Source organism: Kribbella sp. NPDC050281, assembly GCF_040655855.1.
Classification (GTDB): domain Bacteria; phylum Actinomycetota; class Actinomycetes; order Propionibacteriales; family Kribbellaceae; genus Kribbella.
On the sequence record NZ_JBFAKS010000045.1, the window covers coordinates 1 to 86,303 of the forward strand.

Below are 86,303 nucleotides of genomic sequence, written 5' to 3' on the forward strand. Positions count from 1 at the left end.
GTCTTGGCAGGTCCGGGAAGTGACTTGTCCGAAGAGCCGGTACTGGGCTGTGAGCCGGTCGCGCTGGAGACAGAGTCGTCACCGGCAACGCCGAGCGAACGCAGTACGAGCTGGCAGAACTGGTGGGTCGTCGCGATGGTGGCGGCGTCGAAGTTGGCCAGCGCGTCCCGAAGCCGGCTGTGTCGTACGGCGACGTCGGCAGCGCTGCCGTCGACGAGGTGACCGAGCAGATCGGGGTCGTCGCGCCAGCGGTCCGGATCCGCAAGGGCACGTTCGGCTTCGAGCAACTGGGAGCGGACGCGTTCACGAAGCTCCTGGCTGGCGGCGCGGCCGAAGGTGATCAGCAGCATCTCGTCCAGACGGGCGGCGCCCGCTGCGACGTAGCGGGTGACCAGGCCGGCGAGGGCGTAGGTCTTGCCAGTGCCGGCGCTTGCCTCCAGCACAGTGGTGCCCGTCGGCAGTGGACCCAGGAGGTCGAAGGGTTCCATCACGGCGCCCCTTGCTCGAAGCGCAGCATCGGTTCCCAGACCCGTTTCGCATAGGCGCCGAGCCGGGTCGGCTCGCCCGGCCGTTCCTCACCGGGCCGAGCCGGCTCGAGAAGAACCTTGAGCTGTGTGTTGAGTCCCCAGACGCGGACGTGGGCGGGATCAGAGTTCTCGCCGTCGTAGTTCGCGGGGCGCCACCGACGCCCGGCAGCGACGATCGGGTCGTCGTCGGTTCGGCGCGCCTGGCACCACGCGAACGAGGTCTTGAGCGGTAGCGGCAACGGTTCGCGGCGACCGGCGTCGTAGACCGCGACCAGGTCGGCGAGCAGGTCGCGGCCGAGCGGCCCGACCGGCCCGAACAGTCGAGTCGCGGGGTTGCGACCGCTGCGCGGGCGGCCGATGGCCAGACCCGTCCAGTTGTGGTCTTCGTCATCGGCGGACAGCGCGAGCAGTTGAATCCAGGAGGTCAGCAGTTGCTTGGCGTAGAGCCGCGAGTAGCTGACCGAGACGAGCCGGTAGGCATACACGCCTGGAACCGTCCCGGTGAGGCGCCGGCCGCCGCCGAGGTCGACGTCTACATCGAACGCCTGTGGACTCGTCTGCCGATGCGGGTACGCACTGATCGCGAGACCTCGAGCGATGTCACGGATCTCGGTCGCGGTCCGCCAGCCCAGCCGACCCGGTGGGAGAACGCCCCGCCGCCACTCTGCTTGGAGGGCCGCGTCGGGGTGGATGCCTGCGAGCATGTCGCGGAGCATCCGGTCGCCGACCGACCACTTCTGCAGGTTGTCGATCTCCACCGGCATCACGTCGGAGACCCCGTCGACCTCCCACGGCAGGGTCAGGTCGAGTGCCCGGAAGTACCCCTTCACCGGATCGCGGAAGAACGCCAGGAGATCTGACAACGCGACGTCGTCATCCGCCGGCAGTGTCAACTGCCCTGTGATGAACTCCGGGCGTGGCGGCCGGGAACCCGCCGCGGCTCGCGCCGCGACCAGTGCAGTCGGGTCGAACGTGAAGGGCCCCGGCGTACCAAGACGACCAGCCTCCAGGTTCTTCCGATCGAAGGGCTGGAGCGGGTGCTTCACCACGACAGCTTGCCGAACCGCCGACTCGGTGGTGCGGTCGAGGACATCGAGCAGCTCACCCAGCGGCACGGCGGGCGGCCGTGGCTGACCGGAGTACTCATTGGCGCCGGTGTAGGTGATCACCAGCGACTCGGTGGCGGCGAGGATCGCGTCGAGCATCAGTTGGCGGTCTTCGCTGCGAACGTCGCGCTCCCCGGTGACCGGTGACCTGGCCAGTACGTCGTCTCCGTCAGCGAGGCCGAAGCGTGGAAACACACCGTCGTCGAGGCCCAGCAGGCAGACCACCCGGTGCGGCACCGAGCGCATCGGCACCATCGTGCAGACGGTCAGCGTGCCGGTCCGGAAGTTCGCGCGGGTCGGCCGCCCGGCCAGGTGGGTCGACAACAGGGCCCGGACGTCCGCCAACGTCAGCGAGGTCGCGGCCAGGGCACCGGCCTCGGCCGCGATCTCGGCGAACTCGCGTTGCACCTGGCCGACCTGCCAGCCGTCGTCGCGACCGACCCGGGTCAGCTGGTCGATCCCCTCGCGGAGCGCGTCCAGCCAGTCCCCGAGAGGCCGGGTGCCGCTGAGCCGATCAGTTGCCGTCAGCACCCGATCGACGTACTCGGCGAACCGGCCGGCCAGCTCGATGCGGGTGCTGCCCACGTCGTCGAGCGGCAATGTCGTGTCGATCCACGCGTGCGCGTCGGCCGACATCGTGACGCCCGCGAGTACCCGATCAAGGCCGAAGCGCCAGGTGTTCTGCGGGTAGCCGGCCAAGCCGAACGGGTCGCGGTGGTCCTGGTCGAACGCCCACCGCACGCCTGACTCGCGTACCCAGGCGGTGGCGATGTCGATGTCGTCGTCGGTGAACCGGAAGCGGCGGCGTACCGGCTCGGTCTCGGCGAGGTCGAGCACCTGGCTCGCCGTTGCTCTGCTGCCGGCGAGGTCGAGGAGTTGAGCGGCGACGCCGAGCAGGGGATTCGTCTGGGTCAGCGACCGGTCAGCCAGTTGGACTCGGAGCCGGTGCGCCGGGTGGCCGTCGTTGTCGACCTCTCCGAGGCCGAAGCGGGCGCTGATCAACGGCGCGTAGGTCTCGATGTCGGGGCACATGACGAGAATGTCGCGCGGCTCGAGCGTCGGGTCTGCCTGGAGCTTCCCGAGCAGCACCTCGCGCAGTACGTCGACCTGACGCGCGGTGCCGTGGCAGGCATGCACCTGCACGCTGCGATCGTCGGCGGCGAGGTGACGGCCCTCAGCGGCGACGGTGTTGCCGCGCAGGTCATGCTGCAGCCAGCCGAGAAGTGTGTGGGGCGTCGCTGGGGACACAAGGTGGCGGTCAACGGCCGGCGCTGCGGCGAGGCCCAATTGCAGCTCGCGGCTGTCCCGCCCCAGGGTGGCGAGCAGCGGGTTGTCGGCCTCTTGATGGCTTGTGTCGGCGGCTCGGTCGCCCGCGGTCGAACCCGCTGTCCTCAGCCGTTCCCAGAGCGCGCCGCTGGGGTGGGGGAGCCAGAGGTGTACGTCGCGGTGTTCGGCCAGGGCGGAGAGCAGCTCGATCTCCGTGAGCGGCAGTCGAGTGTGTCCGAACAGTGAGAGGCGTTCCGGTAGATCGAAGGACTCTGGCTGATCCCGGAGCCGGCCGAGCGTGTCGGCGTGGCGAGTGTTCGGTGGCTGTGCATCGATACGGCCGACCAGTCGCCGCCAGAGTTCGGGTTGCCAGTTCAGGTCATCGTCGATCGGCGCTCCGCGACCGTCGGTGTCGCGACCTTCGCTCCAGTCAGCGAGGAGAGCCGGCCGTTGGACGGCGTACGTCGCGAGGAGCCGGGCCAACCGCGCTGCGACGGCGTACCTGCGTCCCTGGCGCAACTCGGCTTCGGCTCCGGTGTCGAAATGGCCGAGGTGTCGCGCGACAGGCTCGCACCAGACCTCGTCGAGAGAATCGTCGAGCACCGCCAGCAGCGGCCAGGCCATCGCCTCCGCGGACCAGGGGTCGTCGTCTGCGAGGCCCAGCACCGCGGACACCAGCGAGCGCGGTGTCGCAAATCGGACCCCGGCGCACACTCCGTCGCCTCGCCCCGCGGCAGCGCCCAAACGGTGTGCGAGTCGCTGGGAGAGCCAGCGCTCAACACCCTTGGCGGGCACCACCACCAGCTCCTCGGCGAATGGATCGGCCAAGGGAGCGGCGAGCAAGTCTCCCAGCCCGTCGGCGAGCACGTCAGTGCGCTCGGCACGATGCAGATACAGGGCCACCGACGCAGCATGCCACGTGGCGCCTACGCCTCGTGGCACCACGGGTACTTTGCTCCCCGCCGCTGGTACGCGTCCACGGAACTACCACCAGCAGAACCTCGCTCGGTGCCCGGAGGCAGCGGCCTTTCGGCCCGCGCGGTGGTTCGGGCCGCCGCGCGGGCTTCGTGCTGTGCAGATGTCAGCCGGCGATCGAGCGGGCGTACTCACCGATCTGCAGGACACCGTCCGGGTCGTACTTCCGGCTCACCTCGGCGATGCGCCGAAGTGTCTCCTCGTCGTACGCGCGACGGGCCGTCCGGGCGTCGTGCGGGGGTCCGAAGTTCGGCCAGACACCGCCGGTGTCCCATTCGGACAACGCCGCGTAGAGGCGGTCCCAGTGCGGTAGGACGCGGGGGTCTTCCGCGATGCCGACGGCGAGCACGCTGAAGCCGGCGGCGCGATGCGAGAAGGCGTTCGGGTGCTCGGCTTCCCGGGCGTAGGCGCCACCCAGCTGGCGGACCTCGAGCATCAACTGCGGTGAGCCGGAGTCGTAGCCGGCCACATCGAGCAGGCGCTTCGCGGTCACGTCGGTGAACTCGGTGAGCAGCATGGCCGGGTCGACAACGGGCATCGGATCGACCGGGTCGGCGTGGACCGAGTCGACGGCCGTGTACGGCTTCAGGTCAGCATCGTCGAGGATCACCGGAGCGACAGCGCGGATCTGATCCAGCAGCTCGCGGCCCTCGTCCGAGGCACCAGTCCAGAGGAAGCGGACACCGAGGGTCATGCGGCCCGCCAGGGCCGGCGGGACGCCGGGCATGTCGGGCAGTTGGAAGAGCACGAACGACGTCGTCGCCTGCTCGGGAAGGTTCTCCGACCAGTCCCGCCACCGGTCGATGACACGCGCTGCGTCGGCACCGTCGAAGTACACCGCGCCGCCGTAGAACGTCGGCAGGTGCACGAGGTCGAACTCCACCGCCGTCACGATCGCGGTCGCACCCTTGCCGCCTCGCAGGGCGAAGAACAGGTCCGGGTGTTCGGTCGGGGTGACGCGGCGGAACTCGCCGTCTCCCGTGACGACCTCGAACGCGCGGACCTTGTCCGCGGCGAGACCGTAGGTGCGGGCCATCGGTCCGACGCCGCCACCGGTCGTGTATCCGACCACGCCGACGTCGCTGGTGGACCCATTGAGCGGGGCCAGCCCGTACGGCGCGGCCGCCTCGATCACCGGAAGCCACTTGACGCCGGCTCCGACGCGAGCCCAGCCCTCGGGGTGCACCGTGACCTCGTCCAGGCCCTTGGTCACCACGAGCAGGTGTCCGGCGTACGAGCTGTCGGCCCCGTGGCCGGTGGCTTGTACGCCGACGGTGAAGCCGTTCTGCCGAGCGAAGCGGACGGTGGCGAGCACGTCCTCGGCAGTGCGTACGGCGACAACCGCAGCCGGCTGCATAGGGACGGCGAGGAGCCACGGTGTGGACAGCGCGGCGTACTGCTCGTCGTCGGGTGTGTGGACCTCGCCGGTCAGGCGACTGCGAAGCTCCTGGAGGGAGTCGTGGTGCCGGATAGTGGCGCGGTCGAGAGCGATCGTCATCGAACTTCTCCTGTTCGGTCTGTCGTGGTGCTGATGACGGACCGACGGTGTCGCGAAGCACTTGACGGCGACTTGTGACCGGCTTGAGCCGCCGGCTCAAGTCTGATGCGGTGCCATGAAGAGGCCGCGCGGATCGACCGTGCGACGGATCGCGGTCAGCCGGGCGTGGACGTCCGGCGGGAAGGCTTTGCGCGTGTCGCTGCTGTCGTCGAGCATCGGAAGATAAGTGCTTCCGGTCGACCAGGGTGCGACCGCGGCCAGGAACCGCTCTGCGTCGGCGCGCTGCCGCGGCCAGTCGGCGGGTTCGAATCCCAGCCCGACACCCAGTGCCAGGAAGGACCCGTCGAGGGCCGACAGGATGCCGCCGTCCGGGTCGGGCCGGGACAGCGCGCCGCCGAGCTGGCGCAGCTCGGCCACCGTGAGGCTGCTGTCGGAACGCGGACCGGCATTCTCGATGACCGCGGCGATCGCCGCCTCGGGAAGCTCGGACACCAGCGTGCTGCTCGCGTACGCGGGGGTCGGCTCCTCAGGCTCGAGGTGCAGCCTGACCAGGTCGGCGGCCGGTACCCGGGCGACCGTGTCGAGTTCCGGAGCGAGTGCGCGCAATGGCGCCAGTACGTCGTTCGCGAACGCGTCGTCGCCCAGCACGGCACCGTCGATGATCGCCAACCGGCGGCCCCGGACCTCGGCCGGCACCGAGTCCCGGTCCGGTACGTCGACGAGGCGGAACGACGACGTCACCTGGTCGGGGGCGTCCGCGCACCATTCCACCCACCCGGGCAGCACCTGATCGGCAGCCGTCCCGTCCCACGCGAGGAACCCGGCGACGACGGTCCGGATCGGCTGGAGTTCGAACTCGAGCGAGCAGACGACGCCGAGCGGCGTACCGCCACCCCGGAGGGCCCAGAACAGATCAGCGTCGCTGTCGGCGGTCGCTCGTACGAAGGTGCCGTCAGCAAGGACGACCTCGACAGCCGTGACAGAGTTGCACTGCAGACCGAGTCGCCGGGCGTACCAACCGATCCCACCACCGAGTGAGTAGCCGACCACGCCGACGTCGGGAGACGACGGATGCAGCGTGGCCAGTCCGTGCCTCCCGGCGGCCGCCGCCACATCACCCCACAGCACGCCGGCGCCGACGCGGGCGATCCGGTTCTCGGCATCGATGCTCAGTTCGGTCATCGCGGAGGTGCGCAGCAGTACCGCGTCGGCCAGTCTGCCGCCCAGGGCCGGAGCGCCGTGGCCGGTGCCCTGCGGCGCGACCGACAGGCCGGCGGCCTGGGCGGCGCGGACGACCTCGGCGACCTCCTCGGGGAACGCGGGATAGGCGACGGCCGCGGGATGGTCGGAGACCACCAGGTTCCACGGTGCGCGCGCCATGTCGTACGCCGGGTCGCCGGGAAGCTGCACGGCGCCGCCGCAGAGCCCGCGAAGGCTCGCGGCCCGGAGACTCTGCTGCACCGTCACTGGAGGCTCCCGTTCTGGTCGTGCGTCATGGTCGCTCGTCCGACTTGAGAGATTCTTGAGCTGCCGAGCTCAGCTGTGACGCCGGACCCGTCCAGTACGTCCCGAACGGTCCCCGGTGTGACGAACAGCCGCTGCGCGACTTCGTGAACGTCCAGGCCGGCTGCGGTCAGGTCGAGGATCTGCCGGTCGGTCCGCGACAACCGAGGCACTTCGTCGGTGCCGGGCTCGATCCGGCGCCCGCGCCGCTGGAGCTCAGTCAGTGCCCGCTCGCGAACCTGGCGAGCGCCTCGCTGCTCCGCCGTCCGGCCCGCAGCTTCCAGCAGCGCTATCGCACCCTCGCCGCCCACGTCTGGGTGGCTGCCGAGCGCGCATTGTGCTCGGGCGAGGTCGACCGCGGCGGTCGTCGAGGACAGCAGATCCACCGCCTCCACGAGGTTGTCGAGGCCCGCGCGACCACGGAACTCGCCCAGCATGGACAGTGCCCGACCGAGGTAGCTCGGTGCGCCCCAGACCCGGAGCAGAGCCAGTTCCTCCTCGGCTGTCTCGATCGCTTCCGACGTACGTCCGAGCCCGGACAAGGCCGCGGCCTTGATGGACCGCCACGGGTTCCAGACCGGATTGACGATGGCGATCCCATCGATGGTCGAGTGAGGATTGCCGAGCACGAGAAGGGCTTTCTCGCAGCGGCCCTCGGCGACGAGCAGACGGGCCACGGCCTGCTGATAGACACGACCGCCCTCGCCGAACGCCGTACTGTCAGCGAAGGCGTCGGCCGCCCGGCCGGCGGCCTCGAGGTCGCCCCGATCGAGATGGCAGCCGATTTGGAAGGCGCGGGCGAAGGGCTCGCCCACCCGCGTACCTCCCCAGAGGCGATCCTGGTCGAGCGCGGCCCGCAGACACGCGAGGGCCTCATGGAGCTCGCCTCGCCGCCACTGCCAGAACCCCTCCCACAGACTGGTGGACAGCGCCGCGAACAACGACCCCCGCGCGTGGCTGGCCGCGCGCGCCCGGCTCCAGAAGTCGCCGATGTCGTCGTCGGACAGGATCCGGACCGCGGCGGCATTGACCCAGAACAGCCCGTCGTCGACGGCGATCAGCTGGTCGCCGTCGAGCGCGAATCGTGCCATCGCGATGGCGCGTTCCCGGTCTCTGCCGGCCAGAACCGCTTCCAGCGCGACCGTGGCGGCCAGCATCCGCGCACCCGGTCCTTGCCCTTCTGGCTCCTGAGCGGGTGTCCGCCAGCCGTCGCCGATGCCGTGCATGAATCCACTGATGCGCTGGATGGCGATGAGCGCCTGGCGCTGGTCAGCCAGTCCGTCAGGGAGCGCCGCAGCAGCCTCCCGGGCGAAGGCCGTCGCGACTCCGGGCGGACTCGCGAATACTTGGGTCGAGGCGGCCGCGATGGCGATCTCGCTGCGGACCCGCGGGTCGTCCTGCAGCCGGTACGCCTGCACCAGGTGCTCAACCGCTGCCGCCCCGTCCACGGGCGCTTCTCGCATCCCGAGTTCGAGCACTACATCGCCTCGACCCGAACCCATCGGCACCTCGGCGAGTGCCCGGCGCAGGTAGGTCACCGCGCTCTCGGACGCGCCCCGCTCGGCAGCCCCGCGCGCCGCCGTACGTAGCAGTGTCACGACGCTCTCGTCACCCCGGGGCGGCGCCAGCAGCAGGTGTGCCGCAACCAGTTCGTCACTCGTCCGCGCGTACCGCAGGACTGACGCGGCCCGCTCGTGGCAGAGCTCCCGCTCGGCCGCCGGCTGCGCCTGGTACACCGCGTCCCGCACGAGCGGGTGCGCGAATGCCACTGGTTGCTCGTCTCTGACGATCTCGGCACGCGCCAGTACGGCCAGCGCTTCCGCGGTACGGGCCTCCGTGACCCCGGCCAGTGCCGCGACCGCCGGCAGGGCGGCACCGTCTCCAAGGACGGAGGCCGCCCTCGCGACGACCACGACGTCTGGTGGCAGCCTGCGGAGCTGCAGCAGCACCCGGCTCGACACCGCCCGCGACCCGACCGCAACGGCCCGGTCGGCGTGGGAGGCATCCGGCCGGACTCCGTCAGCCGCAAGAGCCTGGAGGAGCTGACAGAGCAGGAACGGATTCCCCACGGTTGTCCGCTCGCAGGCGGTGACGAACAAAGGTGCGGGTCGTGCGCCGAGCCGTCGCTCCACCAGCTCCGCCGTAGCTTCAGTGGACAGCGGCGCCGGCCGAACGACGAGCGCGTCGGGTTCGAGGGCCAGCTCCGCGAGCAGGTCTTCGTGATCGTGTTGCTCGCCTGTGCGCAGGGTCGCGACTACCAGTACAGGTGCCGAGGCGAGCCGTCGCACCAGATAGGCCAGGAAGCGGAGCGAGGCGCCGTCACACCACTGCGCATCGTCGACAGCGAGCACCAGTGGTCCCTCCGTCGTGAGGTTGACCGCCAGCCAGTACAAGCCGTGCAGAACGGCGAAGCCTTCGGCCCGGCTGCTGTCGGCGATGTCGAACACGGCCCCGGCTCCTGCCGCCGCACCACGCATCAGCTCGTCGCGACGCGCCGGGTCGCCGAGTTCTGCCTCGAACAGCTGGCGCACGACCCCGAACGCGAACGCACTCTCCAGTGCGCTCCCGCGGGCCGACAGCACCCGCACCGACCGCTCGCCCGCGAGCCTGCGCGCCTCGGCCAGCATGCGCGTTTTTCCGATCCCGGCCGGGCCCTCGAACAAGAGCAGACCAGGCTGCCCGGCCGCGACACCGTCCAGCTTCGACCGGAGGGCGGCGAGCTCGCGGTCCCGATCGACGAGACCGTTGCCGTCCGTGGCCGTTGCCCGCACTGTCTCCTCCCGCGGTTGCTTGGCAGGTATCAGCCCGGGCGACTGCGCGAGTACCTGCGCCTCCAGCTCGCGGAGAACCGGACCGGGGTCGACGCCGAGTTCGTCAGCGAGGGTCTCGCGGGCGCGCCGCAGCGCAGCCAAGGCGTCGGCCTGGCGATGGGCGCGGTACAGCCCGAGCGCGAGCAGCCTCCACCGCTCCTCCCGCAGCGGCTCTTCGTCGACCATCCCCTCGAGCTCGCCAACGACGAGGGCCGCCTCCCCGAGATCGAGACGAGCGGCGAGCAGGCGTTCACGGCCGACGGCTCGCAGCTCGGTCAGGCGCGCGATCTCGGCGCCGGCCCACGGCTCGTCGGCGTACTCGACCAGCGCCGGACCGTGCCACAGCGCGAGCGCCTCCTGCAGATCGGCCGCCGCCTCCGCGGGCGAGTTCGCGGTCTTCTTCAGCAGGCTCTCGAACCGCCAGGCATCGACCGCTTCGGACGGGAGTCGTACGGCATACCCGGGACCCTCGCGGACGACTACCGCGGACCGGGCGCGAGCCGGTGACCCCGGCTGCAAGCTGCGGCGCAAGTGCGAGATATAGGACTGCAGGGCGCCTGCTGTGTTACCAGGCGAATGCTCGCCCCAGACCGCGTCCGCGAGCCGCTCGGCCGGGACGACCTCGCCGCGTGCGAGGACCAGCACGGCGAGTACGGCGCGCTGCCGCCGCCCGCCCAGATCCAGCGCGGCGCCGTCGTACGACGCCGTGAACTCGCCGAGCAGACTGATCCGCAACTGGTCCGCCCCCACGCCACCACCCCCACCGCCACGGTAAACGAAGAAGCCTCATTTCGGCATCGCCCTCAAACCCGGTGACCACGCCGCTACCGAACGCCCCGGACCTCGTTCACACTCGGCGCGAGTGCTCCCGTCGTAATCGGGGCGGTGCGGGTGAGGATGCGCCGGCGGAGTAGGGTTTCGCTCTGATGCCTCCAGCCCGCGCCCGCCGTCCTCGTCCGGCTGATATGCCAGTCCCGGTTGGCGCGCGCAGGGTGTTCACCGACGGTGCCTGCTCGGGCAACCCTGGACCTGGAGGCTGGGCGTGGGCGCTGTCGACGACCGAGTATGCCGCTGGTCACGAGGCTGCCTCCACGAACCAGCGGATGGAGATCCGTGCCGCCCTCGAGGCCGTGCAGGCGAACGACGGTCCCCTGCTGGTCGTCTCGGATTCGACCTACGTCGTCAACTGCTTCCGCGACGGGTGGCACACAGGTTGGCTCGAGCGAGGCTGGCTGACCTCGGCAAAGAAGCCGGTCGCCAACAGGGATCTCTGGGAGCCTCTGGTGGCGTTGGTGATCAAGCGCGGGGATGTCGCGTTCCAGTGGGTCAAGGGACATTCCGGCCACGAGATGAACGACTTCGTAGATGGCTTAGCCGTCGCTGCCTGCTTCCCACAGCACTGACCTGGAAGAACGCGCGGCATCGGTGCCACTGCCGGCTCTAGTGTGACCACCGGGATGTTGCCCACCGCGGATGTCCCGCTGGGAGTGCCCATGTTCTAGTTCGGCTTGATGATGACCTTGAGGGCCTCGTTCGCGGCCGCGTTCTTGAACACGTCGTACGCCTCCGCGATCTCGTCGAACGTGAAGGTGTGGGTTCCCATCTTCTCCGATGGGATCCTGCCGCTGGCTACCATCTTCAGCAGGGTCGGGATGGATACGGTGTCCACCAGACCCATGGTCAGCGTGACGTTCTGGATCCACATGTCCTGCATGGGCAGTTCGACCGGCGTGCCGTGCACACCGATGTTGGCGATGTGGCCGCCAGGACGCACCAGCGATGCGGCGGTGAGCAGGGTCTCCGGGTAGCCCACTGCCTCGATGGACACGTCGACGCCGAGTCCGTCGGTGAGCGCGGCAACGTCGGCGACGGTGTTCGGACCGGCCTCAACCGCATCGGTAGCGCCGAATTCCAGCGCCTTGGTCAGCCGGAACTTGTTCGTGTCGACGGCGATGACCTTCGAAGCTCCCCAGAGCCCGGTCGTCAGGATCGCGGACAGACCGACCGCACCGGCGCCCACCACGGCCACCGTGTCACCCGGGCGGACGTTGCCGGCCAGCACCCCGACCTCGTACCCGGTGGGCAGGGAATCGGCCAGGAAGATCGCCTGCTGGTCGGTCACACCGTCGGGGACCGCGTACAGCGACGTATCGGCGTAGGGCACACGGACCAACTCGGCCTGGGTGCCGTCGATCAGGTGGCCGAAGATCCAGCCGATGCCACCGACGGTCTGGCAGTGCGACGGCATGTTGCGCTGGCAGTAGACGCAGCGGCCGCACTTCGTGATCGCCGGCACCAGCACGCTGTCACCGACGTGGAATCCCGTGACGGCGCTGCCGACCTCGGTGATCGTCCCGACCGCCTCGTGGCCGAGGATACGGCCGTCGGTCACCGCCGCCACGTCGCCCTGCAGGATGTGCAGGTCCGTGCCGCAGATCGTCGTTGTGTCCACCCGCACCACCACGTCGGTGGGTTCCTGGACGGCCGCATCGGGAACGTCTTCCCACGCCTTGTTCCCGGGGCCGTGATAGACAAGTGCCTTCATCTCCGGATCCTCCTTGATCGTCCACTGGCCTGGAGACAGGTCCGGTCGACCATCCACACGGCCCATCGCTCGACGCCAACGACAGTAGTGTTGATCCGCGCGCAGGACCGTCTCAAAATCAGACCATCCACCCCTGCCCGCGACGAGCGGCCACTCCATCTCCGTGATCGAGGGTCCACCCGGCACCGGCAAGACCGAGACGATCTTGAACCTCATCGCCAACGTCATCGCGGAAGGCTCGGCGACCATCGGCGTGGTCTCGTTCGGCAACTCGGCTGTCGACAATGTCCGGGAGAAGCTCGAGAACCTCGGATTCGGACACGTCGTTGGGCGGCAGGAGATCGACGCGCAGGTCTTGGAGCTTCAGCACTTCGAGAAGCATGTCAGCCCGGGTGAGCTGGCACAGCTCGACCGTCTGCCGTTGTTGCGGCGCTAGGTGGCGGCCGGCTAGGACCTGAGCACGGACGAGCAGGCTGTGATCGTCTGGCCAACGTTCGAGGCAGTCACCTGGGCGGGCGCGGAACTGGCCGGGCTCCCACCGATGTCGTCGTGATCTTCCCCGACCGCGGTATTCGTGGATGATGTGGCATTCAGTCGCTTGTAAGGTTGTTGCTGTAGGCAATGATCGTGATTGGCCACACTCGGTCGCGTTGGAGATCCGCGATGCCTTGACATCACCTATGACTCTCCGTAGCGTCGCTAGCAGGGGGTTTATCAGGCCAGTTCACCTCGTTGGGTGATCGACACTTCGCGCCTGAGGGGGGATGCATGTCTGACGCGGCGTCCTCCTTGCTCGCCCCGGCCGAGTCAGCCGACTGCGCCCCGAACTGGCGGCGCCCATTCCAGCGCCTGGACAGGCTACTGGCCGCGGCTGTGGCCGAGGCTCGAGTACGGTTCGGTGCCGAGGCGGGGCGCGACTCGTTCCGGGGGCTTTACATCACCGAGGAGCTCGCCGCCGCCGCTCTGAACGGTCCGCTGGGAGAACCGCTGCGCACGCGCAGAGAGAGTACGCTCGCGCCGGGCTGGGCCGAGCTGGCGTCGTCGGACGACGGGTGGGCCTGGCTGCGGCGCACCTACGCCCTGACCGACAACGAACTCGACGTGGTGCTGATCGCACTGGCACCAGAGGTAGACCTGCGTTACGAACGGCTGTACGGCTACCTCCAGGACGACGTCAACCGGTGCCGCGCGACGGTGAACCTGATCCTGGACCTGATCAGCACGTCACCCGACGAGAAGCTGGTACGGCGGACCCTGTTCGCCGCTGACGCCCCTCTGCTGCGAAACAACATCCTCCAACTTGTCAGCGAGGAGCGGGCGCATCCTCCACTACTGGCGCAGGCGGTCGTCCTCGACGAGCAGATCACGGACGTCCTGCTGGCCGTCGACGGCCTCGACTCACAGCTGGCCGGGTACTGCCAGCTCGCGTACCCGCCTCCGGCGCGTTGGGCAGAGACGGCGCTCTCGCCGGCTGCCCGGCGAACGGTTCTGGATGCGGCGCGGGCCGCGCAGGGCCGCTACCCGTTGCGAATCCACCTGCACGGGCCAGTCGGGTCCGACCGCGCGGCTGCGGCGGTGGCATTGGCGGGGGAGTTGCGCGCCCCCATCCTCACGCTCAGAGCGGCCGATCTGCCGACCGCAGACGAGAAGGCCGCGCTCGTCGTGGCCCGCTCGTTCCGCGAGGCACTGCTCAAAGGGGCAGTGCTGTTTGTCGACGGCGAGAGTCTCCTGCCAGTCGGCTCGCGCGCGCGGTCGGCCTTGGTCGACGGCCTGGCTGAGCACGGTGGCATCACGGTGTTGGCCGGCACGCAGCCCTGGACGGCGGAAGGTGGTCCGGCGCTCGGTGCTCTCAATATCGCCGTAGGGCGAGCGGATCTGGCCACCCGCCGCGCCGCGTGGGCGCGCGAGCTCGACGAGGCCGGGACGACAGCGTCGACCGACCTTGTGGATACGCTCGCCGGTCGGTTCTCCTTCGGACCGGCGCAGATTGCCGAGGCGGTCGCGAGCGCGGCCACCGCTGCCGGCGCGGACCGGGGACCGACCGCGAAAGAGGTGTTCGCGGGAGCCCGGCGGCAGACAAGTCAACGGTTGGCGGTCTTGGCGCGCCGGATCGAGCCGACCTGCACCTGGGCCGACATCGTGCTGCCTCCCGATACCACCGCGCAGCTGAAGGAGCTCTGCGCCCGGGTCGGCTTGCGCTCGACGGTTCTGACCGAGTGGGGCTTCGAGCAGAAGCTGGCGCGTGGCCGAGGAACCACCGCCCTGTTCACTGGACCGCCGGGGACCGGCAAGACGACGGCTGCGGAGGTCGTGGCCGGTGAGCTCGGCTTGGATCTGTTCGCGATCGACCTGTCCGCGGTGGTCAGCAAGTACATCGGCGAGACCGAGAAGAACCTGGAGACGATCTTTGCGGCGGCCGCCGACGCGGACGCCATCTTGTTGTTCGACGAGGCCGATGCGCTGTTCGGTAAGCGCTCCGAGGTGCACGACGCCCACGACCGGTACGCCAACATCGAGACGTCGTACCTGCTGCAGCGGATGGAGCAGTACGACGGCATCGCCGTCCTGGCCACCAACCTGCGGCAGAACCTGGACGAGGCGTTCACTCGTCGGCTGCAGTTCATCGTCGAGTTCCCCTTCCCCGACGACGAGCTGCGCGAAGGGATCTGGCGGATCGCCTTCCCGCCCGGCGCACCACTGGCGGAGACGCTGGACGTCGTTGGCCTGGCCCACGATTTCCGGCTCTCCGGTGCCAACATCAGGAATGCCGCGCTGCACGCGGCGTTCCTGGCTGCGGCGCGGAGCGAGTCGATCGGTACTGCGCACGTCCGGCAGGCGATCTGGCGTGAGTTCCAGAAGATGGGCCGGGTGCCACCCGGTGCCACCGCGGAGCAGGTGTGGTGAGCCGCCGTGTTCCAAGACCTCGACGAGACCCTGAAGGCGATCCTGGACGACGCCTCGGCGCCGGCCGATCTGCGGGCGGCCGACGTGAGCTTCGATACGCCGGACAAGAACTACAAACCGGCCGAGGCGACGGTGAACCTGTTCTTGCACGACGTCTCGGAGAACCGCAGCCTCCGTGACGAGGCGCGGGTCCTCACCAGGACGAACGACGGCTACACCTCTCGGCTGCCGCCATTGCGCGTCGACTGCAGCTACCTGGCCACCGCGTGGTCCGCTCAAGCAGGCGGGCTCAAGGCGGCGGAGGAACACAGGCTGCTGGGACTCACACTGCTGTGGCTCAGCCGCTTCCCGGTCGTCGACGAACGCTTCCTCAGAGGCACCCTGGCGACCCCACCGCAGCCCTATCCATTGCCGACCATGGTCGCGCAGGTGCAGGAGAACCGGTCGAGCGGTGAGTTCTGGACCGCGCTCGGGATCGCGCCGCGGCCGGCGTTCCCGATCACGGTGACGATCACGGTCGAGCCGTACGACGAGGTTGAGGAGTTCCCGCCGGTCCAGAAGATCGACGTGCGCAGCACTTCGGTCGAGCACCCGTTGTTCCGCGGCGTGGTGACCGACCAGTCGCTCGTGCCGGTCCCGGCCGCCACAGTCTCGGTCACCGAGACCGGCGCCCAGGCGACCTCCGGTCCGGACGGGAAGTTCGCCGTACCTGGGCTCGAGTTCGGGACGTACACGTTGAAGGTGCGGGCGGCCGGGCGGCCCGACGAACAAGTCGCCGTGACGTATGCGGCCGACCATCAGACGCAGACGGTGGTCCTCTCGGGGCCGTAGGCCCCGGACGACGCGACCCACCGGCGAGCAGAACGGGAAAGGCGGAAGAGCAGCGATGGTCGACTACGCGACAGCAGCTCCCGGGATCCACCTGGAGGAAATCACCCCCGCGGGGCCTATCGCCGGCGCGGGGACGAGCGTTGCGGCGCTGATCGGCGTCACGGCGACGCTCCCCACCGGCGACGACCTGGGGAAGCCGGTGCCGGTCTCCAGTTGGAACGCGTACAAGGACAAACTCGGTGAGTACAAGAGCGGGCTGAACCTCCCGTATGCGGTCCGCGGGTTCTTCGACAACGGCGGCACGTTCGCCTATGTGGTGCCGATCAAGAACATGGACGGTCTGGACGGCGCGCTGGCACAGCTCAGCCGGCTGCCCGATGTCGGTCTGGTGTGTGTGCCGGGTCTGGTGGACCCGGCGCTGCAGAAGGACAAGGTGATCGAGCACTGTGAGGCCCTGGGCGACCGGTTCGCGATCCTGGACGGCGTCCAAGACAAGGACCCGCTCAAACCCGGGAACCCGCTGCTCACCCAACGGGCCGGGTTGTTGTCGGTCAACGGGTTCGGCGCGCTCTACTGGCCGTGGATCGTGATCCGTGACCCGGGCAGCACGACCGGGCAAACGATCCCGGTGCCGCCGTCCGGGCACATCGCCGGCATCATGGCGCGCTGCGACAGCACGGTCGGCGTACACAAGGCTCCTGCGAACGAGCAGATCCGTGGCGCCGTCAGCCTAGACTTCACGCTGAACGACACCGAGCAAGGCCAGCTGAACAAGCAGAACATCAACGCGCTCCGCACCTTCCCGGGTGGGCCGCCGCTGGTGTGGGGCGCGCGCACGCTGTCCGCCGACGTACCGTGGCAGTTCGTCAATGTCCGGCGGCTGGTGTCGTACGTCGAGGACTCGCTCGTGACCGGGTTGCGCTGGGCGGTGTTCGAGCCGAACACCACGGCGCTCTGGAAAGGGCTGGAGCGCTCGATCACCGAGTTCCTCACCCGGGTGTGGGAGGCGGGCGGGCTGTTCGGCCGGACCGCCAAGGAAGCCTTCTACGTGACGATCGACGAGTCCCTGAACCCCGCGCCGGTGCGGGAGCGCGGCGAGGTCATCGTCGAGATCGGCCTGGCCGTGACGCGGCCGGCCGAGCACATCATCCTGCGCATCGGCCTGTGGGACGGCGGCGCCAAGGTCAGCGAGGGCTGATCCCACGACGGCACCGGGCCAACGGCCCGGTGGAGTGGCAACTCGGGGTTGGGAGGCAAGGGGATGCCCCAGACAGGACAACGCGTCGACCCGTACCGCAGCTTCAACTTCCTGGTGGAGCTGGACGGGATCGCGCAGGCCAGCTTCACGGAGTGCAGTGGGCTCGGCTCCACCACGGAGGTGATCGAGAACCGCGAAGGCGGCGACAACACGACCGTTCGCAAGTTGCCAGGCAAGACGACGTACACCGACATCACGCTGAAGTGGGGCGCGACCACGTCGATGGAGCTGTGGGAGTGGCGGCTGCAGATCGTGCAGGGCCTGGTCGTCCGCAAGAACGGCTCGATCGTCGTCTTCGACTTGGCCAACCGCACCGAGGTCGTGCGGTGGAACTTCGACCGCGCCTGGCCGACCAAGTGGGAGGGATCGGCGTTCAACGCGAAGGGCAGCGAGATTCTCGTCGAGACCTTGGTCCTCGCGCACGAGGGTCTGGCCCGGGTATGACCGGCCAACTGGTCACCGAGGTGTCCTTCGAGCTCCCGAAGGGGTACGTCGACGCCGAGGGGACGTTGCATCGGTCCGGGAGGATGCGGCTGGCGACGGCCGCGGACGAGATCTACCCGCTGCGTGATCCGCGCGTGCAGGGCTGGCCGGCGTACCTGATCGTGGTGCTGCTGGCCAGGGTGGTCACGAAGCTCGGCAGCCTGCCGGACGTGAACCCGGGTGTGGTCGAAGGCCTGTTCTCCGAGGACCTGGCGCATCTGCAGGACCTGTACAACCGGATCAACGGCCTGACGCCGCACGTGGTCGCTGTCGTCTGTCCGCACTGCGGTGGGGACCACGAGGTGGAGGTGCCACTGCTGGGGGGATAACGGGCTACCCCTTGGACCGGGTCCACCAGGAGGCAGCCTTTCTCGGTCGGCACACGCACTGGACCCTGACGGAGGTGTTGACCCTGGACCATGCCCAGCGCCGGCAGTGGGTCCGCGAGGTGTCCGCTCAACTCGAGCTGAGCTGAGCGACGGGTGTTAGGAGGGGGACGGATGACCGATCCGGCAGGGCGTCCGCAGACGCTCGGGGAACGGCTGGCGCTGCTCGCCGAGCAGTTGCGCGTTCGCCATGTCGCCACCTTCTCGTGGGAACCCGGGTTCGCTCAGGTGCTGCAGAGGCTGGATGCGCTCGAGCAGTCGTGGGCGCAGCGGTTCGAGCGATGGGACGGCGCGGGGGAGTGGACCGAGCCCGGCGGACGGTTCTCTCCCGAGCCGCCGACGGCACGGGAGGACGGCGAGAGGGCGACGGCCGGCGAAACCGCAACAGTCCCTGGAACCACAGCAGCTGCTCGAGCGGACGCGCTCGGTGCGGTCGTCGGCCCGCAGACGGCCGCATGGCCGGCCGACGTCGTTCCGGTGGACGTCCGCGCCCGGCTCCGCGAGATCGCTGGTGCCGGCGCGGACGGCATGCGGGTGCAGGTCGACGCCGAGGCGGACACCGCTGCCCGGTCGCACCGCGCGGACGCAATCACCTCGGGTACGACGGTCAAGATGAGGTCCGGGCGGTTCCGGCCGGACACTCCGGAGGGCCTCGGGTTGCTGGCGCACGAGGCGACTCACGTGACTGCCTTGCTCGCCCGTGGCGCGGCGGCGCCCCCGAACACTCCGGGCCGAGTGGCGGCGGAAGAGGCCGCTGCGGCGCGGGCCGAGCTTGTGGCCCGGCGGCTTCCCGAAGCCGCCGGTGTCGAGCTCCCACGCAGGCACAGCGACCCGCCTCCGTACAACGATCTACCGGCTGCTGGTTACTTCAACAGTGCGACAAGAGCCTCGACCACGCCGATGGCGGTGACGCCGATGCGGGCGGATGCCGACCGGCCGGAGGCGTCGCCGACGGCAGGGGGCTTCGACTCCGAGGGTCTGCGGCTGCGGATCATCGAGGACCTGATGCATCGGTTGCGGACCGACTCCGAGCGAGGAGGCTGATATGGCCGCACCAGTCCAAGGACCGATCGGCCCACCCTCCCGACCGCCGGCCCACGACCTCCTGCGGACTCCACTACGGCTGGCGCCGCTCCCGGCCAGCAACGAGCTGGCCAAGGCCGTGCTGATCGACACCACGACCAACACCGCACACGTGGTGATGTACAACCCCGAGGAGCTGAAGGTTGAGCAGGGCAACCAGTTCGCCGAGGTCGGTATCCCCGGGCTGAACGCCTCCCCGCTGCAGTACGTCCGGGGCAAGAACCGCGTCCTGACGATGGAGCTGTTCTTCGACACCTACGAGTCGAAGGAGGACGTGCGACTCCACACCGCGCCGATCGTCCGGCTGCTCGACAAGCAGCCGCAGACGCTCGCCCCGCCGGTCCTGCTGTTCTCGCTCGGCCGGGTGCAGTTCCGCTGCGTGCTCACCGATGCCGGCCAGCGCTTCACGATGTTCGCGCCCGACGGGACGCCGGTCCGCTCGACCATGTCGGTTCGCCTGCAGGAGTACGTCGACGTGTCGCTCGAGATCAGCCAGGGCCTGTTCATCGGATCGCCGACCGCATCCGCGCTGGTGAACGTCGCGCTGACCCCGATCGTCGAAGCCATCAGCCCGTCCGCGGCGTCGGCAATGCACACGGTGCTCGCCGGCGAGACGCTCAGCGGCATCGCCGGCGCGTACCTCGGCGACCCGGCGCGCTGGCGCGAGATCGCCCAGGCGAACGGGATCATCGACCCGCTCGCGGTCAAGCCCGGAGCCTCGCTGGTGATTCCGGACGGATCGGGGCGGACGCCGTGAGCGCCCCGCCGTACGCGCCTCGCTTCGACGTCCGGCTGTCGGGCGTGACGCTGGCGGCCGAGCTGGCCGACCAAGTGCTGAGCCTGACCGTCGAGACCGACCTGGACCTGGCCGGCTCGTTCAGTCTGACCTTGCGCAACCACGACAACCAGCTCCTCGACTCGGCGCTGCTCGATATCGGCAAGACGGTCGAGATCCACCTCGGGTACGCGCACGACCTGGTCCCGGCGTTCCTCGGCGAGGTCGCGGCGATCGAGCCCTCGTTCCCGGCCGACGGGCCGCCGACGATCACGGTGTCGGGGTACGACAAGTCGTACCGGCTGCGGCACACGCCGCCACCGCCGCGCGCCCGCACCGACGTCAACGACAGCCTGATCGCGGCCGAGATCGCCGCCGAGCACGGACTGGTCCCGATCGTCGACCCGGTGCCGTTCCACGCCGAGCGGGTCCAGGTCGAGACCGACATGGCGTTCCTGAAGGCGTGCGCGAACCAGTACTTCTTCGATGTGTACGTCGAGTGGGACCGGCTGCACTTCCACTTCCCCCGGCCGCAGTTGTCCGCGCACGTCCTGGAGTGGGGGAAGAACCTGAGCAGCTTCAGCCCACGGATCTCGGCGACCGGCCTGGCCGGGGTGCAGCAGGTCCGGGTCTACAACCAGGAGCTCGCGCAGGCGCTCACCGTGACGATGCTGGCCGCGGACCTCGACCCGGACAACCTGGTCGAACGTCTTGGTACCTCGGTTTCGCAGCTTCTGATGTCCCTGGTACGCAAGGGGATCCGCCGCGAGGGGATCAGCAACCCGATCCAGGCCGCCATGGTGGCCAAGGCTATCTTGTCGAACCTGCTGGAGGGCCTCTACGAGGGCAACGGGTCCTGCATCGGCATCCCGGACCTGTCGGCCGGGCGGTACGTGACGATCGCCGGAGTGGGGAAGCGGTTCAGCGGCACCTACCGGGTGCGCAAGGTGACGCACCGGATCGACGCCAACGGGTTCCGGACCGACTTCTCCATCACCCAGCGCGGGCACTCGAGCCTGCTCGGGCTGCTGCGCAAGAAGCTGATCGAGACTCCGTCGCCGAACCAGGGTGAGAAGTTCTTCGGCGTCGTCCTCGGCGTGGTCGAGGAGAACAACGAGGTGCTCTCCGGTCAGCCCATGCCGGCGATCGGGCGGGTCAAGGTGAGCTTCCCCGGGCTGGGCGACAACTTCAAGAGCGGTTGGGCGCCGTGCGTCCGGCCGATGGCGGGCAGTGGCACCGGGTTCTACGCCTTGCCCGACAAGAACGATCAGGTCCTGGTCGCCTTCGAGTACGGCGACCTGTCGAAGCCGTACGTGCTGGGCGCGCTCTGGAACGCGCAGCAGAAGCCACCGGCCGACAACGCCGACGACAAGAACGCCAAGAAGGTGCTCAAGTCCAAGGCCGGGCACACCATCACCTTCGACGACACCGCGGGGGCCGCGGCGCTCACGATCAGCGCGGCCGGCGATCTCGCGATCAAGGCCAGCGGTGAGATCAAGCTCGAGGCAGTGGGAGGCAAGACGGCGATCACGATGGTCTCGGACGGGGTGGACGTGAAATGAACGAGGAGGGGACGCGATGACCGATCCGTTCGTGCTCACCACGGCGAGCAGCATCCTGTGCTCGCACGGGTTCGGCATCTCGGCCGGCAACACCGGCAGACTCAAGGTCGGCGGCAAGGAAGTCCTGCTCGCCGGGCTCGCCGGCAAGACCTTCACCTGCTCGATCCCGGACAACCCGAACACCGGCATCAAGCACTGCACGAAGGTCAGCACGGTCTCGGCCGGCGAGAAGTCCAGACTCACGGTCGGGAAGGTCTCCGTGCTGCTGGACGTGCTGGCCGGGCTGACGGACGGTGCACCGCCACCCCCGAACCTGGTCGTGGTCCCCAAGCAGGCTCGGTTGCGTGCGGCGGTGAAGCCGTGAGCGACGAGGTACTGGGACGGGGACTGTCGTTCCCGTTGCAGATCAGCGGCATCGGGCTCGCGGAGTCGGCGGGTGTGGCCCGGGTCGAGCAGTCGATCCGGATCATCCTGGGCACGCAGTACGGCGAACGCGTGATGCGTCCCGGTTTCGGTGCCAACCTGAAGAGCCTGGTCTTCGCGCCCAACAACGCGACCACCGCCAGTCTGGCCGGGTATTACGTGACCGACGCGCTGGCGCGGTGGGAGCCGCGGATCGACGTCCTGGACGTCCAGGTGTCCAACGACGTCGACGGGGCGCAGCTCGTGATCGAGATCCGGTACCGGCTGCGCGCCACCGCCCAGGAGCACCTGCTCGTCCTTCCCTTCCTGCTGGAGCGTGGCTGATGTCTCCCGAATCGCGCGGCGGCCGGATCGTGCCGCCCAACCTGGACGACCGGACCTGGCAGGAGCTCGTCGACGAGATGCGCGCGCTGATCCCGAAGTACGCGCCGCAGTGGACCGACCAGAACCCGTCCGACCTCGGCGTCACGTTGATCGAGCTGTTCGCCTGGCTCGGCGAGAGCATCATCTACCGGCTGAACCAGACGCCGGAGAAGAACTATCTCGCGTTCCTCAACCTGCTGGGGATCACCCGTGACCCGCCGACTCCCGCGTGGACATACCTGGCGTACGGCTCGTCGGTCGAGACTCCCGTGACGGTGCCGATCGGGACGCAGGCGCAGACGTCCGACCCGGCGGGTGGTCGGCCGGTGGTGTTCGAGACGGATGAGGAGCTCGTCGTACTGCCGACCACGCTCAAGGCGGCGCTGCGGGTCGGGCCGTTGGCGGCGGGCGCGAACCGAGCGACGTATCACCAGGTCTCGGCCGACCTGATCGGCCCGCCCACCGCGAGCCACCTGGTCGAGGTCCCGGCCGGACAGACGGTCGCCTTCTACCTCGGGTTCGATCGGCCGGTGACGGCTGAGCTGGCACTCGGGCTGCGGCTGTACCAAGCGGCGCGAACCGCCGGGGCGGCGACATTGCGGTTCACCTACTCCAAGGGCGACGTCGAACCGTTGCTGTGGCCGCCGGTGACGGCGGCCGGCGACGGGACCGAGGGCCTCCAGCACGACGGCGCGGTGCGGCTCACGGTTCCGGCCGACTGGACGGCGCAGCGGGCCGCGGGCGATGATCCGGCCCGGCCATGGGAGACCGTGACGCCGGAAGCCGACGCAGACCAGGTCACCGATCCGTTGTTCTGGGTCGGCGTGCTGATCGACGCGCCGGCCGCTGCCCCGTCGGCTCTGGCGATCGGGATCGACCGGCTGCTGTTCAACGCCGTCCCGGCCCGGACCGCGCTCTCGGTCCGCGCGGCGGAGGACCTCGGGGAGAGCACCGGCCAGATGTTCCAGGTCGTTGCCTTGCACAACCGTCCGCTGTACCGCCGGCCGGGCCTGACCGCGCCGTACGCCGACCTCGTGGTCCAAGTCGCGTCGGCGGCCGACCCGGCGAACTGGAAGGACTGGAAGCTGGTCGACGAGTTCCCGACCGGGGCGGGCGAGGTCTACCGGATCGACCCGGTCGCCGGCGAGGTGCGGTTCGGCAACTTCGACGAGCGGTCCGGCAAGGGCAGTGGCTCGGTTCCACCTCGGGGCAGCAAGATCCAGGCCCTGCGCTACCGGTACGTCGCCTCCGGGGCCGGCGGGAACGTCGGACCGAGTCAGGTCACCGTCTTCGGTACCGCGCCCACTGGGGTCCCGGTGAGCGGCATCGGATCGGTCACCAACCTCGGTCCGGCCCGAGACGGGAGTGACGAGGAACCGATCGAGGAGACGATGCGGCGCGCGCCGGAGGAGCTGCGGATCCGGTACCGCGCCGTGACCGTCGACGACTACGAGTTCCTCGCGCGGGAGGCGAGCATCGACCTGCGGGTCAGTAAATGCTTGCCGCCGCGGATCCATACCGATGACGCGCCCGGACAGCCGCCGCCGTGGAATGCCGGCGACCCGTGGACGTTCGGTGGACTGGTCCGGGCGCCGGGCACGGTCAACCTGATCATCGCTCCCGACCGGGACGTCGACGTACCGCGGCCGGAGCCGACGCAGGACCAGATCCGGCTCGTCCAGGGGTACCTCGACGCTCGCCGGGACCTGACCGCACGGCTCGAGGTGGTGGCGCCACGGTACCTGCCGGTGATCGTGAACGTGGAGATCATGGTGTGGCAGGAGGCGCTGAACGCGGGCGCCGACCGGGCCACGATCGAGGCAGAGACCCGGGCCAAGATCCAGCGGTTCCTCCACCCCACCCGCGGTGGGCCGGACGGCAGGGGCTGGACCGTCGGAGGTCCTGTCTTCACGTCCGACGTCTTCCGCGCGCTGATGCCGACCGAGGACCTCGGGTACATCAGCGTGCTGCAGGTGAAACCCGACACGCCCGCCTACCACTTCCCGCCGCTCGGTCCGGGCGGGACCTACAAGGGTGACGTCGAGCGGCCGTTCGCGTTGTCGCCGTTCGGGGCGTCGGTACGGCTGGCGGACTACGAGCTGGTCTGTGCGGCCGCCGACTCTGCACAGCTGGTCAAGACCACTCCGGTTCAGGTCTGACATGTCCGAGTCGAGCTACCTTGCGTACCTCCCACCGGTGCTGTGGCGGGACGACCCGCTGGTCGACGAGTCGGAGCACGGCCTGCGCCTCGGAGCGGCCTTGCGGATCTTCGAGAAGATCGCGACCGGGATGTCTGACGACATCCTGCTCGAGCACGTAGATCCGGAGGACCCCTCGAAGACGCATGTCCATCCCGCGCTGAGCGACGAGATCGCCGACCTGCACCGGCTCTTCGACCCTTGGACGACGCCGCCGGAGTTCCTGCCCTGGTTGGCGTCTTGGGTGGCGCTGGAGTTCCCGACCCTGCAGGGTGTCCCGTTGTGGGAGGAGTACCAGCGCCGCAAGGTGACGGCGGAGATCGCGCAGATTTACCGGCTGCGCGGCCGCAAGACAGGGCTGAACCAGTACCTCGAGCTCTACGCGGTCGGACAGGCGCGACCTCGGGTGAGCGTCGATGACGGTGCGCGGCTGTTGAGCGTGGTACCGCGGACCGGTGCGTTGTCCACGGTCACCGCGCTAGTCTCCCAAGGGCCTGTGGTGATCGCGGGCGTCGTGCGTTCTGAGGGACTGACCAGGCCGTGGTGCGTCGCCGCCGGGACTGACGGGAGTCTCTTCGTCGGCGACATCGGCCTGCCTGATACGGCGCAGGTGCAGGTGAAGCTGCCGAGCCGGGTATGGCACCTGGACCCCGCCGGCCGCTACGAGCTGTCGGGTGTGCCGCCGCGGCCGGCGCCGCTCGCCCCGGATGCCCCCAACCTGAAGGACGTTGTCTCGGTCGCGCTGGCTCCGGCACGGGGCGCAGTACCCGAGACGCTTTATGTGTTGACCCGCAGCGGCCGGTTGTTCGGCATACCGGCGCCCTTCCGCGGGGTTGCCGCGACACAGGTGGCGAACTTGGCGGTGGCTGGCACGGCGATCTGGATGGTCGCGCTGGCTGTGGATCCGGGGACCGGCGACCTGCTCGCACTTGATCGGGGCGGACGGCCGCCACAAGCGCCCGGACCGATGGTGGTCACCGTGCGGCCGACCAACCCGCCGACAGTTACTCGCACCACGCTGACCAAGGCTGTCGAGCCGTTGTCGATGGTGATCGAGTCGGACGGAACGCTGTTGATCGGGGACGGCGGGGACCAGGACCCGACCGATGCGGCGGGAATGCCCGGAAATCTACTGCGGGTGGATCGAAGGAACACGCCGTGGCGGGAGGCGGTCCTGCTGCCGCCGGACAATCCGTTGGTCGCGCCAGCGGCACTGGCGCGCACCCGGGACGGGCGCCTGTACGTGCTGGACGTGGGGCTCAAACCCTTCGCGCCGTCGGCGACCGATCCGTTCATCTGCCCGGTTGCCGAGCACGCCGCGATCCTGACCGTGGACCTGACTGCGAAACCGGCGGCTTCCACTCGGATCACCGCACCGGGCGAGTTCGTGTACCCCACCGGGATGACCGCGGTCGGCGACCGACTGGTGGTCAGCGACCCCGGGCAGCCGGAAACCTCAGGGCTCGAACCGTTCTGGGGCCGGGTCCGTCCGTTCGAGTTCGACGTGTCGATCCACTTCACCACGTCCCGGCTGCCGGATGACCCGGCCGAGCGCAAACGAGTGCTCGACCAGGCGGTCGGCAACATCAGCTCGATCGTCGAGGAGCAGAAGCCCGCCCACACGCTCTGGACCCTGAACACCTCGATTCTCTGACCGCACGCATCGACTCAGGAGGCAGCAGATGGCAGCGACCGGCGAGGAGCGGTCCGGTGGTTGAGGGCCTGGTACGGCGGACGCAGTACTGGAACCTCCCGACGCACACGGTGCGGGCGGGGGCGACCGGACATGGCGAGAGCCTGATCGATCTCGAGGAGTACCTGCTGCCGATGACGGACGCACGTGCTTCCGCTTTGCACACGTGGGGCGTCGCGCAAGGGCTCGAGGTGTCCGCGGCGGTTGGTGCCGGCGAGGTAACGGTGTCCCCGGGTGTAGCGTTCGATGCGTCCGGCCGGACGATCGTGCTGTCCGCGGCGGGTGTCGCGGTGACAGACCCAGCGGTGGACCCGACGGCAGTCCTCGACATCGAGACAGTCGCCGTCGGCCCGGCCGGCGTGGTTCTTCCAACTGCTGGATCGGCTGGGTCCTGTGTGCTGACGCTGACGTGGCGCGAGGTGCAACGGGACAGCGGGAACTCGCCGACCCTGCTCCACGCCCCGTGGCTGCGTCTCCTGCCGGCGAACACATTCCCAGACAGCGGCGAGCAAATAGTCCTGGCCAGCCTGGAACTGAGCGCCGCCGGCCTGGTCACCAGCCTGGCCCCGGGCCTGCGACGACTCACGGCTTCCCCGACAGGACGCGTCGAGCTCCGAGCACCGCAGTCAACGGTCGGATCGGTCGGCCAAGCTCCGGTCGCGACACTCGGCGCAGAGCCGAACGGCGATGTCCTACTAGAGCTGCTAGCCGGTGCAATACCTGCGTTACGGGTGTCGGCCGACTCTGGCGACGCTCGGCTCTCCGGCGCTCTGACGGCCGCGTCGCTAACGGCCGACGGCGCTGCGACGGTCGGCAGCACCCTGTCGGTCGGAGCTGCTGTCTCGGTCGCGGGGGAGTTGCTGGTCGGGGGACCGGTTCGGACCGGCATGCTCGCCGTTGGGCTCGGCGACGCGGCATCGGCGCGGGACGTGCATATCGAGGGGACCGAAGTACACAGCGGTGGTCCCGGAGGCGGGTACTCGTTCTCCGACCGCGAGATGAGCTCGTTTGTCGAGACCCCCGAGAGCGGTCAGCGCTGGGTCTGGTACGCCAAGGCCGGCGAAGCCCGCCTGTGGTCGCACGAAGATGTGCTCAAGGTCCGGCCCGGGGCGGTCGCGGCAGCAAGCTCCGACGGCGTCGGCCTGGACGTGTTCCGCCGAATGCGGGTGCGGTCGAACGGGACCTTCTCCGCTGGGATCTGGTTCCACCAGGACGCCGACCGGGGCTTCGTGGGCATGCTCGACGACACGCACGTCGGCTTCTACGGTGCGAACGGCGCGGGCTGGGGCATCGTGATGGACACAGCCGGTGCCGGCGTGGGTATTGGCATCGGCGCCGCCGCAACGGCGGCCCGGCTGCACGTCGACGGGTTCACCGCGATTCGTGCCGCCGGCCGGATCAGCCGGCCGGGTGGGCCCTTCCCCACCCCGATCTTGTTCCGGGGTGTGGGTGTGGAGGCAAGCGGTGACATCGGCATCCGCTCGACCGGCCAGCTCTGGGCTGGGCAGTTCGAAGGCGATGTCAGGGTCAACGGCACGCTGTCGAAGTCCGGCGGCGGATTCACCATCGACCATCCGGTCGATCCGGCCGGAAAGTACCTGTCGCACTCTTTCGTCGAGTCGCCGGAGATGCTGAACATCTACGCCGGCAAGCTCGTCACCGACCTCGGCGGCTTCGGGTGGATCGAGCTGCCGCCGTACTTCGAGGCCCTGAACCGCGACGTCACGTGCACGCTGACCCCAGTGGGCAGGGAAAAGCCCCACGTCACGGTGGTCGGGGAGATCTCGGGCCACCGGTGGCAGGTCCGGTCGGATCCTGGCCGAGTCACGGTGCACTGGCTGGTCACCGGCGTACGACAGGACCCGTGGGCCAACGCCCACCGGATCGTCCCCGAGACGCCGAAACCGGGGACCCAGGACGCTCCCTTCCTGCACCCGGAGCTGTACGGCGCGGCGCTCGAGCAGGAGCTGTTTGGCCAGCCGGTTGCTGCCGGCAACGAGTCGACGGAGTGATGGCGATGAGTGATGAGCGGTTGCAGGCGCGGTTGGGGGAGCTGCGGCGGGAGTATGCGCTGGGTGAGGGGCAGTTGCGGGAGCTGCTTCAGCAGGAGTCGGCGTTGCGGGAGACCTTGCTGCGGATCAGCGGGGCGATCCAGGTGCTCCAGGAGCTGGCCGACGTACCGGAAGAGACCGAGCAGGACGAGCGGGTGCTGAGGGTTCGGTAGGCGCGAGAGGAGAGATCGATGGGTATCACCGGCCTGGTGCGGACGCAGTACTGGAACGTCAGTGGCCCGAATCCGACACCGCGGTCAGGGATGACGTCGCGCGCGGAGTCGCGGACCGATGTCGAGGGGTATCTGCTGGCCGCGGACGCGGCGCGGAACGCGGCCCTGTACGGGTACGGCGTGGCCGGCGGGCTGCAGGTGTCCGCGACCATGGGGTCGACCGGGATCACGCTGGCCCCCGGCGTCGCGGTCGATCTGGACGGGCACATCGTCGTACTGGCCGAGGGCGGCTTCGCGATCGTCGATCCGTTCGTGGGCCCGACCGGCGTACAGAACATCCCGACCGTGCAGGTGGCGTCGACCGGGGTCACCTTCGAGACCACCGATCTGGCCGGCGACCTGCTGTTCACGATCACCTGGCGGGAGGTCGAGGAGTCGACCACCGGACTCCTGGTGCTGCACCAGGCGCCGTGGTTGCGGCTCGTGGACCCGGCGACGTTCGTGGACGACGGTCTGCAACTCGTGCTTGCAGCGGTCAGTTTGGGCGCCGGGGGAGTCGTCGACGGTCTCCAGCCCGGGGCGCGTCGGTTCGTCTCAGCTCCCGCGAGTCGTGTCGAGCTCCGCATGCCCAGCCTCGAAGCGACGGGATCGGCAGTGACGCAGCTGCCTACTGCTGAGCTCGCCGCTCGCACCGATGGCGGGGCGGACCTCAACGTCATGGCGTCGACCGGACCCAGTCGGCGGGCTCTCTCGGTCCTGGGCACTGGCGAAGTCGATCTCGCGGCGGGCCTTCGCGTCAGTGGGTCGACGTCGCTCGCCGCGGGCCTGACGGTGGCCGCCGGGGTCCAGCTCGACAGCGACCTGTCCGTGGGAGCGAACCTGACTGCGGGCGGCGACCTTGCGGTGGCCGGAAGCTTGGCGCTGGACGGTCACCTCACTGCGGCTGGAGAGCTTCGGGGTCTGAGCGCGACGGTGACGGCGCTGACCGTCAACGGTGAGGCCGACGTGATCAGGCTCACCGCGAGTGGTGACGCCCAGCTGACGAAGCTCTCGGTGAGCGATGATGTCCAGCTCGGATCGGATCTCACGGTCTCTCACAACGTCTTCGTCCAGGGCCGGGTGGGCGTCAACAAACCCAATCCTCAGTTCGCGATCGATGCCGCCGGCACCATTTGCGCGACCGTGTTCTGCAACCCGTCCGATCTGCGGGTCAAGTCGGATGTCCGGGAGTACGTCGGCGTACTCGACCGGCTGGCCGACGTCCGGGCGGTGAACTTTGTCCGGGCCGGGACCGGCGACGGGACTCGGCACGCGGGGATCGTCGCACAGGACGTCGCCTCGTCGTTCCCGGAACTCGTCGTACCGATGGGACCGGACGGGCTGATGGCGGTGGACTACTCCGGGCTGGCCGGCGTACTCGTGGGTGCGGTCAACGAGCTGCGGGCCGCGACCGAGGCGCTGTCCGCGCGGGTGGCCGACCTGGAGGACGGGGCGGTGGAGGACGGCGACGATGACCGCGGGTGAGGAGCTTGCCGCCGAGTTCGACGAGTTCGATCTCGACCTGGCGTTCGGCGAGCTGGGCGGTCCGCAGGACATTGTTCTGTACCTGCCGACCGGCCGCGACATCCCCAACGAGACCTGCAACACCCAGAACGCGACGTGCCCGAACACGTGCCACGCAACCTGCCCGGCCACGTGTCCCAACACCTGTCACGCAACCTGCCCCAATACCTGTCGTGCGACGTGCCCCGACACGTGTCGTGCGACCTGCCCCGATACCTGTGGTGCCACCTGCCAGGAGACGTGTGGTGTCTGCCAGACCTTCGCGAACACGCACTGCTTCACGTGCCGATCGAATTGCCACGAGCCGTGATCGCGGCAGAGGTTGCCGAACACGTCGCCATCAGGGTCACTGACCCGGCGGTGCTGGCCGACGCGATCGAGGCGTCGGCGAGGCAGTCGCAGTACGCCGCCCTGCTGCCGTGGCGACCGGCGAGCCTGGCGCACGGGTCGGCCGGGACCGCGTTGCTCTGCGCAGAGTTCGACCGCCGGTTCCCTGACCAGGGCTGGGACCGGAGGGGACATCAGCACCTCGCGGCGGCTTCGGCGGCGGCCGAACCCTATGACCTGTCGCTGTTCTCGGGTCTGGCTGGAGTCGGGTTTGCGGCGGTCCAGCTCGCGGCGGGTCGACCGCGGTACGGGCGCTTGCTGAAGACGGTTGACGTCACGCTGTCGCCGTACGTCGAGGAAGCCACCGACCGGTTGGCCGGCGCGGACGGATGCGCAGCCGGCGAACACGATCTCGTCTCCGGGCTGACCGGGGTGGGCGTCTACCTACTTGCCCGGCACGCTCACGGCGGCGACGACGAGCCCCTGATCCAGGCACTCTCCGGCCTGGCTCGGCTGCTGGCAGATGACAGCCACCCTCGGCGCTGGCACACCCCCTTCGAGCTGACCGCCGGGACCCTGCGGACGACATACCTGAACGGCCACCACAACTGCGGCCTGGCCCACGGCGCTCCGGGTCCACTGGCGCTCCTCTCACTCGCACTCCTAGCCGGTGTCGAGGTCCCCCAAACCAACCAGGCGGTCGAACTGACCGCCGACTGGCTGGTCGCCCATCAAACCACGTCAGGCGGCACACCCGACTGGCCTGACGCCGTCGCCCTGGACCCCGCGGATCTTGAGGTGGGCGGCGAGGAGCCCGGTCGAGCGGCGTGGTGTTACGGGGCTGTTGGGGTGTCGCGGAGTCTTTGGTTGGCGGGGACTGCGCTGGGGCGGAGCGATTGGCGTGAGCTTGCGGCCGAGACGATCCGTGGGATTGCGCGGCGGCGTCCGGAGCAGTGGTGGTTGGAGACGCCAACGTTCTGCCACGGAAGCGCTGGACTGCTTCAGGTACTGCGTCGGTTCGCCGTCGATCTCTCCGACCCCGCGCTCGACGGCACCGCCGAGAAGTTGGCCGCCGACATCGCCGCGACCTACGACCCGGACTCGTTGCTCGGCGTGCGTGGGATCGAGCCCGGCGGCGTACTCGTGGATCATCCGGGACTGCTGGACGGCGCCCCCGGGATCGCGCTCGCGTTGCTCGACCTGCCGGGCGAGAACGCCTGGGACCGAATGTTCCTCCTGTCATGAGCAACTACCGGGTGCTCAGCGGCCTCGTCGTCCGTGCACCGCTGCTACCAGCCACGACCTTCGCCGACCTCGGCACCGACTTCGACGCCGAACGGTGGCTGGCCGACCCCGAGGTCGAGTTCGCCCTAGCAGTCGCCTCACCGGACCTGACCGCCGCGCTGGCCTCGGCCCCGTCGCCTGCCAAGGCCCCACCGACCGCCCTGGCCGCCCAGCAGCGTTACCTGATCCGGGCCGCTACCCGCCCCACCCCGTTCGGCGCCTTCGCCGCGCTGGGCCTGGCCAGCTGGGCTGAGCACACGGACCTTGAGGTCGGTCCGGTACGTCGGCCCACGCGGACTCGACCGGACATGCAGTGGTTGTCGGAAGCGATTGAGGAGTTGGGTCGAGCCCCGGGCCTGCGCGTCTACGCCAACACATGTGCGTTCGAGCACGCGGGCAGGATCTACTTGGCCGACCCAGGCACCGGCGGAGCCCGCTCCGGACCGGACGTGTCAGTGCGCGCGACCCCGGTGGTCCGCCGGGCACTAGCACTCGCTCGCGGCAAGGGGATGTCCACCGCTGAGCTACGCGGGCACCTCCTCGCCGAAAGCCCAGCTGCGACACCCGGGAAGGTAGACCGCCTCCTGAGTGGACTGTCCGAGCAGCAGTTCCTGCTCCCGGCGTTGCGCCCATCCCTGATCGGCGACCCGTTGGCGCGGGTAGTGAGCGAGCTCAACGTGACCCAGGCGGCTGAGGTGGAGCAGTTGATGGAGGTGGGCGCGGCCTGTCGCCGGGTTGACCTCGCCGACGCCACTACCGCCACGGCAGCACTCGGCGACGCCAGGGCGGTCCTGGCGGCGATTCAGGATCGTGGGGCTGACCTACAAGTGGATACGGGCCTACCGCTGTCCCGGACCGGGGTGGGCATGGCGGTCGCCGACGACGTCGGCCGCGCGGCCGACCTGCTGTTCCGCCTGCATCCGAACCCTGGGTGGACGCCGCTGGCCGGTTACCGGGCGGCGTTTCATCGGCGGTACGGGGCTGACGGCCGGGTGCCGCTGCTCGAGCTGCTTGATCCGCGGTTTGGGCTCGGGCTGCCGTCGGCTCACCGTGGGGATGGAGATTCCGGGGGATCGGCCGGACGAGTGGAGGTGCTGCGAGAGCTGGCCGCTGAGGCGATTCGTGATGGCAGCCGTGAGGTGGTGCTTGATGAGCAGCTGATCGAGCGGCTGTCGGGTGGGGTTGTGGACGCCGAACGCCTGCCGGTGTCGGTTGAGCTGAGTGTTTTTGTTGCCGCCAGCAACCGCGCGGCGATCGACCGGGGTGACTACCTGTTGGTGGTCGGTCCGAATCTTGGTGCGCAGGAGGCTGGGCGGGGGCTCGGGCGGTTCGCGGATCTGCTCGGAGCGGAGGCGCGCGAGTTGCTGGACGAGGTGGTTGCCCAGGAGGCCGCAGTACGCGGTGGCGACGAGGTGGTGGCTGAGCTGGTGTATCGGCCGTTGCGGGCTCGGACGGCGAACGTCGCCGTACGTCCGATGGTGAGGGAGTACGAGCTACCGGTCGGCGTCGCGCCGACGCTTCCGTCCGATCGGGTCGTGCAGGTGGACGAGCTGTCGGTGGGATTGGTGGACGGCCGGTTCCGGGTGTGGTGGGACGCGGTGGATCGACAGCTCGTCCTCACCGCGGGACACATGCTCAATCCAGCCGCAGCGCCGCCGGTCTGTCGGGCGTTGCTGGAGTTGACGACGGACGGTACGACGTACCTCTCGGATTTCGACTGGGGCGCGATGAGCGGGATGCCGTTCCTGCCGCGCGTCCGCCACGGCCGGGTGGTGCTGTCGCCGGCGCAGTGGCGGCTGAGCCCTCGTGATGCCGAGCGGTTCGAGGCCTGGCGGGCGGAGTGGCAGGTCCCGCGACTGGTCTATCTGGCCAGCGGCGACAACCGTCTGCTCCTGGACCTGGACGACTGCTCGCACCAGGCACAGCTGCGCGCGGCGATGGGTCCGCATTCGCTGACCGTTCAAGAGGCGCTGCCCGGACCCGACGATGGCTGGCTCCCCGGTCCGCGCGGCCTGCTGATGACGGAGTTCGTCGTACCCCTTGTGCGCTCGCGTCCTGTCCCACGGATGAAGGCTCGAACCGTGCCGAGACAGCAGGACTCGCACCGCCTGCGCCCGCCGGGGTCCGACTGGCTCTACCTCGCGCTCGACGGCCCCCAACGGACAGAGGACGAGCTCCTCATCGGTTCCCTCGGAGACCTGGCCGACGGGATGGTCCAGCGCGGCGACGCCGACGGCTGGTTCTTCGTCCGGTACTCCGACCCCGACCGCCAACTGCGCCTGCGTCTCCACGGCGACCCCGCCGTACTCGTCGAACGCGTCCTGCCCGAGGTGACCCGATGGGCGGCGTATGCCATCGGATCCGGAGCGCGGACCCGTCTCGAGCTCAGCACCTACGAACGCGAGATCGCACGCTACGGCGGCCCGGAGACAACCGCGGTATGCGAGGCGATCGCCTGTTGTGACAGCTCGGCCGTCCGCGACCTGCTGCGAGCGTCCAGACAGCTGAGTCGCGACGAGCTCGGGCTTGTCAGCATCGCCGACTTGCTGGCATCGCTGGCCGGCCAGGACGACGCCGAGCGAGCACGATGGGCCAGCGCACTTGCCGGTCGGGAGACCTCGGCCGGCCCAAGGTTCCGCGAACGCAAGGACCAGATGAGGGCTCTGCTACAAGGCGCCTGGGACAAGGCCGGCTGGGACAAGGCCGGCGACACCATCGAGGTGGTGCTGGCCCGTCGCCGGGCCGCGCTAGAACCCCTCGTCGAATCCCTGCGGTCCTACTGGACCGACGGCATCGGACTGCAGTCACCCGAGGACTTGGCTCCCAGCCTCGTCCACCTCCACGCCAACCGCCTCGGACTCGATCACGCCACCGAACAGCTGACCCTCGGCCTCCTCGTCCGTACCCTCCGCTCGCTGGCCGCCTACCGCCCTACTACTTGAGGTCGTCGATGTGCGACTTCGCCTTCAGCAGATCCCCGGTCGACGCCTTCCCCTCCTCGGCCTTCGCCATGATCGCGAGGATCGTGTCGAGCTTGCCCTGGATCAGCGCCTTCTCCAGCTGGGTCAGGACGATCGGGCCGTTCGCCTTCTCCCATTCGTCGGCCTCGTACAGCAACGTGTAGATCTCGATCGCGGCGTTCACGATCGAGGAGGCCTTCACGTCCTCGATGCTCGCGCCGTCGGCCAGCTGCTGGTAGACGGTGAGGGAGTGCCAGATGTCGATCTTGTTCATGTAGTGGAAGTTGGCGGGCTGCTGCTGCTTGGCGGTGATCCACCGGTCGAGCTGGTCGCGCCGGTACCGCAGCAGGGCCCCGACCCAGGCGCGGGACTCGCGGAACGAGGTGTTGAGGAACGGCTCAAGGTCGGATGCCTGCTTGAGTGCGCCGGCGCTGCCCTTGAGCAGCTCCGCACCGAGCATTCGGCCCTGGTTCTCGGCGATCATGTCGTTGATCGCGTCCTGCCCGAACACCTCGAAACCTTCGAGGTGCCACAGCTCGTAGGCCAGGAAGAGCTCACGCAGTCCGAGCTGGTTCTGAGCGGCGTACTTGACCCCGGTGGCCCAGTGCATGAGCTGAGAGATGTTCTTGCCGCCACCGAGGACGTCGGCGTCGAAGTCGGCGATCTCGGTGTTGGCGGCGCCGATCAGGAACGGTATGTCGAGGTAGCCGAGCTTGTCGGTGTTCTCCTTGCCGAGAATGTCGGTCGCGGCACCGAGCTTCGTCGGCAGGGCAAGGATGTTGGCGAACATCGGCAGCGCCTTGAGCCGGCCGAGCTGGGCCGGCAGTTGCTGTCCGTTCAGCCAGGTGATCGCCTTGATCTCCCATTCACTGGTGGGCAGACGCCACGCGCCGCCCTTGACCCGCACCACTAGCCTCTCGTGGCCGCCGACGACTGCGGTCGCTCCCTCGAGCGCGGCGCCGATCCGCTCCTCGGCGGCCTCCTTGCCGCGAGCCGTGGTGGGGGAGGCGAAGTAGTCCGCGAGGTACTTCGTCGACAGTCGCTGGTAGAACTTCGATGACGTGTCGATGCTGCCCGGGGTCTTGGCGCGGGCGGCGGCCTCGGCCTTGATGAACGCCAGCACGTCCCGGGCCTTGGCCTCGGCGCCCTTGTCGTTGCGCTCGATCGGTTGCTCCCCGAGCAACCAGAGGGCGTAGTCCTGTTCCGACCCGCTCATCTCCGAGCGAATCCGGTCCGCCAGTCCCTCGTTGTAGACCTTGGCGTACTGACGCTTGAGCTTGTTGAGCAGCTGGAGCTGGCGGCCGAACGGGAGGAGTACGGCGTACACGGCCTCCTCGTCGGTGCCGTCAGGTTCCACCGCTTTGCGGAGGCGTTGGGCGGCGCTGAGCAGCTCGGCATCGGTCGTCGGCGGCCCGGCCAGGATCGCCTGGTCGCTGGTGGGGTCGCCGAGGTTGATCAGCTGGAGCGCGTACTCGAGCTCGCTGCCGCTGAAGTCGTCGCGGATGTCGGCGACGAGCTCGGCCTTGTACCTCTGCCGGTACTTGTCCTGGAGGCGTTTGACCGCTTCCGGATCACGACCGACGCGTTGCAGGGCGCGGTAGACGCCTTCCTCGTCCGTGCCCCAGCCCTCGACGCCCTTCCGCACGTCTTTCGCGATGCGGTCGTAGTCGAGAGTGTCGGCGAAGGTCTGCACCGGTGCGCCCGCTGGTGTGACTTGTCGGCGGATGGGCGCGCCGGGCTGCCTTTGTTGCTGCGTCACGTGCACAAGCTCGTGCGCGAGCAGCCGCTGACCGGCGGCACCAGGCGCGTATTGCCCACGCCCGAAGACGATGTTGTTGCCGACGGTGTACGCGCGCGCACCGAGCCGTGCCGCCGACTCGGCGCTCCGCGGACCACTGTGGATGCGGACTTGCCCGAGCCCTGCGCCCAGCCTCGGCTCGAAGAACGCGCGTGTCGAGGCCGGTAGCGGCGCACCTGTCGCAGCGGTCGATCCACCAGGCGGCGCCGTGAGAGTTGCCGACTGATTGCCGTCGCCGAGCGGCTCGGTGCCGAGGATCTGCTCCGTCCGGCGATCCGCCTCCACTTCGCTCGGATCGTCCACGCGGCTCACCGCGAGACCGGACGTCCCGGGATCGCCGACGTCTGCTTGCAATAGGCGTCGGACGCTCTGATTGCCGATCTTGCGCTGCAAATGGAGGATCGAGCTTGCGGGGAGTTGCCGATGCTCTGCCGCTTCTTGTGCTGACTCCGGCATCGGTGAGCTCTGTTGGGATACCCGGGATTCCCGTGCGAAGGTCCGCATGGTCGGCCGCACCTGCTCTCGACTGTACTAGGCGACGATTTGATCGACGGAGTCCAACGGGACGAAGACTGGCTCCCCGGGATAGGCAGCCGTGAGCACGCCGGTCAGCTCGAGCCGCGACTTGGTGAACAGCTTTGCCCACTTCACTCCGCGCCGGAGCGCGCCACCCAGGTCGATCAGCCCCTCCTCGAGGCCGGCCATTCGCGCGTCGTCCAGGGCCAGCTCCTGGGCGGCCCGGCGGGCCAGTTCCGGGTTGCGTGCCTCCAGCTCTCGTAGCTCCGTGTCGACCTCGAGTTCGAGTTGCGCGAGCGGATCGACCATGGATGGCGCCGGCACGACACCTTCGAGGCGGTCGCCGAAGGTGCTCGTCCCCAGCAGCGCGTCGAGCCGAGCCTTCTCCTCGTCGTACCCGGGCGCACCTTTCTGGACGATCAGATCGAGCAGACCGGCGACAGCCGGACTCAACAGCGAGTCGTGCAGTGCCACATGTTGGACGAAGCCTCGCACCGGCAGATCGTCAGCGTTGAAATTGTGGCAGTGAATGTCGACGACAGGTCCGGTCATGGTCGGTCCCTCACCGCCCGCGAAGCGACTTGGCGATCAGATAGTCCAGAACCCTTTGAGTCTTGTTCAACGGGCTATTGTCCACGGGCAGCGCCAGGTCGGTCACGAATGCGGTCAGCGCTTCCTGTTCGGTGACCGCTTCCGCCGGTGGCGCAACGATCGACAGTTCGAGGAAGTCGATCTCGTCGTCGACCCGCCAGCGTTCGGCGCGCACCTCACTGCTTACCCCCGTGACCTTGAACTCGTCCCAGCGGGTCGCAGCGAGCGGTGGAAGCAGGCTGACCGCTGCGAGGTTGACCCTGCCCGGGCCGCACGCACTGAGGAACTTCAGTTGCTCGTCGCTGAACAGCTGGGCTGCCGGGAGCTGACCGGTCTGGGCAGTGGAAAGTCGCGCGTCGGACCACTTCACGGTCATCGACGTTGCGAGCGACCGCTTGAGACCTGACCAGTCCGCCTCGATCTTCAGTTCCTCACGCTCGGGCTCGCGTTCCCGGTCCGCGAAGTAGTCCGGATGCAGCTGGGACCACCGGCTGGGCCGGAGTTTGATCGTCGAGTCACCCGTCGTTTCGGACTTGCCGCGCACTCGTAGCACGACTCCGATGTCGAGCAGCGCCGTCGTCGCCGCCGCTGGGGTGACGTCCTCGCAGAACACCACCGCCCACTCTTTGGCGTCCGTGAGCTCCAGCTGGGTGACAGCGTCGTCGATCTGTGAGCCGGACTCCTCGGCCGCCAGAGTGATTTTGATTTCCACCGTCTTCGGCTGCATTGATCCTCCCGTGATGCCGAGGTGATCAATCCACACGCCGTGACAGTGCAAGGAGTCCTGCCACCAGCAGCGGCCCCGGGACGCACGGACTGCGCACCCGCCCCCATCGTCGACGCCGACCGACCGCAACCCCCAGACGCCTCGTCACGATGCAGCGTCAACCTTCAACAATCCTCCCGCTCCAATGCGCCGTCAAGGAAGCAAGTGTTTGATATGCCGCGTTCGCGGTTGGGCTGTAATTCAAGCATCAACTGTCGACGCCTCTGCTGGAGCATTCATTTGATGAATTTATTCGTCAGGTTCCGGGCTTTACCAGAATTGTTTCCCGATGCGTTCTCGTGGTGGAGGGTTGTTTCGGAGGCGTGGCGATGACCACTGATGCCCCGGCCGCCTGCGCCACCGAAGCCCGTGCGCGGTTTCCGGCCGACACTGTGATCATCGACGCCGACGACCGACGTACGCCGGCCGCCGCGTACGGGACCAGCACGATGATCCGCATCGGCCCGGACGGCCGGCTGACCCTGCATCGATCGGGTATCCAGGACCAAGCGGCGGGTGGACCCGACGTACTCCTGGACCGTCTGCGCGAGTTCAGATCCGCGATCGCGGTCTTGGACGGATCGACCAGGTCGCCGACGGGCAATACCTATCTGTCTACCGCGGTGGCTGAGGATGGCGAACCCAAGCAGCTGGTGCCGAAGACGCGTATCCGGCTGGAGTTTGCGCGAGTGCCGAACAAGAACGCGGACGGGCCACGGGTGTACGACGTCGTGCGAGCGTACGTCGGCTGCAACAGCCTGGGCACAGCCGCCGCGGCGGACGAACTGCTGACCGGCGGGAGCCTGTGGATCGGCGGAATCGGTGGGACCCAGGTCGGCTGCCGACCGCCGCTTCGGGACCAGGAGGAATGGTTGAAGACGTTCCTGACGAGCAAACCCTCCTGGCGGCTGAACGGCGACGAGCTCATCCTCGCCACAGGCGGTACGACGATCACGCTGCTGGACCGGAAGATCGCCGAACCAGACTTCCCACTCGACGGGATCAGGTGGGAGGTCGTCAGCACCATCACGAACGCCGATCTGCGCCAGTACCACCATCACGCCGAGCAGGCGTGGATCAGCTTCGACGGAGGGCGCCTGACCGGCTGGACCGGATGCAACGAACTCTCCGGCACCGTCACCCGGAACAACACAGAGCTCACCTTCGGCAGCGTCGCCACCACCGACCGCGCCTGCCCAGCCGAAACCGCCGCGATGCAGGCCGCAATCCCGGCCACCCTCGGGCCTGCGGTCACCTACACCATCGACTACAACCAGCTGACCCTTCTGGCCCCGTCCGGCATCGGCCTCGACCTGAAAGCGGGGCAGAGCAGCTGCCCGTTAGCTCTTGCTGGCAAAGGATTTGGTTGAGGTGTGGTGCGCAAGCCTTGTCATCATCGTCTGGGCCGCAGACATGTCAATCGGGGGCGTACCAGAGACTGCCACCGTGATGGATCCTCAGGCCTGAGGGACCAGTGATGCGACGAGTGCCTGGGTGAGGTCGTCAAGGGATGCGACGACAGTGCTTGCCAGGGCGAGGGCGTCCGGCTGGGGTGGGTAGGTCGGATTGGGGATGGCGATGACGCGGACTCCTGCTGCGGATGCGGAGCGGAGGCCGTTGCTGGAGTCTTCGATCGCGACGACTCGGGACGCGTCGGCTGCCAGCCGTCGTACGACGTCGTTGTAGACCGCTGGTGAGGGTTTGCCTGCCGTGACTTCCTCGGTGGAGACCGTGACCTGGAAGCGGCCGGCCAGGTCGGCGGAGTCGAGCACGGTCGCGATCAGCTGCCGGGGCGACGATGACGCCAGGCCCAACGGCCAGTGGTTCGCGAGCCGCTCCACTGCCTCGATGGCTCCGGGTAAGAGCGGCAGGTTCTTGCGGTAGCGGGCGACCATGGCGTCGATGACCATTGCGGCCACGTCCTCTGGCCGGCCAGGTACGCCGATGACATCGATCAGGTATGCGGACCATTCCGGCGTACTCATGCCCTGCAGAGCCCGGGTCGCGTCCGTAGGCCAGGCTCGACCGGCGTCTGCGACGACACCTCGCCGTATCTCTTCCCAGAGCGGCTCGGAGTCGACCAGGACCCCGTCCAGGTCGAAGACCACGGCTTGTACTTCGTTGGCTGTGGCCACCTTGCTGGACTCAGCCTCGTGCCGGCAGCTTTGCGTTGTACTGGCTGATGGCCGCGACGAGGGCAAGCCCGGCGGCCTCGACGACATCGGTGGACGACGCCCGGACCGTAACCCTACGGCGCGGCAGCTCGACTTCGAGCTCGACCTCTCCGACGGCCTCGCTGCCCGGGCCGACTGAGTAGGCCCGGAACGCGACGACCCGCGCCTCCACTCCCGTTGCCTGCGAGATCGAATGGCACACCGCGTCGATGAGCCCGGTGCCAGAACCCTCGGCGTGAACCTGTTCCCCAGCGTGGGACAGCTTCACGTTGGCGCTCGGTCCGTCCTGCGTGCCCCCGGAGTACGTGATGGCGTCGAGCTGCCAGGCGTTGGACGGCTCCGTCATACGATCTCCCCTTTGATGTCCAGCAAAGCCGGGGGTCGGTACTTTCCGGAAAGGTAATTGCGCCCGGCGCCCTCAGGCTGAGCCTAACCGGCTCGACCCCCGTGCGGGACCACAAAGAGGAGCTTGACCCGGTCAAGCTGGCGAGACCTGCGGTATTTACACCTCTCGCCGGCGGCCCGGCGCGCGCTCAGTTGAGTTCGTGGTCGCGAGTGACCAGCAGGCTGATGTCGAGTGCGGCAGGGGAGTGGGTCAGGGCGCCGACCGAGACGGCATCGACACCGGTGGCGGCGACGTCGGCGACGGTGTCCAAGGTGATTGTGCCGGAGGCCTCGAGTTGGGATGTCGACCCGGAGGTGTTGCGCCGCTCGACGACCGTGGCCATCTCCTCGGCGGACATGTTGTCCAGCAGGATCCACTCGACCTGGCAGTCCAACGCTTCGCAGGCTTCCTCCGCAGTGGTGACTTCGACCTCGATCGCCATACCTCTGCCTTCCGCGGTCATGCCGTCTCGGACCCGGCGAACGGCCGCCAGGACGCCGCCGGCCGCAGCGAGATGGTTCTCCTTGAGCAGCACCATGGCGGCCAGGTCGAGCCTGTGGTTCGTTCCACCACCGCAACTCACGGCGTACTTGTCCATGGCCCGGAGACCGGGCGCGGTCTTGCGGGTGTCGAGCAGCCGGACCGGGCGCGCTCCGATCGCAGCTACGAAGGCCGACGTGAGGGTTGCGATGCCCGACATCCGCTGGACGAAGTTCAGCGCCACCCGCTCGCCGGTGATGATCGAGTGCGCCGCACCACTGATCCACGCCAGCGGCTGTCCCGGGAGAACCGAATCGCCATCGGCAACAGCCGGCCGCACCGTGACGGTGGGATCGATGGCGGCGTAGACGCCTTGTACAGCAGGCAGACCGCCTACGCGTCCCGGCTGCTTGGCGATCATCGTCGCCTCGACTTGTAGCGCCGCTGGGACGCTCCACCGTGTGGTGACGTCGTCTGCCGACTGATCCTCGGCCAGTGCGGCCAGCACTGCGGTCCGGACCGTCTCCGTCGTCAGTTGCATGTGTTCCGACCTTCTGTCTGTGGTGCTGGATCTGCGTGGATCGCAACCATTCGGATGTTTTCGCCTGATAGTCGATAACTAGACGCACGTTACCATCATCGTCGTGCCCGCAGCCAAGAAAGGTGACCCGGTCAACTTCCCCAGTTATCCGCACGAAGTGCTCGCCGTGGTCCTGTCCGTCCGCGACTGGCACCCGATCGACGACCTGCCGCGGACCGCGTTCGACCATCACTACTTCATCGATGCCGCGGTCGGGCGGCTGCGCGCGAAACTGTCGTACACGAACATCGGGTTCGCGCTGGCTCCCTTGGAGTGCACCATTGCCGAGCTGCGTGACCTGTTCGGCGGCGAACTGGGCTATGAGCTCGGCGCCACCAATCTCACCCGCGTCCTGACCCGGCGGCACGTGATCGACCCGACCGAGCGGCGAGCCAGCCCCGGCCAGAGCGGCGGCCGTCCCGCGACCGTCTATACGTTCGTGGCCCGCGAGCTGACCGTCACGGACCCGTTCGCAGTACTCCGCCCACCACGCTGACCAGCTGCGGTCACTCGTCGGCGATCGGATGCGACGAGCGAGTCGCCCAGCGGCGTTCGCCAGTACAGGACCTCTCGGCCCGACCGCCGGCGCAGTACGATCCCTGCGCCGAGCCGTTGCCGACCCAGTCGCGGTCGCGCAGTACCGCCCCCCAGTCGTGGCATGCGAGCTGGTCGGCGGGCGCCACGATGTCCGCGCGGAGCAGTCGTTCCCGCCTGGTCCAGTCGGTGTCCAGAGAATGCGTTGTTCATGGGGCTGTGCACCGGGTTGTCGAGGGGTTCTGCGGTGGTGGTCGGCTAGCGTCGGGGCGTGTTGCTGCCTGAATTGTCGGTGCCGGGGGCGGATCTGCCTGTCCGGGCCGTTCTGCCTGCCACGGTCGATGCGGTGCGTTCGCGCGGTACTGCGGTGTTGGTTGCGCCGCCTGGATCGGGGAAGACCTCGCTGCTGCCGCTTGCGCTGGGCGACGCGCTCGGGGGCACGATCATCGTCGCCGAGCCGCGAAGGATGGCAACCCGCGCGGCGGCGACCCGGCTGGCGATGCTGGTCGGCGAACCGCTCGGGCAGCGGATCGGCTACGCGATGCGCGGTGAACGCAGCAGCGGCAAAGGACTCCGTGTCGAGGTGGTGACGACAGGGCTCCTTGTACGGCGTCTGCAGCAGAACCCGGAGTTGCCGGGGGTCGCCGCGATTGTGATCGACGAGTGCCACGAGCGGCATCTCGATGCCGATCTGCTGCTCGCGTTCTGCGTCGACATCCGGGCGAATCTTCGGGAAGACCTGGCGATCGTTGCGACCTCGGCCACGGCGGACACGAACAGACTGAGTCGCGCATTAGGCACCGACAGTCCGGCGCCAGTGATCACCGCGTCCGCGGCGCTGTTCGACGTGGCGATCGAGTGGGCCCCACCACCGGTGCCCGTGCCGCTGCTTCCCGGTGGGCGGGTCGACCCGCGACTGCTGGATCACATCGCGGCCGTCGTCCGGCGTGCACTGACCGAGAACGACGGCGACATCCTCGTGTTCGTCCCGGGGGAGGCCGAGATCAACGGTGTGGCTCGCCGGTTGGCCGGTCAGAATGTTCTGCCGTTGTTCGGTCGCCAGTCCAGGGCTGAACAGGACCGCGCGTTGACGCCGGCCGCCACTCGTCGGATCGTGGTCACGACGTCGGTCGCGGAGAGTTCGCTGACGGTGCCTGGAGTCAGGGTTGTGGTCGACTCGGGTCTTGCCCGGGAGCCGCGGACCGATCAATCCCGTGGCCTCGGTGCGTTGGTTACCTGTCGGGTTTCGAGATCGTCGGCCGACCAGCGAGCGGGTCGCGCCGGACGGGAGGCGCCTGGCCGGGTCTATCGGTGCTGGTCTGCCACCGACCACTCGCATCTCGACGATCACCCGGCGCCGGAGATCGCGATCGCCGATCTGGCAGGCTTCGCCCTCGACCTCGCGGCGTGGGGTGCGCCTGCTGGTGATGGTCTGACCTTGCTCGAGGCGCCGCCGGTGGTGGCGATGACCGCGGCCACCGAATTGCTGCGCCGCCTCGATGCCCTTGACGACGGCGGCCGGATCACCGAGCGGGGACGGCGGATGGCGGCGATCGGAGCGCATCCCCGGTTGGCTCGTGCGTTGCTGGACGGGACGCCACGGGTCGGCGCCGACCGGGCGCGCGAGGTCGTCGCGATGCTTTCGGACGACTCCGGCCGCGACTTCGGCGATGATCTACCGGCCCGCTGGCGAGCCCTCCGCCGTGGCGAGGACCGCGGAGCCACGGCCCGCTGGCGAGAAGAAACGAAGCGTCTCGGCCGCGACCCGTTGGGTGGAGATGGAGTGCGGCCGGCTGGTCGGGGGACGCGCCCAGTACCGGATGATCTTGCGGTGGGGGTTGTGGTGGGGCTGGCGTATCCGGATCGGATTGCGCGGGTCCGGGGGGTCGACTCGGCGACGTACCAGATGTCTGGTGGTACGGGCGCCGCGCTGGATCCGCAGTCGCCGTTGCGGACCACGCCATGGCTGGCGATCGCGGTTGCTGACCGGGCACCTGGTCGCGCCGACGCCAGGATCCGTTCCGCGGCGCCGATCGATGAGCAGACCGCGCGAGACATCGCCGGCGACCTCGTCTCGACCACCGACCAGATCCGCTGGGACGACGGCCGGATCGTGACGCGGCGCGTCGAGGCACTCGGCGCGATCGTGCTCAACGACGTCCCGCTGGCAAAGCCCGACCGGCTGCTCGTCCAAGCGGCCGTCCGCGACGGTATCCGGCACAGCGGTCTGTCCGTACTGCGCTGGTCGGAGGCCGCACTCGCCTTGCGGGAGCGGCTCGCGTTCTGCCATGCCCACCTCGGATCCCCGTGGCCTGCGGTCGACGACGAGGCACTCCTGGCCGATCTCGACGAATGGCTGGGTACCGAGCTCGCCGCGGTGCGAAGCTCGCGCGATCTCGCCCGCATCGACGTGGCTTCGGCGCTCCGGCGACTACTGCCATGGCCTGCAGCAACCCGGTTCGGCGAACTCGCACCGGAACGGCTCCGGGTCCCATCAGGCTCCGAGGTGCGACTCGCGTACAACGGTGCCGAGCCGCCGGTCCTCGCCGTGAAGCTGCAGGAGGTATTCGGCTGGACTGCCACTCCAGCCGTCGCGGACGGTCGTGTCCCAGTGGTTCTCCACCTACTGTCGCCCGCACGGCGCCCGGTCGCGATCACGAGCGACCTCGCCTCTTTCTGGAAGCAGGGCTATCCGCAGGTCCGAGCCGACCTGCGAGCCCGCTACCCCCGCCATCCGTGGCCGGAAGATCCACTCACTGCCATCCCGACCAAGCGACTGAAACCTCGCCAGTGACCGAGCTGGGGCCGCCTCTTGACAGGCGCACGCCACGGAGGAGCGTGCGGGGGAAATGAAAAGGCTCCGGGAGCTGGTGTACCCGCGAAGCCCTGTGAATAACTGGCTCGACGACATCTCGAGGGACCTGGACACTGCCGAGCCCGAGGAGCTGAGTGAGCTCTACTCGTCACTGACCTACCACCACGTGAAGCAGAGCGGTCGTTGCCCGTAGCGTTCAGGGGCGGCGGACGTAGTACTCGGTGAACTCACTGCAGCGTCCTTCGCCGTCGAAGCGCATGATGAAGCAGTTCTCGTAGGTGCGGACGATGGGTCCGTCAGGCACTTCGCGGTACCGCGAAATGCCGGTGGCCACCACGGTGTCATCGTCGACCGCGACCGGAGAGTACTTGGCCTCGTAGGTGCCGGGCGCGTCGCGGGTGGAGGCGCCGCCCGACGAGCTCTGTCCGAGCCAGGACGCGACGACCGCGTCCCGACCGGCGATCGGCTCGTCATACGGGTGGTAGCGGTACGCGACGTTCTCGCCGAACAGCCTTGAAATGTCGCTCGGATCGTAGGACATCCACGCCTCGACGTACTGGTCGAGCCAGTCCTGAGCGGTCTGCTTGTCCATTGGCCAACCTTAGTCCGCTCATCTCGCCGTGCGATCATCGACGGATGGATGTCTCGTCGATCGACGATTTGGCTGCCGAGCGGCTTGCCAAGGCAGCGTCGGCCGAGAGTGGGCGCAGCTCGGTCACGATCTACAGCAGGCCTGGTGCCCGTCTCCGGCAGACGCTCACGGCGCTTGCCGCAGGTCGGGTGATGGGCGAGCACAAGAGTCCCGGGGATGCCTCGCTGCTCTGCCTACGTGGCCGTGTCCGGGTCCGTGCGGGTGACGCGGAGGTCGAGCTCGGTCCAGGTGATCTGGTCGCGGTGCCGCCGCAGCGCCACGACGTCGAAGCCTTGGAATCGTCCGTCGTACTGCTCTCGGTCGCTCTGCACTGATCCTCTCGCGCTGAGCCCAGAGTGCGGATCGTGCGATTGCTGACGGCAACTGATTCCCTGTGCGAGCGGGCCGCCGGCCGCAAACACAACAGGCGGCACGAACCGCGCCGCCTGCCAGAACTGAACCATCTGTTTCAGTGTCCGAGGAGGAACACGCACCTTAACCACACGCCTAGAGCTCAACGTCTGAGGTGGGGGAGTGGCCAACTCGAACCCCGAACCCGTTGATTTCCAGCTGTGGTTGATCACCGTGTGTCGATGATGAGCGAAAGCCCCTACTGGCAGGGGATTCAGGGGTGGTCTCGTGCACATCGGTTCTCATCGCTGACCATCCTCTTGCGCTGATTGAGGTGCGTAAGGGGGTGCGCACACCCCTGTGGCGGTCTGCGAGGTCAGCAACCTGAGGCCACCGCGTGCGGTTGCTCACGGTCACCAGTAGGCCCTGGCGGCGTGAAGTGCTCGCATCTGTTAACCCTCGCCGCTCGATGGAGCTCCTTCGGCGTCACCCTGCACTCAGCGGCCACCGTGGTGTGCGTTGGGCACCGCGTCCGGCGTTGCCCAGCCCTGTGAGACCCGGCGTCAGAATGCCGACTTCGCTGCTACGGGCGTCCCAGACTTCGTAGTCGGTCTTCTCGGAGGTCGCCGGCCAGCCTGTAGAGCTGGTTGGCGAGCCGCATGTGCTTGCGGTCGATGAATGAGTACAGCGAGAAACCCTCCCGAATCGACAAGACGATCCCGCTCTTCTGAAAACGGTGATGGAGACGAACTGTGATCGGCAGCAATAGCAGGCTCAATCCGAAGAGGAGGATCACGCCGGCAAACCCGAAGCTGCTCCCCATGATCGCGAACACAAGTGAGACAGAGCATGTCGTGACGTAGAGCAGGACCTTCGACGGCTGGAAGACAGCTGCCGCGTTGATGAACTGGAGCAGGCCGTCCTGGTACTGAACGCCCCCGGCAACGGAGATGCGTAGCGTCGCGACCCGCTGGCGCGTGACAGCAGCAAAACTGTGTGTCCCTATGCCCCAGAATCCCAGCACGCCGAGGTAATGGCACTCGAGAACTTCTTCACCTTTCGGCAGGAACTGCCTGAACATCGTCGCGATGGCTTCGCGGTCGCCACTCCGGGCTCGGGCCAAGAGACTCTCCCGAGCTGCCGCCGATATGTCGCCGGACGGGGCCGATCCGGGCGACGACGACTGGCGCGGCGCGTCGGTAGTCATCCGATCCGCCGACGGACCGGGCGATGCATCGCTCGGTGCGGCCGGCCAGGCATCCGGTGGTACCTGCGGAGAAGTGTGATCGGCGCCGGGTACCACCGGCGGCTCGATCGGAGGCCCTGTCGGGGGAGGGAATCGCGGGTTGAGACGCTCGGTCATGATGCTCCTTCCTGAACGGCACTAGCGCGTCTTGTCAGTCCACTCCAGGCCGTCCCAGTAGCGGAGTTGTGTTTGCTCGGAGGGATCCTCGTACCAACCGGCCGAGGGCCGCACGGGTTCGAACGCAGAAGACCTGGCCGACTCGACGGGATCTGGTGGTAGGGCTTCGGCTGGCAAGAAGGCCACCCTTCCTGGTTCTGCCATTCGTCTGGCCAGCATCGGGCTCATGGCAATTGCGGTGCCGAGGAGAGCGATCGCAGAACCTGCGATGCCGATGGTCCAGGCCGTGCCCAACCCTTCGAACTGGACCCAAGTGATCACGAAGAACCCGAGGAGGAAGCTGGCGATCAGTGCCGCCCAGAACAGGAGCAGCTCGGTGGCGACGACCAGGCTGACGAACAGCAGGACGATCGCGGTTGTCGCCCCGCCGACGACGAAGTAGCGCCCGTGGTTGACGGCGAGCCAGAAACTCCCGCCGCCCTCCACCATGGGCTGAGTCAGCGATACTCCGACCACGACCGCACCGACCAGGGCGACCGCGCGCCCGATCATGCCTGTAACGGACGTTCTGACCATCATCGGTCCTCGAACATTCCACGGACGAATCCGGCGCGGCGCCGTGACGGCCGGTTGAAGTCGTCCAGTTCGACCTCGACAAACTCCGGACTCTTGGGTGACTCCTCCACTGGCGGCGCCGGCGCCCCGACAAGCCCGGCAGCAACCCGGGCGAGCCCTGCGAGCCGCTGCTTTACCGGTCCCGGGAACGCATCGACCCACTGCACCGACGAAACGAAGTAGGCAAGGTCGGGCGACGGTTGAATGTCATCGATCCGGACGCCGATGACTACCTTCCGTCCGCGCGCAGCCAACTCGACTTCACGGAGGACTTCGACCGACGCGTTCGCCGGCTCCGACAGGACGACGACGATCGCCCGACTCTGCTGGATTGCCTTGACGATCGCGCCGCTCCACGATTGCCCTGGCACTATGTCCCGGGGAGCGATCCAGCACGCGAGGCCGAGATCTTCCAAAGATGAACAAATCTCGCGCGCGATCCTGGCGTCGACCGACGAGTGCGAAACGAAGATGTCGTGAGTCAAAGGGACCACCGCGATCACACAATAAGAGTCAGGGTTGTGAAGAGTCATCTCGGGGATGATCACACTCATCAGAGTCCGCCCGAGCCGCCCGTGATACAAGCCATCCGGTCTGCTCGCATCTCCTGACGCGAGACGCCGACCAATCGATTGCTGCAATTAAGCATTTGCTTGTTGCCGCCATCCCGCTCGCCGTTTCAGTCCTGATCTGGACCAGCCGAATCGATCGCCGTACCGTCATAAGTGGGGGGCAGATTCATATGGGACGGTTTTCCAACGTGTCGGCCGCGCGGCTTGCCGGCCGCTCCGATCGAGTTGATCTTCTTCATGGCTACTGTGCTCGGCGACCGCAATCGACATGCCGTCGCAGCACCGCACTGATCTACCGGCGCACGTGACCATGTCCAATTCGACGTCTTCAGCCTGCAGCGAATGCGGCGCCCGCCGCGGGCCGCGGCAGACGTTCTGCGCCAATTGTGGGGCAAGGTTCCCGGACGCTGAAGAGATGCTGCTGCGCGACGACGCTCTCAGCGTTCCGTTCGCAGACCGCGCCGACCGATACGTCGCGCTCAGCATCGCCTTCGCCGTCATCATGATCGCCGGAATCGTTGGTACGGCTGCCGTGTTCCACCACCGAATGCTCGAGGATCCGGGCAACGTCCCCGTCGCTGCCTCTTCGACACCTGCCGAGGACCCACCGGTGACCGAGTCCACGATGCCGACATCCTCCGAGCCCCCGCCACCGACAATCTCGGAAGAACCCACACCGACGAACTCCGATGAACCCACGCAGACGGATTCGGTGGAGCCGACGCAAACCACGACGCCGTACTCGGGCAACGAGACTGTCGCGGTAGCACCGGAGGCGGCGGATCACCCCGCGGCTCGAGCGGTCGTTGCCCTGCTCACCGACTACTTCGTCTCCATCAACCAGCGCAACTACACCAAGTTTCGTTCGATCCATACGCAGAGCGAACGGGCGAAGATGAGTCGGGACGAGTTCCTCACCGGATATCGCTCGACGTACGACTCGCAGGTGCAGTTGCTCGCACTCGAAACCGCCGAGGACGGCCGGCTGCTGGCAAGTGTGTACTTCGTCAGCACCCAAGACGCCGAGGACGGCCGCAACGACCAGACCTGCACCCAGTGGAATGTCGGGAGGTTCCTGGAAGAGGAGAGTTCCCACCTCCGTATCGGAAAGACCCTCCCCGGCCAAACCAAATACTCCGCATGCTGACCCCACACCGGCTGCGGTCGGCGAACGGTGCGAGAATCAGCAAACCGATGGTCGAGCGAGTCACCTTCGTGCCTCGCCGGTTCCGGGTCGGCGGGCAACCTCGATGTAGGCACCCGGCACCTTGCGTAGCGCCGCGGCGTACTTGGTCCCGAGGTCAAGTGCAGACGACGCCGATACACCCCGATGATTCGCACTCGCCTGCAAACTGGTGCCTTCGGAGCAGCCGGGGCGGCCTCCCGTGCGAAGCGGAATCAACCGTCCGGCCTGACTTCGGTCACTCGCTCGCGTTTGGCTGGGCGCAGGGTGCTGACCTGCGGTGATCGTTGGCCGAGCGGTTGATTTGAGGCACTAATTGGTTTTTTCCGCTCGGCCTAGTGTGTCCGGGGAACTGGCGGTCTGGGACGAACGTGTCACAGCGCAGCGGCGGATGATCGCTGGTCATGTAGGCCATATGGGGCGGCCTGTCGCAGCGCCCACGGGCTCGCTCGTCGCACGGACGCGAAAAGATGGATCAACCGTGGTTGTAGACATATCGAGCGGGTTGTCGCTCGGCACCATAGAGGGCAAGGTCGGAACTCGGGTCGGATTCTCTGCAGACGGCTCCGCTGTCTGGCGGTATCTGAGGCAGTGGACACAGACCCCGCCTCGGCGGTGTACCGCGACATCTCTGATGAGTCGATGATCCGCGCGGCGTGCCGCGCAGCAGGACGCAGCCTCACCACAGACGAATGCCGACGCTGATAGGAGGGAGGCCCTCCACCGGATGACCTCACATGTCACTGAGTTCTGTCTTCGCTGCGGGTCTAAGCCAAGAAGCAGCGGAGACAATTGCCGCGTCGAATCACTCGATGATCCGGACCCGAATGGCCTCGTCTGCTCATCAAGGGAGGTGTTGTCACGTTGTGCCGTCTCCCGAGGAAGCAGGCGATTTTCTCTCAACGTGCTGCGTGAACGCTGGATGCCCAACCCACGATGACGGAGCGGCTGCTCGCCGAATGGACTGAGCGGCGGGAGGTGTGCATGAGCGATGAGGAATCAGGAGCAGATCGCTGTGCTGTGAACCAGGCGCCGTATCTGGGACTGTACGCACTCCAACATGGGCGCCGGTTGTCGATGCGGGGTATGGCAGCCTGCGTGGTCTTCGGATTGAATGTAAGTAGCTCCAATCGGGCTCAGGAGTATGATCGGGGGAGGGGATCGTCTTGGCCCACGTCACATTTATCCATGGAATCGCCAACAAGCCACCGAGAGACGCCTTGCTCGAGCAGTGGCGGGTCGCGCTGCTCGACAATGAAGGCGTTGACCTCGATGAAATGGATGTCACGTCTTCGATGGTCTATTGGGCTGACCTCCTCTATGCCAGACCCCTGCCAGAAGCTGTCGCGCAGAGCCGTGAGTCACTTGAACTCGATGGCCGCATCGATGCCGGCGATGCCGACATGACTTGGCTCCTTGATCTGAAGCCCGACGAGGCGGCCTTCGTCGCGGCGGTGGGCGCGCAGGTTGGGATGGTGAAGGTCGCCGCCACCACGGGCGAGGCCGCAGACGTGATCGACGAGAACTCGCCACTAGAGGCCATTCCGCTGCCTGAGTTCGTGAAGCGTCGACTCATGCGCGTGTTCCTTCGCGACGTGCATCATTACTTGTATGACGTGACGTTCAGCCCGCGCCCCCACGAGTCGTACCCGGTTCGCAGCACGATCAGGACTCGCACGATCGAAGTCCTCGCTGAGGGTGCGGCCAAACCTGGCCCTCATGTTCTGGTGACCCATAGCTTGGGAACAGTGATCGCCTACGACGTTCTGACCGGCATCGCTGAAACTCCCATGATCGACGCCCTGATCACACTCGGAAGTCCGCTTGGGCTATCCGAGGTGCAGGCAAAACTTGCGCCGGCCTGGACAAGCTACGACGGCTGGCCTTCGCAGCGACTTGGCGTGGGTTCGTGGACCAACATCGCCGACCGACTCGACCCGGTGTGCGGATTCGACGCCGCCATTGCCCCGGATTTCCGCCGTTGCGGCGTCCCACAGGTCGTCGATGTGGCGGTTACGAACGAGGGAAGGTGGCGTCACAACATCGTGAAGTACTTCCGTCAGTACGCAGTTCGTAGGGCGCTCCGCGAGGCGCTCAGAGGAGGTGAGGCGCGATGAGGGATACCGGTGCGTCGTGGCCTGATCGGCTGCGTGCGGCAACTGCTGTCTTTGATTGGAACGAGCTCGCTGACATCGCCGATCAGTATGTGCGGCACCTGAGGTCTACCGAGGACCTGGTACCGCAAGCAGAAGCGAGTCAGATGCTCGGACTTCTGCGCGGAGTCCGTCGATATGTGGAACTCCACGCGATCGCGGATGCGCTTCTGGGGCACGGGTTGAATGACGCGGTCGTCAAGCGCCAGTTCGCGCAGGCTCTGGTCGACCGGGACAGCCCCGCCGCTGCGCTACTGATCTACCGGGGCATCCTCGATGACCCTGCGACGCCCGAGGCCGAGCGACCTGAGGCGATCGGTGGCATCGGGCGATGTTTCAAGCAGCTTTACCTTCTGGACCAGGTGAGAGCCCGACAGCGTCGCCATCTGCCCGCGGCCTTAGCCGCGTACCATGGGGCGTACGACGCGGATCATCGCAACTATTGGCATGGAATCAACATCGCCGCGCTGCTGGCCCGAGCAGACCGGGACGGGGTCGAGGTTGCGGGTGTGGCCGATGCGGGGGCGGAGTCGCGCAGGGTCGCCCAGGAGGTGCTCGACCTCGTTCTGCACGAGAATCCTTCCGGCGTGTGGGAGTTGGCCACCGCTTGCGAAGCGGCGGTCGCTCTCGGCGACCACGACTTGGCGATCGCCCGGGCCACGATGCTGGTGTCGCGGCCCGAAGTGGACACGTTCACCATCGCGTCGTTGCTGCGCCAACTGATCGAGCTGTGGAAGCTCGATGCCGACGATCTCCCAGGGCAGATCCTGGTGCCCTTGCTGCGCTCGGCTGTGCTCGGTCGCGAAGGCGGCACGGTGATTGTCCCTGCGCGCGACACCCGTGCGGAGCGATCCGTCAGCGTTGCGGGCTACGAGAGCACCGAGGGTAGAAACCTCGAGGCAGTGCTCGGCCGGGAGCGCTTCAAGGGCATGCAGTGGTGGCTGACAGGGCTCGAACGATGTCGGGCCGTCGCCCGGATCGAGAGTATGTACGCAGATGCCATCGGCACCGGATTCCTGGTGAGCGGCAAACAATTGAGCCCCGATCTTCCCGACGTCGTCTTGGTAACCAACGGTCACGTCGTGCCTGAGGATCTCCCATACGGTCAGGCGTTCGCCGTATTCCACGGACTCGTCGGTGATAGGGAATCGGCCCGGCGGAAGTTCGAGGTTGTCCGATGGTGGTGGTACCAGTCGTCCAGGGCGCCGAATCTCGACATCGCCATCCTCGAGCTAGAGGCCTATCCGAGCAACGTCACTCCACTGCCCGTGGCTGTCGAAATGCCGTACCTAAAGGCCAAGACGAAGCCTCGCGCCTATTTGATCGGACATCCTTCCGGGTGGGATACGCCACAGTTCTCATTGCAAGACAACCTTCTGATCGACTACGACGACACCATGGTCCATTACCGATCGCCGACTGAGCCCGGGAGCTCAGGCAGTCCCGTCTTCGACAGCACGTGGAGCCTGATCGCTGTTCACCACGCCGGCGGGCTCGAGACGCCGAGACTTCATGGCGACGGGGGGACCTATCCTGCGAACGAAGGGATTTCGATGGCGGCCATCAAGGCGAGGCTTACTGCAGATCCGCCTCAAGGTCGGGATGTTGCCAGGCAGGCGTAGCGCCTGACAGCGCCTCGGCGAGGACCGCCGAGAACACGCTAGGGCTGTTGAGAGAAACGATCTGCACGAGCGGCGAGGCCGCGATCCGCTGGGCGCGCTCGTCGACCGACGGGTCGCTCGCCGCCGATGCGATGGCATCGGCAGTGCGGCCCGATCCAGCCAGCACGATCAGCGGGCGTCCTACTGCCAGGCTCTGCTGTACGTCTGAGTAGGCGATCTCGCCTCCGTTGACGAGTAGCGTCGCCGAGCGGTGTCCGACCGATAGTGCCGATGCAACCTGGGACAGCCAGGGGGACTCGTCGCCCCAGACTTTGCCGGGGACGAGCACGATGTGGGTGTGATTCGGGTCAACTTCCGCTTGGGCCGTTTCAGCATCGCCTGGCGATGGCACAGTGCCAGCAGCCGCAACGCCGACGAGTTGGAAGTGCGCTCCGGTGTCTGACCGGGCGGCTCCGATCGCTCGCATTATGCCCGAGTCTGTGCCCCCATCGACGACAGTTGCGCCGGCCTGCGTTAGCACAGGTATCAGGCAGTCCCGAATCAGTACGGACACAGCCACCTCGTGGTGGGCCTCGAGTCCACCGGCCCCGCCCACGAGTACCAGAACCGGCCCGCGAGACAACCCTGAGCCTTCGAGGATGCGCGGCAGATCGTCGGTGGCCGACGCCCGAATCCTGCGCGGACCAATCGCTGTCATTGCACGCTCAACGGTACTTTAGTATGGCCGACGAATACCATGTCTCGCACGTTATCCGGAGCAAGGGCTAGTGCATAGAGGCTCGACACGTTCATGCGCCTTGCAGGAGCCATATGACCGCCGATCCGGCGGTTCGCCGCAGCACAGTGCCGAGATCCGCTCCCTCTGACGGTTAAGAGCCAGCCAACACGTCTGGGCGCAACCAAGTTGGAGGGCGGTGGAGGTGCCCATCGTTGACGAGGGCGGGTCTGCGTGAGAACACGAGCTACTCGGCCTGGGAGCCGTCGGCAACGATCACCAACTCCTCGCCATCTGCGCGGACCCACACTTCGGTACCGACCAATCTTGGTGGGACCGAGTAGCGCACCGACCCGAACCGGATGGTCTGGTAGGTGTTCAGTCGCCGAGCGCGGTGGTGAACGGTGCCACCGGCAAGAGATGCAGCCGCTGCTGCTCGGCGACCATCGCCTCGGACGGGGCTTGCGCGTCTCACGACGGACCCGCTCGTTCACAGTGGTGCAGAACTCCTCGCATGCCGCGACCAGTCTGGTGAACGAGTCGTATCCGGGCACCAGGTTCGCCTCGGTCGGCACTAGGTCGGCCATCGCGATCCGCACCGTCGCCTCCGACCCGCCCTTGGATTCAGAGTCGAACGGCACACGTCTGGACCTGGATGCCGTAGTGCCGGCCAGGGCGACGCGCTCATCCCGGATGAACCCCACCGCCTGCAGGCGTTCATGAACCACGTCGGCGCGGACCTTGCCCCGCGAGCGGTCCACCCATTCTTCGATCTTGCTCAGATCCGGGCGGATGATCCGCGGCGGCCGGACTGGTCACCGGCGGACCCTCGTCACGAGCGGCGACATATCGGCGCACCGTCTTCGGATCCACGTTCGCGATGCCCGCCGCCGAGTGCGCACAACCAGTCGCGTCGGACGCTTCCAGAATCTCCATGATCTCCCTGTCAGACTTCTTCACAGTCCCTCCGGTGAACCGACTCTTGCGTGGTCAGAGACCTCGAGCCTCGACCCGCAGGGACGCTCTACTTCGGACCGACACGAACGGCCCACTGTCCGCAGCAAGGGAGATCAGTTGTCCACAGCAAGGGAGATGTCGTGTCCGCCTACAAGGAGATTGGCAGGTTCGCTGTCGCTTGTCAGGACCGACGGTTCCTGGCGAGTGGGCAGCGATCTTCCAGTCGCGCGTCATTCCTCTCCTGGCCATCGGAGAATGGACGTCGCTGCCTGGACGGAGCAACGTTGTCATTGAGCTTGAGCGTCGGGACCTCGACCTGCTCGATCGGATCGATGAAGTTCCTGCTCTTGAAGCTCTGCACCGACAACGGGTCTTGGACCTCGCGCGGACCGGCGGTTGGGTCATTGAGGAACTCTCCAGCTATGTCGTGCCGACTTGAAGCGATCGCATGAGTCAATAGAAGCTCGCAAGAGCTTCATCGCCTTAGAAACACCCAGAATCTCTTGCAGGCAAGGCATTTCTCTACATCCGCGACACGTGTCGACCCCTGCGATCACATCGATACTGCAACCCCAGGCTTGGTGGATTCGAACGGCGCGTTGACAAAGCCCCGCACCGCGAGGAGGGTTGAATGAAAGGGCTTGTCTGTAGCTTGCCTCGCCCGGACCCCCGCCGCTCCCTCGAGCGCAAGCCATTCAATTCCGCCTGGACGGATGGGGGACCTATGCGGCGGATTTTGCTCGTGTTCGCGGCGCTTGTCCTCGCCGTTCTTGGCGCAGGGTGCGACCAGCAGTCCGCACCCGACCAGAGCGAGATTAAGCAAGCGTTCATTCGGCAGCTCATCGGATTCTGTGCCGAGGTGGACCGGCAGTTGGACCAGATCGACCAGAAGACGCATCCCGGCATATACGCCAACTGGTTCGCGCGATTCGTCAGCCAGGCCCGCAGCCAACCCGCGCCGGACGTCGATCGCGCGCAGTTCGATATCCTGGTGACCGAGATGGACGGCAGCGCCCGACATTTCCGCGCGGCTCAGACGGCACTGGCGGCCGGCGACCAGTCTGCTTACCAGGAGGCGTTGACCCAGGCGCAGCGACAGTTCGGCAGCGCCGACGCGGCCGCGCAGAAGTACGGTATGCCGCCACTCTCGACCTGTCCCCAACACGAGTCGACGACGCCACCTGCGCCCAGCCCGTCGACCCCTGCTCCGGCTGGGGCGTGGCAGCCGCGGCATGCGTCTTTGACGGCGGTTCAGCAGGTGAGTGCGGCGGTGATGGACGGGCAGATCTGGGTAGCGGGTGGGTTGACCACGTCGACCAAGGGGACCGCGGCGACACAGATCTACGATCCGACAAAGGACGCCTGGCGGCCGGGTCCGTCGCTGCCGGAGGGTGTGGACCACGCGATGCTGGTGACGTATCGGAACCGGGTGGTGCTGATCGGCGGGTTCCGCTCGCGCGGCGGCGTATCGGTCGCGTCTCCTCAGGTGCTGATCTTCGACGACAGCATCGGTCACTGGGTGCCGGGCCCGTCGCTGCACCATCCACGCGCCGCCGCTGCCGCGGCGGTGGTCGGCGACAAGATCGTCGTCGTGGGCGGGCGGACTGGCTCCAAGCAGTTGGTGGGTCAGACCGAGGTCTACGACGGCGCTGCCTGGCGCGACGGTGCCAGCATCCCAGTGCCCGGTGACCACCTTGCTGCCGCGTCCGACCGGTCCTACCTGTACGCCGTGGGCGGCCGCAAGTTCGACTCCCGCAATAACACCAGTGCGGTGCAGCGCTACGAGCCGGCTACCGACCGATGGACCCAGCTGGCGGCCCTGCCCAAACCCCTCAGCGGGGCCGGTGCCGCGATCATCAATGGACAGCTGCTCGTCGCCGGTGGCGAAAACGCTACCCCCACCGTCGTCTCCACCGTCCAGGCCTACGACCTGATCGCCCCCACCGCCACCTGGATCACCCTGCCGTCCCTCACCCTGGCCCGCCACGGCCTCGCCGTCACCGCCATCGGCAACACCCTCTACGCCATCGACGGCTCCACACACTCCGGACACACCGCATCCACCCCCACCGTAGATGCGCTGAACTTCTCATAGGCGGGGCGGCCTTTTCCCTCCTCGCGGCTCCGGACCACGCTTGGTGGACCGGGCAGGGCGACCTTTGGAGACTGTTATGGGCAACGAACACCGAGAGCTTGCCGTCGAGGTGAAGACCCCGCCCGATATCGACTCGAAGGGCCCACCCGGAGCTAACTCAGCGGCTTCGCGCGGAGATGCCCGACCTCGAAGCCGACGCGGTGGGCCCATGAGGTGTCCAGCCTCGGGCGACAGCCCGCCCTAAGCGAAGATGTGAGGAACGCGGAGATGTCCGAAGACGCCGCGCAGCGGGTGGTCATCTTTTTGAGTTACCGTCGCGGGGACACACAATGGGCTGCACGGGGAATCTATGACAGGTTGGTCAACAGATACGGCCGCAAGAACGTGTTCCGCGACCTCGATGCAATTCCACCGGGAGCCAGATTCCGTGACTACGTCGAAAGCAAGATATCGGAGTCGGACGTGCTCATCCTTCTCATTGGAAAGGCTTGGGCCTCGTACGCGGACGAGACGGGCCAACGCCGCCTGGAGCAGGCTAGAGACCCCGTGCGGCTTGAAGTAGAAACAGCATTGCGTCTCGGATTACCTATCATTCCTGTCAGGGTAGAGGGCGCACTTATGCCGACAGAGGGAGACCTTGTACCCTCGATCATCGACCTCCTGGAGTTCAACGCCGCCGAAGTTACAGACTCAAGGTGGGACTACGACGTCGACAGGTTGCTGTGGGCAATAGATGAGACGGTCGAAGGCAGGCTTAGGCCATCGGCGCCGAACTCTACGGGTGACCGGGACGCCGAGGAGAAGGCTGGCCGCGAGGCGGAGGAGAAGGCTCGCCGGGACGCCGAGGCCCGGCGCAACGCGGAAGAGAAGGCTCGCCGCGAGGCGGAAGAGAAGGCTCGCCGCGAGGCGGAAGAGAAGGTCCGCCGCGAGGCGGAAGTGAAGGCTGGCCGCGAGGCGGAGGAGAAGGTCCGCCGGGACGCCGAGGCCCGGGCCCGGCGCAACGCGGAAGAGAAGGCTCGCCGCGAGGCGGAAGAGAAGGCTCGCCGCGACACCGGGGCCTGGGCCGGCCGTGACGCCGAAGAAGCGGAGCAGCAGGCGCGTACCGATCCGCAAGCGGCCGAGGAACGAGCGCTCGCGGCTGCATCGTCTTCCCCGGAGGTCGTTGAGTGGGACGAGCCCCCGTCCTCGGGGACGGCGCGCATCCTGTCGCGCCGATGGGCGAAAATCCTCGCGGCGGCTCTGGCCGTCGGAGGCCTGGTGGTTCTGATCTCCTACCTCAGATCGGCGATGTCGGTCGAGGCGACGATCATGAGCCACGTCCCGGACGACTTGCGCGCGAGCTGCACGGCCACCGACAAGCGCGCGACCTGCCACATGAAAGACGGTACCGTGGTCTTCTACGTGCTATTTGACACGGTCACGGAAGCCAAAGAGTTCGTCAGAAACGAACAGCAGATTCAGCCAGACAGCCAACCCTGCCCGCCGCACGCCCCACCGCCCGTCAATACCTCCGTCGTCTGCCAGTACGCGGTCGGACCGGATAAGGGCCTAGCTATGTTTAGCTACACTGCGAAAGGTACCCATGACTATTACTTATCCCGCTGGGTTTCCGACGCGGAGCCGCTACTGCTGGGCGAGATGTCGACCGAAAACGCAAACCCGCTGGACTGGACGACCTTCGAATCCAACTGGACCTGGCTTGTCAAGGCGAGGTAAGACGAGGGGTAGCCCGGATCTTCGCGACCTTGGTCTGCTGCATGATCGTCGGGTTCTGGACCCGCGTGATCGGAAGCCAATTGTGTCCGACCAGCGACAGGCGTTCCGAAAGGTGCAGTGACTCGGGCTGATCGCGAAGCAGGGCGAGCATCTGCGCCTGGCCAACAACGGGGCGGCGGCGCAGCGATTCGGTCGATCACTCGTCGGCAGAGCTCGGGCCGCCACGCCAGGTCATCGTCGACAGCGGCTCCGCGGCCCTCGAACCACTCCGCGCGAAGCGCCTGGCAGCTGCACGTACGCGCGCTGGACGGATGTCGCCGTACGACGACGTCATCGTGACGGCAGGCACCCACAAGCTCGCGAGACTCGCGGCCAAGGATGCAGTCACCAGCCGGCTACGCATGCCCTTCACGCGCTACCAGGACACAGGCGGTCCCTCCGAGGTCATGGAGGAGGTCCGGGAAGACGGCGTACTCCGGCACGCCATCGGCGAACTCCTGACCTGCCCCTTCTGCCTCTCGCTGTGCATCGCGACGGGTTCAGCGTCGCCTGCACCTTCGCTCCGCGTCTCACCCGCCTGGTGGCCTCCACCCTCACTGCCGTGGCGGGCGCCGACTTCCCGCAACTTCTTTAGTCCAGTCTGCAGCAGGTCACAGAGAAGCAGTCGTAGCGCGGGGCTCTGACAAGAGTGGAGACAACTGAGCCTGCTGAGCGGTCCGTGAAGGCTGCCGAGCTTGCCGAGGCGATCGCTGACCGTCTGTGGGGGAGTGGGCGTCGGGTTGGGGTTGCGCGGTCGCTCACGAGCGGATATCTCGCCTCTCGTCTCGGCGCCGCGCGGCAGCCAATGAGTGGTTTGCGGGTGACATCGTGGCCTCTGCCGCGCAGGTAAAGTTCGAGGTTGGCGGGCCAGTGGTCACCGAGCGGTGCGCCAGCCAGGCGCATCGACGATCCTTAAGTGCGTGGACAGCCCGCGCCTGACCCGTGCTGAGAGTCAGGTCCGAGTCGATCGACCAGGATCCGCGATCCTCGGAAATCCGCGACACGGGTATGCGGTCTACGGGCGCTGGCAGAAGGTCGAGGAGTTGCTGGATCCGGACGATGTTGCTGCGGGGCACGTCGTGCGGTCGCGCGAGCCGGCGCACCAGGCGCTTGTTTCGGTGGACACGTTTACGGCGACTCAACTGGTGAAGCGAAAGCGTCGTGCGCGTGTGGCTGTCGTGGATGGTCGTCGATGGAACAGTCGCCGCGGAGGAACACCGCATCTACATATTGCGTAGCAGGCTCAGGTGCGGCATCTGCGCGCGGAAGATGGAGGGCGCGACGCGACGGCGGGTGGTCACGTACTACCGGTGTAACGCGCGCACGCTCGTGCCCGGCTCTGTTACGGCCTCGGCTCATCTGCCGCAGATCTACGTTCGCGAGGATCTGATCACGCCAGCGATCAACCGGTGGATCGGACAGGTATTTGGTCCACTGCATCGTGAGGACACGATCACCGCACTACTCTCCGCCGACGACTCGGTAGAGACGCGACTAGCGCGTGCGTGAGTTGCAAGCTCGGATCGCGCTGGCCGAGGAGGCGATGGCGGGGCTGCGGCGGGCGCTTGATGCCGGATGGGATCCGGTTGAGCTGCGAGCGGTGTGACAACCTGGCTGTCGGCGAGAAGCGCGCTGTGCAGTCGGCTTTGACGGCGGTGCCGGGTGAGGAAATTGTCAGTCGTACGGAACTTTGTGACAATCATCAGCGACCTCGGCGATATGGCTCAGGCGCAGGATGAAGCGCCGCCGGAGGAGCTCGCTGAGTTGCACGCCCCAGCGCACTTGCCGCTGACGTATCATCACATCGAACAGATTGTTGATGTGGAGATCGACCCGTTGGCCGATCGTGTCGCTAAGTACCGTGTCCGAGGAGGGACACGCACCTTAACCACACGCCTGGAGCTCAACGTCTGAGGCGGGGGAGTGGCCACCTCGAACCCCGAACCCGCTGATTTACGGCCGAGAGTGATTGATGGTTGCCGGTAGCACGCGATGTTGCCGGTGACGTGCGGTCCCGCTCGGCGGCGGGAATGCTGTCGCCGGAGGCGACATCTTCCTTGCTTGGGGGACTACCGGTGGAATAGGAAGACATCGAGTACGCCTCCGGGGTGGTCCTTCGCGCCCGGGCCATCGTCAACACCGCGCGAACTGCTTCGAAGTCGCCGAATGCGACGGACGGAGACGACCGGTCGCTCACCGACCTCCTCCACAAGGTCTTCACGATCGTGCAGGTCCCTGACTGATCTCGTGGCCGTCCGGCTCGCGCCTGTCTGCGAGGTGGGCGTGGAGGGTGTTGACGAGTTGTACGCGGGACTGGATGCCGAGTTTGGCGAAGACGGCGCGGAGGTGGGTGCCGACGGTGTTGATGGAGATGCCGAGGGTCGAGGCGGCCGATTTGTTTGTGTGGCCGGCGGCGATGAGTTTCGCGACGCGTTGCTCGGCGTCGGTGAGGGCTTCCCAGCCGGTGGCCGGGCGTGCGGTCGCCTGGTCCCACTTGGTACGGCGGGCACCGGCGCGGCGCATCGTAGCCTCGACACCATTGCGGCTGTCCAGCGAGCCCATCGCGTGGTAGATGTCCCAGGCCCGGTCCAGCTCGACCATCCCGGTGTCGCGATCGCCCGCGGCGAGCAGCGCTCGTCCGTAGCTTGCGGCGCCGACCGCCAGGAGCGCTGGTCGCGGGCTCGATGCGAGCACCTCGACCGACCGGGCCACGAGGGCGAGGTCGTCCTCGGCGCGGCCGCGAAGGTTCAGAGCGAGTCCTTCGAAGCTGATGACCCCAGGGTTGCGCTCGGCGCCGAGCTCGGCGAGGTCGACCGCCTGCCCGGCGAACTTCGGCTCGCCGGCGGCGGTCCCGATCTCGTAGAACACCGCCGTCCAACCGGGCCACCACGGCCAGAACGTGCGTGATTCGGCCGCGGTGTCGAGCAGTGGGCGGAGGATCGCGGTCGCCCGATCCAGATCGCCTCGGGTCGCGGCCAGCCAGCCTCGCATCAGCGGTACGGCGGGCTCGCGGATGTTCTCGTCCGCGTCGGTGAGCCGCGCCGCCGCCTCGACCTGGCGGCCCGCGGCCTCGTAGTCGCCGCGGGCCAGCAGGATCGCGGCGTGGATCATCATCGCCTCGAGCGCGTGCACGCTGGTGCCGAGCTGCCGGCCCAGCTCGATCAGGCCGAGTGCGCCCGCGTCGGCGTCGTCGAGCCGGCCCAGATTGAAGTCCTGCCACACCTGCGCGTATGCCAGTGCGGGCAACGCGCCCTCGACGGACGACTCACTGTCCCGGCGGGACTGGTCCAGCAGGGTCTGCGCGTGCTCGTACCGGTCGAGGAGCTGCAGCGCGATGATCTCTTCGGCCAGGTACGACGTTCCGAGCAGCGGCCGCAGGTCGCGGAAGTACCCCAGACTCGCCCGATGCCGGCCCTCGTTCTTGGCCGCCTCACCGGAGGCTTGCAGCGCGAGTGTGATCGCCTCCTGGTCGCCCACCGCCTGAGCTGTTGCCAAGGCCGTCCGGGCGCCGTCGGCCGCCTGCGCTCCGGGGATCATCCGGGTCTGCGCGAGCGCCCGGGCCGCGGCGAGCCGCGCTGCGATCGCCGGAGCGAGCCCAGGCAACCGCAGGACGCGATCGCAGCGCTCAGTGAGCTCGGCGACCTGGCCGCCCAGCCACAGGGCACGGGCGGTCACGGTCTCGACCTGCCCGATCACCTCGGTTTCGTCGGCGCGGGCGAGCAGTTGATCGGCGACCGTCAGTGTCTCCGCGACGTGCTGTGTGCGGGCCAGGACCGCCAGGCAGCGTTGGCCGATCTCGAACCACCGGTCGTGACTGGGCCGCAGGGTCCTGAACGCGAGCATCGCGAGCTCGCTGGCATCGTCGGGGCTGATCGAGGTCAGCTGCTCCGCGGCGGCAGTCAGAATGACGGCGCTTCCGAGATCGCCTGGGATCGTCGCGGCCTTGACGTGCGATGCCGCGAGCAACTCTTGGCCGGCGACTCGCAGTAGATGATCTGCGATGCGGAGATGAAGCTCGCGGGCGGTGCGTCCGGCGATCGCGGCGTACACCGTCTCGCGAATGAGGTCGTGCCGGAACGACAGTGTTCCTGACGTCTCGACGACCAGGCCGCTGAGGATTGCGTCGCCGACGAGCTCCGCTGTGAGCTCGGGCTGGAGTAGGACGAGGTCGTCGATCGGCAGTGTTCGCCCGGCGACTGCGAGCAGTTCGACGGCCCGCCGTACCGTCGGATCGAGCTCGGACAGGCGGCGATGGATCGCGGCGGTGAACTCGGCCGGAACCGCGTCCTCCCGGCCCGCCGTCCGCGCGATCCCGTCGATGATCTGTACCGCGAGGAACGGGTTGCCGTCGGATGGCGCCAGGAGTTGCTGGGTGTGCCGGCTCGGTACGCCACCCAAGCGGTCGTGCGCCATCGCGGCGAGGTCCGGAGCGGTCAGCGGCGTGAGCAGCAGGTGCTGGAACCGGACGTGATCCACGCTCTCCAGCTCGGACTTGAGCCGCCGGTCACGGCTGGTGAGCACCCACAGGACCGGCAGGCCGATCAGCCGCGGGATGAGCGAGCGCAGCAGGAACAGGCTGACCCGGTCGGCCCAGTGCAGGTCGTCGATCGCGATCACCAGCGGCCCGCCCGCGGCCGCCTTCTCCAGGTACGTCGCGATCCGGTCGGCCAGGACCAGCGGCTCGATCTGCCCCAGGTGCTCGTAGTCGTCGGCCGAGATCAGTGGATCCCGGCCCGAGCGCAGTACGGCGATCACCGGCGCGCCGGGCGAGACCTGTTCGATCTCGTCGCACTTGGTCCGGGCGACGCGGAAGCGCTGGACGGCAGCCTGGCGGCAGATCTCGGTGAGAACCGCCGTCTTGCCGATCCCGGGCGCGCCGGTGACGAGTACGACGCCGGACGCGCCGACCGCACGGACCCGGCGGACCGCACTGAGCGCCAGGCCCAGCTGCTCACTGCGTCCGCGCAGCGGCCGGCTCTCGACCATCGTCGTCTCCGCTCATCTCCAGCCCCATCGAAGCAGACCCGACAAGCGCAGGACAGCAGTCATCCCGCCAGCGCACGCCGGATGAACCCGGCGACCGCGACGGGCCGGGCGATGAACACGGTGTGCGAACCGGCGATCGTCGCGGTCGTGGCCCGCATCCGCTCGGCCATGAACCGTTGGGCGGCCGGCGCGATCGCGTTGTCGTGGTCGGGGATCAGGGACCAGGACGGTGTGGTGTTCCAGCCGGCCGCGGTCGCGCTCTCGGTGAGGGCCGCCAGGGTCAGCGGTCGCTGGGTGGCGAACATCGCCGCCGCGACGTCGACCGGGGCGTCGGCGCAGAACGTCTCCCGGAACTGGGCCTCGGTGATGTACAGATCCGGACCGCCCGGGCCACCCGGAGCGTCATACGGCGTTGGGGCTGACGTCTTGGCCAGCAGGGACGGTGGGAACGCCTCGTGGACACTCGCGCAGCTCTCGCCCACGTTGATCCCGAATCCGGCGAGGTAGACCAAGCCGACCACGTTGTCGAGCTCGGCCGAGGCCTGCGTGATCACTGCGCCGCCGTACGAATGGCCGGCGAGCAGGACCGGGCCGTCGATCGCCTCGACCATCGTGGTGAGGCCGGCCGCGTCGGATGCGAGACTGCGGAGCGGGTTGGGTGGGGCGATCACGGTAATGCCCGCGGTCTGGAGTTCGCGGATCACGCCGGCGAAGCCGGACGCGTCCGCGAACGCGCCGTGCACGAGAACGACCGTGGGGCCCATGTCTGTCAGCTTCCGATCTCGGCGATCTGGGCTCTGGCCGCGGCGACCAGCTCTTCGTTGGTGTTGGCCTGGCCCGCGAGGCCCCAGCCGCCGTCCGGTGCCTCGGTGAGCAAGACCCAGGTGCGGTCGGCCAGGGTCGGATCGCCGGCCGCCTCGGCCACGATGCTGGTGAGCTCGGCGACGACCGCGAGCTGCTTCTGGCGGTCGAGCGCACCGTGGTTCGTGAGCACCTGGACGCGGACGTAGGTGTTCTCACCGTCGACGTTCGCAAGGTCGGCTGTGTCGAGTTCATGCACGAAGGCCGCGGTGTTCTGCCGGAACATCGGGATGTCCGGCACCTCCTCGATCCTCATCAGCGTCGTCGCGAGGTCGACCGCGAGCTGATGCTTGTCGCCGAACGTGCCGGCTACCGCATAGACGTCGATCATCGGCATGGCAGTGCTCCTTCAGGTCGCTGATGTGCCAGAGCCAAGCACCCGGCGGCCGGGACGATCCATCACCTGAACAGGTGATGGGAATCGGCCGATGCGCACCATCTACTGATCGTGATGAGTACCGTGACTTCCGGGCCGGCGTCGTTGGTGCGCGTCTTCGGCCGGCCGATGGACCCTGCGTCCTATGTACTGCGTGACTTCTTGAGCCGCAGCGTCGCGCAGTACACGTGGACCGAACTGGCCACCGACCACGACTGTCTCCGAGCGCTGGGCGTTCCACTCGACGGAGTCGAGTTGCCGGTCGTCCAACTGCCCGGTGGGGAACAACTGGAGGCGCCGGATCCGGAGACACTTGCCAAGCACCTCGGCTGGATCGTTCGGCCTTCGACCGACGTGTACGACCTGTCGATCTACGGTGCTGGTCCCGCTGGGCTGTCCGCTGCCGTCTATGCCGCGTCGGAGGGGCTTCGCGTGGCGGTGATCGAAAGGAACGCCGTCGGCGGGCAGGCGGGCTCGAGCAGCCTCATCGAGAACTACCTCGGGTTCCCGACCGGAATCTCGGGTGCCGAGTTGGCTGAGCGAGCCCGGCAGCAGGCGGTACGGTTCGGCGCCGAGCTGCTCCAGATGCGGGCCGGACTCGAGGGAGCCTTCACTGACGGACTCCTTCGGGTGAACCTCTCCGACGGCTCGGTCATGGCGTCGCGGTCCAACATCTGCGCGACGGGTGTGCGTTGGCGTCGGCTCGGCCTGGATGACGAGGAGAAGTTCTTCGGCGCGGGGCTGTACTACGGCTCGGGGATCGGCGAGGCGCCGCAGTGCGCAGGCCAGCAGGTCGTGGTCGTCGGTGGAGCGAACTCCGCGGGCCAGACCACCATGAATCTGTCGCAGTACGCCGAGAAGGTCACGCTGCTCGTGCGAGGCACGGAGCTGTCCAGGAACATGTCGGCGTACCTGGTCGATCGGATAGCGGCCCAGCCCAACGTGGAGGTCAGGACCGGAACAACGATCAGGCGTCTGGTGGGCGACCGGGAGATCCTGGCGATCGAGCTACAGACAGGGGACCGGACCACGGTCGAAGTCCCGGCCACGAGGGTCTTCGTGTGCATCGGCGGCGAGGCCAACACCGAGTGGGCGGAGAACTCCGATCTGATTCTCGACGAGCACGGTCTCTTCCTGACCGGAAATGATCTCTCGCCAGCGATGCTCGAGGGCACCTGGTGGTTGGATCGGCGGCCGTTCGACCTCGAGACGAACGTGCCCGGCTTCTTCGCCATCGGCGACGTCCGCAAGGGCTCAATCAAGCGCGTCGCATCCGCGGTGGGCGAAGGTGCGCTGGCGGTCAGCTACGTCCACCGCTTTCTTGCCGAGACCGACTCAGCGACCTACTGAGCCTGCCCGAGCCGCCGATGAAGGAGCATCACACGTTCACGTGATGTGGCCGCATCGCCGGAGGCGGGAGAGTCGCGCAGTACGAGGCGTGGTGATTTCAGGAAAGGCAAGCAGATGAGTGTTCCAGACGCCGTATCGATCCCGACCTACTTTCGGGTCTGCGACGGAGTACGCGTGCGCTACGCAGATACCAGGGCAGAGTCCGGCACAACCGTGCTGATGCTCGCGCCATGGCCGGAAAGTCTCTTGGCCTTTCGCCGGATCTGGGGCAAGGTAACCCCGCTGGGAAGGGTTGTCGCCATCGACATGCCGGGCTTCGGTCATTCCGACCAGCACCGCCCGGAGCTCATCGCTCCCGACGCCATGGGAGGGTTTCTGGCGCGGCTGATCGACGAGTGGGGGCTCGGCGCACCCCACCTGGTCGGTCCCGACGTCGGGGCCGCGGCAGCGCTCTTCCTCGCGGCCACAGCCCCGGACCGTGTCACGAGCCTGACCGTCGGCGGCGGAGCCGTCCGGTACCCGATCGATGCCGGCGGGGCCCTCAAGGACGTCATCGAGGCGCCCGACCTGGACGTCGTACGCGCGTTGGACGCAAGGACCAACATCGGCTACGCGGTCCAGGCGGGTGCAGGTTCCGACAGCGAGCCGGAGGTCCACGAGGACTACGTCAGCGCTTACGACCTCGGGCGGTTCGCCGAGTCGGCCCGGTTCGTGCGGCACTACCCCGAGCAGAACCCGGTACTGCGTGATCTCCTGCCGACCATCACCACGCCGGTCCAGATCCTCGCCGGAAAGGGCGACGACCTCGTGCCCTGGTCGAACAACCAGTTCCTGGCCGACAACCTGCCGCACAACGAGGCCCATCGCCTCGATGCCGGCCACTTCGCCTGGGAAGAAGCGTCCGATGAGTACGCACGGCTGCTCGTGAACTGGATCGGCGGCGGCTTCCAGCGCGTTGGAGCCTAGGACCCGCAGGCCCAGCGTGGAGCGGTTTCCCGAACGACGCCGGGTTCGCGCTGCGCAGACTGACTCGCGAGTCCATCACCGCCCTCGCGGTGGTCGCCGTGGCTTGCGTCGTCGGAAGGGAATGAGTCGTTCTCGCGTTGCCGTCTGGCGCAAGGGCGGGCGCAACGTCTTGACCTCGGGTGCGTGTCGCCGGAGCGTGGCGATGAAAGCGCTCCACCGCCTACTCGCCCCGAGGAGCTCATCATGCGTTTGAGCGAATCACCACGTAGCATCTGGGCGCGCCGGACCACTCACGCAGCGATCGCAGGCGCACTCGTCCTTGTACTCGTCGCTACGCCGTCCGCCGATGCCGGGAGGACCGCCTTTGCGGCCGACCCGGGCCTGACGTCGTACCCGACCGATGCGTTCGTCCGTCCGCTGATCAGCAACACCGGGCAGGCCTATCTGGACCCGAAACTGCCGGTGCGGTCCCGGGTCCAGGATCTGCTGAGCCGGATGACTCTGGAGGAGAAGGTCGGCCAGATGACGCAGGCCGAGCGCGGCGCCGTCTCGGACGACCCGTCACTTGTCACCGCCTGGCGGCTGGGTTCGGTGCTGTCCGGTGGCGGCTCGGTGCCGACGCCGAACACCCCGCAGGCATGGGCCGACATGGTCGACCGATTCCAGGCCGCCGCGTTGCGGACCCGATTGCAGATCCCGCTCGTGTACGGCGTCGACTCGGTACACGGTCACGGAAACTTGCTGGGGGCAACGGTCTTCCCGCACAACATCGGCCTGGGTTCGACCCGCGATCCGCGACTGGTCGAGCGGATCGCGCATGTCGTCGCCGAGGAGACCCGCGCGACCGGTCCGCAATGGGCCTTCGCACCCTGCGTGTGCGTCGCGCGGGACACGCGCTGGGGGAGGACCTACGAGAGCTTCGCCGAGGATCCGGAACTGGTCAATCGGTACGCGTCGGCCATCGAAGGCTTCCAGGGCACCCGGTTGACGGACGTCGACCGAGTACTGGCGACGGCCAAGCACTACGCCGGTGACGGCGACACCGAGTTCGACACCGCGGCCGGCGACTACACCATCGACCAAGGCGTGACCATCACGAACCGGCGCGACTTCGCGCGGATCGACCTCGCGCCGTACCAGGCCGCCGTACGACGACACGACACCGGCACCGTGATGCCGTCGTTCTCCAGCGTCGACTGGACCGAGGACGGCATCGGGAATCCGATCAAGATGCACGCGAATCGAGAACTCATCACCGACGAACTCAAGGGCAAACTCGGGTTCGACGGCTTCGTCATCTCCGACTGGGAGGGGATCCACCAGATCCCTGGCGACTGGCCGACGCAGGTCCGGACCGGGGTGAACGCCGGCACCGACATGTTCATGGAGCCGTTCTCGGCGTTGCAGTTCGAGACCACCCTGCTCGACGAGGTCCGGGCCGGCCGGGTGTCGCAGGCGCGCGTCGACGACGCCGTACGACGGATCCTGGCGAAGAAGTTCGAGTTGGGCCTCTTCGAGAAGCCGTACACCGACCGCACGCACCTCGCCGAGGTGGGGTCCGCGGAGCACCGGAAGCTCGCGCGAGAGGCCGTCGCGAAATCGCAGGTGCTGCTGAAGAACTCCGGCGGTCTGTTGCCGTTGAGGAAGGACGCCAAGGTGTACGTCGCCGGCCGCAACGCTGACGACATGGGCAACCAGGCGGGCGGCTGGACACTCAGCTGGCAAGGCGCATCGGGCCAGCACCGGCTGCCGGGCAACACGGTCCTCGACGGCATCCGGCAGGTCGCTCCGGGTGCGCAGGTGACGTACAGCAAGGACGGCTCGGCCCCGACCGCGGGCAGTGATGTGGCGGTCGTGGTTGTCGGCGAAACGCCTTATGCGGAAGGTTTCGGCGACGTCGGTGGTCCTGAGTGGGCGTTCGACCCGGAGGACGGTGGAGTACCGCGCGAAGCAAAGAGCCTCGACCTGCAGGCGGTGGACCAGGCTGTCATCGAGAAGGTGTGTGGTGCGATCGCGAAGTGCGTGGTGCTGGTCGTGTCTGGCCGTCCGCAGGTGATCCCGCCGGCGCAGCTCAGCACGATCGATGCACTGGTGGCGTCCTGGCTTCCGGGTTCACAGGGAGAGGGCGTGGCCGACGTACTGTTCGGCCAGCGCCCGTTCACCGGCAAGTTGTCCCACACCTGGCCGCGCAGCGCCGACCAGGAGCCGATCAACATCGGCGACCGCGGCTACGACCCCCTCTACCGCTTCGGCTGGGGGCTCCGAACCACCGTCAGCCGCTAGTTCGACGCGCAGGGATCGAGTCCTGCGAGAGCGATCCGGAGACGGCGACGGCCGCAGTCAGTCGATCTGGACTCGGTCGTCGCCGGCCCGTTCGCGACTTGTGCCTGCTCAGTGGGACCCGTCGCGACTTCCTATCTTCGCCGCCATGACCTCGCCGCGACCGCGGTCAATCTGAGCGATTGGTAGTGTCTGCGCGGATCGGCGGGCTGCGTTCGCCTGCTCGCAGGACGCTCGGATCGGACATTGCCGGGGTGGTCGACGACGTCGGGGAAGGTGTGACCCGGTTCCGGCCTGGAGACGAGGTGTACGGCGACAACCTCGTGCTGAAGGGTGGCTTCGCGGAGTACGCGCTCGCGCCAGAGTCCGCGATCGCGCTGCAGGGCATGGATCGGGCCGCGGCGGGTCGCCGGGTGCTGATGAACGGCGCCGGCGGAGGGTCGGTATCCTCCGCGATTCAGGTCGCCAAGCGGCTCGGTGCTTCCGTCGCCGGTGCCGACAACGTCGCAAAGCTGGACTTCATGCGGTCGGTCGGTGCGGACAATGTCATCGACTATCGCTTGGACGACTTCACCCGGACCACCCGCCGTACGACCTGATCCTGGACCTGGTGGCGCACCGGTCGGTGTTCGCCTATCGGCGCGCGCTGGCACCCGGCGGCACGTATCGGTGCGTGGATGAGATCGCTGGCCTACGCAACGTGGAACTTGTCGGCAGCTGCGAACGCATTGAAGACCCCGAAGCTCCCGTCTGGAGCTCCGCTTACCTCGAAGCCGTAGCCTCCGGTGGTGAGGTCAGACGGCCTGATTGGGGCGAGCTGACGCGGTCGTCACCGTGTCGGTGGGCGGAGAGTGATCGGCTCCTGCTGCGAGAAGGTCAGTTCGGTGATGTGGCCGTCGTACCGGATGCGGTGCGTGGTGGATCTGGCCGGGTGGATCGTGGCGTGGTCGAGGCGGCCGTTCGTCCAGGTGATGTCGACGGTGAAGCCGCCTCGGGCGCGGAGTCCTCGGATGGATCCGTTGGGCCAGGTCGTGGGGAGAGCGGGGAGCAGCTCGAGCTCGTCGGCGTTCGACTGGACGAGCATCTCGGCGATGGCCGCGGTGCCGCCGGCGTTGCCGTCGAAGGAGTAGATGTTCTGCGCGGCGCCGGCGACACCACCGACGGAGTAGCTCATCAGGTTCGCCTCGCTGGCGTCGGTGACGAGGCTGGTCAGGTGTGTGAGTGCCTTGTCTCCGTGTAGCAGGCGGGCGTGGAAGAGGGCGAAGTTGGCCTCGACCCACTCGGTCTGTTCCCAGCCGCGCGCGTTTTGGCGTCGTTCGATGGTGACCTCGGCGGCGCGGGCGAGTTCGGGAGTGGTGCGCGGTGTGATCTGCCGCTCGGGATAGAGCGCACACAGGTGAGACGTGTGGCGGTGGGCCGGATCGGCTTCCTCGAAGTCGTGGAGCCATTCCTGCAGCTGGCCGTGCCGGCCGATCTGGAACGGTGTCAGGCGTGCGCGCGCTGCCGCGATCCGCTCACGCAGGTCCGCGTCGACCTCGAGCACCTCAGCCGCGGCCGCACAATCCCGGAGGATCGCCTCTGCGAAGACGCGGTCGACGGTGTTGCCCATGGCAACCGAGCAGCGGGATCCGTCAGGTCCGACGTACCAGTTCTCGGGCGACTCGGAGGGACCTGCCACAAGGAGGCCCTGGTCTTCGGTGAGGTAGGAGAGCAGGAAGAGCGCGGCGCCGCGCAGGACGGGGTAGGCGACGTTGCGCAGGAACTCGTCGTCGCCGCCGTACTCGCAGTGTTCCCAGAGGTGGGTGGCGAGCCAGGCGCCGCCGGTGACGTTGAGGCCCCAGCCCAGGTCGGTGCCCGGGGCCGAGTAGCCCCAGGCGTTCGTCACGGTGTGTGCGACCCAGCCGGGCGCGTCGTACATCTGGGTTGCGGTGGTCTGGCCGGTCTCGGCGAGTAGGTGGAGGAGCCGGAACAGGGGAGTGTGGCACTCGGCCAGGTTGGTGGGCTCGGCGGCCCAGTAGTTCTGCTGGGTGTTCATGTCGAGGTGGAAGTCGTTGCTCCACGACGCGCTACTGGCCAGACCGTCGTTCCAGAGTCCTTGCAGGGCAAGTGGCAGCGGCGAGTCGGCGCGGGATCCGGCGACGGTGAGGTAGCGCCCGTACTGGAAGTACAAGGCGAGAAGACTGTCGTCGCGCTCGCCGCAGGCCAGGCGGTCGCGTCGCTGGTCGGTCGGCAGGCTGGCGACGTCGGTATCCGCGGCGAGGTCGAGCGAGACGCGCCGCATGAGGCCGGCGTGATCGTCGACGTGCGCGGCGCGGATGGCGTCGTACCCGGTCGCGACGGCCGCCGCAGTCAGCCCCCCGACCTGGCGGACCGGATCCGCGCCGCCCCAATCGGTGCCGACGGCAATGATCAGTACGGCGGAGTCCGCGCCGGAGACTTCGAACGAGTCGTCGGCCGATCGGACGGTTCCGCCGCCGGTCGCGACGTGGACGCGGATCTCGACCGCCGCGCCCGCAGTACCGTCGCTGTGTATTGTCTCGACGGCCCGACCGCTGAAGGCGACCCCGGTGTCGGTACAGGTTGTGCGCCCAGGAAAGACCGAGCCGTCGAGCCCCAGTGTGAAGCTGACCGCCGCCGCCCTGTCGGCAGTGATACGTACGGCGATCACGCCGTGCGGATGGGATGCAATGACCTCCCGCCTGAAGCGCACGCCGGCCGTGTCGTAGCTGACGGACGTCAGGCCCTGGTCGAGATCGAGAGCTCGCCGGTAGCTCGTGGCTGGTGCGGGATCGGCGAACATCAGGCGGACGTGGGGAAGCGGCAGGTTCGTACCGAACGACGCCCGTGTGCCGAGTAGATGCTCGCCCGCGAGCCGCTGCGCCTGGGCGTACTGCCCCGCGAGCAGGAGCTTGCGGACTGCCGGCAGCTCCTGCCGGGCGGTCGGGCTGAGATCGATGGCTGACGGCGCCCCGGACCACGCCGTCGACTCGGACAGATCGATCCGCTCCACCCGCGTCCCGCCGTACACCATGCCGCCCAGGCGGCCGTTGCCGATCGGCAGTGCCTCGAACCAGCGCTCGGCCGGCCGGTCGTACCAGAGATGTCCGGCCGGAGTGGCGGCAGGTTGCGGTTCGGTCGCGGGTGAAGCGATCAGCATGGTTCTCCTACTTGTCCTCGGCCAGAAGCGTCCGGCTCTGTTCCTGCATCTTGGCGAAGATGCTCTCATCGGACTTGTTCGTGAAGTACGACTCGAACTGCGGAATCATTGCGGTGGTGAGGGCGGCGCCGTTGTTGTAGACCGGGCACGGCACGAGCTCGCCGCTGGTCAGATAGTTGTTGAAGACCGAGAAATCGACGCCCTTGGCGGTCTGCTGGTCCGACAGCGCCTTCATCGACGTAGCGATCGAGGGGAAGAGGGAGGCGTTGTACGTCGCGGCGGTCGTCTGGCATGCCTCGCTCTCCTGGTACTTGACCCACGTCCAGGTCTCATCCGGGTGTTTGCTGCCGGCCCAGATGTTGTTGCCGTTGGCATTGGTCATGAGGGCCCGCTTGCCGCTCGTACCGGCCGGGAGCGGAGCGGTGCCGATCTTGGTGTTCTTCAGCGCGGCGTAGGTGGCAGCCTCCCAGGTGCCGCCGACGGCCATCGCGACCTTCCCGGAGCCGAGTTGCTGGCTATTGGCCGTGGTGAACTGGTTGAGCTTGGGGGTGAAGCCGTCGTTCGCCAGCGCACGGACGAGTTGGACGGACTTGACCACGTTGGGGTCGTTGTAGTTGAAGACTGTCGCCCACTGCTGCTTGTCCGGGATGTTGATGCCGTCGTTGGGGAGCAACCAGCCCCAGGCGTTCTGACCGAACGGATCGCCGGTGGACTCGATGTTGCCGAGACCGTACGTCTTCACTGTGTCGGCACGGAAACCGGGCTGGTCACCACGCTTGCCGGCGGCATCGACGGTGAGGTGCTTGATCATCTTCCAGAAGCTGCCACCCCCGTCGGACGTCCAGTTGAGGGCCGCGACGTCCTTGTCGGTGTAGCCGGCCTTGGCCAGGACGTCCTTGTTGTAGTACAGCGCACCCGTGGCCCAGTCCATCGGCAGTGCGTACTGCTTACCGTCCTTGTACTTCCAGCCTTCGGTGCCGATGGCGTACTGCCCGAGGTCGAGGCCGTCCTTCTTGATGTAGTCGTCGAGCGCGAGGAGCTGACCCTGACCGGCGTACGACTGCAGGAAGGTCACGCTGTTCATGAAGCCGTCCGGGGCGTCGCCGGAGACGAATCCGGCCGTCAGCTTGGTGAAGTAGTCGCTGACGTTGTAGTTCGTGATCTTGACCTTGATGTCGGGGTTGGCCTTCTCGAACGCCGGGATGCACTGCTGGTAGGCGATCGCCTGGTCCGGTGACCAGGTCCACCAGTTGACCGTGGTTGCCTCGCCGGAATCGCCGGAGCCGCCTGAGGAGCAGCCGGCCAGGGTTGCCAGGACGGCGGCCGCCATCGCGGCGGCCCGGGTGAGTCGTGTTCTTTTCACCGTTTCCCCTTTCAGAAAGGGCAGAGTCGGAACGGGTGGATGGCCGGCCGGCTACCGGAGTCCGGTGAAGCCGATCGAGTCGACGATGCGCCGGCCGAAGAGTATGAAGATGACGAGCATCGGGAACGCGGCGACGAGGGCGGCCGCCATGAGGCCGGCGAAGTCCGGCTGGGTCTGAGGTGACGCCTGCTGAAAGACGCCGAGGGCAACGGTGAGCGGCTTGACGTTCGAGTTGCCGGCCACCATCAACGGCCAGAAGTAGTCGTTCCAGGCGTTGATGAAGGTCAACAGGGACAGCGTGGTGAGCGGACCCTGACTCATCGGGACGGTGATCCGGAAGAGCAACTGCAGGCGGCCGAGTCCGTCGATGAGTGCGGCGTCCTCGATCTCGGTCGGCAGGCCGAGCATGAACTGCCGGAGGAAGAAGATGCCGAAGGCCGAGAACAGCGCTCCCGGCAGGATCAGCCCGGCGAAGGTGTTGGTCAGACCGAGGTCGTGGATCAGTACGAAGTTCGGCAGCAGCGTCATGATGCCGGGAATCATCAAGGCGCTGAGGAAGACGCCGAAGACGATGTCGCGGCCTCGCCAGTGCAGCCTGGCGAAGGCATACGCCGCGAGCAGTGAGCAGAAGACCACCAGCACGGTCAGCGTGGTCGCGTAGATGATCGAGTTCCGCAGGTAGAGCCCGAGTTGGATGGTGGCCCCGGAGCCGCCCTCCGCGACGGCCTGCTCGCGGCTCGCCAGGCCGAGAACGCGCTCGAACGGACCGAAGGTCAGGTCGACCGGGAGCAGGGACGCCGGATGGTCGATCAACGCGTAGTTGTTCGACAGCGCCGTCCTGAGGATCCAGTAGAACGGGAAGGTCGTGACTGCGAGGAACACGATCAGGTAGGCCCAGGCCAGGCCCTTTCCGAGGCCGGGTCTGCGCGGCTTCGATGGCTGGGTCGTCGGCGCCGAGGCGTGCGTCACCCGGGACAGTGTGGTCGTCATGGCTGGGCTCTCAGTTCGTGTCGGACTGGTTGGCGCGCAGCAGCCGCATCTGGACGAAGGTGATCGCGAGCAGGAGGACGAACAGCGCCATCGACATCGTCAGTGCGTAGCCGAAGTCGAACTGGGCGAAGCCCTTGCTGTAGATGTAGAGCGGCAGCACGTTCGAGGCGTTGGCCGGTCCGCCCTTCGTGGTCACGGCGACCAGATCGAAGACCTGGAACGAACTGATCACCGTCAGCACGGCGACCATTGCCAGGATGGGACGGAGCAGCGGCAGGGTGAGATGCGCGAACATGCGCGGCTCGCTGGCGCCGTCGAGCCGGCCGGCCTCGTAGATCTGCGCCGGGATCGTCTGCAGTCCGGCGAAGATGAGGATCGCGTTGTAACCCATCGATTTCCAGACGCCGATGAACGCCAGGGTCGGGATAACCCACCCTTGCGATCCGAGGAAGAGGATGTCGTGCCCGGTGACCGCCTTGACGGCCACGTTGACGATGCCGAGACCTGGGTCGAGCATCCACTGCCAGATCAGGGCGGCGACGACGCCGGACACCAGGAACGGCAGCAGCACGAGTCCGCGGACGACGGTCGAGCGGGTCAGCCGGTGCATGATCACGGCCGTGGCCAGCGAGACGGCCAGTCCGAGAAGGACGGTCAGTACGACGTACTGCACGGTCACGGCGAGCGATTTCCAGAAGACGTCGTCGCCCAGCAGTCGGCGATAATTGTCCAGACCTGTCCACCTCGCGGGCGTCAGGATCCGGAATCTGGTGAAGCTCAGGTAAATGCCGCGCAGGACCGGCACCGCGGCGAACACGATGAATCCCACCATGGCCGGGAGAATGAGGACCGGCGCGAGCCGCCAGTCGGCGTGATGCGCAGGTCCAGTGCTCTTTCGGCGACGTGACGGCGTTCCGGTGGCAAATGTCACCACGGTGGACTCCTTCGCGAAACAAATGCGGCGAGTCGTTACGAGGAATGAGTGCCTGTGAATGCGGTCCGACTCGCCGGAATTAACCTCACGGACATTCAGTCATGCACGCGCCGCCGGTGCAACGACGCATACCGGATGTCAGGTATTCGTCCGGCGAATAGGTCACGAGACAGGGATGGGCAACGTCCCGGCCGGGCGATCCGCGGAGAGCACGAGATCGACGAAGGCCTGGACCGCTCTGCTGAGCGGACGCTCGGAGGACCACCAGACCCCGACATCGCGGTAGAGCTGTGGGCTGTCCACCTGGCGCACCTCAAGTCCGTCCGTGCGCACCATCGCCGCGGCGAGGCTGTTGATCAGGCCGATGCCGTGGCCGGCCCGGACCATCGCCGCCAGTGTGGTCGGCTGATGGGAGACGATGCCCCCGGCCGTCTCGATCCGGCTCGATTGCATCGCCGACCAGGCCTCGTACCCCAGGCTGGGGTCGCCCAGCGGATCGCCGATGGTGATCATCGGGTGCGCCGCCACGTCCGCGAGGCCGATGGAGTCAACGGCGAGGATCGGATGGCCAGGCGGCGCCAGGACCACGAACGGCTCGCGCCAGATGCCGCGGTGGATCCAGGTGTGATCGGTAGGCTCGGGCCGGAGCGGACGGAGTGCGACCGCCGCGCGCCGGTCCGCCAGCCACTCGTCGCTGACCTGGACGTCGCCGTCGAGGACGGCGATCTCGAGCAATGGATTGGCGGTTCGCAGCTGCTTCAGGACGCCGGGGAGGAACTCTGAGCTCCCGCTGGCGAAACTCGCGATCGCCAGCTTCCCAGACAACGATCCAGCCGTCGCACGCAGGTCGGAGACGGTGTCGTCCACCTCGGTCACGATCAGTCGGGCGCGCGGGAGCAGACGCCGACCGTCGTCGGTCAGGGTGAGCGGACGCATCCGGCGTTCGATCAGCACGCAGCCCAGCGAGCGCTCGAGGCTGGCGACGCGTGCGGACACCCGGGGCTGGGACAGATGCAGCCGGGCGGCCGCACGGGCGAACCCGCCGGAGTCGACTACCTCGATCCAGGTGCGGAGCCAGGCCAGCTCGACATCCATGATCCGGCTCCTTCCCGAGCGGCCAGAGTGTTTGGGACGCTACCAGCCGTACCCGGAGGTGATCGGGAGATCGGTATTCGTCGTACGAAACTTCTCCATTCGTAGATCGGCATTGTGGTGGACCAGACCGCCATGCCTGAATGGCCGTGAATGTCACTGCCGAATCACCGTGCGGACAAAGGGGTGTCGAGTGGATTTCGAGTTACCGGACGACGCGCTGGGGCTGCTGTCGCCCGCGCAGACCGACCTGACCCCGGGGGAGGAGGGCAATGTCATCGTCTCCGTGGAGACGTACGCGCTCGCCGTACCGCTGGTGCAATCGTTGGCCGACTCGACCGCCGCGCTGAAGTCCTGGGTTGTCCCGGTCGTCGAGATCCGCACCGCGGACGGGCGGATCGGGACTGGAATCTCCGGTGTCCACACCGGGCCGGAGTTGCTCTGCCAGGTGATCGATCGGTTTTACGCTCCCGCGCTCCTCGGCGCTTCGTCGGAGGACATCGTCGGCACCTGGAAACGGCTGTACTGGTTGCCGACGCACTGGATCGGCCGCGCGGGAGTCGTGCACATGGCTCTGTCAATGGTCGACATCGCATTGTGGGATCTCGCCGCTCAGCGCGCCGGGGTGCCACTGTGGCGGTTGCTCGGTGGCTCAGCGGATCCGATCGAGACGTACAACACCGACGGCGGCTGGCTGAACCTGAGCGTCGCCGAAGTCGTCCGCGATCTCGGCTCGCTGGTCGACCGCGGCTGGCGGCGGGTGAAGATCAAGGTCGGCAAGGCGGACTGGCGCGAGGACGCCTCCCGGGTGCGCGCGGTACGGAAGGCCGTCGGGTCCGACATCACGTTGATGGCCGACGCCAACCAGCGCTGGGATCTCGCGACTGCGCACCGCATCCTGCCGGTCCTGGCCGAGGCCGAGCTGGACTGGATCGAGGAGCCGGTGCATGCCGACGATGTCGGCGCGCACCGGAAGCTGCAGGCGGTGGGAACGGTCGACGTCGCGGCTGGGGAGAGCTTGTACTCGTACCATGCGTTCGCCGGTCTGATGGCCGCGGAGGCCATCCGCGTGGTGCAGCCGGATGTGACCCGGCTCGGTGGTGTGACGGAGTGGCTGCAGGTCGCGCACCAGGCGGCGGGGCACGGTCTGCGGCTGGTCCCGCATGCCGGGGACATGATGCAGGTGCATCAGCATCTCGCCGGCGTCGTACTGACCGAGGTGCCGGCGTTGCTGGAGTTCATCCCGTGGACCCAGGAGGTCTTCGAGTGTCGCAGCGTCGTCAACGAAGGGTTCGCCGAGCGACCACAGGAGCCGGGAGCGTCCACGACGGTCGCCAAGGAGGCCCGGGAGAAGTGGCAGCTGAAGGGTGTCGGCGGGCGGACGTCGAATGACTGACGTCCGTGTCGGTCGCACCGACCTGTTCGTGCCACGGATCGGGTTGGGGACCGCTGCCCTGGGCAACTTTCAGCAGGCGATCAGCGATGCCGACGCCGTGGCCGTGGTGGATCGCGCGATCGCACGCGCCGTTCGGTACCTTGACACCGCCCCGCTGTACGGACACGGACTCGCCGAATCCCGAGTCGGCCAGGCGGTGGCGAAGGTTTCGCGGGACGGGTTGATCATCTCGACGAAGGTGGGTCGGTTGCTGCGCGAGGACGCTCCGCGTGACGAGACGCAGTACTACGACGGAGTCCCGTTCTACCGGGACGTGCCGGCGGTCGGGCCGGTGTGGGACTTCAGCTACGACGGGATCCGCCGGTCGGTGGAGGAAAGCCTGAAACGGACCGGGCTCGACCGGTTCGACGTTCTTCTCTTGCACGACCCGGACCAGCACCTGGAGGCAGCCGCCTCCACCGGGTACGCCGCTCTCCGCGATCTCCGGGCCGAAGGCCTGGTCCAGGCGATTGGCGCCGGCATGAACAACTCGGCTCCACTGGCCGAGCTCGTTCGCTCGTGTGACTTGGATGTCGTTCTGCTCGCGGGCCGTTACACACTGCTCGATCAGTCCTCGCTGTCCGACCTGCTGCCTGCCTGCGAACGCAGGGGAGTGTCGGTCGTGATCGGCGGTGTCTTCAACAGCGGGGTCCTGGTCGACCCGGCTCCGGGCGCGTCGTTCGACTACATCCCGGCTGGCGACGCGGTCGTCGCCAAGGCTGCGGCGATCCGGGACGTTTGCCGGCCGTACGACGTACCTCTGGCTGCGGCGGCGCTGCGATTCCCGCTGGCCCACCCACGAGTGTGCACGGTGCTGGTCGGACCGCGCACCGTCGACGAGTTCGAGATGGATCTGGCTTTGTTCGACGCTGACATCCCAGCGGAGCTGTGGGCTGATCTTCGCCGTGCGGGCCTGCTCGATCCCGACGTACCGACGCCGGAGTGAGAGATGCGAATCGACGCCCATCAGCACTTCTGGGACCCGGCGCACTACGACTATCCGTGGATGGCGGGTGAGGCCATGGATCCGGTACGGCGAGCGTTCACGCCGGCCGATCTCCGCGGCGTAATCCACAAAGAGGACATCGACGCCACCATCCTTGTCCAGACTCTGTCCAGCCTCGCCGAGACGCGGGAGTTCCTTCAGTTGGCGGCCGCTACGGACTTCGTCGCCGGCGTTGTCGGCTGGGTCGATCTGAGGTCGCCGGCTGTGGGCGACGACCTGGATGAGTTGCTCGACGGGCCGGGCGGAAACCGCTTGGTCGGTGTCCGGCATCAGGTGCATGACGAGCCCGATCCCGAGTGGCTGCGGCGGGACGATGTACGACGTGGCCTCGCTGCTGTGCAGAGCCGTGGACTCGCGTATGACCTGCTCGTCCGCGCCCGCGAACTCCCGGCCGCAGTCGACGTCGTTCGGGCGTTTCCAGAGCTGCAGTTCGTCCTCGATCACATCGCGAAACCAAGCATCGCGGCTGGGTCCGATCTCGCCTGGACGGAGTGGATGCCTGGTCTCGCCACGGCACCGAACGTCGCCGTGAAGGTGTCGGGCATGGTCACCGAGGCGGACTGGAGTAGCTGGACCGTGGCCGACCTGCGCCCCTTCGTCGAGAGCGTCGTACGTTGGTTCGGACCGGACCGCCTGCTGTTCGGCTCGGACTGGCCGGTGTGCCTATTGGCCGGCTCGTACGGCGATATCGTCACCGCGCTCGACAAGGCGCTCCCGAAGCTGAGCCCGTCCGAGCGGGATCTCTTGTACGGCGGCAACGCGGAGCGGGTTTACCGCCTCTCACGCGCGGCCGGCTGACAAGAGGCGCAGGTCGCGGCCGCGCTGGACGGCCGAGGAGCGGTCGGTGGCGCCGAGCTTGGTGTAGATGCGGCGGATGTGGGTGTTGACCGTGTTCAGCGAGACCGACAGCTCGGCGGCGATCTCGGGCCGGGTGAGATTGGTCGGCAGGAAGCGCAGCACACGGAGCTCGCTGGGGCTGAGGGCGTCGAGCGGCTCGGAAGCTGTGGCGTTGGTGTGGCCGCGGACGGCGTCGAGAATGTCGGCGACAAGCGCGGCGTGCGACGTGCTGTGGAGCGGCCAGGAGGTGAGTAGTTCCCACGCGCCGGTCATTGCGAACGGGAGGATCAGCCCCTCCGGCTCGGCCAGGTGCAGCGCGCGTTCCACGGCTGCGCGCGCGGCTCGGTCGTCGCCGAGGTCCTTGCAGGCCAGCGCTTCCAGCAGGTACGCCTCGATGAGGGTGATGGTGGGAACCTTGTCGTCGAGGAGCGGCTTCAGCGCGCTACGGGCCGCGGCCGGATCGCCCTCGGCCAGGTGGATCACGGCGGTCGCAGTACCGATCTCGTGCGTTGTCGCTAGTTCATCATCGACGGCGGCAAGTGCGGCGAGGGCCCGGTCGGGGTCCCTGAGGCGGGCCTGTGTGGCGATCGTCCAGCCGGCGACCCGGGAGGTCCAGCCGTGCCGGCCGGCCATCCGCACCTGTCCAGCGGCGGTGAGCTCGGTGAGCGCCTCGCGATGGCGGCCGCGGGCTGCCGGCAGGATCGCGGCGATCAGGTGGATCAGGTAGCGGATGCCTGGCTCTCCGCCTGCCTGGGTGGCGCGGTTGGCGCGCTCCAGCCATTCGCCGGCGCGGTCGAATTCGCCTGTCCAGGAGAGCATCCAGGCGAGGGTCGCGTACGCCGGTGCGATCACCGCGTCGCCCTCCCAGCCGTGCCGCGTCGCCGCCGTGATCGCGTCCTCGCACTGCTGCCGTGCGAGCGAGAACGAATGGTGGCTGATGGCGAACCCGAGGTGGGCGCGGCAGGCCACCTCCAGGTAAGGCCGGTCGATGTCACGAGCCAACGCGGCGCCTTCCTGCAGGTGTTTCTCACTCTCGGGCAGCCGCATCGACCACGCCTCGGTGACGCCGAGGCTCAGCAACGCGATGGCCTGTAGATCGTTGCTGAGAGCAACGTCGGCGGTGGACTGGGCGGCCGGCTGCGAGAGTGCGTCCACCTGCTCGAAGACGCTGTCGAAGTGACCGCGCAGGCGTGCCGACAACAGATCGAGAGACGCGATGGCGGTCCGCAAGCGGTGTTGCCGATCGGACGAGGTCGTCGCGGCGTACGCCCTGACCACGTCGAGATGCGCGTCGGCCTGGTCGAGGTGGAGTTGGTCGAGGTCGGCGATGGCGTGTACCAGGGCAAGGCCGGGGGAGTCGTCGCCGGCGCGGGCCGGGAAGGTGTGCAAGAGCGCTGCCACGGTGCCGGCCTGGCCGTCCAGGGTGAGGCTCAGGGCGTGGTCAGTGAGCAGCCGGGCAGCCTCGGTCCAATCACCGGCGGCTTGGAAATGGCGGATGGCGTCGGCAGTGCCCGCGTGGTCGGCGAACCACCGCGCGGCGATCCGGTGCAGGTCGGGGACGTCCCCCGGCAGGGTACGGCGCAGTTCCAGCCGGAGCAGACCGCTGAACAGGTGGTGGTAGCGGAACCAGGTGCGAACGGGATCAAGTGAGACGACGAACGCGTTGGCGTCCTCGAGGTCCAGCAGGATCCGCTCCGACCCGGTGGCACCGGTGAGCAGGTCGGCCAGTTCACCGTTGACCCGGTCGAGCAGGGAGGTACGCAGCAGCAGGCGTAGCACCTCTGGTGGCTGCCGGTCCAGCATCTCGGTCATCAAGTACTCGGCGACGGTGCGGTCGCTGCCGGAGAACTCGGCCACGAACCGTTCCGGCTGCGGGTGCCCAGCCAGCGACAGGACGGCCAGTCGCAGCCCGGCCGCCCAACCTTCGGTCCGCTGGTACAACGTGGTCACCGCCTGGTCGGGCAGGGTGATCCCGGCGGTCGTGAGCAGCTTGCGGGTCTCGTCCACGGTGAAGCGCAACTCGGTGGCGCGGATCTCGGCGAGTTCTCCTGCCAGCCGGAGCTGATGCAGGCGCAGTGGGAGGTCCCGGCGGGTCGCCACGACCGCGTGGACAGCTGTTGGGAGGTTCGTCAACACCGCCGCGAGCTGCTCGGCGGCCTCGGCCGAGGTCAGCTCGTGCAGGTCGTCGATGATCAGGACGACGGGCCCGCCGTACGCTGTGAGCTCGGACAGCACCTTGTCGACCATCGCCTGGCCGTCGAACCCAGGCGCCGGGGGCGGGGACTCAGTGCCACGGATCGCGCCTAGCAGGGAGAGCCAGAACAGCTGGGCATCGTGCTGGCCGGGCTTGACTGACACGAAGACGATCCGGCGGTCGTGGTGGCGTCGATCCGCCCAGTCGCGCAGTAGCGACGTCTTCCCACTGCCGGCCGGCGCCGAGATCACCGTGACGCGCCTCTTCACAGCTTCGTCCAGCGCGGCGATCAGATCGCGACGGTTGATGAGCCCGCGTCGCGTCGCGCCATCTTCTGCAGGCACCTGGTCAGCGTACTCGCGGACATCACTGGAATCAGGTGACGACCTCTCACCGGTTAGGCACGGAACCTGAACTCACCTTGATCACCACGAACGAAACGGAGGGTGAGCATGACTGCGTCGAGTCCACGCGCGAACGACCTGCCGGACTACGCCCCGGTACCCGAGGCGGCCTTCGGCCCGGCCTTGAACGAGCAGGGGTACTTCGTCGGCCGCGTCGAACGCAACCTGTTCTGGGTCACCGACGGCACCTACCAGTCGGCGTTCCTCGCGACGGTCGACGGCGTCGTCTTGTTCGACGCCCCGCCGACCATCGGCCACAACCTGCGCCGGGCCGTGGACGAGGTGGCGGCGACCGAGGGCATCGGCAACACCGTGACCCATTTGGTCTATTCGCATCACCACGCCGACCATGCCGGTGCGGCGAACCTGTTCGGCGACGACATCGTGCGCATCGGGCACGTCGAGAGTCGGCGGCTCCTGTTGCGGGACAACGACGCGACGCGGCCTGCGCCGGAGGTCACCTTCGAGGACAGCTACACGCTCGAGGTCGGCGGCGAGCGGGTCGAGCTGGCTTACCACGGGCCTAACCACTCGCCGGACAACATCTACATCCACTTCCCGGACCACGACACCCTGATGCTGATCGACGTCGTGAACTCGGGCTGGGTCCCCATCTACAACCTGAACCTGAGCGAGGACGTGCCCGGGTACATCGGCGCTCCGGATCGGGCCATGGACTATCCGTGGAGCCACTTCATCGGCGGCCACCTCGGCCGGCTGGGCACTCGCGACGACCTGGTCCTGCACCAGCAGTACATCGCCGACATCGTCGACAGTTCGTACGCCGCGCTCGCCTCGATCGACCCGACCCCCTACTTCATCAAGTACGGCGCGAACGTGTGGGCCGGTGTGGGCGGGTACCTCGACGCCGTCACCGCGGAGGCCGCCGCGCCGGTCATCGCCAAGTACACCGGCGTCCTGGGAGCTGCCGACGTACCCGCCTTCACCACCAGCACGACCTTCAGCATCCTGCAGTCCATTCGCCTCGACCTCGGAACCGGCTCGCAGGTGCACCCATGACCGCGCGGGTGGCCATCGTCGTCGGTGCGGGCGGCGAGCTCGGACGGGTGACGGCGCAGAAGTTGGCTGCCGACGGGTTCACGGTGGTCGGCGTCGATCGCAGCGCAGAAGGGCTGAAGGAGTTGCCCGACGGCATCCGTTCCGAGGTTGGTGACGCAACCGACCCGGCCGTCGCGAAGAGTGTCGTCGATCGGATCGCCGTCGAAGCCGGCCCACCGGAAGTGCTGGTCAATGCGCTCGGCACCTACCACCTGGGTGACGCACTCGACGCGACGCCGGAGGATCTGCGGCTCATGGTCGATGTCAACGCCGGTGCCGCGCTCTGGTTGACCCAGGCGGTCGCGCCGTACATGCGAGACCGGGGTACGGGCGCCGTCGTGCACGTGGCCGCCCGTCCGGGTCTGGAGCCGACGGCGGGGATGCTCGCCTACAGCGTCGGCAAGGCGGCCCTGGTCCACCTCACGCGCGTGCTCGACCTCGAGTTGCGTCCACTCGGGATCCGGGTGAACGCCGTCGCGCCGCAGGTCCTCGACACGGCGAAGAACCGTCCGTATCTCCCGCCGGAGCTGATGGCGCACGCCGTGTCGCCGGAGGCGATCGCCGACATCATCGCGTTTCTCGTGAGTGACGCCGCGGCGCCGATCAGCGGCGCGATCGTGCCGACGTACGGCGCCTGAGATTTCTGGAGGAACTGTCATGCCATCGACAACGAACCGTCGTTCGATCCTGGCCGGGGGAGCGGCGCTCGCGGCTGTCCCTCTGGTCGGGGGAGCGCCGGCAGCAGCCGCTGACCCGTTGCCCGACTACGCCCCGATCCCTCCGTCCGCCTTGGGCCCGGCCGTCAACGCGCAGGGCTACTTCGTGGGGCGCGTCCAGAAGAACCTGTACTGGGTCACCGACGGCACCTACCAGGCTGCCTTCCTGACCACCAAGGACGGGGTGGTGCTGTTCGACGCACCGCCGAGTATCGGGCGAAATCTGCAACGTGCCATCGACCAGATCGCGTCCGACAACGGCGTGCCCAATAGGGTGACCCACATCGTCTACTCACACCACCACGCGGATCACCTCGGCGCCTCGTCGCTGTTCGGCCGCCAGGTGGTCAGGGTCGGCCACGCCGAGGCGAAACGGTTGCTTGCCCGCGACAACGATCCGGCTCGGCCGGTGCCCGATCTGACCTTCGAGACCCGCCGTACGCTGCGCATCGGTGGCGAGCGGATCGATCTGGCGTGGCACGGTACGAACCACACGCCCGACAACATCTACATCCACCTGCCCGACCATGACACGCTCATGCTGGTCGACATCAATCTGCCCGGGTGGGTGCCGTTCGACAGCTTCAACATCAACGAGGACGTCCCCGGCTCGATCGCGGCTCCGGCCAAGGCGCTCAGCTACCCGTGGAAGCACTTCATCGGCGGCCACATGGGCCGGCTCGGCAGCCGCCACGACATGGTCGTGTACCAGCGATACGTCGCCGACCTCATCGACAATGTCAGGAAGGCCCTGGTCGCGATCGACCCGACGCCGTTCTTCGTCAAGTACGGCAACAACACCTGGGCCGCGGTGAAGGCGTACCAGGAAGCACAGGTCGACTATGCGGCCGCACCGGTGATCCAGAAGTACACCGGCGTACTCGCGGCAGCAGACGTCTATACGGCCAGCACCGCGTTCATGATCCTGGAGTCGGTGCGCCTCGACCTCGGCGCCGACTCACAGGTACATCCGTGACGCAAGGAAGTCGACGAAGCGATCGACGGGCCAGTCGCGTGCGGTAGGAGGCAGCGTTTCTCAGCAGAGAGACGTTCGGTCGTCGGCGGTGCGGGCCGTTTTCCCGTTCGCGGTGACCGCGAG

At 67.7% G+C, this 86,303-nt stretch carries 69 protein-coding genes; 43 read left to right on the top strand and 26 right to left on the bottom strand.

The annotated features are described in order from the left end of the window. The 5 genes from AB0I34_RS36140 to AB0I34_RS36160 form a co-directional block, all read right to left on the bottom strand. Positions 1-488: UvrD-helicase domain-containing protein (locus tag AB0I34_RS36140; RefSeq protein WP_360454247.1), on the bottom strand; the 488-nt coding region annotated here is incomplete at its 3' end. After that, positions 488-3,802: an exodeoxyribonuclease V subunit gamma gene (gene recC, locus AB0I34_RS36145; RefSeq protein ID WP_360454250.1), complete on the bottom strand. Its 3,315-nt coding sequence runs from the start codon at positions 3,800-3,802 to the stop codon at positions 488-490. The genes recC and AB0I34_RS36140, both read right to left, overlap by 1 nt. A 178-nt stretch (positions 3,803-3,980) precedes the next feature. After that, positions 3,981-5,372: an FAD-binding oxidoreductase gene (locus AB0I34_RS36150; RefSeq protein ID WP_360454253.1), complete on the bottom strand. Its 1,392-nt coding sequence runs from the start codon at positions 5,370-5,372 to the stop codon at positions 3,981-3,983. Positions 5,373-5,468: 96 nt separating this feature from the next. Then, complete coding sequence (locus AB0I34_RS36155) at positions 5,469-6,839, bottom strand: FAD-binding oxidoreductase (protein WP_360454256.1); 1,371 nt, start codon at positions 6,837-6,839, stop codon at positions 5,469-5,471. After that, positions 6,836-10,435, bottom strand: a complete 3,600-nt coding sequence (locus AB0I34_RS36160) for a BTAD domain-containing putative transcriptional regulator (protein WP_360454259.1) — start codon at positions 10,433-10,435, stop codon at positions 6,836-6,838. The genes AB0I34_RS36155 and AB0I34_RS36160 overlap by 4 nt, the downstream gene beginning before the upstream one ends. Positions 10,436-10,650: 215 nt before the next feature. Between AB0I34_RS36160 and AB0I34_RS36165 the strand changes: the two genes are divergently transcribed. Continuing rightward, entirely contained in the window at positions 10,651-11,088 is a 438-nt protein-coding gene (locus AB0I34_RS36165; RefSeq protein WP_360454262.1) for a ribonuclease H, read from the top strand. 95 nt (positions 11,089-11,183) lie between these two features. On the opposite strand, the gene AB0I34_RS36170 is transcribed toward AB0I34_RS36165, so the two are convergent. Continuing rightward, on the bottom strand, positions 11,184-12,230 hold the full coding sequence (locus AB0I34_RS36170; RefSeq protein ID WP_360454265.1) for an alcohol dehydrogenase catalytic domain-containing protein: 1,047 nt from the start codon (positions 12,228-12,230) through the stop codon (positions 11,184-11,186). A gap of 157 nt (positions 12,231-12,387) precedes the next feature. Here AB0I34_RS36170 and AB0I34_RS36175 point away from each other — a divergent pair, with 157 nt between their 5' ends. The 19 genes from AB0I34_RS36175 to AB0I34_RS36265 all read left to right on the top strand — a co-directional run bounded on the left by AB0I34_RS36175 (position 12,388) and on the right by AB0I34_RS36265 (position 34,529). Continuing rightward, positions 12,388-12,666 (top strand): AAA domain-containing protein, encoded by a 279-nt coding sequence (locus tag AB0I34_RS36175; protein ID WP_360454440.1) that lies wholly within the window; start codon positions 12,388-12,390, stop codon positions 12,664-12,666. A 332-nt stretch (positions 12,667-12,998) separates the two neighbouring features. Then, complete coding sequence (locus AB0I34_RS36180) at positions 12,999-15,134, top strand: ATP-binding protein (RefSeq protein ID WP_360454267.1); 2,136 nt, start codon at positions 12,999-13,001, stop codon at positions 15,132-15,134. A 6-nt stretch (positions 15,135-15,140) separates the two neighbouring features. After that, entirely contained in the window at positions 15,141-15,965 is an 825-nt protein-coding gene (locus AB0I34_RS36185; protein ID WP_360454270.1) for a Pvc16 family protein, read from the top strand. Positions 15,966-16,020: 55 nt separating this feature from the next. Beyond that, positions 16,021-17,163 carry a phage tail sheath subtilisin-like domain-containing protein gene (locus AB0I34_RS36190; RefSeq protein ID WP_360454273.1) on the top strand — a complete coding sequence of 381 codons (1,143 nt, stop codon included), beginning with the start codon at positions 16,021-16,023 and terminating at the stop codon, positions 17,161-17,163. 63 nt (positions 17,164-17,226) lie between these two features. Further along, entirely contained in the window at positions 17,227-17,667 is a 441-nt protein-coding gene (locus tag AB0I34_RS36195) for a phage tail protein (protein WP_360454276.1), read from the top strand. Beyond that, positions 17,664-18,035, top strand: coding sequence for a hypothetical protein (locus AB0I34_RS36200; RefSeq protein ID WP_360454279.1), 372 nt, complete (start codon positions 17,664-17,666; stop codon positions 18,033-18,035). Before AB0I34_RS36195 ends, AB0I34_RS36200 begins: the two co-directional genes overlap by 4 nt. Before the next feature lie 171 nt (positions 18,036-18,206). Beyond that, the gene (locus AB0I34_RS36205) at positions 18,207-19,136 is read left to right on the top strand and encodes a DUF4157 domain-containing protein (RefSeq protein ID WP_360454282.1); all 930 of its coding nucleotides are present in this window, start codon (positions 18,207-18,209) and stop codon (positions 19,134-19,136) included. Position 19,137: 1 nt separating this feature from the next. Next, on the top strand, positions 19,138-19,932 hold the full coding sequence (locus AB0I34_RS36210; protein ID WP_360454285.1) for a LysM peptidoglycan-binding domain-containing protein: 795 nt from the start codon (positions 19,138-19,140) through the stop codon (positions 19,930-19,932). Continuing rightward, positions 19,929-21,512: a phage baseplate assembly protein V gene (locus tag AB0I34_RS36215; protein WP_360454288.1), complete on the top strand. Its 1,584-nt coding sequence runs from the start codon at positions 19,929-19,931 to the stop codon at positions 21,510-21,512. The genes AB0I34_RS36210 and AB0I34_RS36215 overlap by 4 nt, the downstream gene beginning before the upstream one ends. A 16-nt stretch (positions 21,513-21,528) precedes the next feature. After that, positions 21,529-21,876 carry a hypothetical protein gene (locus AB0I34_RS36220; RefSeq protein WP_360454291.1) on the top strand — a complete coding sequence of 116 codons (348 nt, stop codon included), beginning with the start codon at positions 21,529-21,531 and terminating at the stop codon, positions 21,874-21,876. After that, entirely contained in the window at positions 21,873-22,259 is a 387-nt protein-coding gene (locus AB0I34_RS36225; protein ID WP_360454294.1) for a GPW/gp25 family protein, read from the top strand. The genes AB0I34_RS36220 and AB0I34_RS36225 overlap by 4 nt, the downstream gene beginning before the upstream one ends. Then, positions 22,259-24,457: a putative baseplate assembly protein gene (locus AB0I34_RS36230; protein WP_360454297.1), complete on the top strand. Its 2,199-nt coding sequence runs from the start codon at positions 22,259-22,261 to the stop codon at positions 24,455-24,457. The genes AB0I34_RS36225 and AB0I34_RS36230 overlap by 1 nt, the downstream gene beginning before the upstream one ends. A gap of 1 nt (position 24,458) precedes the next feature. Next, positions 24,459-26,150, top strand: coding sequence for a phage tail protein (locus AB0I34_RS36235; RefSeq protein ID WP_360454300.1), 1,692 nt, complete (start codon positions 24,459-24,461; stop codon positions 26,148-26,150). Positions 26,151-26,206: 56 nt separating this feature from the next. Further along, complete coding sequence (locus tag AB0I34_RS36240; protein ID WP_360454303.1) at positions 26,207-28,201, top strand: hypothetical protein; 1,995 nt, start codon at positions 26,207-26,209, stop codon at positions 28,199-28,201. A 5-nt stretch (positions 28,202-28,206) separates the two neighbouring features. After that, positions 28,207-28,413: a hypothetical protein gene (locus AB0I34_RS36245; protein WP_360454306.1), complete on the top strand. Its 207-nt coding sequence runs from the start codon at positions 28,207-28,209 to the stop codon at positions 28,411-28,413. Between the two features lie 18 nt (positions 28,414-28,431). Then, positions 28,432-29,937 carry a tail fiber domain-containing protein gene (locus AB0I34_RS36250; RefSeq protein WP_360454309.1) on the top strand — a complete coding sequence of 502 codons (1,506 nt, stop codon included), beginning with the start codon at positions 28,432-28,434 and terminating at the stop codon, positions 29,935-29,937. Next, the gene (locus AB0I34_RS36255) at positions 29,924-30,286 is read left to right on the top strand and encodes a hypothetical protein (protein WP_360454311.1); all 363 of its coding nucleotides are present in this window, start codon (positions 29,924-29,926) and stop codon (positions 30,284-30,286) included. The genes AB0I34_RS36250 and AB0I34_RS36255 overlap by 14 nt, the downstream gene beginning before the upstream one ends. Next, on the top strand, positions 30,259-31,548 hold the full coding sequence (locus AB0I34_RS36260; protein WP_360454314.1) for a lanthionine synthetase C family protein: 1,290 nt from the start codon (positions 30,259-30,261) through the stop codon (positions 31,546-31,548). The genes AB0I34_RS36255 and AB0I34_RS36260 overlap by 28 nt, the downstream gene beginning before the upstream one ends. Continuing rightward, positions 31,545-34,529, top strand: a complete 2,985-nt coding sequence (locus AB0I34_RS36265) for a lantibiotic dehydratase (RefSeq protein ID WP_360454317.1) — start codon at positions 31,545-31,547, stop codon at positions 34,527-34,529. Before AB0I34_RS36260 ends, AB0I34_RS36265 begins: the two co-directional genes overlap by 4 nt. On the opposite strand, the gene AB0I34_RS36270 is transcribed toward AB0I34_RS36265, so the two are convergent. From AB0I34_RS36270 to AB0I34_RS36280, 3 genes are all read right to left on the bottom strand, one after another. Continuing rightward, the gene (locus AB0I34_RS36270) at positions 34,522-36,648 is read right to left on the bottom strand and encodes a DUF4157 domain-containing protein (protein ID WP_360454320.1); all 2,127 of its coding nucleotides are present in this window, start codon (positions 36,646-36,648) and stop codon (positions 34,522-34,524) included. The two genes, AB0I34_RS36265 and AB0I34_RS36270, sit on opposite strands and share 8 nt — an antisense overlap. Positions 36,649-36,876: 228 nt before the next feature. Then, positions 36,877-37,413 (bottom strand): hypothetical protein, encoded by a 537-nt coding sequence (locus AB0I34_RS36275; RefSeq protein ID WP_360454323.1) that lies wholly within the window; start codon positions 37,411-37,413, stop codon positions 36,877-36,879. A gap of 10 nt (positions 37,414-37,423) precedes the next feature. Beyond that, entirely contained in the window at positions 37,424-38,179 is a 756-nt protein-coding gene (locus AB0I34_RS36280) for a hypothetical protein (RefSeq protein WP_360454326.1), read from the bottom strand. Positions 38,180-38,547: 368 nt separating this feature from the next. Here AB0I34_RS36280 and AB0I34_RS36285 point away from each other — a divergent pair, with 368 nt between their 5' ends. Next, positions 38,548-39,588 (top strand): META domain-containing protein, encoded by a 1,041-nt coding sequence (locus tag AB0I34_RS36285; RefSeq protein WP_360454329.1) that lies wholly within the window; start codon positions 38,548-38,550, stop codon positions 39,586-39,588. Between the two features lie 87 nt (positions 39,589-39,675). Here AB0I34_RS36285 and AB0I34_RS36290 read toward each other — a convergent pair whose 3' ends face one another. From AB0I34_RS36290 to nadC, 3 genes are all read right to left on the bottom strand, one after another. Beyond that, on the bottom strand, positions 39,676-40,353 hold the full coding sequence (locus tag AB0I34_RS36290; protein WP_360454332.1) for an HAD family phosphatase: 678 nt from the start codon (positions 40,351-40,353) through the stop codon (positions 39,676-39,678). Positions 40,354-40,363: 10 nt separating this feature from the next. Further along, complete coding sequence (locus AB0I34_RS36295; protein ID WP_360454335.1) at positions 40,364-40,738, bottom strand: alpha-isopropylmalate synthase regulatory domain-containing protein; 375 nt, start codon at positions 40,736-40,738, stop codon at positions 40,364-40,366. A 187-nt stretch (positions 40,739-40,925) separates the two neighbouring features. Then, positions 40,926-41,798 (bottom strand): carboxylating nicotinate-nucleotide diphosphorylase, encoded by an 873-nt coding sequence (nadC, locus tag AB0I34_RS36300; protein WP_132213225.1) that lies wholly within the window; start codon positions 41,796-41,798, stop codon positions 40,926-40,928. A gap of 103 nt (positions 41,799-41,901) precedes the next feature. On the opposite strand from nadC, the gene AB0I34_RS36305 reads away from it, so the two are divergent. The 3 genes from AB0I34_RS36305 (at position 41,902) to AB0I34_RS36315 (ending at position 45,379) form a co-directional block, all read left to right on the top strand. Further along, on the top strand, positions 41,902-42,333 hold the full coding sequence (locus AB0I34_RS36305) for a hypothetical protein (RefSeq protein WP_360454339.1): 432 nt from the start codon (positions 41,902-41,904) through the stop codon (positions 42,331-42,333). A 309-nt stretch (positions 42,334-42,642) separates the two neighbouring features. Continuing rightward, positions 42,643-45,165 carry an ATP-dependent helicase HrpB gene (gene hrpB / locus AB0I34_RS36310; protein WP_360454342.1) on the top strand — a complete coding sequence of 841 codons (2,523 nt, stop codon included), beginning with the start codon at positions 42,643-42,645 and terminating at the stop codon, positions 45,163-45,165. A gap of 55 nt (positions 45,166-45,220) precedes the next feature. Next, positions 45,221-45,379, top strand: coding sequence for a hypothetical protein (locus tag AB0I34_RS36315; RefSeq protein WP_360454345.1), 159 nt, complete (start codon positions 45,221-45,223; stop codon positions 45,377-45,379). A gap of 3 nt (positions 45,380-45,382) precedes the next feature. Here AB0I34_RS36315 and AB0I34_RS36320 read toward each other — a convergent pair whose 3' ends face one another. Then, the gene (locus AB0I34_RS36320) at positions 45,383-45,778 is read right to left on the bottom strand and encodes a nuclear transport factor 2 family protein (RefSeq protein ID WP_360454348.1); all 396 of its coding nucleotides are present in this window, start codon (positions 45,776-45,778) and stop codon (positions 45,383-45,385) included. Between the two features lie 44 nt (positions 45,779-45,822). Between AB0I34_RS36320 and AB0I34_RS36325 the strand changes: the two genes are divergently transcribed. After that, positions 45,823-46,152 (top strand): cupin domain-containing protein, encoded by a 330-nt coding sequence (locus AB0I34_RS36325; RefSeq protein ID WP_360454351.1) that lies wholly within the window; start codon positions 45,823-45,825, stop codon positions 46,150-46,152. Positions 46,153-46,751: 599 nt separating this feature from the next. On the opposite strand, the gene AB0I34_RS36330 is transcribed toward AB0I34_RS36325, so the two are convergent. From AB0I34_RS36330 to AB0I34_RS36340, 3 genes are all read right to left on the bottom strand, one after another. Continuing rightward, the gene (locus AB0I34_RS36330; RefSeq protein WP_360454354.1) at positions 46,752-47,531 is read right to left on the bottom strand and encodes a hypothetical protein; all 780 of its coding nucleotides are present in this window, start codon (positions 47,529-47,531) and stop codon (positions 46,752-46,754) included. 21 nt (positions 47,532-47,552) lie between these two features. Next, entirely contained in the window at positions 47,553-48,020 is a 468-nt protein-coding gene (locus tag AB0I34_RS36335; protein ID WP_360454357.1) for a DUF2510 domain-containing protein, read from the bottom strand. Between the two features lie 86 nt (positions 48,021-48,106). Beyond that, positions 48,107-48,700: a toll/interleukin-1 receptor domain-containing protein gene (locus tag AB0I34_RS36340; RefSeq protein ID WP_360454360.1), complete on the bottom strand. Its 594-nt coding sequence runs from the start codon at positions 48,698-48,700 to the stop codon at positions 48,107-48,109. A 433-nt stretch (positions 48,701-49,133) separates the two neighbouring features. Between AB0I34_RS36340 and AB0I34_RS36345 the strand changes: the two genes are divergently transcribed. From AB0I34_RS36345 to AB0I34_RS36355, 3 genes are all read left to right on the top strand, one after another. Beyond that, complete coding sequence (locus AB0I34_RS36345) at positions 49,134-49,865, top strand: hypothetical protein (RefSeq protein ID WP_360454362.1); 732 nt, start codon at positions 49,134-49,136, stop codon at positions 49,863-49,865. 1,202 nt (positions 49,866-51,067) lie between these two features. After that, complete coding sequence (locus AB0I34_RS36350) at positions 51,068-52,018, top strand: hypothetical protein (RefSeq protein ID WP_360454365.1); 951 nt, start codon at positions 51,068-51,070, stop codon at positions 52,016-52,018. Continuing rightward, positions 52,015-53,676, top strand: coding sequence for a serine protease (locus AB0I34_RS36355; protein WP_360454368.1), 1,662 nt, complete (start codon positions 52,015-52,017; stop codon positions 53,674-53,676). The genes AB0I34_RS36350 and AB0I34_RS36355 overlap by 4 nt, the downstream gene beginning before the upstream one ends. Here the strand turns inward: AB0I34_RS36355 and AB0I34_RS36360 are convergent. Beyond that, positions 53,630-54,373 (bottom strand): hypothetical protein, encoded by a 744-nt coding sequence (locus AB0I34_RS36360; RefSeq protein ID WP_360454371.1) that lies wholly within the window; start codon positions 54,371-54,373, stop codon positions 53,630-53,632. The two genes, AB0I34_RS36355 and AB0I34_RS36360, sit on opposite strands and share 47 nt — an antisense overlap. Positions 54,374-56,090: 1,717 nt before the next feature. Between AB0I34_RS36360 and AB0I34_RS36365 the strand changes: the two genes are divergently transcribed. The 5 genes from AB0I34_RS36365 to AB0I34_RS36385 all read left to right on the top strand — a co-directional run bounded on the left by AB0I34_RS36365 (position 56,091) and on the right by AB0I34_RS36385 (position 61,112). After that, positions 56,091-57,443, top strand: a complete 1,353-nt coding sequence (locus tag AB0I34_RS36365) for a kelch repeat-containing protein (protein ID WP_360454443.1) — start codon at positions 56,091-56,093, stop codon at positions 57,441-57,443. A gap of 267 nt (positions 57,444-57,710) precedes the next feature. Further along, positions 57,711-59,159 (top strand): toll/interleukin-1 receptor domain-containing protein, encoded by a 1,449-nt coding sequence (locus AB0I34_RS36370; protein WP_360454374.1) that lies wholly within the window; start codon positions 57,711-57,713, stop codon positions 59,157-59,159. Between the two features lie 311 nt (positions 59,160-59,470). Continuing rightward, the gene (locus AB0I34_RS36375) at positions 59,471-59,842 is read left to right on the top strand and encodes a DUF1360 domain-containing protein (protein WP_360454377.1); all 372 of its coding nucleotides are present in this window, start codon (positions 59,471-59,473) and stop codon (positions 59,840-59,842) included. Between the two features lie 538 nt (positions 59,843-60,380). Beyond that, positions 60,381-60,707, top strand: a complete 327-nt coding sequence (locus tag AB0I34_RS36380) for a zinc ribbon domain-containing protein (RefSeq protein WP_360454446.1) — start codon at positions 60,381-60,383, stop codon at positions 60,705-60,707. A gap of 183 nt (positions 60,708-60,890) precedes the next feature. Next, the gene (locus AB0I34_RS36385; protein WP_360454380.1) at positions 60,891-61,112 is read left to right on the top strand and encodes a hypothetical protein; all 222 of its coding nucleotides are present in this window, start codon (positions 60,891-60,893) and stop codon (positions 61,110-61,112) included. A gap of 303 nt (positions 61,113-61,415) precedes the next feature. Here AB0I34_RS36385 and AB0I34_RS36390 read toward each other — a convergent pair whose 3' ends face one another. The 3 genes from AB0I34_RS36390 to AB0I34_RS36400 are packed head-to-tail and all read right to left on the bottom strand — an operon-like array spanning position 61,416 to position 65,382. Then, the gene (locus tag AB0I34_RS36390; protein WP_360454383.1) at positions 61,416-64,184 is read right to left on the bottom strand and encodes an AAA family ATPase; all 2,769 of its coding nucleotides are present in this window, start codon (positions 64,182-64,184) and stop codon (positions 61,416-61,418) included. Between the two features lie 59 nt (positions 64,185-64,243). Next, positions 64,244-64,948: an alpha/beta hydrolase gene (locus tag AB0I34_RS36395; protein WP_360454386.1), complete on the bottom strand. Its 705-nt coding sequence runs from the start codon at positions 64,946-64,948 to the stop codon at positions 64,244-64,246. Between the two features lie 5 nt (positions 64,949-64,953). After that, complete coding sequence (locus AB0I34_RS36400; protein WP_360454389.1) at positions 64,954-65,382, bottom strand: hypothetical protein; 429 nt, start codon at positions 65,380-65,382, stop codon at positions 64,954-64,956. 114 nt (positions 65,383-65,496) lie between these two features. On the opposite strand from AB0I34_RS36400, the gene AB0I34_RS36405 reads away from it, so the two are divergent. The 4 genes from AB0I34_RS36405 to AB0I34_RS36420 all read left to right on the top strand — a co-directional run bounded on the left by AB0I34_RS36405 (position 65,497) and on the right by AB0I34_RS36420 (position 70,616). Continuing rightward, complete coding sequence (locus AB0I34_RS36405; protein ID WP_360454392.1) at positions 65,497-66,771, top strand: NAD(P)/FAD-dependent oxidoreductase; 1,275 nt, start codon at positions 65,497-65,499, stop codon at positions 66,769-66,771. Between the two features lie 174 nt (positions 66,772-66,945). Continuing rightward, positions 66,946-67,737, top strand: a complete 792-nt coding sequence (locus AB0I34_RS36410; protein ID WP_360454395.1) for an alpha/beta hydrolase — start codon at positions 66,946-66,948, stop codon at positions 67,735-67,737. A gap of 243 nt (positions 67,738-67,980) precedes the next feature. Then, positions 67,981-70,020, top strand: a complete 2,040-nt coding sequence (locus tag AB0I34_RS36415; protein WP_360454398.1) for a glycoside hydrolase family 3 protein — start codon at positions 67,981-67,983, stop codon at positions 70,018-70,020. Between the two features lie 251 nt (positions 70,021-70,271). Further along, on the top strand, positions 70,272-70,616 hold the full coding sequence (locus tag AB0I34_RS36420) for a hypothetical protein (RefSeq protein WP_360454401.1): 345 nt from the start codon (positions 70,272-70,274) through the stop codon (positions 70,614-70,616). A 230-nt stretch (positions 70,617-70,846) separates the two neighbouring features. On the opposite strand, the gene AB0I34_RS36425 is transcribed toward AB0I34_RS36420, so the two are convergent. The 5 genes from AB0I34_RS36425 to AB0I34_RS36445 all read right to left on the bottom strand — a co-directional run bounded on the left by AB0I34_RS36425 (position 70,847) and on the right by AB0I34_RS36445 (position 77,556). Beyond that, positions 70,847-73,174, bottom strand: coding sequence for a glycoside hydrolase family 95 protein (locus AB0I34_RS36425; protein WP_360454404.1), 2,328 nt, complete (start codon positions 73,172-73,174; stop codon positions 70,847-70,849). A gap of 7 nt (positions 73,175-73,181) precedes the next feature. Next, the gene (locus tag AB0I34_RS36430) at positions 73,182-74,537 is read right to left on the bottom strand and encodes a sugar ABC transporter substrate-binding protein (RefSeq protein ID WP_360454407.1); all 1,356 of its coding nucleotides are present in this window, start codon (positions 74,535-74,537) and stop codon (positions 73,182-73,184) included. Between the two features lie 51 nt (positions 74,538-74,588). Continuing rightward, a complete protein-coding gene (locus AB0I34_RS36435; RefSeq protein ID WP_360454410.1) occupies positions 74,589-75,527 on the bottom strand; it encodes a carbohydrate ABC transporter permease in 939 nt (312 codons plus the stop codon). 10 nt (positions 75,528-75,537) lie between these two features. Then, positions 75,538-76,359, bottom strand: a complete 822-nt coding sequence (locus AB0I34_RS36440; protein WP_360454413.1) for a sugar ABC transporter permease — start codon at positions 76,357-76,359, stop codon at positions 75,538-75,540. Between the two features lie 264 nt (positions 76,360-76,623). Next, positions 76,624-77,556: a LysR family transcriptional regulator gene (locus tag AB0I34_RS36445; RefSeq protein WP_360454416.1), complete on the bottom strand. Its 933-nt coding sequence runs from the start codon at positions 77,554-77,556 to the stop codon at positions 76,624-76,626. Positions 77,557-77,746: 190 nt separating this feature from the next. Between AB0I34_RS36445 and AB0I34_RS36450 the strand changes: the two genes are divergently transcribed. Genes AB0I34_RS36450 through AB0I34_RS36460 form a run of 3 tightly spaced genes read left to right on the top strand, consistent with a single transcriptional unit; the run spans position 77,747 to position 80,792 of the window. After that, entirely contained in the window at positions 77,747-78,949 is a 1,203-nt protein-coding gene (locus AB0I34_RS36450; protein WP_360454419.1) for a mandelate racemase/muconate lactonizing enzyme family protein, read from the top strand. Next, the gene (locus AB0I34_RS36455; RefSeq protein WP_360454422.1) at positions 78,942-79,934 is read left to right on the top strand and encodes an aldo/keto reductase; all 993 of its coding nucleotides are present in this window, start codon (positions 78,942-78,944) and stop codon (positions 79,932-79,934) included. Before AB0I34_RS36450 ends, AB0I34_RS36455 begins: the two co-directional genes overlap by 8 nt. Before the next feature lie 3 nt (positions 79,935-79,937). Further along, positions 79,938-80,792, top strand: coding sequence for an amidohydrolase family protein (locus AB0I34_RS36460; protein WP_360454425.1), 855 nt, complete (start codon positions 79,938-79,940; stop codon positions 80,790-80,792). Here the strand turns inward: AB0I34_RS36460 and AB0I34_RS36465 are convergent. Continuing rightward, complete coding sequence (locus tag AB0I34_RS36465; protein WP_360454428.1) at positions 80,775-83,369, bottom strand: LuxR C-terminal-related transcriptional regulator; 2,595 nt, start codon at positions 83,367-83,369, stop codon at positions 80,775-80,777. The two genes, AB0I34_RS36460 and AB0I34_RS36465, sit on opposite strands and share 18 nt — an antisense overlap. Before the next feature lie 108 nt (positions 83,370-83,477). On the opposite strand from AB0I34_RS36465, the gene AB0I34_RS36470 reads away from it, so the two are divergent. From AB0I34_RS36470 to AB0I34_RS36480, 3 genes are read left to right on the top strand one after another with little or no spacing between them, the layout of a single operon-like run. Further along, a complete protein-coding gene (locus AB0I34_RS36470; RefSeq protein WP_360454431.1) occupies positions 83,478-84,449 on the top strand; it encodes an MBL fold metallo-hydrolase in 972 nt (323 codons plus the stop codon). Further along, positions 84,446-85,126: an SDR family oxidoreductase gene (locus AB0I34_RS36475; protein WP_360454434.1), complete on the top strand. Its 681-nt coding sequence runs from the start codon at positions 84,446-84,448 to the stop codon at positions 85,124-85,126. Before AB0I34_RS36470 ends, AB0I34_RS36475 begins: the two co-directional genes overlap by 4 nt. 19 nt (positions 85,127-85,145) lie before the next feature. After that, positions 85,146-86,180, top strand: coding sequence for an MBL fold metallo-hydrolase (locus AB0I34_RS36480; protein ID WP_360454437.1), 1,035 nt, complete (start codon positions 85,146-85,148; stop codon positions 86,178-86,180). The last annotated feature ends 123 nt before the right edge of the window (positions 86,181-86,303 follow it).

Bases quoted from the DNA above. Each gene is read 5' to 3' on its own strand.
- AB0I34_RS36445 (WP_360454416.1), bottom strand. From the start codon at position 77,556: ATGGATGTCGAGCTGGCCTGGCTCCGCACCTGGATCGAGGTAGTCGAC.
- AB0I34_RS36335 (WP_360454357.1), bottom strand. From the start codon at position 48,020: ATGGTGGAGGGCGGCGGGAGTTTCTGGCTCGCCGTCAACCACGGGCGC.
- AB0I34_RS36345 (WP_360454362.1), top strand. From the start codon at position 49,134: ATGCTGCTGCGCGACGACGCTCTCAGCGTTCCGTTCGCAGACCGCGCC.
- AB0I34_RS36235 (WP_360454300.1), top strand. From the start codon at position 24,459: ATGTCCGAGTCGAGCTACCTTGCGTACCTCCCACCGGTGCTGTGGCGG.
- AB0I34_RS36190 (WP_360454273.1), top strand. From the start codon at position 16,021: ATGGTCGACTACGCGACAGCAGCTCCCGGGATCCACCTGGAGGAAATC.
- AB0I34_RS36205 (WP_360454282.1), top strand. From the start codon at position 18,207: ATGACCGATCCGGCAGGGCGTCCGCAGACGCTCGGGGAACGGCTGGCG.
- AB0I34_RS36440 (WP_360454413.1), bottom strand. From the start codon at position 76,359: ATGGTGGGATTCATCGTGTTCGCCGCGGTGCCGGTCCTGCGCGGCATT.
- AB0I34_RS36425 (WP_360454404.1), bottom strand. From the start codon at position 73,174: ATGCTGATCGCTTCACCCGCGACCGAACCGCAACCTGCCGCCACTCCG.
- AB0I34_RS36460 (WP_360454425.1), top strand. From the start codon at position 79,938: ATGCGAATCGACGCCCATCAGCACTTCTGGGACCCGGCGCACTACGAC.
- AB0I34_RS36470 (WP_360454431.1), top strand. From the start codon at position 83,478: ATGACTGCGTCGAGTCCACGCGCGAACGACCTGCCGGACTACGCCCCG.
- AB0I34_RS36405 (WP_360454392.1), top strand. From the start codon at position 65,497: ATGAGTACCGTGACTTCCGGGCCGGCGTCGTTGGTGCGCGTCTTCGGC.
- AB0I34_RS36315 (WP_360454345.1), top strand. From the start codon at position 45,221: ATGAAAAGGCTCCGGGAGCTGGTGTACCCGCGAAGCCCTGTGAATAAC.
- AB0I34_RS36480 (WP_360454437.1), top strand. From the start codon at position 85,146: ATGCCATCGACAACGAACCGTCGTTCGATCCTGGCCGGGGGAGCGGCG.
- AB0I34_RS36395 (WP_360454386.1), bottom strand. From the start codon at position 64,948: ATGGGCCCCACGGTCGTTCTCGTGCACGGCGCGTTCGCGGACGCGTCC.
- AB0I34_RS36340 (WP_360454360.1), bottom strand. From the start codon at position 48,700: ATGAGTGTGATCATCCCCGAGATGACTCTTCACAACCCTGACTCTTAT.
- AB0I34_RS36360 (WP_360454371.1), bottom strand. From the start codon at position 54,373: ATGACAGCGATTGGTCCGCGCAGGATTCGGGCGTCGGCCACCGACGAT.
- AB0I34_RS36165 (WP_360454262.1), top strand. From the start codon at position 10,651: ATGCCAGTCCCGGTTGGCGCGCGCAGGGTGTTCACCGACGGTGCCTGC.
- AB0I34_RS36320 (WP_360454348.1), bottom strand. From the start codon at position 45,778: ATGGACAAGCAGACCGCTCAGGACTGGCTCGACCAGTACGTCGAGGCG.
- AB0I34_RS36210 (WP_360454285.1), top strand. From the start codon at position 19,138: ATGGCCGCACCAGTCCAAGGACCGATCGGCCCACCCTCCCGACCGCCG.
- AB0I34_RS36245 (WP_360454306.1), top strand. From the start codon at position 28,207: ATGAGTGATGAGCGGTTGCAGGCGCGGTTGGGGGAGCTGCGGCGGGAG.
- AB0I34_RS36170 (WP_360454265.1), bottom strand. From the start codon at position 12,230: ATGAAGGCACTTGTCTATCACGGCCCCGGGAACAAGGCGTGGGAAGAC.
- AB0I34_RS36285 (WP_360454329.1), top strand. From the start codon at position 38,548: ATGACCACTGATGCCCCGGCCGCCTGCGCCACCGAAGCCCGTGCGCGG.
- AB0I34_RS36435 (WP_360454410.1), bottom strand. From the start codon at position 75,527: ATGACGACCACACTGTCCCGGGTGACGCACGCCTCGGCGCCGACGACC.
- AB0I34_RS36180 (WP_360454267.1), top strand. From the start codon at position 12,999: ATGTCTGACGCGGCGTCCTCCTTGCTCGCCCCGGCCGAGTCAGCCGAC.
- AB0I34_RS36415 (WP_360454398.1), top strand. From the start codon at position 67,981: ATGCGTTTGAGCGAATCACCACGTAGCATCTGGGCGCGCCGGACCACT.
- AB0I34_RS36375 (WP_360454377.1), top strand. From the start codon at position 59,471: ATGTCGCCGTACGACGACGTCATCGTGACGGCAGGCACCCACAAGCTC.
- AB0I34_RS36455 (WP_360454422.1), top strand. From the start codon at position 78,942: ATGACTGACGTCCGTGTCGGTCGCACCGACCTGTTCGTGCCACGGATC.
- AB0I34_RS36390 (WP_360454383.1), bottom strand. From the start codon at position 64,184: ATGGTCGAGAGCCGGCCGCTGCGCGGACGCAGTGAGCAGCTGGGCCTG.
- AB0I34_RS36370 (WP_360454374.1), top strand. From the start codon at position 57,711: ATGTCCGAAGACGCCGCGCAGCGGGTGGTCATCTTTTTGAGTTACCGT.
- AB0I34_RS36255 (WP_360454311.1), top strand. From the start codon at position 29,924: ATGACCGCGGGTGAGGAGCTTGCCGCCGAGTTCGACGAGTTCGATCTC.
- AB0I34_RS36150 (WP_360454253.1), bottom strand. From the start codon at position 5,372: ATGACGATCGCTCTCGACCGCGCCACTATCCGGCACCACGACTCCCTC.
- AB0I34_RS36380 (WP_360454446.1), top strand. From the start codon at position 60,381: ATGGTCGTCGATGGAACAGTCGCCGCGGAGGAACACCGCATCTACATA.
- AB0I34_RS36295 (WP_360454335.1), bottom strand. From the start codon at position 40,738: ATGACGGAGCCGTCCAACGCCTGGCAGCTCGACGCCATCACGTACTCC.
- AB0I34_RS36325 (WP_360454351.1), top strand. From the start codon at position 45,823: ATGGATGTCTCGTCGATCGACGATTTGGCTGCCGAGCGGCTTGCCAAG.
- AB0I34_RS36230 (WP_360454297.1), top strand. From the start codon at position 22,259: ATGTCTCCCGAATCGCGCGGCGGCCGGATCGTGCCGCCCAACCTGGAC.
- AB0I34_RS36275 (WP_360454323.1), bottom strand. From the start codon at position 37,413: ATGACCGGACCTGTCGTCGACATTCACTGCCACAATTTCAACGCTGAC.
- AB0I34_RS36400 (WP_360454389.1), bottom strand. From the start codon at position 65,382: ATGCCGATGATCGACGTCTATGCGGTAGCCGGCACGTTCGGCGACAAG.
- nadC (WP_132213225.1), bottom strand. From the start codon at position 41,798: ATGCAACTGACGACGGAGACGGTCCGGACCGCAGTGCTGGCCGCACTG.
- AB0I34_RS36475 (WP_360454434.1), top strand. From the start codon at position 84,446: ATGACCGCGCGGGTGGCCATCGTCGTCGGTGCGGGCGGCGAGCTCGGA.
- AB0I34_RS36355 (WP_360454368.1), top strand. From the start codon at position 52,015: ATGAGGGATACCGGTGCGTCGTGGCCTGATCGGCTGCGTGCGGCAACT.
- AB0I34_RS36220 (WP_360454291.1), top strand. From the start codon at position 21,529: ATGACCGATCCGTTCGTGCTCACCACGGCGAGCAGCATCCTGTGCTCG.
- AB0I34_RS36250 (WP_360454309.1), top strand. From the start codon at position 28,432: ATGGGTATCACCGGCCTGGTGCGGACGCAGTACTGGAACGTCAGTGGC.
- AB0I34_RS36195 (WP_360454276.1), top strand. From the start codon at position 17,227: ATGCCCCAGACAGGACAACGCGTCGACCCGTACCGCAGCTTCAACTTC.
- AB0I34_RS36330 (WP_360454354.1), bottom strand. From the start codon at position 47,531: ATGACCGAGCGTCTCAACCCGCGATTCCCTCCCCCGACAGGGCCTCCG.
- AB0I34_RS36280 (WP_360454326.1), bottom strand. From the start codon at position 38,179: ATGCAGCCGAAGACGGTGGAAATCAAAATCACTCTGGCGGCCGAGGAG.
- AB0I34_RS36200 (WP_360454279.1), top strand. From the start codon at position 17,664: ATGACCGGCCAACTGGTCACCGAGGTGTCCTTCGAGCTCCCGAAGGGG.
- AB0I34_RS36265 (WP_360454317.1), top strand. From the start codon at position 31,545: ATGAGCAACTACCGGGTGCTCAGCGGCCTCGTCGTCCGTGCACCGCTG.